The following is a 115,343-nucleotide window of genomic DNA, read 5'->3' on the forward strand; positions in this document are numbered from 1 at the left end:
CCTGTAAAGCTTTCTCCAAAAGAAAATGAGTTATTGCGTCTCCTTGCTTTGCACAAAAATGATTTAATGCCAAGAGAATTGGCACTTACCAAAATCTGGAGAGATGACAATTATTTTACCTCTAGAAGTATGGATGTCTACATTGCAAAATTGCGTAAGTACCTGAATAAAGAAGATGATGTAGAGATAATCAATATTCATGGTGAAGGTTTCCGCTTGGTTGTAAAAAGCGAAGTAGAAAACTAAATAGGATATTTTTAAGTGTGATAAACGCCCTATTTACAGGGCGTTTTTTTCTTTTATAGCAGCAATGATTTCTTGATAAGGAGTCGTGTAGTCAAACCATTGTATCTGTTCGTTTTTTCGAAACCAAGTACCTTGACGTTTTGCAAAACGACGGGTGTTTTTTTTAATTTCTTCTATGGCTTGCTCTAGCGTAAACGTATCTTCCATATATTGAAACAATTCTCTGTAGGCAACCGTTTGAAGCGCGTTTAAAGCTCTGTTAGGGTATAGGTTTTTTACTTCATCTAACAAACCAAGTTCCATCATGATGTCGACTCTTTTATTAATACGGTCGTACATAATAGGCCTCTCTGCAGTGAGTCCTACATAACAAGTGTCAAAATTTCTTTGTGCTGCTTTAGCTGTTAGAAAAGAGGAATACGGTTTTCCTGTTCCTCTGTAAATTTCTAGTGCTCGAATAACTCTTCTGGGGTTTTCTATGTCCATGTTGTTGTAGTGCACAGGATCTACTTTTTGTAGTTCTTGTTGTAAGGTTTCAATACCTTCGTGGTCTAGCTTTTTATTGAGTGCTATTCGTATTTCTTCTGAAATGTTAGGAAATTGATCTAATCCTTTAACAACGGCATCTACATACAGACCAGATCCTCCTACCAAGATGGCGATAGGTCGCTTTGTAAATATATATTCTAATTTTTGTAGTGCTTCTCGTTCAAAATCACCAACGGTATAGGTGTCAAAAATACTTTTATGTTGAATGCAATGATGCGTTGCAGCAGCAAGTTCTTCTCTAGAGGGGACCGCAGTACCTATTTCCATTTCTTTATAAAACTGACGAGAATCTGCCGAAATAATTTCGGTGTCAAAGGCATTTGCAAGTGCAATGCTAAGTGCTGTTTTGCCTATGGCAGTAGCACCAACAACACAAATAAGAAGTGGTTTTTTTGACATGTTATTCTGAAACGTCTATTTCTAAAGAGGTTCCACATTTGTGGCAAAATTCGGAGTCGTCCCGATGGTTTTTTGCATTACAATTGATACAAGACTGTGTGTTTACATGGATGTAATCGGGATCATCAAGCTTAGGCTTTTTGTTACTAGCATATTCTGCACTTACAATTCCGGTAGGTACTGCAATGATGCCATACCCCATAATCATGATGACTGCTGCAATAAATTGCCCCATCGGAGTAACGGGGGCTATATCACCAAAGCCTACTGTGGTCAGTGTTACAATACACCAATAAACACTTACTGGGATACTTACAAAACCACTTTCTTCTCCTTCTATAAGGTACATTAACGTACCAGCAATAATAGAGAGAATAAGTACTGCAAATAAAAACACCAATATCTTAGGCCTACTATCTCGGAGCGCTTTGTTTAGCTTGTTTGCTTCTCCTAGGTAACGTGTAATTTTTAGAATTCTAAAGACACGTAAAAGTCGTAAAGCTCTTACTGCAAGAAGGGCATTGGTTCCTGCTAAAATAAAAGATAAGTACAACGGAATTGTAGAAAGAAAGTCAATAATACCATAAAAACTAAAGATGTATTTAGAGGGCTTTTTTACAGTAATAATTCTCAAAATATACTCAACAGTAAAAAAGATAGTAATGATCCATTCTCCATAATACAGAAGGTCGTGATATTTGTTATCGATAGAAGCAACACTTTCGAGCATTACTAGAATGACACTTACCACAATAAGGATAAGCAATACCACATCAAACAGTTTTCCCATAGGGGTATCTGCTTCAGTAATAATTGTGTGTAGTTTACTACGTAGACTTGATTTAGAACTGCTCAATATCTTGGTTTTTGCTTTCTAAAAGTACAGCAATTTCTATAAACTTTTAGAATTTGCATCTAGTTTTATCGTTTTAATCACCTTTCGTTTCCTTAAATAGGATTGTAAAATATGCTGAGCATCTCTGTTATTTTCCATTGGTCGAATGATAGACTTTAAAATCTCAGGCTTTGTGATTTGGTGGTTTAAACTATAAAACCCAAAACCTTTATAAATTCCATGTTCAATTAAAATTACAGAGCGTTCATCATGGTTCCGGCCTTTATCAATCACCAGCATGTGTTGATTTTCATAACTATTATCTTTTAAGAATTGGGTTACTTTTTTATTGTAACTCTCAGGACTTTCTTTCTGAATACAAGCGCCTTGACATTCTTTAATGCCGTACCCAAAACAAGCATTGTTTATTTTTTGTAAACCTGTTAGTTTTTCGCAAAGCGCATAGGCACCAGAGATTCTCTCTAAGGTGCTCTTCGCTGCATTGAAATTACTAAAAGTTGTGATTGCTTTTTTGCGAGCATCTGCTTTTTCAATACGTAGGTTGATATATCCATTATCATCCACAAAAGACACAAGTTGGCTCAAGTACTTTCTTTTGCGAAGAGCTCTATTGTAAATGGGTTTTAGATTTTTAATATCCTCACTTTCCTTCAGCAACGCAATCAATTCGCTGCCAGTTTTTTCATACGTTACGGCGCTGACTTCCTTTTGTATTTTTTTTGATTTTCTATTATCGTTGGTAAAGTGCTGCGTCAACCTTTTTTGTATGTTCTTGCTCTTACCTATGTAAATTATTTTACCATCTTCTCGATGCATATAATACACTCCTGTAGCTGTTGGAGCAGCTTTAATAAGGTTGAGTAATTTTTTGTCTACCTGTCTTTTTGGATCCTTTTTTACAAACTGTTGCACAATTTCCTTTTTACTGTCCTTGAGTAGGAGTAGTTTAAAAAGCTCTACCGTTGCTAGGGCATCGCCTTGTGCACGGTGTCTATCTGTAATAGGTATTCCTAAAGAGCGCACTAGTTTTCCAAGACTATACGAAGCCATGTCAGGCAATAATTGTTGTGCGAGTTCTACAGTACAGAGATTTTCTTTATCGAAGTTATATCCAAGTCTGTCAAATTCTGTGGTGAGAATTCTATTGTCAAATTGGGCATTATGAGCTACTATAATAGCGCCTTCGGTAATTTCTATAATACGTTTTGCAACCTCATAAAACTTTGGAGCATTGCGTAGCATTTCATTATTAATACCAGTAAGGTTTACAACAAAGGGTTGTATTGGGCGCTCTGGATTTACCAAGCTCGCAAATTGATCTACAATTTTGTCACCGTCAAAGCGGTAGATAGCAATTTCGGTAATGCCCTCTTCATTGTATTTCCCACCAGTGGTTTCTATGTCTAAAATTGCGTATTCCAATATACTATTTAGTTATAATTTCTATGCCCAAAAATAGAACTTCCAATGCGTACCATGTTACTTCCTTGTGAGATGGCAAGTTCGTAATCTCCACTCATTCCCATACTTATAACAGTGAGTTTAGGATAGTGTTCTTTTAGTGTTGCAAAGACAGTTTTTAGTGTTGCAAATTCTGTTTCAATTTGAGCTGTGTCTTCTGTAAAGGTAGCCATTCCCATGAGCCCTACAATTTTTACGTGGGGCAATGTTTCTAAAATTTCCGAAGCTAATAAAGCAACCATATCTTCTTCATTCATCCCAAATTTACTGTCTTCTGCAGCAATTTTTAGTTGTAACAAGCACTTAATACTTCTGTTATGTTTGGCGGCTTGTTTGTTGAGCTCTTTTAGTAATTTCAAACTATCAACGGCATGCACTAAATCCACAAAAGGCGCCATGTATTTCACCTTATTGGTTTGTACATGACCAATCATGTGCCATTCAATGTCTTTGGGCATTTCCTCCCATTTAGCAGCCATTTCCTGAATTTTATTTTCGCCAAAAATGCGTTGTCCAGCATTGTAGGCTTCCATTAAATCTGCTACAGGCTTGGTTTTTGAAACCGCTACAAGTGTCACATCTTCGGGTAATGCTGCCTTGTATTTTTGAATGTTTTCTGAAATACTCATATCAAATGCTAAAACTCGTAAATGGTAATCCCGCTTCTAAGTTTGGGTTCTATGTAGGTGCTCTTTGGAGGCATTTTTAAACCTTCATCTGCAATTTGTTTCATTTCTTCTGTGGTAACAGGAAGCATCCCAAATCCAACTACAAAGTCTTGTGTATCTACAGCAGTTTTCACAAAAGCCATATCTTTTTTTCCATCTGCATACTCTATACGAGTATCGTTACGCACATCTTTGATGCCTAAAATTGGATCTAACACTAACTTAAATAAGATATGAGTGTCTAATGCATCGAGCGCATTATTTATTTTGTAATAATCTTTTCTAAGGTATAGCGAGTAAAAATCACCATCTAAATACATGCTAAAATGATGTTTTTTTGAGGGCTTGTAAAAGTTTTGCCCTCTATTTTCAATGCGAAACCACTCATCTAATTGGATCAAAAACTCATCTTTGCTAAGTCCGTTTAAATCTTTAATAAGTCTGTTAAACTCGTAAATCTTTAAATCACTTTCAGGAATTAGATAGCTCATAAAATAATTATAAGCTTCATCTCCTACGTGTTGTTCGTTTTCTTTTTGAAGTTTTTTCGACAATAAAAAAGATGATGAACTTCGGTGATGCCCATCTGCAATGTAGATGTTGGGCATGCTCTTAAAGGCTTCGGAAATTTTAGAAATCAAATCACTTTCGTTGACCGGCCAAAGGTAGTGGGTATCTTTGTAGGTCGTAGTAAATTCATACTCAGCTCGGCGTTGCATTACCGTATGGATCAAGCTATCTAAGCCCTCGTGATCGGGATAGGTGAGGAGTACAGGCTCCGCGTTAAAACCTACAGTCTTAAGATACTTAACAAAAGTTTTTTCTTTAAACTCTAAGGTGTCTTCGTGTTTTTTAATACGATCATTTTCGTAGTCTTCTGTGCTAGCAGCTGCAATAATGCCATTAAACTCATGCCCATCTCTATTTACAATTTTATACACGTAAAAAGAGGGTGTTTCTTCTTGCATGAAAATACCATCTTCTTTAAATTCTTGGTATCTATTTCGTACTAGCTTGTACCTTTTTTTACCATTGGTCACCTGTGAGTATTTATACCCGGGGTTTACAATATGTAAAAACGAAAAAGGATTATCTCGTAAGCGAGCTTCTCGTTGTTCTGGCGTATAGGTATCATAAGACCTTGCCGCAATAAGACTAACCTTATCTCGGGTGGGACGTACTGCTTTAAAAGGAATTATTTTTGCCATTTTTTGGTCTTTGGTCTTTGGTCTTTGGTCGTTTTAAAATGTATCTAACGTCTAAAGACCAACGACTAACGTCTTCTCTAGACAAACATCTTCGCTACATCAACAGCTTTTCTGTTTTCGCTGTAATCATAAAAACCTTCTCCGCTTTTTGCACCTAATTTTCCTGCCATTACCATGTTTACTAGTAAGGGGCAAGGAGCATATTTAGGATTTTTAAAGCCGTCATACATTACATTTAAAATAGACAGACAAACATCCAATCCAATAAAGTCTGCTAGGGCTAATGGTCCCATTGGGTGTGCCATCCCTAACATCATAACGGTATCAATTTCTTTTACGCCAGCAACACCGTTGTACAATGTCTCTATGGCTTCGTTAATCATTGGCATTAAAATACGATTGGCAACAAATCCAGGGTAATCGTTCACTTCTACAGGAACTTTTCCTAAGTTTTTTGAAATGTCTTCGATTGTTTTATAGGTTTCATCACTTGTGCTGTATCCTTTAATGATCTCTACCAATTTCATGATAGGCACAGGATTCATAAAGTGCATTCCAATCACCATTTCTGGTCTAGAAGTTACTGCAGCAATTTGCGTGATAGAAATCGAAGAAGTGTTACTAGCTAGAATAGTGTCGTCTGGACAAAATGCTTCAAGATCTCTAAATATTTTTAGTTTAAGCTCTAAGTTTTCTGTAGCTGCTTCAACTACCAAACTTGCATACTCAACACCTGTTTTTAGATCTGTGAATGTTGTGATGTTATTCAACGTTCGTTCTTTGTCAGCCTCCGTAATTCTTTCTTTGGCTACCATTCTGTCAAGATTCTTGGCAATGGTTGCCATACCACGATCTAAAGATGCTTGCGAAACATCAATTAATTGAACTTTATAATCTTTTTGTGCAAAAGTGTGGGCGATTCCATTTCCCATGGTTCCTGCTCCAATTACAGCTACGTTTTTCATTGAAAAATTTATTTTTCATTTCCGCAAAGGCGGAAATCTATTCTACTTGGTTATTTAAATTTAGTTATAATAGTAGGTTTCGTCCCGACACTTCGCGGGCAACCTGACAAAAACTATAATGACTTAAAATTATCTATAATAAGCATTGCAACTCTTAGTGCTTCTGCTCCTTGTGTTAAAGAAACTTCTGGTGTTTTATCAGCTGCAATAGCATCTGCAAAACTATTAAGTTCGTCTAGAATAGCATTGTTTGGTGCTACTTCTGGATTGTCAAAATAGATTTGTTTTTTTACGCCTTCTGCATTGGTCAAGACCATGGCAAAATCGTCTGGATTTTTTGGTGCGTCTTTCATTTTTACCACCTCACATTTTTTCTCTAAGAAATCGACAGAGATGTAGGCGTCTTTCTGGAAAAATCGTGCTTTACGCATTGTTTTCATAGAAATACGACTGGCGGTTAAATTGGCAACACATCCGTTTTCAAACTCAATACGTGCATTGGCAATGTCTGGTGTTTCGCTAATTACAGTTACGCCGCTTGCATGTACTTTTTTAACATCACTTTTTACGACACTTAAAATTGCATCTATATCATGAATCATTAAATCGAGTACTACAGAAACATCGGTGCCACGAGGATTGAATTCTGCCAACCTGTGCGCTTCAATAAACATAGGCTTGTCGATCATTTCTTTTACAGCCATAAAAGCCGGATTAAAACGTTCTACCTGTCCCACTTGTCCGCGAACTCCATTTTTCTTTGCCAAATCACGAATCGCATCTGCTTCGGCTACGGTATGCGTGATGGGTTTTTCAATAAAGAGATGTTTACCGGCATTGAGTACTTTCTCAGCACAATCGTAATGATAAATTGTTGGGGTTACCACATCTACCATATCACAAGCTTCAATCAGCGCTTCCATGGTAGGAAAACTTTTGTAACCAAACTCTTGCTCAATGGCTTTTGCTGCTTCTTGATTGGCATCAAAAAAACCAACCAATTCATATTTGGTTGATTGTTTGAGCAACTTTAAATGTATTTTTCCTAAGTGTCCAGCACCTAGCACTCCTGCTTTTAACATGGGCGGTGTTTTTTATAATTTAGATAAAACGATGTTTTTATGTGTATTCAGTGCTCAGTTTCAGTTTGCAGTTTTATTTTTGATATCCTGAAATCTGGTAACTGATACTGCTTACTTTTTTTCAATTTATTAAAAATAGGTCGAATGTATCTTGTATTGAAAATATAGTATTAAACTGTATTAATTCATAGGTACAAATGTAACGGTTTGAGAGGAAGATTAAAAGAAGAACCAAGGCGACTTTTTAGGAATCTAACACCGTAGGTAACCCTCTAGAATTTCCGAGGTAATTATAACAGCTCATCTTTGGTCTTCTGCAACGCTTTTATTTTGTCTCGAAGTTTTGCAGCCATCATAAAGTCTAGCTCTTTTGCAGCTTTTTCCATGGCCTTTCTCGTGTCTCTAATTTTCTTTTCAAGCTGTGCTTTAGTGAGGTATTCTCCTTCTGGTTCTGCTGCTGCAAGGGAGTCGGCGTTTTCAAAACTATAGGCTTCTTGTTTCGATTTTGTAAGCGCGTTTTCAAAACTCTTTTTGATAGCGGTAGGAGTAATGCCATTTTCTTTGTTGTAGGCTATTTGTTTGCTTCTTCTATATTCTGTAGCATCAATGGTTTTTTGCATGCTTTTTGTAATTTTATCTGCATACATAATAGCCTTCCCGTTTAGATTACGTGCTGCGCGACCTACGGTTTGTGTAAGTGATCGAGCGCTGCGTAAAAAACCTTCTTTGTCGGCATCTAGAATAGCTACCAAAGAAACTTCGGGTAAATCGAGACCCTCACGAAGTAAATTAACACCTACTAAAACATCAAACAATCCCAATCGTAAATCTTGCATGATCTCTACACGCTCCAAAGTATCTACATCACTATGAATATAGCGACAACGAATGTTTACACGCGCCATATATTTGGTGAGTTCTTCGGCCATACGTTTGGTTAAGGTGGTTACCAAAACACGTTCGTCTAACTCGACTCGTTTTTGAATCTCTTCTAATAAATCGTCTATTTGATTTAAACTTGGACGTACTTCTATTGGAGGGTCTAAAAGTCCGGTGGGTCTAATGATTTGTTCTACATACACACCGCCTGTTTTTTCTAGTTCATAATCTGCTGGAGTTGCACTCACGTATATGACCTGATTCTGCATGGCTTCAAACTCTTCAAACTTTAGGGGTCTGTTATCCATGGCAGCAGGAAGTCTAAAGCCATATTCTACCAAATTTTCTTTACGAGATCTGTCTCCACCGTACATGGCACCTACTTGTGGAATACTCACATGACTTTCATCCACTACCATTAAAAAATCGTCTGGAAAAAAGTCTAGTAAACAGAAAGGGCGTGTTCCAGGTAGGCGTCCGTCGAGATACCTTGAATAATTCTCAATACCACTACAATAGCCTAATTCTCGAATCATTTCTAAGTCAAAGTTGGTACGCTCATCGAGTCGTTTTGCTTCGAGATGCTTTCCAATTTCTTTAAAATAGTCTACCTGTTTTACCAAATCGTCTTGAATGTCTTTGATGGCATTTTGAAGAACGTCTGGCGAGGTCACAAACATATTTGCTGGGTAGATATTAAGACGTTCATAGGTTTCAATAATATCATTATTTAACGGATTGAAAGCCTCAATTTCTTCAATTTCATCTCCAAAAAAGTGAATTCTAAAAGCATTGTCTGCATACCCTGGGAATACATCTACGGTGTCGCCTTTGATGCGAAACTGTCCGTGATTAAAATCGGCTTCTGTTCTAGAATACAAACCCTGGACTAATTGATGTAGGAGTTTTGTTCTTGAAATAATCTGTCCTTTTTCTAGGGAGATGACGTTTTTCTGAAATTCTACAGGGTTTCCAATACCATAGAGGCATGAAACCGAGGCAACCACAATCACATCACGTCTTCCCGAAAGGAGGGAAGAGGTCGTACTCAAACGCATGACCTCAATTTCTTCGTTGATAGAAAGATCTTTTTCTATATAAACGCCGCTTGTGGGGATAAATGCTTCTGGTTGGTAATAGTCGTAGTATGAAACAAAATACTCTACTGCATTGTTTGGGAAAAACTGTTTAAACTCTGTATATAATTGTGCCGCTAAGGTTTTGTTGTGCGCGAGAATAAGGGTTGGCTTTTCAACCTCTTGAATGACGTTGGCAACCGTAAATGTTTTTCCACTACCCGTAACTCCTAAAAGGGTCTGGTATTGCTCATTGGAGTGAATGCCTTCTACTAAAGATTTTATAGCGGCTGGTTGGTCTCCTGTGGGTGTAAAGTCTGAAACAATGTTGAATTTCATATCTCTCAAAAATAGCCAATTTGACCACAGGATACTCTTAAAGTAACCTCAAAAATTTCGAGTGAGGGAATTTCAGATTAATACAATCTATAGAATAGTTTAAAACCAAGTGCAACGCTTAGCCCAGTAGTTGCTCCTTCATAGCGAAAAAATGGGTCTGTGAACCAATCATCATCATCAAAAAAGTTACCACCTCCATCTACAGGGTTCTGAATGTTTGAAAAGCTGTTGTCTCTCACACGAAAGCCTACTCCACCATATATATTCATGCCCATTTTACTTTCACGTCCAAAAGGAATAAAGGCTCCAAACTTTAGATGGCTTCCATATTTTTGTCTGTTGATGTCTGCTTGACTATAACGTACCTGTTCATTGGTATCAATTACTTGGTAGTAGTCATTTAAAATGGTTTCATTGTGGTTGATGTAGAATACCTCTAATCCAATATGCATTTGCACAGGTTTCGTTGGGTTTAAAATATAGTATACTTCTGGTCTTATTTCAAACAACGAATAGTCTTGTCTGTCTGTACTTATAAAATCTTCGAGACCTCTATATGTAATTGCATCTGAGCCATACCCAACATCTAAACTCGCTCTAATTTTTTCATTAAAACTATGTACATACCCAAAACGATATCTCGGCATATCAAAATTAATTGGAGATAAAATATTGAAGGTGATGTACCCAGCGTTTGCAAATAAATAATCTTCTTTATCATTTTCTTGACTAAAGGCCGAAGTGCTTAGCATTGCAATAACGGTTAGGAATAGGAGCTTTTTCATAGATTTGTTTTTAAACAAAGATATTTTTTTCTGAAATATTAACTATTAATAATTGATATAGACAAATCCAACCAAAGGATCTGGCATCTCTGGATCGTTCAAGAAAAGCACATAATAATAAGTACCCACAGGAACGAGTTGGTCTTTATATAACAAGCCTGTGTTAGGAATACCACCCCAGAACCCTTGATTATTTCCACCCGTGTAAATAAGATTGCCTTCTCTACTGTAAATTTTAAGTTCGAAATTTTCATAAATGTTGAGTAGTCCTGAAATTTCAAATTCGTCGTTGATGTTATCTCCATTAGGCGAGAAGCCTTGCGGGATAAAAGGCGGACAGTTTTCGGTGCGTACCCAAAAAGAAGTTATAGCAAAACAAATAGTAGTATCGAGTCGAACAAATATTTCTTGATCTCCTCCCGAGCTTTGGTAGGCTTCTGGGTTTTCAATTTCAAACAATCCTAACAAAGCATTATCTGGTGAGGTGTAATACCTAATAATAACATCTGGGTCTGCACTGATAAGCGAGTCTTGAACGGTAAGGTCAAAAGTACCCATATTAAATCCTGCATCACATTCGAGTAAATCAGGAAGCATTTCTATGGGCGGTATCGAATCGAATATTACCTGAGTTGTAAATTCGTTGTTGGTTTCATCAAGTTCTTCTACAATGCCTTGACTTGTACCATCGTCATCAATAACAGCAAGGAGATCAAACGTATTTGGTGTAGCATCATCAAGTGTAATAAAAACAATGTCATCTTCACTTCCTCCAATAGGAATAATTTCTTGTGTTTGTGATTGCCCTACTAAGGCGCCATCAATATAAAAAGCAATGGGCGTGTTTGCGGGAAGTGGTCCCGTTCCTTGTATGTTATATGCCGTAAATTGTACTTCCAAATCACGTTTTCTGCAGGCATTAAGATTATTGTTGATGGTAATTGTAGCATCGGGTAAGGGACAAACAATAACTTCAATAACAAAGAAATCAACAATTTGACACTCTTCATTATCTGCTCGAACAAAAATGTCTTGGGGATTTTCTGTGTTGATGAAATTAGTTGGATCTGCGATAGGATTATTATTGTTCTCTGCGTCTATTTGCGATAGATGAAAGCTAATAAGTAACTCTGGGTCAATGTTTACAATCGCTTCGGTAAGATCGAAACTTTCGATACCCACAGCATCGCAAACTTCTAGATCTTGTAACTGACTAAGATCTGGGAATTCAAGTAAATGAATGGTTGCGGTATCTTGATTATTGTCTTCTACAATTTCAGGAACAATACCTGAACCAGTACCCGTGTCATCTACAAAAACATTGAGTTCGAAATCGGCTGGAATTGTTGCGGGAACCGTGATAGTAATGTTCCCACTTTCTTGACCATCAATAGGAATCACTGTAGTGGTCTCACTTTGACCTATAAGTGTGGTATCTGCATACCAGGCAATGGGTGTGTTGATAGGAAGTTCGTCTGTACAGTTTACATTAAAAACGGTGTATTCAATTTCTAGTGTTCTATCTCCGCAATCTGTTCCACCATCTATAGCATCAATGGCAATGGTAGCATCTGGAAGTTGAGAATTTAGCACGGTTATGATATTATTAATCATTACAAAATCTTGTCCCGATGTTAAATCAATTACTGCGCTTGTATCTCCTGGACTTATGTTGTTTTCAATAGAATAGAAATCGATGTCCATGTTATAAATACTTTCATTTCCTGTGAAACTATCGGTGCCATTAAAAGCATTGTCTGCTGGATTTAATGGCGGATTGCTAATAATGTTTCCATTGATGCGTAAGGTTTCATTAACGGCTAGTGATTGGTCACCTTCCCAGGCCAAAAATCCAATTTTAGCACCTTCATTATCTAATACGTTGATATTTGTAAGATTTATAGTAAGGTTTGTATTTGTCGATGAAACACTTTCTAAACCATCAAAAACTGTCACTTGGTTTAGAGGTAGAGTAGCATCCTCATAAATAACAGTAATTGCCCATCCGCCGAAGTTTGTTGTATTTCCGCAGTACTCAGCAATGACATCTGTTAGGTCTAAATCGGCTAGGGTATAGGGGCCATTTCCAGTACTTTCCAATAAGGAAGTAACATCTGCAAAAGCTGCAAAATAAACCAATCCGTTAGGCATTGAATCTTCAAAAGTACGTTCTGCTGTTATTGGCGTTCCGTTAAGCGTTATTTCGAGATCACCAGTTCCAGAGCCTGCCCAATAGAGATAGGCAGCAATAAGCTCTTGGCCTGGTTGTAGTTCAAAATTTGCACTACTTGTTGTTAAGATTTCACAAGGAGTTGGCGGATCTGCACCAGTGTTTTCTCCTGTGTTTAGTGTGTTTCCAAACGCTAGATAATCGTATCGTCCGTTAAATTGAGAAAAAACATCTACTTCTTGCCCTAGAAAAGTTAGAGGCAGGAGGAGAAGTACTATACTAAGAATAGCGATACGTTTCATAGCAATGAAATTGTATGCTAAATATAGGGGTTTGAAATCGATCCCGAAAGTTTTCAGGACGAAACTGATCCTGAAACTTCGGGAGAAATTGAAGTTTTTATTAGACCGCTTAGTCTGCTTGCTGCACAAGGCAGACTAGCTGCTAGAGGGTTGTTGCTGGGTGGTTTTTGATTTAGATTAAAGTAAAATATCTGGGATTCCCCCTTTGAAGAGCCTGTCCCGATTTTAAATCGGGAGGGCTAGGGGGATGTTTTTGAGCAAAGTTTTTAATTTTACACAAACCACAAACCACAAACCACAAACCAGAACTACACCGCTACATCATACTCGCGTAAGGCATCGTTTAGTGAGGTTTTTTTATTGGTGCTTTCTTTACGTTTTCCAATTATCAAAGCGCAGGGTACTTGAAATTCACCTGCTGGAAATTTTTTGGTATAGCTTCCCGGAATAACTACAGAACGTGCCGGAACTACTCCTTTGGTTTCAACTGGAGTATCTCCAGTTACATCTATAATTTTAGTGCTCATGGTTAATACGACATTAGCACCTAATACTGCTTCTTTTTCTACGCGTACTCCTTCTACAACAATGCATCTTGAACCAATAAAGGCACCATCTTCAATAATTACGGGTGCTGCTTGTAAGGGTTCTAAAACTCCTCCAATACCAACACCTCCACTTAGGTGTACATTTTTTCCAATTTGGGCACAGCTTCCAACGGTAGCCCAAGTGTCTACCATAGTACCTTCATCTACGTATGCTCCAATGTTTACGTAACTAGGCATCATGATAACACCTTTGCTAATGTATGCTCCGTGACGTGCTACAGCGTTTGGCACTACTCGAATTCCTTTGGCTTCATAGCCTCTTTTTAGGGGAATTTTATCATGGTATTCAAAAATTCCTGCCTCCAATGTTTCCATTTTTTGAATAGGGAAGTACAACACCACACCTTTCTTTACCCATTCGTTTACTTGCCAACCATCGTCTGTTGGTTCTGCACAACGTAACGTTCCTTCATCACATAAGCGTACTACTTCTCTTATGGCGTCAATGGTTTCTGGTTGGGATAATAAAGAGCGATCGTCCCAGGCTTTTTCTATAATATTTTGAAGGTCTTTCATAGGGTAAGGTATTGTTGTTTTTTGATACTTTGAATGCAAATATAATGAGCTCAATCATTAAATCCATCATAAGTAGCATACTATAGTATAATCCCTTATTTTTGCAGCCAAAATGGGAAGAATACTCGCCATAGATTACGGTACAAAACGCACGGGCATCGCAGTGACAGATGAGTTACAACTAATTGCCTCTGGACTTACCACAGTAGATACGCATGATTTGATGCCTTTTTTAAGCACTTATTTTTGCAACGAAACGGTAGATACCATCGTCATTGGAGAGCCAACACAGAAAGATGGTACTGCCTCAAGTGTTGAGGGGAATATTCAAAATTTTATCAAAGGATTTAATGTGAAATTTCCGAAGATTCCTATCGTGCGAGTTGACGAACGCTATACCAGTAAAATGGCTTTTCAAACCATGATTGATAGCGGACTCAAAAAAAAACAAAGACAAAACAAGGCTCTTGTTGATGAAATAAGTGCAACGATAATATTACAACAATATCTCTATAAGGTTTAATGTATTATTTACTGACTTTAAAAAAGATAGTTAAGTAAATAATATTCATTAAACATTAAATAATAAACATTAAAAAATGATTTTACCAATTGTAGCCTATGGCGATCCTGTATTACGTAAAGAATGTAAGGAGATCCCTAAAGACTATCCGAAACTAGATATATTGCTAGAAAATATGTACGAGACCATGTATGCCGCTAGTGGTGTAGGTTTAGCAGCGCCACAAATTGGCTTGCCCATTCGTATTTTCTTAGTGGATGCAAGTCCGTTTGCAGATGAGGACGAAATGGATGCCAAAGAGTTTGCAGAGTTAGAGGGTTTTAAAAAGACCTTTATCAATGCTACTATTCTAGAAGAAGAAGGCGATGAGTGGGGATTTAATGAAGGGTGTTTGAGTATTCCAGATGTTCGTGAAGATGTGTTTAGACAACCCGATATTACCATCGAATATTACGATGAAAATTTCAAAAAGCACACCGAGAAATATTCAGGAATTATTGCTAGAATTATCCAACATGAATACGATCATATTGAAGGTATTTTGTTTACAGACAAACTTTCTTCTTTAAAAAAGCGTTTAATCAAAGGTAAATTAACCAACATTAGCAAAGGAAAAGCCAAAGCAGATTACAGAATGCGCTTCCCGAATGCTAAAAAGAAACGTTAAACGGTTGCATATCACAAAATTTCAAAACATCTTTGCGCGATTTTAAATTGGAGTGCTATATGCTCCGGAAATTTTAAAATTTCAGCAATACATTAAAAGAGTTCACATATATGAGTTTAGAAAAAGTTTTATCAATTTCAGGAAAGCCAGGTTTATATAAACTAACCCAACAAACCCGAAGTGGTTTTTTGGCAGAGTCTTTATTAGACAACAAAAAAATAAGTGTTAGTGCGCGTCATAACGTAAGCTTACTTTCTGAAATTGCTATCTACACCCTTACTGAAGAGGTGCCACTTCGTGCAATTTTTGAGAAGATTGCTACAAAAGAAGATGGTAAAGAAACCATCAATCATAAAGTCCCAAAAATTGAATTGGAAGAATTCTTTTTTGAGATTTTACCAGACTATGATGAAGAACGCGTATACCCAAGTGATATCAAAAAGGTAGTGCAATGGTACAACCTTTTGGTGAAAAACGGCATCACAGATTTCTCAGAACCTACAGAAGAAGCTGAGGTATTAGAGGAGGAAGTTTCGGAAGAAAAGGTTGCAAAAAAGCCTGCAAAAAAAGCACCAGCGAAAAAGAAAGCTACAAAAGCAGCTGATAAGAAATAATCTTTTTTACAGCAAGATATTTTGTCACCCTGAGCTTGTCTTAGGGTGACATTTTTAGTTTTACTAAAGAAGACTTTTTAAAACTTGCTTTTAAAACTGAACGCATATTCAGATTCGCCATGCTTTCTCAGATATTCAAGACGTTCTTTTCCTTCACTAATCGTGGGTTGGTGTCCTTCTGAAACATACCAGAGCACCATATGCATCTTGGGCATTTTTGCAAACCATTCTTTTTTTCGAACCATGATGTCTTTATGGGCCGTTTTGTATACAAAATCAAATAAGGTCTCTCTGTTTTTCCAAACGGTCATGTTGACTAACAAACTTTCTTTTCCAAAAACAGTAACACGATCTTCTTTTTCTGCTTCAGGACGTTCTTCTAAACTCCAAACATAGCCTGGGTGTTTTGAAGCTAAGGCATTTATACGGTCTGTATTATTTACAAAATCAGCCATAATCGGACTCTCCATATCGGCAATGGCATCGGCTAGGTTGAGTTGGGCTAGGTGCATGTTTGAGTTTGTGGTTTATTGTTTATGGTTTAAAAGTAATATTTTTTGACTTCTATAGAAATTTTTAAAGTTTCAAAGGGACAAAGGGACAAAGAGACAAAGGGTCTTTTTATTAGTGTTTAATCGAGCTGTAATATTTCAGAAAAGATAATTTTCATCTTCAAAATCCCAAACCCTCTCCCGCTGATAGGGGAAATAGTGGCTAATTGTTACATTTTAAAATCCACACATTTTCAAATTATCTTCACCCTTCTTTTGATAAATACTTGTATTTTTTTAAATCTTCTTTTGTGTTTATAGGAATGCCAACTCCATCTTTAATCACCATATTTTGGTTGCTTATTTCAAGCACATCTTGGTAATAGTGATCTGTGATTAAAATCCCTTTTTTAGATTTTAATTCGCTTAGATAGGTTTTTAATTTTTCTTTGTGTAGTGGTTCTACCATAGAAAAGGGTTCGTCTAACATTAAGAAAGGGTGTGGTAAATGACTTAACAAAACCACTTCCAAATACTTGGTTTCTCCTAAAGATAAATCTCCCACATTCTTTGCAGTCATTGTAGCAATATGTGGGTCATAAAAAATCCGATCTTGTGCTTTTTCATCACTATGAAACATTACAATCACGTCTCGAACTTTGGTTTGTTTCGGCAAGAAAGGATGTTGTGGTAGGTATGCAATAAGTTGTTTTGGAATTACTTCGGAAATTTTAACAGCATGCCCATTTATTTCTAATGCTATAGTGTCGGCTTTCATATTTCCGAAGAGCAGTTTCAACAAAGTAGACTTTCCACAGCCATTTCGTCCAAAAAGTCCCATAATAGCTCCTGTTTCTAGTGTAAAAGAAACTTCTTTAAGGACCTGCTTTTTTTTAAAAGCCTTTGTTGCGCTATGTAAGATTAAAGTCGCCAATGATAAAGAAGAAAAGAAGAAATAAAATAATGAATATAGGAAGTCCGAGTATTAAGTTGATGATAAAGGAACCTTTAAATAGTTGCCATTTTGTTATGCCCATATTTTGATAGGCATACCATTCGTTTTTATAAAAGGTTTGAAATCCTACAAAACCAAACCCTAAAGCAATGGTGAGAAAGAAAAAGAAGCCCCAAAAAACACCAAATGCCTTCACTCCAACAAAAGCAAATCCCGCGATAAACGGGAAAATGCTTTTATAGAATTGTGTGTAAGGTCTAATATTCATTAATTGGTGAATAGTGATTAGTGAACAGTGATTAGTTATGCCCAATATGACACCCACAACCGCCTTTGGTGAAACTGTCCGTTTCTTCGTGCCAAGGAAATGCTTGATTGTATCCTGGTACTTCCCAATAAAAAGGCGCACGCTCTTTTGGATGGTTTCCTTGTTCATTAAGTGTGTTTGCGTCATACAATCGTCCATTGATCATCACGCGTTGTATGTGTTGTGTGTTCTCTATATTTTCTAGTGGGTTTCTGTTAAGTACTATAAGATCTGCTAATTTTCCTACCTCTAGAGAACCAATATCTTGCCCTGCGCCAATATAATTTGCTCCATTGATGGTCGCAGCTTTTAAGGCTTCGTGGTTGCTTAGTCCGCCACTTGCCAACATCCAGGTTTCCCAATGAGCTCCAAGCCCTTGGAGTTGTCCGTGGGCCCCCATATTAAGTTTTACACCAGCAGCCACCAAGTCTTTTGCGGTTTGTGCAACCAACATATGACCGTTTTCATATTCTTTAATAGGCACCATATCTCTATGTCTTGAACGACTATCTACAATACTTCTTGGAGTAAAGTTGAGTAGCTTTTTATTTTCCCAAACATTATCACGTTGGTAATAATAGTACTCACCATTTAATCCGCCATAATTTACGATTAAGGTAGGCGTATATCCCGTGCCACTTGCTCCCCAAATTTCTAGTACATCTTTATATACAGGTGCTACCGGAATGTTGTGTTCTACTCCTGTATGCCCATCAATTACCATGGTAAGGTTATGGAAAAAGGTGGATCCTCCTTCTGGAACTACGTTGATGCCTTCTTCGCGTGCAGCTTGCAATACTTGTTGGCGTTGTTCTCTTCTAGGTTGGTTGTAGCTTTTTACACTTTTCGCTCCAAACGCCTTGGTACGGCGTATGCTACTTCTAGCGTCTTCTAGGTTATTGATTACTGCTTTAAAATCGCCATCGGCACCGTATAAAATAAATCCGGTAGAGTAGAGTCGTGGTCCCACTAAGGCTCCTGTCTTTTGTAATTCAGACAAGGTGAATACAGTTTCTGTGTTGGCAGAAGGATCATGCGCTGTAGTAACACCAAAGGCTAAATTGGCAGCAAATTGCCAATTGTTTTGCGCTGGGAGTCCACTTCTAAAAGCACCAATGTGCGCGTGGCTATCTACCAATCCGGGCATGATTGTTTTGCCAGCAGCTAATATGATTTTACAGTCGCTTGGGATTGGTAATTCACTTGCTTTTCCAATGGCTTCAATACGATTTTGATTGATGATAATGGTTCCATTTTCAATCACTTCATCGCCGTTCATGGTAATGATACGGGCATTGCTAAACGCTACTCTTCCAGAGGGTTTGTCTACAGGAGCTGTTAGACCAATTTTTATCCCAGAGCTCGGCATAGTGCTAGGCTTTTCTTTTCCTCCAGGAACAAAACTAAATTTTTCTTGCAAGGTGTTGCTGAAATATTCGTCACCCAAAGTCCACATAATTTTGTTGCTATTTGGGGACCAATGTAGGTTTACACCTGCATCTTTTGCGATTTGCTGTACCGGCACATTATTACTTTTCCCATCTAGGGTGAGTGGTTTTCCTAATTGTGGCATAGGAGCAATATAGGCTTTGTGTAAGTTGGTAAAGGCAACCCATTTGTTGTCGGGACTTGGTACAATGTAATTGGCATATTTTGAAATAACATGCTCACGCTCATCATGGCCTTGTAGATTAACAGAAATTAATTTCTTGGTAAGATTCCCAAAGTAGGTACCACCTGTTTGTAGAAAGATTCTAGAACCGTCTTGGTTAAATCTTGGGTTTTCACCTTTGTTAATGACTTTTTTAGGGTTTTGACCGTTCTTGTCCATGACATAGATGCCTGGGTTTTTGGTAAACGTAAATCCTTGATCTGTATTTCCGCCTTCCTTTCTGTAGACAATTTGTGATCCGTTTTGAGAATAGCGAGGGGTTCTATAGATTCCTTTTTCTGAAGTAAGCTTCACGGGAGTTCCTCCGTTAGCATTTACAGTAACAATAGCACCTTTCTCAAGATCGTTCCATGTAACGAAAATAATTTCATTCCCGCTTGGGGAGAAGCTAGGTTCGAACTCAAAATCGGTGCCTGTTGTTAGTCTTGTAGGGGTTCCGTTAGGAAGTGTTTTTTTGTAAATATGTCCTAGTGCGCTGAAGATAAGTATTTTTCCATCAGGAGATGTTTTAGCATCTCTTATAACTTTTGGTGTAAAGGTATCTCGTTCTATGGGTGTATTTGTCTTCACTGTTTGCGCAAGGTCTATGGCTACGTTTGCTTCAAAAGGAATGTTTGTAACGGCCAGTGTTTCCGTGTGTATTTTCTGAAATTTCCCACCACTCCAAATCACTAGTTCTTCGCTATTTGGGAGCCAATCGAAATTTGGATATACTCCAAAGATAGCCCATGCTTCTTGTTGGTCTTTGTTAAGTGCATCGTAGATTGGAAACTCTTCTCCTGTAGCTAAGTTGTGCACATATAAAACGGTTTTTTCACGCACACGTTTTACAAAGGCGAGTCGCTTTCCATCTGGTGAAACGGTAGGTCTTGCAGCTCCTCCGGGACCTCCCGTAACAGTTTCCGTTTTTCCATCTTCGAAATTGTAACGCTTGATCACGTAAATCTGACTATTAGGATCTTTGTTGTATTGAAAGAACCCTCCAGCATACATATCTTCACTGTAATACAAGTATTTTCCATCACTAGAAATCCATGGTTCATTGATGTCTTGTTGGTCGTTTTTCTTTTTTACTAATTGCACACCACTACCACCTGTGATGTGGTATTGCCAAAGCTCTCCAGCTCCTAAACTTCTTCCGCTTGTAAAATGTTTTCTTGCCACAAGGTATTTACTGTCGGGCATCCAAATAGCGTTATTTAAAAGTCTAAAACTTTCTTTGGTGATTTGCTTTGCATCTTTCCCTTTGGTATTCATGATCCAGATATTGTCACCTCCACCCGCATCACTCGTAAACGAAATGTGTTTTCCATCCGGACTAAAGCGCGGTTGAATTTCATAAGCAATACCTGTTCTAATTGCTTTTGCTTTTCCTCCAGTGATGGGCATGGTGTAGATATCCCCAAGCATGTCAAATACGATTGTTTGGCCATCTGGACTTACATCTAAGTTCATCCATGTTCCTTCGTTTGTAGTAAACCGGTGTGTTTTGTATTTAAACTCTTTTCCAGGATTATTGACGTCCCATTTGGCATCGTCTTTTTGCGCTATGGAGAGGGTTGTAGCTGCTAAGGCTACTAGGCTAAGCAATATTTTCATAATGATACTTTTGTGTGTAATATACAAAGGCTCTAAAGATATGAGTATTTGCGGGTATTGATTTTTAATTAAGAAAATTTTAGGGAATGTGGGGTGCTAATATTTCAGAATAGTAAAAAGCACTCATGGTTACCTAAAATGGTATGCTGCCTTTTGAGTATCTTTATGGGATTAATAACAAGGTTATATGTTCAAAAAAATTACCTATCTAGTTACCGCTGCGCTTATTGTATTGTTAGGCTATTTTGTGTTTAGTTATGTTCAGTATTTAAAAGAGCGAAATACAACTGCGACCTCTAAAGGAGAAGAGGTTACTGCAGCGTTAAAAAACGAAATAGAAGGTGTTTTACAAGAAGTAATGGCTTCTGGAAGTGCTATAGCAAAACTAATGGAGCAAGAAACGCTTTCGCCAAGTGCAGTTAATGCCTTGCTAAAAGAGCGTAGTTTGTTGGTAGATGAAATATTAGGGATTACGGTAGCTTACGAACCTGATCAATATCCAGAAAAGCGTTTGTATGCACCTTATTATGATAAGAATGAGGATACTATTTTTCAACTCGAGAGTTACTATGACTATACAGATGCATCTCTCGAAACGACTACCTGGTATGTAAAGATAAGAGATGAAGGAACACAATGGGTAGAGCCTTACTATGGGCAAGTAGTGCAGACTTTAATTACAGATTATGGAATTCCCTTTTACAACCCAGATGGTTCTATGAAAGGAATGGTTTCTATGACCATCTCATTAAAAGGATTTACAGAATTAATTCATTCGTTAAGTTTAGGGAAAACAGGATTTGGTTTTGTGAGTTCAAAAAAAGGGACCGTTTTGGCACATCCTATTAACGAATATGCGGGTTCAAAAACAGTTGCTCAATTGCAAGCTGAGGAAGTACATGTTGAACTTAAAAAAGCATATGGCGATATGTTAGAAGGAAAAAAAGGTGCCGTTTCCTTTATTTCGAAAGAGAAGAAACAAGAAACCTTATTTTATTACGATACGGTTCCCTCTTCAAAATGGAGCATTGGTGTTTTATTCTTTACAGAAGATTTATTAGGTCCAGACACACAAGCCAAGAAGAAACTTATCAATATAGCAATAACTGGGTGTTTGGTGTTGTTTTGCTTATTAGGCTTGTATTTTAATCATGATTTTTTATCTACCAAGGAAGTATGGATTTTAAGCTTGTTTGGTAGCTTTATATTATTGGCGAATGTATTCTTTATTGGCTATTTAGAACATTCTGCCAAAGATGCTACTGTCGTGAGTGAGAGTCCGCCGGTAACCGATAATACCACCTTGAGTTCTATTGTAAATGCTGAAAATTTAAAGGCTACTAAAAATAATCTTCCATTGCCCACTGTTATTCCAACTGGATTGTTTGTGGATGAGTTGAGTTTTATGGATAGTTATAATGTAAACTTGAGCGGACGCATTTGGCAAAAATACCCAAAGGAAATTTTGAAGGAAGTGACTGAAGGAATAAGATTTCCGCAGGCATCTCCCTTTGCCGAAGCAGTGTTTATAGAAGAAATGTATCGAGAAGAACAAGGCGATATGGTGTTAATTGGTTACGATTTTAGATTAACCGCCAAACTGAATTTTATCTATAGTAAATACCCTTTCGATAAGCGAAATTTAAATCTAGAAATCCAACCATTAAATAGAAGTGATAATTTGCTGTTTACTCCAGATTTGGATAGTTACGCCGTAACCAATCCCTCTCAAAAAAGTGGATTGAGTTCTAATATTTCGCTTAGCGGAAATAAGATTTTGGAAAGCTATTTTAGTTATCAGTATTTTGATTACGGAAATACCTTTGGGTTTACCAATGGTTCCCGTGTGACTGAAGTTCCAGAATTGCATTTTAATATCAATATAAAACGTGTCCTCATCAATGCTTTTGTAACCTACCTCATTCCGATATTTGTGACGTTGTTGATGATGTTTATTATGATTTATGCAGCCAATAAGAGCGATACTAAACTAACAGATTCTGGGATTGTACAAGGGATGACTGCCTTCTTTTTTGTCTTGGTATTTTCGCATATTGATTTGCGAAAAAGTATTGAAACTGCAGAGCTCATTTACATGGAGTATTTTTATTTTATCACCTATATAATGATTGTTTTGTCTACCTATAATCTAATTATGTACACCAAACCTGAGCGCTCTATGTTTGATTACAAAGACAACCTTGTGATCAAAGCTGTTTTTTGGCCTACTTTTTTAGTATTGGTATTACTAGTGAGTTTGTTTTTGTTTTACTAAAATTATTAGTTAAAACGGATTACTTATAGTTGCATTTGGTTTTAAAAAACAATCGTGTGATTTAAAGTCTACAATAATGGTGTAGCGTTTTAAAATACTTCCCCCTAAAATAGCTTGAAACGAACTATCAGAAGGTGTTTTAGTAAGATATGCGGGAGCGTTAGGAACGATAGCATTACCAATACCAATTTCTGGGATAATTACATTGTCACTCATACTAGCGTTACCATCTGTACCCATAGAAGTTGATTCTCCTATAACTCTAAATTTATTCAATAAATCATTGTCGTTTACAGTTTTATAATACACTAATAATTCTCCATTATAGCCTGTGTCTAAAATTGCTGAAAACGTGGCTTCAATTCCATTGGGTTTAATGACCGTGACGTCAATATTTGGTACCCCGTTAATGTAAACCATATCTTGTTGATGATAACTAGCTATATCAATGGGTAATGCATCACTTACGATGAGTTGAAGGTGTTCAAAATCTATGGTAACAACTTTGTCTCTAAAAAAATGCCAGCCAATAACTCCGTCGAAAACATAACTGCTTGGATATGGAATTCCGACGAAATCTAGATTTTTAACAGTCATTCCATAGGTACTAATGGTATTGTTTGCACTAAAAATTTGTTGTGAGGTACCATTTGCTCCTAAGTTTTCAGTGGTACTGTTAAACGTAATATTGATGTCTTCTTCATTCACCCTAGAGGTATTTAATACCATGTCGTTTGCACCAGTATCAAAAATAAAGGAAAGAGTGTCGCTATTATTGACACTTGCTTTTACATAAATTCTATTATCATCTCCAAGTTGGAAGGGGATTACTTGTTGTGCTTTTGCAATAGGTATTGCTGCAATAAATAGGAACCATAGGAGTTTTCTCATTTATCTTGATTTTTTTTGCAGCGCACATAATCGAATAATTTCGATAATACGCTTTTGTTTTGTTTCTTCTCTTTTTGCACTAGCAATCCACCTTAGATAGCTCTTTTTGTATCCCGGGGCCAATGAGGTATAAAACTCAAAAGCATCTGAATTTACATCAAACGCTTTTTGGAGCGCTTTTGGAATCACCAAATTTTCTGCATCATCCATGGCTGTCCAAGTACCGCTCTCTTTGGCTAATATAATCATTTTTAATCCACTTTCATGAATGAGGTTGTTGGTTGTAAGTTCGTTAATGTAGGATTTGTTAAGTGCGCTCCAGGTGCTTTTAGGGTTTCGTGGCGTGAATAGTTGTTGTCTTTTTCCATTCCCTAGGCTTTTTACAGTGCTATCAATCCATCCAAAACATAAGGCTACTTTTACGGCTTCTTCCCAGCGCATTGTGGGTTGTTTGTTTTCAAGTTTGTAGAATATGAGTTGTACCCCTTTTGGGTATTGATTATGATTCGACAGTAACCAATCATACCATTCTACATCTCTAGGGAAATATAACATGGGTCTTTCCATATGCTGTCTGGGTCGTTTTTACTTTGTATAAACAAAAAAACCCAACCGTTGGGTTGGGTTTTTATTTGTATTATTTTTTATTCTTCAGATAAGGTTTTCATCTCATCTTCGATCATTTCATAGAACTGATCAATTTTAGGAAGAATTAAGATTTTCGTTCTTCTATTTATGGATCTATTCTCAGGGCTATCGTTGGCTACTAGAGGTACATGTTCTCCACGACCTGCAGCAATCAATTGTTCTGGTCTAACTCCTAAGGCTTGTAATTCTCTTACGATAGAAGTTGCACGCTTCACACTTAAATCCCAGTTGTCTGTAATGATGCTTCCATTGTAAGGTACATTATCTGTGTGACCTTCTACCATTGCTTCAAAATCTGGTTTTCCGTTGATAACGGTTGCTACTTTTCCAAGAATTTCTTTTGCTCTTGAGGTAACGTTATAACTTCCAGTTCTAAAAAGTACTTTATCACTCAACGAGATAAACACCACACTTTTCTCTACATTAATCTCAATGTCCTCATCATTCATACCCACTTCTTTTTTCAAGCTGGTAACAAGTGCAAGTGTTACACTATCTTTTTTGGTAAGTGCATCTTGTAATCTTGAAATTTTAAGATCTTTTTCTTTTAAGCTTTCAAGAGATTTTTCAAGATTCGTAGCTCCTTGTTGTGTTAAGACTGTCATGTCTTTTGAGCTCTCAATAAGATCTTGATTTGTTTTGCGCATTTCAGCAAGACGTTCTTCTAAAGAAGCTAGGCGAGCATTTGCGGCCGCTTTGTCTTTTTCACAACTATTTAATTTTACAGTTGCTGTATTTAGTAGGTCTTTGTTTTTTTGGTATTCGGCTTCTAGTTCTTTGTATTTCTTTGAAGCGACACATGATGGAAATAAAACAATTCCACACATTGCTAAAATGAGTATTTTCTTCATGACTCTATTGGGTTTTTATGTAATTCAAAAATATTAAAATGATTGCTATCGTTGCATCGATTAACAATACTTTAATAGTGTTCCTTTATTGTGTTAAAAGTAGTTTTTTTTCTAATAAAATACTTCCAAACAATTGATTTTATTTGGTAATAAGATACATTTTGTAACGGTTTCTTTCTTTTCGTTAGAAATTTGGGTAGTAATCTATAAAATGAAAGATGTGCATTAAAGACGGCGAAAAAGTGCCTATATTTCCCTTTTACTAAAAATTGAAGGGCAGCAACGCCATCTAGTATCATTCTTATAAAGAGTATCCCCCAAACGGACCTTTTTGGGTGATTTTTTAGCATGATGAGCAAGGAATTTCTAAAATTATAGAACGTTTTCTTTGGGTTTTCTGTTGGCAGGGTAGCACCTCCTACATGATACACCGTTGTTTCTCCAATATAATGAATGATTCCACCTTCTTGTTGCATGCGCCAACATAGGTCTATTTCTTCTTGATGAGCAAAGAGATCTTCATCAAATCCGCCTGCCTTGTTAAACGCTTCTTTTTTTACAAACAAGCAAGCACCACTTGCCCAAAAAATAGAAGTCGTATCATTGTATTGTCCGTTATCTTTTTCTAAGGTATCAAAAATGCGACCTCTGCAATACGGATAGCCAAGTGCGTCAATGTAACCTCCTGCGGCCCCTGCATATTCAAAATGCGTTTTGTTTTTGTAATCTAGTATTTTGGGTTGTACAGCAACTAGAGCGGTATTGTTTTTAAACGCTTTTTTAATAGGTTCTAACCATCCTTTTGTAACTTCTACGTCACTATTGAGAAGTACAAAAATATCTTCATCAAGATGTTTTAAAGCATCATTATATCCTTTTGCGTATCCGCCGTTTTCTGTGTTTTGAATAATGGACACCTCACTAAAGTGTCCCTTTACATGCAGCACACTATCATCGGTTGAAGCGTTGTCTGCAACATAAATGGTTGCATCTTTTGAATGTGTTATAACAGCTGGTAAGAACTGGGCTAATAAATCCCTTCCATTGTAGTTAAGAATGACAACAGCAATATTCATGAGTGCAAAATAAGAGCTTATTTTTTATATATGGGTAAGGTTTCTAAAAATGAGTACTGCTCTTTTTCAAAATCCATCTGACAAGAGTAATGCGCTAGTCCGTTGGTGACCATTAAATAGGTGCTTTTTAATACAAAATTATAGCGTGCTATTTGATCGAAAGTGTCCTGTGTAATGTTAATTTTTGGAGCCTTACACTCTACAATAAGGTGAATGCTTCCATCTGGATTATAGGCAACAATGTCATATCGTTTTATGGTATCAAATACTTTAATCTGTTTTTCAACATTGATTAATGATAAGGGAATATGCAGCTCATGAATTAAGTATTGAAGGGTGTTTTGGCGTACCCATTCTTCTGGAGTAAGGACTAGAAATTTTTTTCGCACCACATCAAAAATCAATGGTTTGTTTTCCCTACTTTTGAATCGAAATGAATACTGCTTAAAGTTGAGCTGTTGCATGAGGTAAAAATAATCTTTCTAGAGATATCCCCTTTGTAAAATCTACTTAACTTGTGCTCAAATTGCTAACATTTCAGAAATTAATCTATGTCTGCGCAAGCAAAAGAAATTGTAAAAAACATTCAGCAAGGTACTATTGCACCCATCTATTTTTTAATGGGTGAGGAAGCGTTTTATATAGATGCTATTTCAGAATACATAGAAAAAACGGTCTTGGCAGAAGAAGAGAAAGGCTTTAACCAAATGGTATTGTATGGTAGAGATGTTAGTGTAGATGATATTGTGAGCAATGCAAAGCGGTACCCAATGATGGCAGAACGACAAGTGGTGATTGTAAAAGAAGCGCAAGATCTTTCACGTACCATCGAAAACTTGGTCGCCTATGTCGAGAATCCGCAACCTACAACCGTATTGGTGATTTGTTACAAATACAAAAAACTAGATGCTAGAAAAAAACTGAGCAAGGCTGTAAAGAAGTCGGGTGTGTTGTTTGAAAGTAAAAAATTATACGACAATCAAATTCCCAGTTGGATACAAAGTACGCTGGCATCAAAGGGCTATACCATAACACCTAAAGCTTCGCAAATGCTTACTGAGTTTTTGGGGACCGACTTAGGGAAAATCAATAATGAGCTTCAAAAATTACAACTCATTATACAAAAAGGAGCTCAAATCACTCCGCAGTTAATTGAGGAGAACATAGGTATTAGTAAAGACTTTAATAATTTCGAATTACAAAAAGCAATTGGAGAACGTGACATTCAAAAGGCTTTTGCGATTGTGCAATATTTTGGACAAAACCCGAAGAACAATCCAATAGTTATGACAGTTTCTTTGCTGTATAGTTTCTTTGTGAAATTATTAAAATACCATGCCTTAACAAACAAAGCAGACGCTGCGAAATCCTTGGGAATGAGTCCGTATTTTGTGAAAGATTACCAGCTAGCTTCACGTAACTATCCGATGAAAAAAGTGAGTGCTATTATTAGTGTCATTCGAGAAGTAGATCTAAAGAGTAAAGGAGTTGGTGCTGCAAATACGCCACAAGGAGATTTGTTGAAAGAGTTGTTGGTTAAAATATTTAATTGATTTTTTTCTTCGGAAATGTTAGTGATTTGAAACCGAAATCGAAATCGAAGACGAACAACAAACTAAACTTTTCAACACATCGACATCTCCACTCTTTTTAGAATCTTCAAAGTTTCAAAGGGTCAAAGAGAGTACTCAAGAACTATGTTTGAATAGTAGTGTCACCCTGTCCAGAAGTTTCGGGAGTCGAAGGGCGTTGGTTTAAAACTATTGAGGATGCTTCGACAGGCTAAGCACGACAATCGAAATTGATCCCGAAACTTCGGGAGAAATCGAAACTGAAATTGATATCGAAACATTTTTCCCTAGCCCTAAAGGGTAATCTTTCTTTATGACATCGAAATTAATATCGAGTTGTAACATTTCAGAAAAACAGGTTTCAAATTATTACACCCTTCACCCGTCATTCATGACTAATCATCCACTCTATTTTCAGCAAACGAAGAGGGGAGTAGTTTTGGGATAAACTTCACCAATAGTGGAAGCAATATAGCACCGCCAGGGAGCAAGAAAATAGTTAGTGAAGGTACCGTTTTACAGATGTCTAACAACTGTTCTTTTACTTTTCCTTTTTCTTGCTTTGAAAGCTCTCTGTGGGTAGAACTTCCTAATAACTTTAAAAGCTCTCCGCTTTCTTGTAATTCTTTCTGGAAACGGTCTTTGTTTCTAATAATAAGTCGTTGTACAGTACCAGTAGATTGTTTGTAAAACTGTTTTATAGGCGTTGCATACTCAAACAGCGTTACTTTTTTCTCAGATTGTTTTGAGAATGTTTTAATATGATTGATACTTTCTTGAATGGCATTTTCTGAAAAACCGAGGTTGCTACTTAGTTCTTTTAAGTATTGCAATTCGTTTGGATCCAGCGCTTTGTCTTCCCAAACAGCCAAACAACTAAGATCTAGCAAATAGTGTTTTGCACAAGGAGTGTAGTGGCTAAAGTTTTCTTTGCGTAGCGTGGTTTCAAAAGTGCCTTTTGAGAGTATGTATTGTGAGGATCCTTCAAAAAGCTCTATGAGCAGTTTGTCGTATTTGTTTTTTTTCTGTTTTGCTTTTAGCAATGAAAAGCAGCAAATAATGGTTTGTTGCTCTAATCGTTTTATAAACTGTTTGGTGTCTTTACTGCCTAGTAACCAATGTTCAAAAGCCAATACGTCTATATACAACAATGCATGGGTTAGTAAAGAAACTGCATTTGTTTTGTATACTGTATTCGATTCATGGACCCGTTTTGCTAAAATGTGTTCTAGGTTGGCAGTTTCGGAAGTCGAAAATGTTATTGACTGTAAGAAGCTTGTTTTTCCTTTGTCAAGTGCCTTGTAATATTTGACAATACTAGATGTGATTTCTGTAAGTGTTGCATTGGGCGTGTGAATGATTCCTGTATACAAAAGAGCATGAAATAAGTTCACCTTCGTAAACTCTTCATGCGACAGTTTTATATCGATATCGTTTTTTACGAGTAGTGCATTGGCGTCTCCATATAAAAAACCAGTATCTTTTAATGACTTGTAAAAATTAGTACCTGAAGGATACGCCAAAGCAATAGCTTCCTTGGAATAGGTGCTTAAAAATTTTTTTATCCAATCTTGTGCAGAAGGATTCATTTATATGCTACAAATTAAATATTACAAATTATCTTTAACGACAGATTAAAATGATAAAAAATACGTTAACAAAATATTAACCTTTTTTAGAAAACCACTCGGTGTACATTTGTCGTAAGTTGGGTAAATAAAACAATATAATTTTTTAAAAACCAAAACTATTATGAAAAAAACAAAAATATTTGCGGCCATTGGCGGATTAGGCGTTGCCTGTCTCTCCATGTTTTTGCTTGCGGCAGATCATATTGATGCTCCAGATGTAGCAGCAACCACAACAGATATAGCAGATTTCTTTGCTTTTGAAGGAGACAATCCAGACAATACAGTTTTGGTAGCAACGGTTCAAGGACCCTTAGCACCTATGGAACAAACCACCAATGCAAGGTTCGACGAAGATGTATTGATTGAGTTTAATATTGATAATACGGGAGATTTTGTAGAAGATCTAGTAATTCAGGCCGTAAGACGTGGCGATTCTATGTATTTCTTTGGTCCGGTAGCGCCCGTAGAAACAGGATTAAATAGTAGTATTGTTACAACAGCAACAAGAACGGCGGTTAAAATTTCAGATACAGAAACTGTAGAGACAGAAACCAATAACGGGATGCAAGTGTATGCAGGACCTAGAAGAGATCCATTTTACTTCGATTTCAATAGGTTTAACCTAGTAACCTCAGGAGCTGTAGCACCCGAAGGATTTTTACCTCCAGATGAGGCTAGCGATTTCTTTGAAGATTTAAATGTATTAGCTGTTGTGGTAGAAGTGCCAAATTCTATGCTAGGAGTGGCACCAACACACGTAGCGGTAGATGCAGGTTTGTTTCCTCCTGGAGCATTACCTGATGCCTACAATATTTGGATAACTACGAGCAGAAAACAATAAACACATTATAAAAAATACGAAGATGAAAGTAAATAATATAAAATTAGTATTCGTTGCTATTTGTGCCGCTTTATTGTTTGTACAATGTGCCGATGACGATGATAACGGAAATATCTTAAACGAGGCTACCTGTACCGATGGTATCCAAAATGGAATTGAAACAGGGGTTGACTGTGGTGGATCTTGTGAGCCTTGTACAGGTGCAAATGCTGCAGATTTTTCTGGCACCTATGCACAAGAAGATAGTATGGGACGCCCAGGAATAAATACTGTATTTAGTGGTACCGATGCAGTGAAAAACGATTATAATAGAAGAATCCCAACAGAGCGTGCTTCTTTTCAACCTATTTTTCAGGATAGATTAGAGTTTTTACACGATGTCTATGCTATAGCCTTAGGATTAGATCCAGCTGTTGTAAACTATGAAACAAATATTCTAGGATTGGATGCTGCCACCTTTACAACAGTTTTAGCTCAATTTGATGCTTTACAAGTGGCTCCAAATGGACAAACGGTATACTATGATGGTGATACAGGAGTAGCATTAACTGGAAGAGGTCTAGAAGATGATGTGATTGATATTTCGCTCACACTTATGTTTGGAGGAACCACAGGAACCAGATTTGATGGTCAAAATGGAACACCACAACTTACCTTTGATGGCGTTGATCTTGGAACGAGAACCTATGGTGCATTTCCTTATTTAGAAGGACCTGTTTTAATGCCTTAGAAGTATTTATTTTTTAAACTGTCTAAACGAATAGAATCTGTTTGCTCTAGTACAGTCGAAAACTTACAATAGGTTTCGACTGCGCTCAACCGGACAAGGATATATACTTTGGACAGTTTTTTTATATGCTATTGTTAACATTACAATTTCTGAAATATGAAACAACTATGCTATTGCTTTTGTATGGTACTGCTCTTCATGGGCTGTAAAAATGAGCGAGAAAACACTGAACTTATTGGCATAACAAATCCTGCAGATTATGCCGAATATCTAGCAGCAGATCAAACAAAAAGCTATAAAAGTGCTTTAAAAGAACAACAATTTTGGTCAAAACGACTAGGAGAAGACTCGACAGGTGTTGGTGACTTAGGTCCTTTAGCAGGAGCTTATTCAAAGTTATTTGAAACGTCTGGAAAGATTGACTTTCTCAAAGATGCCGAAACGGTCTACAAAAAAGCCATTCAGGTAGCTTCTCAAAATATAAAAGATGGCTATGTACGTGCTTTGGCTAAGAACTATATTTCGCAACATCGTTTTAAAGAAGCAACAGCTTTACTTGAAGAAAGCTATAAAGGAGTCTCCAATAAACATGCAACAGAGTTGATGTTATTTGATTGCTACATGGAAATAGGATCGTATGAAAAGGCAGAAACGCTTTTAAAAAAATTAGATAATCCAAGCGATTATAACTACCTCATTCGAATTTCGAAATGGAGCGATCATAAAGGGCAATTAGATGCCGCGATTCGCTATATGGAACGCGCCATGAAGATTGCTGAATCTAGAAATAGTAAACTTTTAAAAATTTGGACGTACTCAAACATAGCAGATTATTATGGTCACGACGGAAATATTAAAGCCTCCTACGAACATTATTTAAAAACACTTTCGTTACAGCCCGACAATGCCTATGCAAAAAAGGGAATTGCTTGGATCTTATATTCGAAAGAACATAATATTTCCGAAGCCAATCTTATATTAGATACACTCATGAAGCATCATGAAGTACCCGACTATTATTTACTAAAAGCAGAAATGGCAGCTTATGAAGAGAATAATAAGGATGCAAAAAAGTATACTGATCAGTTTTTAACTGCTACTGAAAATCCTATGTATGGAGCCATGTACAATACGTATAACATTGAAACATTGGTAGACCTTGATCCAGAAAAGGCCTTGTTGTTAGCACATGAAGAAGTGAATAATAGAGCGACACCAGAGACTTATCATTTGTTAGCATTGGCGCAGTTGGCGAATGGAGAAGATGCAGCAGCACTAAATACTATAGAAACATTTGTCGCAGACAAGACATCAGAGCCTATGGCATTGTTGCATAGCGCAATGGTGTATAAAGCCAATGGAATGGATGAAAAAGTAAAGGCATTGAAAGCCGAATTGGCTGAAGCTAGTTATGAAATTGGACCTATGTTAAGTGAAACCGCAGAGAGTTTATAGAAAAAATATAATTTGATTATTGTATAGGGTTTTGAGAAATCTTCTTCTGCTAAATTCTTTGGTATGCATAGTTGAAATCATCAATTCCATTCCTCCCAGCTTATTTCTCGACCAGGATAAGCAATGGTGTTAAATGGCCATTTTTCAGAAATCCATTCCTTAACCGTTTCAAATAAGTACTGATCTAAACCATTCTCTACTTCACTTTGTCTTACCCATAATATGACCATTGCCTCATATTTTGGGTTTGAAGAAGGCTCTATATAAATACAACCTAGACATTTACTCTCTTCGAGGTTCATGACTGTATAAGCAAATGATGATCTTCGTTGAAACTCTTTTTGATGCCAGCCTAGATCAATTAAGTTCTGTTCAAAAGTCAAATCTTTAGGCCAATTATGATTTGGACCAAAGGGTTTAGTTGTTTGTAAATGTGAAATACTGGACATTACTGCGTCATAATCTTTCACTACATCAGAAACTTTTAACATTCGTAGGCGAAGTCGATTTGTTTCAAGTTCTTCTGGAACTTCAAAGTCATTTGCTAAAAACAATGATGTATTCATTTTGTGAGATGGTATTGAACAGCGCTAATTATAACCAAATGGCATACAAGGTTTTGTAGCTGTAAGATAACAGATTTATATTATAAATGTTCTCTTGGATTGCTATTCAAGTACTTCATTAGTTCCATTGTAAATCTTTTAGCTCCAGTTTCATTTAAGTGATCAAAATCTAGGTAAAGTGAATCTGGATAGATCTCTTCTGTTTTATTAAACATAGTATGATCTAAACGATACTTTTTAGTTAAATGAGTATAGCGTTCCATTATGGGAATAGGAATATTATTTAGATATTTTTGGTGCACAGGGTTACTAATCATTATTAATTCAATCTTCCTTGAATTACATAATTCAACAATAGAGTCTAAAAAATTAACGGCTAATTCTGATACATTTAATTCAATTTCATTTTGGTAATAATGACGTTTTATAGCGGTTTCTGGATCACTAAGGTCAGTATTGTTATGGTTCGAATAATTGCCGATATAATTAATGTGGTTTTTTTTAGGGTAAAAGGCAGTTTGTTTCAATACGGTTTTATAGAATGTTGTATAATCTACAGGGATTTTATTTGAAATTTTATGAAACTCTTCAATTGTGTAGCTTCTTTTAAACATTTCACTTGACCATTTTTTATTCGAAAATTTAAAGTCATTGAATTTAGAAATATTATGAGGCGCAAATCCAATAATTAAAGTGTCAGGAACATATGACTGGAATATGTTTTTCAATTTCCAATACGTCAATACATAAGGTTCAGCTGGTTGAGAGATGTTTTTAGCACTATTAAAATATGCTGGATTTAAACTTTTTTGAGGATGTGAATCCCCTACAATAAGAACGTCAGTTTTAATATCCGGTACCACTTGATTTTTATAAAACAAGTAATTAATCATCATATTTGCTCCAAAATATAAAATTGGGAACAATGTAAAAATGATCGTTTTTGATAAAAACTTTTGCATAAATTAAAATTGAAAATAAATAAATTGCTGCTCATTGCCACCAAACCAAAATATTGAGATTATAATTGCATAGTACATTGCATATCTCAATGGTCTTTTCCATGTAACACCAAATTTTTGTAATGCGAATTGTTGTTCTCTCCCTAACCATTCAATTAAAATGAAGATACAGGTAAGAATTATGGTTGTTAGAGCACTTTTCATTCCTAAAAAGTTTGGTAGTTCAAAAAGAGATGTAGAAAAAATCTCTGAAATATATTTTATAGCGTGACTCATATTTTCTGCCCTAAAAAATATCCATGCAAAAACAGTTAGTCCAAAGGTGAGCAACATAAATGAAAAGTCTTTTAGGCTTGGAATGTATTTACCTTTCGCTACTATTTCTAAATTATTACGATTGTTATTGGTCAACAAAAGTGGTAAGAAATAGATGGCATTCAACGCACCCCAAACAATAAATGTCCAATTTGCACCATGCCAAAATCCGCTAACGACAAAAATGATAAACGTATTTCTTATTCTCATCCACTTGCCACCACGACTACCACCTAAGGGAATATAAAGGTAATCTCTAAACCAAGTTGAAAGTGAGATATGCCATTTTCTCCAAAATTCTGCAATATCTCTTGAAAAATAGGGGAAGTTAAAGTTTTGCATTAAATCAAAACCAAAAAGCCGCGATGTTCCTATAGCTATATCTGAGTAGCCTGAAAAATCCCCGTAAATTTGAAACGTAAAGAATATAGCACCTAAAACCAAAGTGCTACCATTCATATCTGCCGAATTATTAAAAATTTGGTTGGCAAATTCAGCACAGTTATCTGCGATTACTACTTTCTTAAATAAGCCCCAAAGTATTTGACGCAAACCATCAATCGCTAATGCGTAGTCAAATTTTCTTTTTTTATAGAATTGTGGAAGTAAATGTGTTGCTCTTTCTATGGGACCAGCAACTAATTGCGGAAAGAAGCTTACAAATGCAGAAAAGGCTACAAAGTCTTTTGTTGCTGTGAGTTTCCTTTTGTAAACGTCTATGGTGTAACTCAGCGTCTGAAATGTGTAAAAACTAATTCCTACAGGAAGTATAATATTTAATCCTTGGGGGTTTATTGGATTTCCAAAAAAACTAAATGCGGTTACAAAATTGTCTAAGAAAAAATTGTAATATTTAAAGAATCCAAGAAATCCTAGATTTACAAGAATACTGATCCATAATAAAACCTTTCTTTTTGTTTGGTTATTTTCAGTTTTTAGTGACATTCCAACCGAATAATCAACTATAGTGCTAAATAGAATTAAAAATAAAAATCTCCAGTCCCACCAACCATAGAATAAATAACTTGCTGCAACAATTAGAACGTTTTGTAGTTTTAAGTTGTTCTTTGTTACAAACCAATAAAGTATAAATACTATCGGCAAGAAAATTGCAAAGTCAATTGAGTTAAAAAGCATTTATTGAAACATTTTTATTGAATATTATCTTCCAAAGAATAAAGTATAGTATATGGGGCGCAAAGGTATAATTATTAATGAGAAACAAGGCTTTTGTAAGAAGCGTTTTTTATGGTGAAACACTTCCTAAAGTATACAATTGCGATAGGGTAGGAGTATCACTCCCTCCGGCAGGTTCTAGAGTAATTCCAAAGGCTTCTGGAGCTACTTCGATGTCATTAAATTTGTGAAATTGGGAGATTATATTACTACTAGTATCTATCAATCCAACACTCGTTGGCGTTAGTGGATCCATTAGCAAAGACCAAACCTGATACACTTTTCCATCTGGAGCTTTTGGGAGTCCTTTAGTATCTATGTATGCAATTTGCTCTTTCTTATTGAGATATACTTTAGCAAATGCATTTGGAGCTACTGCCTGATTGCCAGGCAAGGTAATTACCGCATAATCTTTACCTCGTACATCGTTAATGATGTCAGTTATACTTGTGAGTTCATTTTGTAATTTTTCGTTTTCTTGCTGTGTTATTTCAATAGACTCTGTTAGGTTTCCTTGTTCTTGTAACATCCATAAAATACCGCCAATGCATAAAATGGCCGCGGCCCAACCCGTAATGGCACTCCAATTTCTTTTTGTTGCTAGTTTCATTGGCTGACGTATTTGTGCATGTGTTTTGCTCCATACTAAAGGAGAGAGTTCTGGAGCACTTTGTTTTGAAAGTTTTAGTAAAGTGGCTTCTATGCGTTCCACTTCTTTTTGTACTTCAGGATATGCAGCAATAGCATCTTCTACCTTTTGAATTTGTGCCTGCGGCAATGCGCCACACACATATAATTCTAAAGTTCCAGATGTTATCAATTCTTCTGCAGTCATAATTAGTCTAGGTTAAGCGTTTTTTGAAGTTCTTTTATGCAATTTCTGTTTTTAGTTTTTATGGTACCCAATGGAATTTCTAGGGTTTCAGAAGCATCTTTCTGTGTATATCCTTTAAAATAAAGTAGGTCAATTATTTGTATACACACCGGAGATAATTTTTCAATAAAAGAACGCAATCCAATACTGTCTGTTGTTTTTTGTAAGCTCGTGTCTGTTTGCTTTATAATAGCTACGAAATTAGCAGTGGATAGGTTTTTCTTTGCATTCTTATTTGCTTTAGATCGTGTATAATCTATGGCTGTATTTCTAGCAATATTTAAAGCCCATGTAAAAAAACGACCTCTATTGATATCGTATTGAGAGGCTTTATTCCAAATTTTCACAAAGACATCTTGTAAAAGTTCTTCTGAAATACTAGTGTCATTTACAATGGTATTGATGACCCCAAACAAAGCTTCACTATAGCGACTATAAATTCTAGCGAAGGCTTTTTCATTGCCTTCTTGCATTGCTATAATTAGTTGGTCTGGTTGCTTCATTATACGTTCCTTAAAGATACTTAGTTCTTTTCTTCTTTATTGAAGTATACCAGGTAGTAATACATTTGTTTTTCTTCGTCCCAACCTTTTTCTACAAACTTATCAGCACTCTCCGGATTGATGAAATCCATTTTAATTTGAATGTTAGTGTCTAGGCTAATCACATTCTTAATCTTTTTACGCGCAGCTGTTACTGCCGTATTTGCAATCGGGAAGGTGGTTAAATCTTCGATTTTGTATTTGGGCGCGGTTTCAGATTTGTAGTGGTTGAATTCTGGAATTAAATCCGGATTGTCGATCACCTCATTCATAAAATTACTTTCATTGAAGGTGTCGTTTTTTGCAAAGTGATTTACAGCACGGTTCATGAATAGTACTTCTTCTTTTTTGTCTTCGGCTGGTAGTACCACGTCTTTTGCGAAATCCTGGCAAAATTTCAAATACTTTTTCGTGTAAAAGTTATCATCTTCAAAGGCTTCAACACCTAAGAATCCTTCTAACCAATAACGCGCATCATATCGATTGCTATCCACAGAAAGTACTTTATACCCTTCTTCTTTTTTTACGTTAAATATCAAACAGCCCTTGTCTAATTTGTTGAGGTTAACCCCCTGTTGTAGGTCGGCTCTTAATTGATTGTCTTCTTCCGAGAATTGCAAGAAATCTTGTTTGATCTCAGATTTAAATATACCAACTGCGTTTACCTTTTCATTGTCCAATTGTAAGTTCTCTAGATACGCCACATACACTTCTCCACTTTTAATATGCTGGTGCGTAGATTGATCGTATAGGTGTTTTGTGATTTTTTTACTTACCTCATGAACACTATCGGGATTATTAAATATTTCGGTAGCACAGTTAAAAATTTCGTGAAATTCTAAATCGGCTTCATTGGCAAACTGAAAATAGTTTTCTTCCTTTTCTCTAAAAGGTTTTAAGAAATAGTCTTTTAGTAACGGAGTGATCTCATCATCCATTTTATATGGAACAGACGATAATAATATAGGTTCACTTTTGCTCTTGTTTCCAACTCGGTGGATCGATAATGAAGCAATGTGCGTATTGAATAAATTAATCATAAAAAGGTAGAGTGTTTAATATTTCCGAAGGTAAAAAAAAGGGAATTATTAGGAAGCTCGAGTTATAAAAACTTGTTCACACTTTTGAGACTTGTATGTGATCTTGTTTCTATAATTTATATTTTTCGATTTCAGAACAACTTAATTCCAATTTTCATCAAAATCTAAGTGCTCGTAATCGTCACCGCCAAATTCTCCTCCAAACTCGTCACCATACATATCTTCTAAATCACCTTCTGGAGTATCGCTAACAAATTCTGGTTCGATAGGGTCTAGTGGTAATTCTCCATGTGCAAACATGAGATTTGGATAGCTAAATCCAATCTCTGGTTCTGCAATATCAGCAAGCTCAACAATAAAAGTCCACATCGACAAGAAGTCGTAGATGTAAACCAAATTTCTATGATCTTTGGTAACAACTTGGTTAAGTTTTGTCTCTCTCATAGTACGAATTGAAGCGTTTCCTTCACTCATGTCGAATAAAGGGATTTCATCTCCTTGTTCCCATTGGTCATTACTCTCATAAAAGGATGCCATTTCTTGTCCATCAAACCCAAATGCCTGTGTAATAGCATTGTGGAAGTCTTCAAACGTTGCGTTTTCTTCAATTTCGATGTCGCGATATACTTCTTCTTGCGAATTTAAGATGGCTCTAAAACGATAAATCATAGTGGTTTTGCTTTGAGATTGCAAAGATATTCTTTTCCTATTTATTTACTGAATCTATGCAAGGTAAAAGTCATCGTTGCCAGTAAAAAAAATGCAGTTACTTGATGCAGTACCCCTAACCAAACTGGAACAAATAAAACAAGTGTTAAAACTCCCAGTAAAAACTGAACGCCAACCAAAATTAGTAGTAGGTTTATTCCTTTTTGCTGTAAGGTTGTGGTTTGCATTTTTTTGGACTTATACCAAATAAATGCAATGAACCCTACCACAATGTATGCTAGGTAACGATGCACAAACTGAACACCACTCTTGCCTTCTACAAAGTTTCTCCAAACAGGTTCTTGCTCTGTGGTTACGGTTTCATGAATTAGTTGTCCATCGTTCATCAGCGGCCAGTGGTTATGAATCCATCCCGCATCGAGTCCGGCCACAAAAGCACCCCAAATAATTTGAATAACAAGAATAAGGAGTCCGATTCTAATAAAATTTCTAAATCCTTTTTGTACTTCTTTTTTCTTCGGAAATAGGAGGTCTAAGGCCACCCAGAACGTATAGGCAAAGGTTAAGAATGCTGTCGTGAGGTGCATGGCAAGCCTGTAATGACTCACATCGGGTCTGTCTACCAAGCCACTTTTTACCATATACCAACCAAGAAATCCCTGGAACCCCCCCATGAATAGTAAGATGATACATTTTTTAATGGTAGGCTTTGTGAGCTGTTTTCGCGCAAGGAAATATAAAAACGGTATGATAAAGACCACGCCAATAAAACGACCAATAACACGGTGAATCCACTCCCAGAAGTAAATGTCTTTAAACTCCTCAAGGGTCATGTTATAGTTTAGTTTTTGGTATTCAGGATACTGTTTGTATAAGTCAAATGCTTCATTCCACTCTACGGCATTGGTAGGAGGAATGGTACCTGAGATAAGTTTGTAGTTAGAAATCGATAATCCCGAATGCGTTAAACGGGTAATACCTCCCACAATCACCATGATAAAAATAAGTACGCATCCAGTAAGGAGCCAGTAAATTACTTTTTTATTGTCTTTCATATTCCTTTTTTGTTAGTGAGAACCAATCTACGTTCTCCGTTTCTCTTGGATATGGTTTGGTTGTTGTTTTCTGAAATTTTAGTTTTTCCAACACCCTTGCCGATGCTGGGTTTGCTGGTTCTACAAAGCCAATGATTTCTTGAAGTTGTAGGGTGTTAAACCCATAGTCAAGAATTGCTTTTGACGATTCTGTTGCAATGCCTTTGCCCCAGTATTCGGGTAAGAAGCGATAGCCTAAATCGGTTTGATTGCATTCTGGTAGATACTTTACACCATTAAAGCCTATAATTTTATTGTCTTCTTTATGAATCACTGCAAACCTCCCGTAGCCATAGGTCTCATAATCATGTAACCAAACAGATTTAATAAGTTCGGTTATTTCTGCTATCGTCGTTCTAATAACATCACCCGTATGCGCTTGCACTTTTGAATTCGAAGCAAATGCCAACACTTCTTCTTCGTCACCCAGTCTAAAAGGGCGAAGGATGAGGCGTTTTGTTTCTAGTGTTATTGGGTTCATTTTTGTTGAGTTTCAGAGTTTCAGAGTTTCAGAGGTTCAAAGTTTCAAAGTATCAAAGGTTCAAAGTTGTAAAGCTATTAGTTCTTTATTTTTCGTATGTAGCTTGTTAGCATTCGTTCTACCTCTCTGGTGTCTTCGTATAATTTTTCAAAATGGATTGTTTCTAAGAAACTGAGATTTTTAGATATTTCTAATTGTGTTTGTAGTTCAAATAAAGAACTTAAGGCAATATTCAAAAAACGCAGGTAGTCTTTAGTACTTTCTCTTCCATATCCTTCGGCAATATTACTAGGTATTGATACTGCAGCTCTTTTTATTTGAGATGACAATCCATATTGTTCATCAGAAGGGAAGAAAGCTATTTGTTTGTAAATTTCAGTAACAAGTGTCATTGACTTTTGCCAAACAAGTAACTTTCGATATATTTTATTAGTATTCATCTTTGTCCCTTTGCTACTTTGTCTCTAAACACCTAAACTACTTCCAACCCCAACGCTTTCCCTTTCTCCAGCATAAACGCTTTGGCAGCTTCATATTCATTGGGGATGTCTCCTTCTAAAATGGCTTCTTTAATAGCGTCTTTAATGATTCCAATTTCACGTGAGGGCTTTAATCCAAAGGTTTTCATGATTTCTTCTCCACTTACAGGAGGTTGAAAATTACGAATACTATCCCGTTCTTCTACTTCTACAATCTTGTCTCGAACGATCTTAAAATTATGATGGTATTTTTTAAATTTCTTAGGATTCTTTGTAGTGATATCTGCTTCACAAAGGGTCATGAGGTCTTCTACATAATCGCCCGCATCAAAGACCAAACGGCGTACGGCACTATCGGTCACATCACTTGCTAATACGATAGGACGTGAGCTCATTAAGACCATTTTCTGTACAAATTTCATCTTGTCGTTTAATGGCATTTTCAGTCTTTTGAAAAGCTTGAAAACCATTTTTGCGCCTACAAATTCGTGTGCATGAAAGGTCCATCCTATTTTTTTATCAAAACGCTTGGTAGGTGCTTTTCCAATGTCATGTAATAAGGCAGCCCAACGTAACCAAAGGTTGTCTGTTGTTTTTGCAATATTATCGACTACTTCCAACGTATGCCAAAAGTTGTCTTTATGACGTTGTCCTTCTTTTTCATCAATGCCTTGCAAGGCTACCAACTCTGGCAGAATAAAAGGAAGTAAACCAGTTTTATGTAATAATGAAAATCCTTTTGAGGGTACTGGAGCTGCCAATATTTTGTGTAGTTCAACTACAATACGTTCTTTAGATATAATTTTTATTCTGTCGGCATTTCGAGTAATGGCATCTAAGGATTCTGTTTCAATGATAAAATCTAATTGCGTGGCAAAACGTATGGCGCGCATCATGCGTAATGGATCGTCGCTATAGGTAATATCTGGATCTAGCGGCGTACGTATTATTTTAGCGTCTAAATCATCAACCCCATGAAAGGGATCAAGCAATGCACCAAAGCTGTCTATAGAGAGACTTAAGGCTAGGGCATTGATAGTAAAATCTCTACGGTTTTGATCGTCCTCTAGACTTCCATCTTCTACCACTGGATTGCGACTGTCTTCGCGATACGATTCTTTTCTTGCGCCCACAAATTCTAATTCGATACCTCCTGTTTTAAGCATGGCGGTACCGTAATTTTTAAAAACAGAAACATTGGGTTTACCTGGCAGTAACTTAGATACTTCTTTGGCAAGGGCTATCCCGCTTCCTACAGCAACAATATCGATGTCTTTTGCATCACCTCTTTGAAGTAAATAATCGCGTACAAAACCTCCTATCACATAGCATTCCAAACCAAGGTTGGCAGCAGCTTGAGATACTGTTTTGAATATAGGATGTTGTAAAGCGTTTGCGTAAGTTGGTGTAGCCACTAAAGTGCGTATTTGTTTGCGTTTACAAAGGTACGGTACAAGGCTTTAAAATGGAAGTTAAATTTGGTTTTTGAGAGGTCATATTGGGAATTATTTAACTTAAAATCTTCACCAATAATTTGTGCGCTTTACAAGCTTCAAATTATTGACGCTACCAAAGGGAGCCTAGATATCAGGTCTTCGACTCCTAAAACTTCAGGACAAACTGACAAACTTCTTTCATCATCATCTTTTGAAACTAATTTTCAAATCATCAAATTAAAACATTTGCCTACTCACGGATTACTGTCACTTGCCCATCGAGTGTTAATTTAATAATCGCCGAGGCTTTGGCGGCTTTTTTGGTTCTTTCAAAATCAACTACATAATCTACACCCTCTAATATTTCCGAAGAGATCTCAGCAAAAGTAGCGGGTGTTTTTTTACCACTAATATTGGCAGAAGTAGATACAATAGGGCGTCTAAACTTGCGAACCAAAGTTTTTGCAAAGGTGTCGTTTACCACACGAATGGCTAGAGAATTATCTGGAGCAATGATATTTTCTGAAATGCGAATAGGGTCATCGTATATAATGGTAGTAGGCTTTGCAGCATATCTAAGAATGTCATAAGCAACCTCCGGAATTTCTTCCACAAACTGATTGAGCATTTTAAAATCGTGTACCAAGCAAATCATAGATTTACTATCTGCTCGCTGTTTTAATTTGTAGATGCGGTCTATGGCTTCTGGATTGGCAGCATCACAGCCAATTCCCCAAACGGTGTCTGTTGGGTATACTATGAGTCCGCCACGTTTGAGAACTGCGAGGGCTTTTTCTATTTCAGATTTTAAGTTTTGCATAAGCTATTTGGTAAATAAAATATCGTCGGCGATGTTGTTTTTTTCTAAGGTGTGTAGGTACGCTAAAAGTTCCTGACTTGTATTTGAAATATCAAAGGTAGTATTGTTTTTTAAAAATACAGCGGTTGTAAAATGTGTTGTGATTGTTGCTAGAAACTCAGCAACAGAAACATTGGCTACATTTTTTAAGTGGTGGGGCACATATTCTATGTATAAAAAGCGTAGTTGCTCTAATGTGCTTGTCATACCCTTTAGCGCATAATACTCTGCGCCTTCTATGTCCATGATAACACCACTTGGGGCTACTAAATTTTCAGAAGAAATAAAAGCGTCCAAAGCAATCATGTCTACTTCCACTTCATTTGGCTTATCGTAGGTGTATAAAATGGAATCTTTAATGGGTTTTATTTTACTTCCGCCAGTATTGACGGTGTTTTGATAAAATGTTACCTTCTTGTTTTTGTTTCCAACTGCTTTTTGAAACAAGGTTGCATTTTTAATTTTATTGAGGCATAGGTTCATTTGCATATACCAAAATGTGTTTTCATTGGCTTCAAAACCTACAACCGAGGCGACGCGTTGGGCTAAGGGAACTAGAAGAGTGCCTACATGCGTTCCAATGACATAAATGGTGTCATCTGCTTTGGTTTGCTCTATAACCTTGTTGATTTCTTTGATGTCCCAATGACCTTTAAAGCCTAAATCTTTGCCTATGGTTGTGTCTGAAATAGGCAAAGAAATAATTCCATTTTGAGTGTCGTAAATAACTCCTTTGGCGTGCGGACCGAAAACAGTAGCACGTTTCTTAGATTTTCGCCTTTTAAAAAAATATTTAAGCTTTTTTTTCATGCTGTTATTTTTTATCAGAAAGGGATAAACGAGGTTTTTGCAAATGTTTTAATGAGTATTTCATAGGGTTTTTAGCAATTATTACGGGAAGTAGGTAGCGCTTTTTTTTCTTTACGAAGCATACAAGATACAAGTAGTATTTGATGGTATAGTATTTAAGCCTGCTATAGTTTTTCTTGATAACGTGGAGATACGAAATATAGGCTTCCTTGTTGATGGCCTTTGAGGCGCCAGTGCTCACTCCTTGGTAATGCATAATTTTTGCTTCTGGCACTAGGGTGCTTTGATATCCTTCTAAATGGAGTCTATGACAAATATCCATTTCTTCCCAATACAAAAAGATATCGGTGTCAAATCCGTTGACCTTTAAAAAAGCATCTGTTCTAAAGAAAAGAAAAGCACCATTCACCCAATCAACAACAAGCGGTGTTTTGTATTCCTTGCTTTGTTTGGGGTATCTTTTTGGGTTTGTTGTTTCTAGAAAACTCCTTCCAAAAAGTAATCTTCGGAGCCCTTTGTTATGGTCAAACGAGGGAACAAATTCTTGATGCTCGTTATAATTTTGAGCCGTACATACCCCAACATTTTGATGTGTGTCCATGTAGGAGCTAAGCATCGTAAGACAGTCGTTAAGTAGCATTGCATCGTTGTTGAGAAATAAGATGTATTTAGATGTTGCAAATGCTGCTCCAAACATGTTTCCGCCTCCAAAACCTAGATTTTTTGGTGTTTGATGCAAACTAATACCTTTATGTTTAGGGAAGTTGTCTAACAAATATTGATAGTCGGATATTTCCGAACAATTATCAACTACAATAATTTCATAGCTTGTTTTTGGGTCGGTATGCGCTCTAACTTTTTCAATACTTTCCAGCGTGTATTTTGAAGAATTATAATTAATTAAAATAACCGCCACATCTAGCATAGGATAGTATTTTTTTTACTTTTGTCAAATATACAACACTTATGGGGCTACGTTCAAAATTTAAGAAGTATCGATTACATAAAAAATTTCCTATTCAAGAATACCAACCAAAACAGTTTTCTAAGCCAGAGAAAATGATTCCTGTGGTTACTGCTTGGGCGGGTCTAGAAGAAATTATTGAAGATATATTAGATAGATTTGACATAGGAAGAGATCGTTGTATTGAGTTTGGAGTAGAATTTGGATACTCTTCTGTGGTGTTTTCTAACTACTTTAAAGAGGTCACCGGAGTTGATATTTTTATTGGTGATGAACACACAGATTTTAAAGGTGATCATTATGAGGAAACTAAAAACAAACTTTCTGGGTATAAGAATATCAATCTTATAAAATCTGATTACAAAGACTGGATTAAAGAAGATACCACTCAGTACGATTTTGCTCATGTAGATATCGTTCACAATTACAAAGAAACCTATGAGTGTGGCTTATGGGCGGCACAACATAGTACCTGTACTATTTTTCACGATACAGAAAGTTTTCCAGAAGTGCGTCGCGCAGTCATTGATATTGCTAGAGATGCTGGGAAAAAAGTCTACAACTACCCATTTTGTAATGGGCTCGGAATTATTGTTTAGTCTATAAAACAATAATAGATTTTGTCCAGCAAAAAAATCACCATCATAGCGCCAAAGGCTTTTGGCTACACTACGTATATATTCGATGCATTGGCAACTTATGAAGGGGTTGATCCTGGTATTGTCTATTTGGATAGTCCTGCTTTTTATTACAAGAATAGTTTTCATAGACTTCAAAATCTGTTCTCAAAAGTATTTTTAAAAAGGAATGTAAAGAAAACATTTGTTTCTAAAAGAGTACTGCAGTTTTTGAAAGAACGCGGACCACAAGATGTGGTGTTTATGATTCGCCCAGATGTTTTGGATGATAAAACCTTAGCACAGATTAAAAAAAGTACCAAACAACTCATTGCATATTATTGGGATGGCACACAACGATTTCCAAGAAAAGCGGCTATTATTTCTCAGTTTGATAAAGTATATAGTTACGATAAGAATGATGTAAAAGACTACAACCTCTCCTTTTTAAATAATTATATTTTTAAAGAAGATACTACAGAACAAACTCCTGAGTTTTTGTTTTTTAATATTTCAACAGGCGACTATAGACTCCCAATTTTAGAAGAGGTAACAGCTTATATTGAAGCAAAAGGTTGGTCTAAAGAAATATTAGTGTACACGGGTAATGAGGATCCAACAAAACATGTAACCCTTATTACCAAGCAGAAATCTACCCAAGAAGTTGCAGCATTCATTTCGAAATGTAAAATCATTATTGAAATTCAAAGAACAGAACAAATAGGCTTGTCTTTTAGAGTGTTTGAGGCACTTGGACAACGAAAAAAACTCATTACTACCAATAAAGATATCGTGAACTACGATTTTTATAATCCGCAAAATATCTTGGTATTAGATGAAACCAACATCGAGATTCCTGAAGCTTTTGTTCGCTCTCCTTATGTCGCTATTCCAGATGAAATTTTAGCCAAGTATCGAATTAAAAATTGGGTAAAAAGTATCTTAGTAGATGCCTAAGGTTACAATAGCGATTGATAGACTTTAATGTATTGTTTAGCCGTTTCATTCCAGTCAAAACTTTTGGCGCGATCGATATACCACTGACTATAAAATGCATGTTGATTTTTATATTTCAGCATACCTTCTTGTAAGACTTTGGCCATGTATTCTGGGTCATACTGGTCCCAGTAAAAACTATGTTCTCCTCCAATTTCGGGAAGTGATGTGTTATTAGAAATAAAAACAGGTTTTCCAAAACGCATGGCTTCAATAGGAGGGATGCCAAAGCCTTCTCGTAGCGACGGAAATACAAATGCTTCACAATGTTGCAAGTAGTATTGCTTGGCGTCGTCTTCAATTTTTCCAGTAGTGTATACGCGATCTTGTAAGCCTAGTTCTGTGGCGAGTACTTCGAGTTTATGTGCATAAATAGAAGTGTTATTTCCTGCAAGCACCAGATCGTATTCGTGCAAAAGAGGGAGCATGCGCACCAAACTCATAAAATTTTTACGTTCACTAAAATCTCCTATAGAAAAGAGATATTTCTGTTTGGGTTGCACCCCAGGAACAAACGATTCAGCAATAGCAATCTCCGTAATGGTGTTTCCATTGTGGATTACATACTCTGGAATGTTTGGCACTGTAAAGTGCGCGTGTGTGTCTTTTTTAGCAAATTCAGAAATGTAAACAATAGCAGTGCAGCGTTGTAATTTTTTCTGAAATTTTCTTCTCAATTTTTCTTGCATTAACTCGGTACCTTCTGTCACAAAATGAACATCATGCACTGTTAATACGTATGGGATATTAAAAAAAGGCTCAATTCTAATGTTCTGATTCAAGCAATGCCATAACTCATATTTCTTTTTAATTCGAAAGGGTTTATGGCGGGTGATGCTTTGGTATTTTTTGTAGTTAAAGCTGTCGCCAAACTCCTCTTTTAAAGAAGCAATGTCTTTAGCATGCAATACAATCTCGAAATCTGGATGTTCTTGCGCAGCGAGTGCTTTGATAAGGTGGTAATTAAACTGCCCAAAGCCCGAGAATTTGTTTTTTAAATTATGCGATTCTAGAAATACCTCTTTCATACTAATCGATATTACGGTATAAGAGCCATAGGTATACATAGCGTTTAAAAACAGAAAAGGCACTTACATAGGCCAAAATAAATCCCTCTCTTCCGTCAAGCAATCCTAGTTTAAAAAAGTATTGGCTCACAAAACGAAACCAAGGCATTACAAAGAAATGATAGGCATTTGGTTTCACTCCTTTGGTGTACAACATTTTTGCCTGCAAGGCACTATAGCGATGCATTTTTGACGTATAGGTATCAAAAGTGCTATAGGTATAATGCGGAAGCTTATTTTTTAATGTGGCCGTTTTTCCATTGGTTTCAAGTACCTCATGAACTAAGTTGCTGTTGTACTGACAATGCTTTTTATTAAAAACGCGAATGACTTTGTCATGTTGTAATCCGCTATATGTAATGCGTTTGCCCATAAAATGAAACACTCTTTGTACATAAAAGGCAACTGCTTTTGGGTTTTCTACTACTTGTACAATTTCTTCTGCTAATGCTTTTGTTATCTTTTCATCTGGATCAAAAAATACCACCCAGTCATGTGTAGCTTTGCTAAGAGCAGCATTTTTTTGGGATGAAAAATTATCGAAGGTACGTTGGTGTACCGTTACTTTTTCATGGGCTGAAGCAATAGCAACCGTAGTGTCATTGCTATACGAATCGAGCACAATAATTTCATCTACAAACCACAGACTTTCTAAGAAATCGGGTAGGGCCTTTTCCTCATTGAGGGTAATGATAACCGCAGAGATTTTAGGAAGGTTTTTCAAGCGTAGTGAATTGTTTGGGTAAAAGTACTAATTTTACATCTATAAACGACAGTACTTTCTATGGCGAAGCTACCTATTTTAATGTATCACGATGTTTCGCTAGATAGGAGTGAAGGACTTACCATTTCGGCAGCAAACTTGGAAGCACAATTTGCATATCTAGCGTCGAAAAAGTACACCACCTACCACTGTAAAGAGTTGCTAGAGCTTAAGAAGTTGCCTACTAAAAAGAATGTCATCATTACCTTTGACGACGGTTTTGTGAGTCAGTTAGAATTTGCAGTTCCTTTGTTAAAAAAATACGGACTAAAAGCTACATTTTTTATCCCACTAAAGTATTTGGGAGCAAATGATGCCTGGGATACACAATCTAAGGATATCATGACTTCGGAAATGTTACATAACCTAGACCCTGCTGTTATAGAATTGGCACATCATAGCTATGCCCACAAAAAATACCACGAATTATCTGAAGACGAAACAGCACAGGATATCGCTAAAAGTTTTGAGGTGATAGACAACCAAAAATTGTCATTAACGCCAGCAATTGCCTATCCGTATGGAAAATACCCCAGAGAAACCCCAGCAAAAAAAGTTTTTGAGGCGCAATTAAAAGAACAAAACATCCAACTAGGAATGCGTATCGGAAATCGTGTCAATCAATTTCCATTCAAGAAACCTTATGAGATAGAGCGTATCGACGTAAAAGGGGAATTTTCGCTTTCGAAGTTTAAGAGGCGATTGCAATGGGGGAAGTTTTTTTAAAATAGACCGCTGCGCTGTTAGAAGTTAGACCATTCGCTTCGCTCATTGTTAGACCGCTTAGCCTGTTTGCTGAGCAAGGCAGACTAGCTGTTAGATGGATTGTATGGGGTGGATTTTTTCTTAAGTTGCATTTAGTTACAAAGTGGCAAAGAGACAAAGGGACAAAGGTTCAAATGGAAATATTTGGGATTCCCCCTTTGAAGGGGGTTAGGGGGATGTTTTACTAATTTGAATAAAGAGACAAAGGATAAAAGGTTCAAAGGAGCAAAGTTTCAAAGAGACAAAGAGTAATATTTGGAATTCCCCCTTTGAAGGGGGCTAGGGGGATGTTTTACTATTTTAAGTGAAGAGACAAAGTTTTTGCGTAGCAAAGAAATAAAAATTTCAAACAGCAATCGAAACGCTTTACCCTAGCCCTAAAGGGTAGCGTTTCTAATTTAAAATCAATATCAAATATATTAATTCTCCCCTTGAGGGGAGTTAGAGGGGTGTTTTACTATTTTGATTAAAGGAGCAAAGTTAGGAAGTAGTTTATATGTTTATAAGTTTATAAGTGGAAACTATTTTAAAACTTTTAATCACCAATCACCAATCACCAATCACCAATCACCCGTCACCCGTCACCCGTCACCAGACATTCATCATTCATCATCCATCATTCATCATTCGACATTCAACATTCGACATCACTCCATCCCCTTATGCAGCAAACGTAGCTTCACACTGCGCTGAAAAACACCATAGGCATTTACGGCAGCGACTGTGAGTCCGGGAACGCCATCTTTGAAGCCGCCTTTAACCACATACGATTTAAAAAAACGAAACATGGGTTTTATCCAAAAATGCATCCAGGTGGCTCTTTTTCCTTTGGCATATTGTTGTTTGGCTTGAAACCAAGCATAGCTTTCTTTTTTGGTAATGTAACTATGCAGGTCTTTGTAGGTATAATGCAGCATCTTGTTGTGTAACTTCCCAATAGAGCCCTCACAATGTAATTTTTCATGCACATCGCCCGTATAGTGAGCGCCTTCTCGTTTTACTAAACGCAGTACATCATCACTATGACTGTAGAGAAAACGATTCATATAAAAATGCGGGAAGTTAATTTTATAGCCTCCGTGCTTTGGAGAAGCGATAGTGTCTTTTATTTCCTTTTCTAAGGATTGCGTAACGCGCTCATCTGCATCCAAAAACAAAATCCAATCTCCGGTAGCGTGTTTCAATGCTTCGTTTTTCTGACTACTAAAATTATCAAATGCTCGCTCTATCACTTTGGTCACATAAGGTTTCGCCAAGGCAACGGTAGCGTCTTCACTAAAAGAGTCTATCAAGATAATCTCATCTGCAAATGCCACACTTTTTAAAGCATCTTCGATGTACGCCGCTTCGTTGAAGGTGGGTATGATTACTGTAAGTGTAGGTTGGTTTTGCATTGGGTACAAAGGTATTGAAAAAAGAGGCAAAGGAGCAAAGGGGCAGAGGTTCAAAGTTTCAAAGTTTCAAAGGGAAATATTTGGAATTCCCCCTTTGAAGAGCCTGTCCCGTTATTAAAACGGGAGGGTTAGGGGGATGTTTTACTAATTTGAACAAAGAGACAAAGGATAAAAGGTTCAAAGAATCAAAGGGGCAAAGTTTTAAATAGTAATCGAAACGCTTTTTCCTAGCCCTAAAGGGTAGCGTTTCTGATGTAAAATGAATATCAAAGACATTAATTCTCCCCTTGAGGGGAGTTAGAGGGGTGTTTTACTTTTTTGAGTAAAGAATCAAAGGTTCAGTAGCAAATTCAAATAGCAATCGAAACGCTTTTCCCTAACCCTTCCGCGTGTCGCTGTAGCTTTAGCGGAGGCACAAAGGGTAGCGTTTCTTGAAAAAAAAATACATTTTCAAATTAGCACATTGAGAAATTTTCAAATTATTTCACCCGTCACCCGTCACCCGTCACCCATCACTCCTAATTGTTTATTGTTAACTGTTAATTGTTAATTGTTTTTCCCTATCTTTAACATCTCCCCCTGTAACTCCCCAGTTATATATAATGGATGATGTTGTAACGTCATGCCATACTTTGTTGTGTCTTTACTTTTTACAAATTTTAAATCATGATGTCCTGGTTTGTTTTAGGATGTGATGATGAAAATTATTTTTAAAGTGTTACCTAGCATTAAAAAAAAACAATCATAGTAACATTAAATACTAAAAAATCAAAAACAATGGCAAAATTTTTATTCAACAGAATTCACATAGATAGTTCCGAACCTATACAAAACAAAGTTCAGTTTTTGCTTGATGGCTTAATTTCAAAATCTGCCACAAGTCAAAATAACTATGCTTATAAACTTATAGATGTTGAGTTAAAGGACAATTACATTTTTGGTCACTTAATTAAATATAATCCCTACAGCGAGGATGAAGTTTTTGATGAGGAAAATGAAACAAGCTCTAAAGAAGGAATTAATAATAGGATAGTTGCTAAATCTTTTTTTATAATTGAACATACAGAGAGTTTACTTATTTATGAAACAGTAACTAACCATATCCGTAAAGCAACATTTGCAAAAATGTTTAAGCAATTATTTATAGAAAACCATAAAGGTAAAAGACAGGCTTATTTTGATGTTTCAGAAATAAATGAACAATATACTTTTTTACAAAAAGTACAATCTTTAGAAGTGATTGAGAAAGTAATTATTAATCTTGTGCCTTCAAATCCACGTTTTGCTGAAAGATGGGAAGATATTGATGAACGTCTTCGCGAAAATAATATTGGCAGATATAGAGAGGTTCAAGACACAAAAAATAGGGGTGGAATAAAAGTAGATAAATTAACAGAAGATAAAATATTAATGTCTGAAGACGGCTATGGAACGACCAAAGTCAAAGGTATTGATGAAAATGGAGCGCAGATTAATCTAACTACAAAAAGTAAAGAACGAATTGTTTCTCTTGACGTTCCCAGTAAAGTTACTAAACAAGGTTTTTTGTCAATAATTAATTACCTTTCAAAAACAATTCAACGCATCAGAGATAGAACAGATAATGAATAGATTTAAGTCATTTTTTATAAGTTATGACTTTTGGGTTTCTCTCATTTTGGGAGTTATTCTGTTTTTTGTTTTACCAGAATATTTATCAATGAATTTTGCAAAAGAATACTACGGTATTGTGATAACTGCAATTTCAATTATTTTCTCTTTGGTCTTTGCATCTTGTTCAATATTGATGTCTTCGTCAGATGATGACTTTATAAATTTTTTAAATGTGGAGAATGACTTCGACAGTTTGTTATGGACTTTTAGAGTAACTCTTGTTTCTCTTTTTATTAGCTTACTATATTCGTTAATTTTATATGTAGGAACAAGTTATGTAATTGAACATAGTAGTAAAGACTCAATTTGGGTTCAGCACAAGATTTTATTTATTACACTAACAAGTATTACAACTTACGGATTAATAGCTACTTTCTTAAGTGTTGAAGATACATTAGTCTTTTCGGAATTTAGGTCAAAGTTTTTAAAGAAGAAAGATAACGGATAAAAACGCTATATAAAAATGTATAAAAAAACAGTTTATTTTCAGCGCTACTTTTCAAATGCGGATTCATTGAGATTAATTTCGAAATATATATGGAAGATAAGATAATTAACGAGTTTGATGATAATAAAGAACTTTATGAGCAATATCGAAATGCAGTTTGCCAACTGATAACTGATATTATTTCTGCAAATGGCATCCAAATACATAACATTTCAAGTCGCTTAAAAGAGAGAAATTCGTTAAGTAAAAAAGTAAAGTCAAAGGATAATAAATATTCTGACATTACAGAAATAACAGATATCGTAGGCATCAGAATAATTACATTCTTTGAAGATGAAGTGAATAAAATTGCAGAGATTATAAATAAGGAATTTAATATTGATGAAATAAATACTATTGATAAAAGAGAAAAGGAATTTGATAGGTTTGGATATTCCTCACTTCATTATGTTATTCAATTAAGCAAAGCAAGAAATAATCTGACTGAATATAAAAACTATAAGAATTTGAAAGCTGAAATTCAAATTCGCTCAATATTACAACACGCTTGGGCTGAAATTGAGCACGATTTAGGTTATAAAAGCAAAGAAAGTATACCAAATGAAGTTAAAAGGAATTTTTCAAGGGTAGCAGCTTTATTAGAAACTGCTGACATAGAATTTACTAAATTGAAAGATTCAATCGAGAATTACGAAAGAACTGTAGATGAAAAGATTGCTTTACATCCAGAGCTTACTGAATTAAATATGGCTTCATTAAATTCCTTTATCCATAATAACAAAACTCTTTTAGAAGTAGATAAAGATTTAGCAAAACAAACTAATCGACCTCTTCACCTTAACGATTTTGATGACTCTGAAAAGTACCTTAAAGAATTTAAATATTTAAGAATTGATTCGGTTAAAGAATTAGAAGAAAAGTTAAAATTAAATAAAGATGAAATTATAAGTTTTGCTCTTTCATTTGCTGGACGAGGTTCTGGAGAAGATAAAAGTGGTAGTTATAATAGAGGGACATCGATTTTTTATTTGAATTATTTATTAGCATTAAAAAATAATAACCCAGAGTTCATAGATGAATTTATTAAAAATTTCAAAGGATTTTCAAAATTAAAAGAAACAACATTTATCCTATTTCGTGATAGAGTGGTTAAATCATTTAAGAATATGAAAAAGAATGCTAACAAAGCATAACCCCAAATTCTTAATTCCAATACTTTTGTGAAAGCCAAACATCACTTCTAATTAATAAAACTCAGTAACTTAAAACTCACCCACACCCCATACCATTTCCGAAGTAACTATAAAACTACTGTTTCCAATTTCTTAAAATCCATACCGCATTAGTCTAACAGCGCAGCGGTCTAACTTCTATCAGCAACGCGTTCTAACAATGAGCATCCACGTGCCGCCGAAGCTTTAGCGTAGGAGCAAGTGATTGGTCTAACTTCCATAAATCTACTATCTTTGCAGCAATGAAAGCACTGGATACTTCTATCATTATAAGCACCTATAACAATACCAAATGGTTGGAGAAGGTGCTGTATGGCTATAACAATCAGACCTATAGGTTGTTTGAGATTGTGATTGCAGATGATGGTTCGGGGCCAGAGACCAAGGCTTTGTTAGACAGGATGCAAGAAGAAGTGTTTTATCCCATTGTGCATGTATGGCATGAGGATAAGGGCTTTCAGAAATCTCAAATCCTCAACAAGGCAGTCTTACAATGTAGCACGCCCTATACCATTATGAGTGATGGGGATTGTATTCCTAGAAAAGACTTTGTAGAGCAGCATGTAAAGTACAGAGAAGAAGGCTTTTTCTTGTCGGGTGGCTATTTTATGTTGCCCATGGATATTTCAGAAAAAATTAATAAAGAAGATATTTACGCAGAACGTTGTTTTGATCTAAAGTGGCTCAAAGAAAATGGCTTGCAGACTTCTTTTAAGAATAATAAATTGACCGCCAAGCCTTTTACGGCGTCTATTTTAAACCTTATTACGCCTACCAATGCAAGTTGGAATGGGCATAACGCCTCGGGTTGGACTCAAGATATTATCGATGTCAATGGACTCAATGAAGAAATGCAATATGGGGGTCAGGATCGTGAGCTAGGAGAGCGTTTGTTTAATGCGGGCATTAAGAGCAAGCAAATACGATATAATGCGGTAGTGGTGCATCTAGACCATCCGCGTGGCTATAAAAATGAGGCTTCTATCAAGAAAAATCAGGCCATCCGCAGAGAAACACGCGAGCTTCAGAAAAAGTGGACCACGCACGGTATTGTAAAAGACGCCTATGTAAAAGCGCCTGTGTCTATTATTTTGAGTACCTATAATCAGCCACGATGGTTGGAGAAATCGCTGTGGGGTTTTGAGCAACAAGAGATCAAAGATTTTGAGATCGTGATTGCAGATGATGGATCGACCAGTGAAACGGAAAATCTCATCAAACGTTTCCAAGAAGAATCCCAACTGCGCATCAAGCATGTATGGCAGGAAGATGACGGATTTCAAAAAACGAAGATTTTAAATAAGGCCATACAGGCTAGTGAAGGGGACTATCTTATTTTCACCGATGGCGATTGTATCCCTAGAAAAGATTTTGTGTTTAAGCATCTAAAACACAGAAGACCGAATCATTACTTATCGGGAGGTTACTACAAACTCTCACAAGAAATAAGTGATGCGATTACCAAAGAGCACATAGCACAACAAATATGTTTTGATGCAGATTGGTTGCTGGAAAACGGACAGCCCAAAAATTTTAAAATCAATAAGCTTACTTCTAAAGGGACTAAAGAAGTCATTTTAAATACCTTTACTACGACCACACCCACATGGGATGGTAATAATGCTTCGGGCTGGCGTAAAGATATTGTTGCGGTCAACGGCTTTGATGGAAGAATGCAGTATGGGGGAGAAGATAGAGAGTTAGGAGAGCGCCTTACCAATTATGGGATACAAGGCATACAAATTCGCTATAGCGCCGTAACGGTACACTTAGATCATGCGCGTGGCTATGTCACTCCAGATATGATAGAAAAAAATAAAGCCATTAGAGCACATACTCGAAAAGAAAATATAGTCTGGACGCCTTATGGTCTTGTGGCGGCAAATAGTTTAAAGGAAGCTAAAGAAATGTCACTTAGCAACGAGTCGACTTCTTAGAAGGCTTATACCTTTTTATACACCCCAATTTTCCAATAACGCAATTCTTCATTGGTGGTTACGGTGGTAAAATCTAATTCTTCTAAGTTTTGATTTTCTTTGAAATATTCCCAACACCCCACACCTTCCCTGTAGATGGACGTCATTAGTATTCCGTTGGGTGTTAATGAAGCTATCATTCGCTCCATCACGTTGCCTTTTTCCTTGTCGTGGATGTAATAAAAAGCTTCGTTAAATATAATGATGTCAAATTTTTGTTTCGGAACATATTCAATGGCATCTGCCACGACAAAATCACTTTTTGGGTAGTTGTGTGCTTTTGCCTTTTCTATAGAAACTTTCGAGAAGTCTACCCCACAAAAATACGAATACGGCGTGTCTTGCATGCGCATGGTAAGTACGCCATCACCACAGCCAATATCCAGTATGCTAGGGTTTGATGGGCCATGACTTGCCATTAACGCAATAATGGTTTGGTATCTGCTCAGTTCTTTTTCACTTTGTAAACTATCCCATCGACCACTTTTATACTGCTTATCCCAACGCATTTTTCTGCGCCAGTGATGAAAACGATCTATTAAATTCATGCTCATATTATTGCGTTTTTAAGTGTTGTGCTAGAAATGGTTTCATCTTGCTTAAGATCATTTCTGGGGTAAGTTTGTGATACAACTCATCTGGGTTTTCTTCAATTTTCCTGCGCTCTTCTAGCGTAAACGAATCAAATAAATCGGGTTTCTCTTCTAGTAAATGGATAGAGTCATGTGCTTTTCCATCTTCAAAACTACACCAGTGTTCTTTGTTTACATACGGCGAATAAATGGTGAAGGTGGGTACATGCAATGCTTTGGTAATATGCACACTTCCTCCTTCATTAGAAACCAATAGGTCACATTGGTTCATAAGGCAAATAAAGCCTCGTATAGAATCTTCGTAAATGTCGATGTTAATGTGTTCTTTGTGCGCACACATCTCATAAATCTTTAAAGCCTCGGCTTTTTGATGCGGTGCATAATTAAATAATATCGTTGCCGAATAGGTACTCGTAATGTAGTCTATTAGTTCAACGATATACGGATAGGGCATCGACTTTTGAGGTGTGCTTCCTAGTACGCCTAGCATGATCACTGGTTTTTTCTCTGCGGAAATTTTAGTGTACTGCTTCTCTTGATCGGTTAAAAATATCTTAGGCTCGTAATCTGGATTGGAAAGCTCGAATACCGAAGCAATCATGTTGATGCGATCCTCAATGGCTTTTCCGCAATTCTTCGAACGGTGTTCTAAAAAACTGATAGGATGTGTATAGAAGGGAAGCTTTAATTCTTTGTGCGCGCGTTTTAAGCCAATTCTATAGTTAGCATTTGAGTTTAAGCAAATCAATCTGCTTTGTAGTTTCGAATAGGGATCAAAAATGATATCGTATTTTTCACGTTTGATCTTACGAATCATTTTGAGCAACTCTAAAGGTCTCTTTAATACCTTTTCTTGCACCGAAATAATACGATCTATATTCGGATTGTTTTCTAAAACCCCTGTGGTATAATCGTATACAAAATAAGTGACATGGCTATTCGGAAACACCTTTTTTATATTATTAGCAATCACCGAGCTGATGAGCACATCGCCAATTCGTTTATTTTGTATTACAAGAATTTGTTTGAGTTCCATTACCTTCGCAAAATACCTATTTTTTAAACGTATTTAAAATTTATTAATGTCCTTAGACATGCACATACATCCTAATTACACGAATTTAAATACAGAGATTTCTGCTTTGTTGTCAGATTTCGAAAATAAGGGAGAATACCTTACCAAAGGGGATCGTAATGTCATAAAAAAAGCAACGATTCAGGGTGTAACACTTACCATTAAAAAATTTAAAACACCGAACGTATTTCAAAGTTTGGTGTATCAATACCTTAGAAAGAGCAAAGCAAAACGATCTTTTGAATATGCTACAAAATTAACCGAGTTAGGAATAAAAACTCCCTTTCCCATCGCCTATGCAGAACGCTTTAGTGGCGGACTCAAAGAGAGTTATTATGTGAGCGAATTTGTAGATTACGACCTAGATTTCAGAGTCTTAAATCATAACCCCTTGTATCCCAATAGGGATGAAATCCTAGCACAATTTGCGGCGTTTACATTTCAGTTACATGAAAACAATATCAATTTTTTGGATCATTCTCCAGGAAATACATTGATTAAAATTTCAGCCCGCGTGTCGCCTGAAGCTTTAGCGGAGGCACAAAACAATCACTACGATTTCTATCTCATAGATCTCAATAGAATGAAATTTGAACCACTGTCTTTAGAAAAAAGAATGCATAATTTTAGGCGCATGTGGTTGTCCAAAAAGATGATCAACATCATGGCACCAGTGTATGCAAAACTTTGTGGTGAAGAAGTTAGTAAGGTGCATCTATTGATGTCACGCTACAGCAAACAGTTTCAAGGGAAGGTGAATCGAAAGAAATTGCGAAGAAGGAAAAAGAGTTGAGACCGCTACGCTGTTAGACCGTTCACTTCGTTCACTTATAGAAGATGGACCGCTTGCTCCTTCGCTATAGCTTCGGCGCACAAGTCGCTGTTAGAAATGAAAATAGTTTATACGTTTAGGTGTTTACGAGTTGTTATGCTTCATAAGATAGAATGTTCGATTGTCGAATTAACTTATTCTTCCACCAAAAACTTATCTATTTGTTTAATTATGTACTAATAGATAGTTTTAAATCTTCTTATTTGTTTATATTTGTCTCATTAAGATGAATATATGGCAATGCTAAATCCTATTCCGACAGAAAAAATCATCGAACGTCTTCGATACGAAAATCCGTGGTGGATTACCAAAGAGATTCCTGAAACTTACAGTTCAATGTCCAAAAGATTATATTTTGATCTCTTTTACCCATTCGTCCTTGAAAGAAGTGTAAAAAGGGCATTAGTCCTAATGGGACCAAGAAGAGTAGGTAAAACGGTAATGCTGTTTCATTGCATTGGGAATTTACTAGAAGGAGCAACAAATCCTCATAGACTATTCTTTATTGGAATAGATAATCCGATTTATGTCAACTTAAGCTTAGAAGACGTTCTAGCTCTTTGTAAAGAATCTTTACACCTTGACAATCTTAATGGTTGTTATGTATTTTTTGACGAAATACAATACTTGAAAGATTGGGAAAGACACTTAAAAGTATTGGTTGACTCATATCCAGAAACTAAATTCATTGTTTCAGGCTCAGCTGCTGCTGCATTGAAATGGCATAGCACAGAAAGTGGGGCGGGTAGATTTACTGATTTCTTATTACCTCCGTTGACATTTCAGGAGTATATTCATTTGAAAAATCTAGACCATTTAATTTTTGAAAGCCATATTCAATATGGAGATAAGGATATAGAGTATTGCTTAACGCATGACTCAAAAGCTTTAAATAAGGAATTCATTCATTATTTAAATTTTGGAGGCTACCCTGAGGTTGTGTTATCTGATAAAATACAAGGTGATATGGGTAGATATGTGAAAAATGATATTGTAGATAAAGTTCTTCTTAGAGATTTACCAAGTTTGTATGGAATCAAAGATGTACAAGAGCTAAACAGATTTTTTACATATATAGCTTATAACACGGGAAATGAATTTTCGTATGAGACAATGTCTAGGGAAAGTGGAATTCAAAAAGATACATTAAAAAAATATCTAGAATATTTAGAAGCAGCATTTTTAATTAAAGTATTAAACAAAGTCGGAGTCAATGCAAAACGATTAAAAAGGATTACAAGCTTCAAAGTATATCTTACAAATCCATCACTTCGTACTGCTTTGTTTTCACCGATAATTGAAACAGATCAAGAAATGGGAAACATGGTTGAAACTGCAATTCTTTCGCAATGGATGCATCGGGAGCAACTAGATTTAACTTATGCAAGATGGAAAGACGGCAGAAATGAAGGAGAAGTAGACCTTGTTTTAGTAGATGATAAAAGTTACAAACCAGTTTGGGGAGTAGAAATTAAGTGGAGTAATCGATATTTTGACAAACCACAAGAATTGAAAAGTTTAGTTAAATTTTGTGAAACAAATAAACTTAAAGCAGCAGTTGTCACTTCAATTGATCAAATAGGAATTAAAGAAACACAAAACTTGAGATTTACTTTTTTACCAGCTTCTATCTATGCATATAATATTGGAGAAATTACACTTAGAATGAAAACTAATCATTAAAGAAAAACGAAAGTACAGCAAAGTAAAGCTATACAAAACCGATAGGTTTAGGTGTTGAGGAGTTTAGCAGTTGCTTCAGTTTTTAATTTTGCCTAATGCCTAATGCCTAATGCCTAATGCCTAATGCCTAATGCCTAATGCCTAATGCTAATTAGTTGATGAGTTTAGGTGTTTATGAGTTTAAATGTTTCACTTTAGAATTTTAATTTTCATTCCCCAAGCCTAGAGGGTGCGAAAATTAACGTATCATAGAAAAACCACCCTTTAGGGCTGGGGTATATGTTTTTCTATTATACTATTTCGCTACAGCAAATAGTTTCAAGGGAAGGTAAATCATAAAAAGTTACGAAGGCGTAAAAGAAAGGTCTAACTTTTCTTTTTGAAATTTTACTAGTATGGTGTCTGTTTGAGCGCAGTCGAAAACTACAAGCCCTTATCTTAATTAATTTTCTAATTCTAGATACCCCTTATAAATCACGTCGCTTCAAAATAACATACGACCAATAAACAAAAAGCGTGGTCCAGCCCAGACATATTAAAATCGAATACCAAGGCACATCGTAAGATTTATCGAAGCTTTCACCCACTTGATTCGCGATAGTCTGTACGCCTCCAAGTCTTGTAAAAGGTTCCACGATGAGGTCAGACATGGCATTGAGCGGTAAGAAGTTGTATACGTTATCGATGAGGTTGATGTCTTTTCTGTTTTTTAGCCAAGCAAAAAGGATATAAATAATACCTTCAAAAACTTGCCATACCCCTAAAAAACCTAGGGCAAAAGCAGAGCGTTTTATCCAAATCCCAAGGAACATACAGAAGCTAAAAAAGGTAACTAACTTAATGAAATAACCCAAGAGGTATTGCATGTCGCTAAAGATGATTCCTATTTCAGTAAAGTCACTAAAAAAGAGACCCAATACCATCGATACTATAAATAAGAATACGGTAGACATTACCGAGAATAGTAATACCGCAAGAAATTTTGAAGCGATAAACTCTTTTTTGCTAAGTCCGTCAATAAGATTTTGTTTGAGCGTACGATAACTATATTCGTTGGCGACAATGGAAACAATAACAATGGCAAAGAAAATTTTAAGCCAAGCTGCCATGTAGCCATTAAAGTGCCATATAAAAGGAAAATTGAAAATACCCTGATCGGCAATTCTAAAGTTGACACCAGCAAAATCAAATTCGTAGGATGCAATTAAAGAGATTCCTAAGATAAGTGAACAGTACACAATGGTAATTACCTTTGCGGCCTTGTTGCGTTTTATTTTATCGAGTTCTATAGAGAGTAATCTAAGCATGTTGGTTTAGTTGAGGGTTGGTGCTGCATTTTTTGTTAAGGCTAAGAATTGCTCTTCTAAGCTTTCTTTTCTTTTTACTAGATGCGAAAGGGTAATTCCTTTGTCAAATAACAAAGCATTGAGTTTTGCAGCATCCATTTCTTCTTTGAGATACGCAACAAGCGTTTCTCCTTCTTCTTTTATGGTACCAAATGCAGGATGGTTTTCTAATACTTCTTTGAGCGCTTTCATGTCATCGCACTGTAAAGTGACAAATCCAAAACTAGCGTTCATCTCGTCTACTTTACCTACATAGAGGCTTTTTCCTTTGCGAAGTACCACCACATGTGTACACACTTTTTCTACTTCGTCTAGTAAGTGAGAAGCTAATAAAATGGTAGTCCCTTGTGAAGCAATTTTTTTGATAATGCCTCTAATTTGGTGTATTCCCTGCGGATCTAAACCATTAGTAGGCTCATCGAGAATTAATATTTCAGGATCGTTTAACAGCGCAGATGCAATCGCTAGACGCTGTTTCATCCCAAGTGAAAATCCTTTAAACTTATCGTCTTGGCGATCGAGTAAACCAACAATATCCAACTTTTTTTGTACTTGGTTTTTGTCTACCCCTTTAATCTTACATACCAACTCAAGATTTTGTCTAGCTGTCATGTACGGATAAAAGTTAGGTCGCTCAATAATAGCGCCTACTTTTTTTAATGCTTCATGTGTTGAGGCATTACCGCCAAACCAAGAAAAGTTTCCAGTGGTTCTGTTTACGACATTTAATACAATACCTAAAGTGGTAGATTTTCCGCTTCCATTGGGACCTAAGATGCCGTAAACATTTCCTTTCTCAATAGAAAAGGAGAGGTTGTCTACTGCGGTAAGACTTCCAAATTTTTTGGTGAGGTTTTCAATACTAAGAATGGTTTCCAAGAATAGCTATTTTAAAGTTGGTTATGTATCTGACGAGCAGTGCTCTTTTTTGTTACATAAAAGCAGGACTTATTACAAAAGACACTACAATAAAGCCCCTCTTTTGTTGTGTAGTTATTTGTATAATTTAATCTTTGCAGCAACACGTATGTTATGAGAAAAGTTGTTTTAATCACTGGAGGTTCTTCAGGAATAGGAAAAGCGATTGGAGCGTACTTGGTTTCGAAAGAATATACCGTCTATGGTACAAGTAGAAATCCAGATCGTTTTGGTACAGATTTTCCATTTACGTTATTGCCTTTGGATGTTACCGATACCGCAAGTATCAAGGCATGTGTTGCAGCTTTGTTAGAAAGAGAGTCTAGGATTGATGTGTTGGTTAATAATGCGGGAGTTGGTATCACTGGGCCCATTGAAGAAACTCCGATGGTAGAAATTGATAAAGCCTTTGCTACCAACCTGTATGGTCCCATTCAAATAGCTAATGAAGTCTTGCCCACCATGCGAGCGCAAGGAAGTGGTCATATTATTAATATTACCTCTATTGCGGGATATATGGGTTTGCCGTATCGTGGAATTTATTCTGCCACGAAAGCAGCTTTAGAAATTACCACAGAAGCCTACCGTATGGAAATTCAACAATTTGGAATCCAGATGACCAACGTGGCTCCGGGCGATTTTGCGACCAATATTGCTTCTGGAAGGTATCATGCTCCGGCATTAGATACTTCGCCATATAAGCAGGCCTATGGAGCAACACTAGACATGATGAATGCACATGTAGACAATGGAGAAGATCCCACCAAAATGGCAGCAGCCGTTCATGCTATTATCACCAATAAAACACCAAAAGTTCGCTATAGAGTAGGGGCTTTTATGCAGAAATTCTCTATCGTACTTAAAAAAGTCTTGCCTTCTAAAATGTACGAAAGGTTATTAATGAATCATTATAAGTTGTAGTGCTTAGCGATACCTTTCTAGTGTAGCATTTTGTTTTTCGATAGCTTCAACAAACTCAGCTTTCATTCGTTTTGTTAACTCTGCCATAGGCAAAGTATCTTTAATAGAAGTGACTCCTTGACCTGCAGACCAAATCGTTTTCCAAGCTTTCGCTTCGGTGTCCATTTCTTTACCGAAATCAATTTTAGCTTTACTTTCTAATTGCTCCTGTGTAATACCAGCAGCATCTAAACTCTTACTTAAAAAGTTGGCACTTACACCACTAATAGCTGCAGTATACGTAACATCTTTTGTTTCAGATTCGATGATCATTTCTCTATAGCCGTCCATTGCTTTACTTTCTGTAGTGTTTATAAAGCGTGTTCCCATGTAGGCAAGATCTGCACCCATTTGCATGGCACTCGCAACATCTTGTCCAGTACTTAGCGCACCAGAAAGCAAAATAAAGCCGTCAAAGATGCTTTTAATTTCGTTGATAAAAGGAACAGGATGTAAGGTTCCAGCATGTCCGCCCGCTCCAGCACAAACCAATATGAGTCCGTCGACACCTGCTTCGATTGCTTTTTCAGCATGACGTCTTTTAATCACATCATGAAATATGAGTCCGCCATAACTATGCACCGCATCTACTACCATACTAATGGCACCTAATGAGGTGATAATAAGCGGTACTTTATGTTTTACACAAACACGTAAATCTGCTTCAACTCTGGGGTTGCTAAAATGAACAATAAGATTTACACCAAAAGGAGCTGCTTTTTTACCTGTCTCTTTTTCCCAGGCTTCTAGTTCGGTTTTAATTTGCACGACCCATTCTTCAAAACCTTCTGTGGTGCGTTGGTTTAAAGCAGGAAAGGTGCCTACAATTCCATTTTTACAGGCGGCGATGACAAGCTCTGGTCCAGAGATTAAAAACATAGGCGCTGCAACTACAGGCAAACTAAGATCTTGAGTAAATTGGTCTTTATTCATAATGTTCATGATGTATGGCTACTAAATCGGAGTGCTAAAATACTAATTTAATAGGAGTATGCTAGCGTCAATGTATAAAGGTGATCACTTTGTGTGCTTCGGAAATATTATTGGGTGACTAAAATTTCCGAAGGGATGAAACTACACTTCTTTTTTCTTTTTCTTAAAGAGCCTTGCAATACGTCCAAAAAAGGTGTCAAAATCAAAAACACCTTGGTCTGTGGTTGCTCTATAGGTGAGCCAAATTCCTAAAGGGAACATAATAAACGTACTCATCCAGGTAGCAATAAAAGGATGGAGTGTTCCGTCTTCTGCACTATTCTTAGCAAAAATACCTATGAAATGATAGGTTAAAAACAATAAAATGGCCACAACCATAGGCAGTCCCATTCCTCCTTTACGAATAATAGCGCCTAGCGGTGCCCCTACAAAGAATAGAATAATACAGGCAATAGGTAATACTTGCTTGTCGTGTAAAGACATTTCGTACTTGTTGAGACGTTTGGTCTTTATTTTATATTCGTTCTTTTTGGCATCGATGGTTTGTATGGTTCCTTTTACGTTATTAAGTGCCATTTTTGCAATTTCGGTTTGGCGTTTTTCAGTAAATAGGTCTAGATACGAGTCTAATGAATCAGGGATTTTTTGTGCCTTAACTTTGGCGTTTTTAAATTTTGAAACACCCGTTCTGTAGTAGGTATTATTGGCAAACTTTTGTATGTCTTCGGTATATCCTTTAGAGAGTGAGTCTATTTCTACATATAATTCTCGCATGTTGAACATGTTTTGATTGCTCAAATCATTTTCACGATCGATATCGGTATTGTTTAACTCGGTAAGGTCTATGTTTACAATGTATTGTTTGAAATCTGTTTTCGCAAAAGGCATGCGTTTTTGCTTCTTGATGTCTTTTTCTTGCACATCTTCATAGCGTGATCCATCATTGAGAATAAGCGATAAGGTATTACTGCCTTCTTCACTTCGAAACTCTCCTGTGGCGGCAATGGTTACAATGTAGTTCCCATTTGGTTTTGCTGCATTTTTTTCGTGAATGATAATGTCTCTTAAAAACTCATCATTCTCTCCAGATTTTTCGGCTACTTTAATATTGAAACCTTCTCCGATTTGGCTAAATTGTCCTTCACTGATCACCATCGAAGGACTCACCTGCGCGAGGTTTCTGCGTAAGTTTTGCCATTTGTATTCAGAATATGGGATGACATTATTTGCAAAGAAGAACGCCGTTAAGGATAGTCCTAAAATAAAAAAAGTAAGACTACGCATGGCACGCTGTAATGAAATACCAGTCGATTTCATGGCGGCAAACTCGTAGCGTTCAGAAAAGCCACCAAAGACCATCAGGGAGGTCACTAAAATAGTAAGTGGTAATACTAGAGGAATTAATTTAGGGGCAAAGAACCACAAGAACTTTAATATGATGATAAAATCGATGTCTTTACCAGCAAGTTCTGCAATGTATAGCCAAATGGTTTGCAGGACAAAAATGAACATCAAAATAATGAAGACGCTAAAAAACGTCTTCAAATAAGTAACTAATATGTACCTGTCTAATATTTTCAAACCCGTAGTTAGTCTAGCTTATTGATATAGTACCCATCATTGGTGTACTTAGCTTCGTCAAAGGTAAACAAGGTTTTTGAAAGTGGCTGGTTTGTTTTAAAAGATTGTACCGTCAACGTGTATTTTGTGCCTTTGCTATCGGTTTGTATGAGCTTGTAAATATGTTTGGTTTGCTTATCGATACCTAGTAAAATATCTTTTATTTCGGCATTACTATCGATTGGAGTAAGCTTTACAAATTGAATCTTTCTTCCATTTACATTTTGAACAATATCCATTTTCGAATCATACCCTTCTTCGTAAAACGTTAACATTTCCGAAGGTGTAATATCCTTTTCTTCTTCAGCATTAAATGTAGAGATAGTGACCTCTTCATCTTCTGGAACGATCGTGTAAATGGATGCTCCGTCAAACATGCGTGTAATGCCTAGCATGTTTAAAACATATTTGTCTCCAGACAAGGCAACATCACCTCGTGTGTCTTGATTTACGCCTTCTTTTTGGTTGTTTAGGTTGTATTTGAAATCTATTTGCACATTGTCGTAGCTTCTTACTTTAGCAGAAACTTCTTTTAGTAATGCGGTTGCGTCTTGTGCGTAACTGGTGCTAGATGCAACAACTAAAATGATACTTAAAACTATTTTTTGAACTATTTTCATGCTATTTATTCGTTATCCAATAATTGATTCAAGGCTTCTAATGTGGGAACGGTTACACTTCTTGCTTTGCTTCCTTCAAAGGGACCTACAATACCGGCGGCTTCTAATTGGTCTATGATTCTACCGGCACGGTTGTAGCCTAATTTAAGCTTGCGTTGTAATAAAGAAGCAGATCCTTGTTGCGCAATCACGAGCACCTCTGCGGCTTCTCTAAAAAGTTTATCGCGTTCGTTGATGTTATTATCAAGAGTTGTGCCACCTTCTTCTCCAACATACTCTGGTAAAATATGGGCATCTGGGTAGGCTTTTTGTCCGCCAATAAAATCGGTAATGTCTGCTACTTCTGGTGTGTCTACAAAGGCACACTGAATACGCACCAAATCGTTTCCTTGGGTGTACAACATATCTCCGCGACCTATTAGCTGGTCGGCACCACCACTATCTAAAATAGTACGAGAATCAATTTTACTGGTCACTCTAAAGGCAATACGTGCTGGGAAATTGGCTTTAATAATACCTGTAATTACATTTACCGAAGGTCGTTGCGTGGCAACAATAAGGTGTATCCCAATGGCACGCGCTAATTGTGCTAAACGTGCAATGGGTGTTTCTACCTCTTTTCCAGCCGTCATGATAAGATCTGCAAATTCATCAATCACCAAGACAATGTAGGGTAGAAATTTATGTCCTTCTTCTGGATTTAATTTACGCTCTTTAAATTTGGTATTGTACTCTTTAATGTTTCTAACGTAGGCATTTTTAAGCAAATCATAGCGCTGATCCATCTCTACACAAAGAGAGTTAAGTGTGGTAATTACTTTATTGGTATCTGTAATAATGGCATCTTCATCGCCTGGTAATTTTGCTAAGAAATGGCGCTCGATTTTATTGAAGAGCGTAAGTTCTACTTTCTTAGGATCTACCAAAACAAATTTCACTTCTGCAGGGTGTTTTTTGTAAAGTAAGGATGTAAGAATGGCATTTAAACCAACCGACTTACCTTGCCCTGTGGCACCTGCCATAAGGAGGTGAGGCATTTTTGCCAAATCTACCACAAAGGTCTCGTTGCTAATTGTTTTCCCGAGTCCGAGTGGTAATTCCATTTCTGCGCTCTGAAATTTTGGAGAGGCAATGGTAGAACGCATCGATACCGTTTTAGGGTTTTTATTAGGAACTTCAATACCAATGGTACCACGTCCTGGAATAGGAGCGATGATACGAATTCCCAAGGCAGAAAGTGACAGCGCAATATCGTCTTCTAAATTTTTAATTTTTGAAATACGAATTCCTGCATCAGGAACAATTTCATACAAAGTAACCGTTGGTCCTACTGTAGCTTTTATACTAGCAATTCCAATTTTGTAATTGTTAAGTGTTTCAACAATTCGGTTTTTATTTTCTTCAAGCTCTTCTTGGTTAATGGTAATACCTTGTCCAGCCGTATAATCTTTTAGTAACTCAATGGTAGGAAATTTATAATTACTGAGTTCAAGGGTAGGATCAAATTCACCAAAGTCTTTGACTAGTTTGTCGCTTAAGTTCTCTTTTACAACCACTTCTTCCTTGGCTTGTTCTACTTCCATAGCGACACCATCTTCGCTGCTCTTAATCACAATTTTTTCTAATGGTGTTTCAACCTTAGAAGTAGTTTTTTCTTCGGAAACTTTAAATTTCTCGTTAATTGTTAGCGCACTCGGGTTGGTATCTAGGGGCACTTCGGTTGTTTTTATTTCAGAAGTACTAGGAACTATTGTTTCTATAGGTTTTTTTGTAATTGGAGTGTCTGTAAGATCTGCAGCGATCTCTTTCTTCGTTTTTTTCAATGCAGATTGTACGCGATCTGGTGTTAGTTTTAGACGTAATACCAAGTATACAATAGCGAAAAAGGTCATGAGCAATATGGTACCAATAAGTCCTATATAGTCTTGAAAAAAATCATTCATTTCATAGCCAATAACACCGCTAATAATGGCATTCTTTTCTGTAAAAAAACCAAAGAAAATGGAAAACCAAATCATGAGTAGCGTGCCCCAAAACCAAAATTTCTTTAATTGTTTTTTAGCGTAATCGAAAAAGAAATAAACTCCAGTTAGGGTTACCAGGGTAGCAAAAATGTAAGCGGCAATACCAAAGCCTTGATACATACAAAGGTGTGCAATGTTATTTCCAAAACTACTCAGCCAATTTTTGCTTTCCACATCTCTATCAGTAATACCTAGAATACTTTGATCTGCTTGCCAAGTAAAAAGGTAGGAAGTAAAAGAAAATAATAAGGCAAGACCCAACAGTGCTAAAAAACTACCCAATACAATCTTTTGTTGTTTAGAGAGTGAAAACGAGATAGGTTTTCTAGGTTGTTTTGTTTTTTTAGGAGTTGCTGTTTTCTTTTTAGCCATGAAGGAGTAGGTGTCTCAAACAAAAATACAAATTGTTATGAGTTAAGGGGTGTTTTTATTTTTTTTTAAATCCAGTGATGACATTTTTTAAAAGCATCGATTAAGAAGAAATAAATATAAACTAAAAACTTTTTTTTATGAAAACTTTTAAAACACTTACCGTAGTACTTTTAATGACCTTATCATTTGTTTCATGTTCTGGTGATGACGATACCGTTGCCCCTCCAACCAATGCAGAATTGGTTCTTGGCTTATGGCAGTTGCAATCTGCTACTCAGGATGGGAATCCTATTGCATTGGGAACTTGTGATTTGTTAAGAACCATTCGATTTGTAGCACCCAATATGTTTACACAAACATTTTACTCGGGCGCCAATTGCGGGACAGTAACACCTCTTTCTGGAACCTATACTATAGACGATACTAACATTATAGTAAATAGCGGTAGTCAAGGTACCACAGTGCGTATTATTACTTTAAATGAAACAAACCTGAGTGTAGAATTTAATGAAGGTGGTATTCTAGTGGTAGATAATTACTTAAAACAATTATAAGGTAGTTTTATGTTTGTTTGAAGATTGCCCAATGAAAAGAGGGTTTCTAAAAAAGTGAAAAAATACTATTTGTCTGGTTGAGCGGAGTCGAAACCTAAGTTTATTCTCAATGAGTTATAGTTCTCGACTGCGCTCGAACAGACATCTAAGTTTACTTTTTGAGAACCCTTTTTTCTATTATATAAAATTTATTTTTTCAGGAACTTCTTCGAGAATTGTACATTGTCATTGGCATCTAAACCATTCATAATATAAAGTCCTGCAGCAAGGTTGTCGATAAATATCTGACTGCTAAATTCACTAAAGTCTGTAGCTTGTTCGGCAATGATTTGCCCAGCGGTATTTGCGATAACTACTTTTACTACATTACAATCACATTTCAGTGTTAAGAAATCTGTTGCTGGATTTGGAAAATAAATAAGCTCAGTACCATCGAATGTTTCTGGATCTTCATTATCAATCTGTTCTGTCCAAAAAGTTGCCCAGGGTCTCGCTTGTTTTATAATTAATTGCCCTTCGCTTGTAATTTTGTACTCAATGTCCATGGCAAATGTATCGTTCTCAACAGCATCGTATAGTATAGCAAATTCGTCGTGAATTTTAGATAAGAATACTCGTATCTGTTCCAAATAAATTTCGTCCATGACTAATTCACCTTCTTCAACTTGATTCGAATTACGGATGACAGTATAGCTATCTTGGTTGGTTGCATACCTATTTAATAGAATTTCTTCAGGGATTGACATGCTGCCTGGATTTGTTATTAGGTCTTCACCAACTTGTGTATTTAAATAGAAAGTATCTTCAGTTTGGTATATTGGGTCTGTACTTACACCTACACCATTTGCTTTTTCTTCTTCGAAATTTGGGTGACATACTAATCCCATAGACGCTATGTAATGATCTACTCTGTAATAGTCTCTTTCATCATAGGCTCTAAAGTTCCATAAACTAGCATATACCTGCTTTACCGATTTTGAAATATGACCTTCATCAGGGTGTTGTGTTTTAGAAGTGTATAAACCTGCTCCACTAAATCCTGGTAAATCTTCATTGTTACTACTTGAGCGAACTCGAATAGGTGTGTTTACAGGAAAGGACTCATGCATTTCTTGAAGTTCATCGAGCATCCATTGTGGCATAGGAGCGTCTTTGATATCTCGACGAAAATCTTTAAGCATTTCCATACGCACATCTAGATTTGTCTGGAATTCTTGATTGGCTAACATGGTTTCTACACGATCAAAGAAATTATTGAACTTCATAAACTCTTGATAAAAATAAAAAGGAACACCGTATCCGTTAGGAATGGTTCCTTCTGGAAAACCAAAGGTTCTCAACGTAGCAAGATTGCTACACTTAGCACCAAAGGCATCAGACATTTCAAATGTGATATCTTCAAGAGGTAGAATGGAAGTAACGTTTAGATTTAATGGTGGTATTTGAGCATCTTCAGGCCTAAGGTTGTCATGCCAATCATTTACCTCTTCTAAACTAGCCTCTCTTACTGTGTATTCGCCTTGATCTACTTTGTAATGCACATAGCGCCCTACCAAATTTTGGATTGTAGTCACTTCAAGAGGGTCTTTAATATAGGCATTAGGGACATTATCTTGAATGGCTCTTAAATTTACATGCGATAATGGTGTTTGAAAAAATGAAGTAATAATACCGCCCACACGTGGCAAATTATTTGGTAATTGCTCGTACAAAACAATATCTCTAGAGCCTGGTGTTTCTTCAAGATCCATAACTCTTAATAGTCCATATCCTTCGGCTATATTGATGGCTAGATAATCTATATCGGCATAAATATCTTCTTCAAAAATGACTGGGACTCTAGAAGTATCGAAGAGCTCTTCATCGTTAAGGTAATCAATTTCTGCATTGGAAGTAACAAAATAAGAAAGATTGTTTTTTAAGAAGGGCATATTAGCTGCGAGCATTTCATGCGTAATTTGAACCGTTTCAAATGGTTTTCCTAATCCTTCACTATACACAAAAGTGTAAGCGCCTAGGGTTCCATTATTTGAAATTACGGTTGGATGGTAGATAATTTCTCCTCTAGCTGAATCTGTATTGCTTGGCCAATCTATCCCTACTGTATTGATGAAATGAATATGTCTATCGTGTGTTTCGCTATTGATAAAATAAAGTTTGGGACTATCTGTAAGAGGTTTTAAAATAATGAATTTCACAAACTCTTTTCCGTTTAAAAAAGGTGCCCAAGGGATATCCATTCCTTCTACAGATAACTCTTTAAACCCTGTAAAGTTTTTTACAGTCACCGTTCCATCTACTTCATCTACAGGGGGGGCTGCGTTTAATGGGCCAATAGTTGGCATGTTGTTAAATTCAGTAATATCATCTACACCATCTCCATCATGGTCTATAGGGTTGCTAATTGGGTATTCTAATACCTGATAATGTTCAAGTGGGTATTTTTCAGTAGATTCAGATATTAGTGTTGTTCCTGAGGTTCCTAGAGTCAGCGATGTAGTTTGAGTAAAAGGGCCTGTTGGCGTATGTCTTACTCTCAGCAAGTAATAATGCTCTTCTTCTGAATTTACCTCCAATTGTACTTGGTCATTAACATCAACCGCGTAGCTTATAATAGGTACCTCTTGACTAAAACCAATAGTAGTTATAAAAAAGGTAAGTGTAAAAAAGTATAATACAAAAGACTTCATAGCAATGTCTTGTTTATGAGTTTTTTATGCAAAGATACAAAGAATACTCAGTCATAATTATTTTTGGAACATTTCGGAAGTAATTACAAACTAACAAAGTAAATATTTCTAAAATTTCGGAATGTAAATTAAACAAGCAATTACCACTGCAGTAACCGCTGCAAAGAAAACTGCGCCGGCAGCAACATCTTTAATATATCCTATTTTTGGATGGTGCTCAGGATGTATGAAATTGGCAATTTCTTCGGCTGCTGTATTGAGACCTTCTGCTGTCATGACTAAACCAATGGCAAAACATTGTAACATCCATTCTGTAGCAGAAATGTCCATAACAAAACCAGCTATTGTAATGCCAATGGCAATCACAGTTTGTACTTGAATACTGGCTTCGTTTTTAATGAGTTGTATGGCGCCAATAATGGCATACTTACATCCCATTAGTCTTTTGCCTAAAAAGGAGTTCCACATTATCCTAATGCATTTAATGCTGCTTCATAATTTGGTTCTTGTCCAATTTCTGGTACTTGTTCCGAATACATAATGTTGTCTTGTTCGTCTAATACCATTACGACTCTGGAATGTAAGTTTGCAAATGGGCCATCTGCAACTGTAAGACCATAAGCATCACCAAAACTACCATCTTTAAAGTCGCTTAACATTTCAACGTTTTCAAGTCCTTCGGCTGCACAAAAACGCGCCTGAGCAAAAGGTAAATCTCTTGAAATGCAGAGCACTTGTGTGTTTTTTAAAGCAGCAGCTTCTGCATTAAATTTTCTTGAAGACGCAGCACAAACACCAGTGTCAACACTTGGGAAAATGTTCAATATTTTTCTTTTACCTGCATAATCTGCTAAGGTTTTAGAAGATAAATCGGCTGCAGAAAGGGTGAAGTCTGGAGCTTTGGTATTGTTTGCAGGAATTGATCCAACGGTAGTTGCGGGAGTACCACCAAGTGTTATTTGAGCCATAGTTTTTACTTTAGATATATAAAACCATAAAAATACAAAACACTATACAATGTTGTGTTAGGATACTCACAAAAAAATCAATAAACTAGAGATCTTATTCAGAGATATTTTAATATAATATAGAATAAAAACGTCCCTATACTTTTGGTAAAGGTACGTTTAAAATTGTTTAATGAGCGACTAGTTTAACTGTTCTGTTAAATACTGTGCTACTCCTTTACGGTCTGCGTTCATAGCAGTTTCTCCTTCTTGCCAGTTGGCAGGACATACTTCACCGTTTTGTTGTACGTGTGCATATGCATCGATAAGACGTAAAAATTCTTGAACATTTCTTCCTACAGGCATGTGGTTAATGCTTTCGTGAAAAACCGTTCCTTCTTCGTCAATAAGGTAAGTTGCTCTGTAGGTTACATTATCACCGTCAACTTGAACCGTTCCAGTTTCTTCATCATAACGCTCATTAGTTACATCAAGAATACCTAATTGCGATGATAAGTTACGGTTGGTGTCAGCTAAAATAGGGTAGGTGATGCCTTCGATTCCTCCGTGATTTTTTGGAGTGTTTAACCAAGCAAAGTGTACTTCTGGAGTGTCACAAGAAGCTCCAATCACCATGGTGTTTTTTGCTTCAAAAGCATCCATAGCAGCCTGAAAAGCGTGTAACTCTGTAGGACATACAAAGGTAAAGTCTTTTGGGTACCAGAATAAGATTACTTTTTTGTTCTCTTTTTGTGCAGTTTCTAATACGTTTATTTTACGTGTGATACCAGATTTGTCTGTTGCATCAACAGCTAGGTTTGGGAATTTTTTTCCAACAAATGCCATAGAATTATTTTTTGTGTTTATGTTCTTTTTATCGCCAGTTTCGTTGGCAATTTTCAGGCGGCAAAAGTACACTGTTGTTTTAGATTTTCTTACCTCTTTGTAAGGTTTTTTTCTGAAATTTTAGTGGACATAAAAAAGCTTCGGAAATACTAAAATTTCCGAAGCTTTAAAAAAAGTTGATGATGTAATTATGCTGCTTTTGATTCTTTGAGCATTTTGATTTTTATTCTAAATGCTGCAAATAATAAAGTTGTAAACGGACTAAGCCAATTAAAAATTGCGAAGAAAAAATAATCAACAACGGGAACTCCTAAGACACCACTTTGGTAAGCACCACAAGTGTTCCAAGGGACTAATACAGAAGTTACGGTACCAGAGTCTTCAAGAGTTCTAGATAAGTTTTCTGGAGCTAGACCTTTATCTGCAAAAGCTTTGGAATACATTTTTCCAGGAACTACAATGGCAAGGTATTGATCACTTGCCGTTAAGTTTAATGCCAAACAGCTAGCTACCGTACTAGCAAACAAGCCGAATGTAGTATGAAATAACGATAGTAAGGCTTTGCTTATTCTAGCCAAAGCACCAATGGCATCCATCACACCTCCAAAAACCATGGCACAGATAATAAGCCAAATGGTTCCTAACATGCCGCTCATACCTCCAGCCGAAAATAAATCGTTTAAGGCTTCATTGTCTGTAGCAACGGCTGTATCAACTGTAATCGCATTCATAATTCCTTTATAACCTGTAATAAAATCTAAGGAAACTCCACCGCCTATGTTTGTTACAATAGAAGGTTGAAAGATAAGTGCAGCTACTGCTCCCAAAAGTGTTCCAGCTAATAAGGCAATAAGGGGTGGTGTTTTTCTAATGATCATTACAATAACAAGCAAGGGAACTATAAACAACCATGGAGAAATTGTAAACGATTTTTCTATAGATGCTAAGATGCTTGCCGTGTCTGCAATACCTGTTGGGTCTAGTCCTAATCCTATAATGATAAATACAATGAGCGTGACTACAATAGTGGGAACTGTTGTAAACAACATATATCGAATATGTGTAAACAAATCGGTACCCGCCATAGCAGGCGCTAGGTTTGTGGTGTCACTTAATGGCGATAATTTATCTCCAAAGTAGGCTCCAGATAATACGGCACCAGCTGTCATACCCAGAGAAATCCCTAAGGCTTCCGAAATACCAATAAGCGCAATACCTACAGTAGCAGAGGTGGTCCAACTACTTCCAGTCGCCACCGAAATAATAGCACAAATAATCACACAAGAAGGTAAAAATATAGTGGGATTTAATATTTGGAGTCCGTAATAAATCATGGTTGGAATAATACCACTAATAAGCCACGTTCCAGCAAGAGCTCCTACCATAAGTAAGATAAGTAATGCTCCAGAAGTGGATTTTACATTTTCGGCCACTTCTTCCATCATGGTTTTGTACGAAACCTTATTGTTGATACCTACCATTGCAGCAACTGCAGCACCTAGTAATAAGATAAATTGATTACTACCACTCAATGCATCATCTCCAAATGCATAAAACACATTGAAGAATAACATGATGACTAGTGCAATTACAGGAATAAGCGCTTCCCAAATACTTAGTTGTTTATTGTCTTTTATTTTTTGGTCTTGAATATGAATATCGGTGAGATTGTCTTCTTGCATCTTAAAGATTTTAATTGGTTTTGTAATGTTACGATTTTGGTGGGATGTATGCAAGTTCAGAAGAAAATGTATTTTTTGAGGAGTACATGTTAACGACACTTAAAAACCTGTAAACTACATGGTAAAACATGTAAATGATACAGAACTAGTTAATCTTGTGATAGTTTTTTTGGATATTGTAGCATGATAACTTTTTAAGTTCTAAAAGTTTATGTGTATGAAATCCTTTAAATGTCACTTTTTTCTTTTCTTTCTTACGTTTGTAATTACGGCTCCAATTCTCCTTGCGCAAACCAAGTTGGATAGTTTAGAGCAAGCATATCTTAAAGAACTAAACCCTGCTAAAAAAGCAACATTATCTTTAGAAGTAGCCGAGCATTATCTGGATGTGAATCCAAAAAAGGCTCGAACGTACCTGAGTACTATTTCAAAAAAAGATAGTGTAGCATTTTCTTTGCCATCAAAAATTAGATACTGTATTGCCAATGCAATACAGTATAGAGAAACAAACAAATTAACATCATCAAGACACTATTTGGATGAAGCTTTGTTGTTGAGCAATCGTTCGCAAGATTCTATTTTATTCAAATCAAAGATTTATGGTTTGTTTGGAGCTATTGCAGATGATGAAAGCAATGTTAAATTAGCTGTCCAACTCCATATAAAAGCCCTGGGGTATGCAGAAATGTCCAAAAACCGACTCCAGATAGCTTCTATTAATGCTGGGTTAGGACGGTGTTATATTTATTTAGAAGAATATGAAAAGGCAAAAAAGCATTACGAGAAAGCCATCTTTTTAAAAGAATCTGAACAGGAATTTGATGAGCATTTGGCACGGTATTATACTAATTTAAGTTCTTGTTTTGATGCACAAGGGAGCTATCAAAAAGCGATGCTATACATTGATAAGTCTATTGCCATTTTAAAAGAAATGCAGAGAATCCCTAGTTTAATTACTGCTTATAATAACAAAGCATATACATTGTATTTGTTACATGAATATAACAAAGCTGAGCATTTTGTAACAAAAGCCATACAAAAAGCCGACTCTCTTGAACTTGAAACTGCACAGATGTATAATTACAGTACCTATGCGGAGATATTATTTGCCAAAGGCGATTTGAAAAACGCTGAGTTTTTTATGAATAAATCAATTGTTTTAAGTGAGAAACAAAACGATTTATACTTAGCTAAGTACAACTTAGATTTTATGTTTAGTTTGCATGAGCGCAGGGGTAATTACAAAAAGGCACTAGAATTTTACAAAAAAAAGAGTGACGTGTTGCATGAAGTATACAGCACTCAAAACAGAAAAGAAATTGAACGATTATCGTTAGAGTACGAAACCGAGAAAAAAAATAAAGCAATCGCGTTGCTGAATGCAGAGAATGAATTACAGCAAAACGATTTAAAAAAGAGCAAGCAATTACAAATAGCTTTTTTAGTAACAGCATTGCTTTCTTTTCTTATCATTGGACTATTGTGGTCCCGATATAAAAATAAACTTAAAACAGACACTATTTTAAAAGATGCATTGCAAAAGAGTTATGAGAAAAAATTGAGCGACACGGAGCTTCAGGCATTACGTGCGCAAATGAACCCGCACTTTTTATTTAATTGTTTAAACTCAATCAATAGTTTTATTATAAAAAATCAACAAGAACAGGCCTCAGAGTATTTATCAAAATTTAGCATGCTCATTCGAAAAGTTCTTAATAATTCTAAAGAGAAAAGAGTCACTTTAGCAAACGAGCTGGAGGCCTTAAAGCTATATGTAGAGCTGGAAGCATTGCGGTTTAATCATTCATTTACATATGAAATTTTAGTAGCTCCAAATGTTGAAAAAGATTATCTTGAGATTCCTCCATTAATCATTCAGCCCTACGTAGAAAATTGTATTTGGCATGGATTGCTTCATAAAAAAAGTGGTACAGGTCATTTACTGGTTCAAATTACTCAAGAAGAAGATGCCTTAGTTTGTATGATAGAGGATAATGGAATTGGTAGAAAAGCTGCTAAGAAAATTAAAGATAAAAACTCCATCAAACAAAAATCGTTTGGGATGAATATCACCAAGGAACGATTACAACATATCAACGAAAAATTTATTGGCGCAACAGATATTAACATCGAGGATTTAAAAGATGCTTCTGGTGCTCCAGCAGGAACTAGAGTGATCATTAAAATAGCTATAAAATGAATTTGAAAGCAATCATTATTGACGACGAACAACATTGCATAGAAACCCTATCATGGCAACTAGAAAAGTATACATCTAACTTAGTGCTTTTGGGTACCTTTCAATCACCAAAAAAAGCGCTTGCATTTTTGCAAAAAAATGATGTTGATATTTTGTTTTTAGATATAGAAATGCCAGAGATGAATGGTTTTGAGTTATTACAACAACTAGATACAAAAAGTTTAGATGTAATATTTACAACAGCCTACGATGAATTTGCAATTAAGGCCTTTAATGCGAGTGCTATAGACTATTTGTTAAAGCCCATTGGTAAGGATTTGTTACTAGCTGCGGTGTCTAAAGTTTCAGAAAAAAAGAAACCTGCTATTTTACCAGAACAAATTGAGATTTTACAAAAGGCATTACATCAAACGCCTAACAAAGATAGAATCGCGGTGCCCACAAAAGAGGGCTTGCAGTTTATTAAGATTTCTGAAATATTATATTGTATTTCAGATAGTAATTACACCTTTATATATCTCTCATCTGGGGTTAAAATTTTGGTGAGTAAAACTCTCAAAGAAATTGAATTACTACTACCAACTACAAACTTTCTTAGGATCCACCATTCGCATCTCATTAACCTAAGTAAAATTGATCGCTACATAAGGGGCGATGGCGGATATGTGGTCATGGATAATAAAAAAAGTTTGAGGGTGAGTAGAAGTAGGAAAGAGACATTATTATCTTTATTTACCAGCTAATCTACTTTCGGGAAGTATCCTTTTTTTCCTGCAAGCTACGCACAAAAACTACCTACTGCTAATTAGTGCAAGGCGATACCTATTTGTACTCATACTTTTACGTAAACAACATGTAAATAAGTATCATAAACATGCCACGAATAGTATTTACTTCCTATAAAGTTAGCATCTCTCAATTCACAGAAGCAGCAGCAAGAATAGATTGTTTTGATAACAACATCTTGGTTGGACGTATCTCTTTTGTGAAAAAGAAGCCTGAAAAACCATATATACAACACGCTTTTATGTTGTTTTACCTCTTGTCCTATTTTGATAGAGTGTTGTCATTACTTCAAAAAGAAGCACCGTTGTTTTTGGAAATATGGGGTTCAACAAATAGGTATTGCAGCATTACAACAAGCAAAGAACCTGTTGGAGAAGAGGAGTCTACCTCGTAATTGTATTATCTAAAAATGAACGTATGAAAACAAAACTATTAATGGTGTTATTATTTCCCTTTTTTGCCCTCAGCCAAGTGGGTATTGGTACCGAAACTCCCAATGCCCTTTTGGATATTAAAGCGAGTGATCCTGCAAATCCATCAAGAACCGATGGTTTGTTGATCCCTAAAGTTGATGAGTTTCCACCTTCACCAACGGCTGCGCAAGACGGGATGCAAGTCTATATCACTGGAGAAGGCAGTGTATCAAAAGGATTTTATTATTGGGACCATACTTTTGGTGGTTGGCAAGCTATTATTAACGGACAAACAAGTAGTAAAGCTTGGTATAAGGAGGGCACTACAACAGTGCCAGAACTTATAACAGATGATATTTACACGGATGGTAATGTAGGTATTGGGATTGAAAATCCTAACTATCCCTTAGAAATTCATAATGATTTAGAATTTTTTAGTGCTTGGATTAATGTAGAGGATCATTCGCTACCAAATAATATAGGTTTATATGTCAAAAATAATAGGACGATAGATGATGCGCAAAGTAATGTAGATCAGGGGGTAATTATAAGTTTAACTGGAGAAGGACAGGGAAATCGGTTAGGATTTCAGTCTTATATTAACACCGAAGGTGACGGACAGCACATAGGTGTTAGTAGTTCACTTCAAGGTGGGGGTGATGGTACAAAACATAATTCTTTAAATCAAATAACCGGAACAGGTAATGGCATACATTATGGTGTAAGAACAATACTTACCGGTTCAGGTGATGGCTATCATTATGCTGCTAATAATGAGCTCACTGGTTCTGGCGAGGGTAATCAATATGGAACCTATAATTTTTTAAATAATTCTGGAGATGGGGAACACTATGGAAGTTATTCTTTTTTAAGAGGAAGTGGCACTGGAGATAAGTATGCAGTTCGAGGTGAAGTTTCTAATCTAGCAAATGGTACAGGTTATGCTATTTATGGTGCCGCAACTAACCCTGGAAGTTTTGCAGGTTATTTTTTAGGCACTGTATCTATTGGAGATACTGAAGCAAATCAATATACATTACCATCTTCGCGAGGTATTGATGGGCAAGTGCTACAAACAGACGCCCTCGGTAATTCCACTTGGGTTTCAACGGCTACTTTTTCTGCAAAAACAATAAATGAATTAAACGATGGAAAAAGTGATAACGATGGCACAGACAACGGGTCTTCCATATTTTTAGGAGTAAGTGCTGGTGTTCTTGATGATGGTACAGATAATAAAAATACGGGTATTGGATTTCAATCATTACGATCTAACACAACAGGGTTAGAAAACACTGCCTTAGGGTATAGAAGTTTATTTGACAATGTTTCTGGACAAGCAAATGTAGGTATTGGCATGCTTGCATTATCTTCTAATCTTGATGGATATGGAAACACGGCTTTGGGCTCCTATGCACTGAGAGATAATGAAAGTGGTTGGTCTAATTTAGCTATAGGTATTCAGAGTTTGTTCTCAAACACTACAGGCCATTTAAATACAGCAATAGGATCAAATAGTTTAAGAAATAATGTATCTGGTGACGGCAATACCGCTATTGGTATTAATAGCGGACAAAATAGTACTGGCAATGGCAATATATTTATAGGGAATGACGCAGGTGGAGCTTTAACTAATGGTGATAATAAGTTGTTTATTGAAAATACAGCTGCAGATGAAAATAATGCCCTTATTTATGGGGAATTCGATACCAATCTTCTGCGTTTTAATGGAGAGGTGCAGGTGCAACAAAGTACCAATCCTGTTTTAAAAGTAACAACAAATGACGGCAACTCGAGTTTCTTTAAAATGCAAGAAGGCGGTGGCTTTGGGTTCGAGCTTGAATATAGAGGTGCTACAGATAAACTTCATTTATGGTCTAGGTTGTTTTCCGGCAACGAGGGCATTAGAATGACCTGGCTAAAAAATGGAAATGTAGGTATTGGTGCAACAAATCCAGATGTAAAATTACAAATTACAGGGGGGACTGATGCAAGTCTTACCAATGGTAGTGGTTATTTTGTGCTGGGCAATGTAGCTGGTGATAATATAGTAATGGATGAAAACGAAATCATGGCAAGAAGTATCGGAGGTACGGCTCCTCTGTATCTTCAAAATGAAGGGGGTGATGTTTTTGTTGGTGGCGCTGTGGTGCATAGCAGTGATAGTAGACTAAAACACAGTGTTTCAACACTTCAATACGGTCTAGATGAAATATTAAAACTCCAACCAAAAGAATATTTTTGGAATCATACACCTAATCAAAAAGTAACATCTCTAGGATTAATAGCACAAGATGTACAAAAAGTAATCCCTAATCTAGTCATACAAAAAGAAGACGAAATACAAACACTTGCAGTCAAATATACAGAGCTTATTCCTGTGCTAATTAACGCCATACAAGAACAACAATTAAAAATCGAAACCCTCGAAGGCAAGCTAGAGGTTTTAGCCTCAGAAAAATAAACTAAATAATAACAACTATAAAAAGATTAATTATGGCAGAAGCATTTATTTTTTGGAATCATGGCGTACAAGCTATACCAGAGTATACAAAGCACTACACAAATACTGACAATGGTTTGTATTTTAGACGGGCAGGTTGGGGAGCTGTAGCTACTCAAAAAGAGGGAACTACTAATTGGTTCCATATTCCACTAACAGCTGCATCCTCCTTGGATGGAGATTTTACTTTAATTAATGGTGTTATGCTAAAGCTTAAAGTAAATAATAATGCAGCTGTTAAAAGGATTCATGTCACCCAAATAAGTAGGTTCGAATCTGTCAAAGAACCTACCCTTGTTTTATCAAAAGTTGTTAATTTGACAGGCATTGATGACACGATAAAATTTCCATTTCCTCAAAAAATTGGAGACGGAGCAATCGTAGTTTCCGTTTTTGTAGACTTTGAGGAAAAAAATGGAGAGGTTACTTTCAAAACAGCTGGCTTAAATATGTTAGAATGGTAAAGTGCTTACAACACACCAACCTCTTTCATACAATCACGCATCATTTGGTAGGTTCGCTCGATGTCGGCATCTAGACCAATAGAAAAACGAATCAAGCCGTCTGTTAATCCCATGGCTGCTTGTTCGTCTTCGGGAATTTCAGAAGAAGTAGAAGTCCCAGGTGCACTAAAAAGTGTTTTATAAAAACCTAAACTTACAGCAAGATATCCTAAGTTGCGTTCTTGCATGAGTTCCATAAGTTCGTTGGCTTTGTCTAAACTTCCAGCGTCAATAGTAAGCATTCCTCCATATCCATACTGTTCGTTCATCATGGTTTTGTAGATCTCGTGACCCGGATGTGATGCCAGTCCTGGATATACAGTACGCAAGCCATCGGCTTCAAATTTTTGAGCTAGATACAATGCGTTTTTACTATGCTGTTGCATGCGTATATGCAAGGTGCGTAGGTTCTTTAAAATGGATGCAGCACGCAGGCTGTCCATAGAGGCTCCCAAGAGCATGCAAGCGCCATCGTTTACATTTCGTAGGGTGTCGATTAATTCTTGGCTTCCGCAAACTACACCACCCATAGTGTCACTGCTACCATTGATGAATTTTGTTAAACTGTGCATCACCACATCGGCTCCTAGTTTTGCAGGAGAAATGGTCAGAGGTGAAAAAGTATTATCCACCAATAATTTCAAATCGTGTTTTTTGGCAATAGCAGCCAACCCTTTAATATCTGCAATCTCGAGTAATGGATTACTCACGCATTCACAGAATAGTATTTTTGTGCTTGGTGTTATAGCAGCTTCAACAGCTTCTAGGTTTGTAATGTCTACAAACGACGTTGAGATGTTAAGTCTAGGCGTGAAATTCTTTAAAAACGCATAGGTTCCTCCGTATATGGTTCGGCTCGATACCACATGATCCCCAGATTCGCAAAACTGTAAAATAGTTGGAGTGATTGCTCCCATACCACTGGCGGCAACATTTGCTGTTTCTGTTCCTTCCATGGCGGCTAAAGCTTCTCCTAAATATAAATTTGAAGGCGTAGAGTGGCGCGAATACAAATAGCATCCATCTGCATTACCCTCGAAGGTATCGAACATGGTTTTTGCCGATAAGAAGGTGTAGGTAGAGGAGTCTGAAATGGATGGATTGACGCCTCCAAATTCGCCAAAATATTGCAAATCTTGTATGTTGTTTGCGGGTTTAAACTCTTTTTTTGCCATAATATAAAATGTTGTGAGATGTGTTGTTTTTTCTGAAATGTTAGATTGTTTTAAAAATCTGATATTCTACTGAATAATAAACTAATAAACATCAAAAATAGATTAAAATAGAATAATTATCAATAACTTAATTGTTATTAAGAATATTTAACTATTTAATTAGCTTTGTAGTGGTTTTAAAACTGAAAAATCTTCTTGTATTGTGTATTTTTGGGAAAAATTTTCTAAATGAAATTAGATACTACAGATTTGCTCTTGCTTCAATTCTTACAAGAAGATAGCAAGCAAACTAATAAAGAACTTTCGGGAAAACTAAACCTTTCTGTTACTGCCGTATACGAACGTATCAAGAAATTAGAGCGTAATGGAGTCATTAAGAAGTATGTCGCACTCCTTGAAAAGAAACAGTTAGATATTGGCTTTATGGTATTTTGTCATGTTAAATTATCACAGCATACCGAAACAAATATCGCAGCCTTCGAAGCTGAGGTGGCGCAATTAGACGCCGTGTTAGAATGTTTTCATGTAAGTGGTGAGTTCGACTATTTGCTAAAAGTGGTTGTAAAAGATATGGATGCCTTTAGAGAGTTTATGATCAATAAACTAACCTCTCTTAAGCATATTGGAAGTACACAAAGTTCTTTCACCATTAATGAGGTAAAAAATACAACGGCTTTTAAAGTATCATGAGTTCTAAAAAAGCACTTTTTATAGAGTTTTTAATACTCTTTGTTTGTATCCCCATTGGGCTCACTCTTGCCATTCCAATGTGGATTAAAATACCTGTGGTTGTCATTGGTTTTGGCTATTTGTTATATGTGCTTAAAGGACTCAGATTGTTAAAATTTCAGATACAACCAGCATTGCCTTGGATTTTGTTTTGGAAACGAATTGGCATTACATTTATAGGCATTGCTATTATTACAAGTGTATATGTTTGGAATGTAAAGCCAGAAGCTTTGTTTTATATTCCTCTCAACAAACCCTTACTTTTTGTTATTATTTTGTTTGTCTATAGCGTATTTTCTGTATGGCCTCAGGAATTAGTCTACAGAACCTTTTTCTTTGAGCGTTACAAAACCTTGTTTCAAAATAAAAAGATGTTAGTGCTCGTCAACGCACTTGTGTTTTCATTAGCGCATTTGTTTTTTAAAAATACCTTAGTGCTTCTGCTAACCTTTGTTGGCGGGATTTTATTCGGACTTACATTTCTGAAATTTAAAAGTACCACATTGGTTTCTATAGAACACGCGATCTATGGAAATTGGTTGTTTACAGTAGGCATGGGGCAAATGTTGGCATTTCCAGGAATGGATGTGTAAATTTGATGCGCATACAACCCTTTATATTTTTATTGCGTCTATAAAAAGAAAAAGACTTTATGAAAAAAATACTCTTAGTAGCTCTAGTTTTGTTGCTCGTTTCTTGCAACAGTTTAGAAAAATACAATCAAGCAATTCTCAATCCCCAACCCGTTGAGGCATTGCACGAAGATGTAGATAAAACCTACCAAAAATTAAAGCGAAACCATCCTCGTTTGTATCAATATATTTCTAAAGAACAATTAGAATTTAAATTTGATAGCTTAAAACAAAGCATTACAAAACCCCTAACTAGCAAAGAGTTTTATAAAAAATTGGCGCCTGTAGTAAAGAGTGTTGGACAAGGGCATATCAGTCTTAATCCTCCGCAAAAAAAGAGAGACAAAGCCATTAGGAAAAAATATCGATTCAAAAAATTTAATTTCGACAAATTAGATTTCAACTATGTTGAATCAAAACTCTTTATAAACAAAGCAATAGAGCAAGATACTTTGTTGATAGGTGCAGAAGTCTTGGAAATAGGAGATAGAACACCGCAAGCTATTGTAAGTGAATACAATAAGTATCTAGCTAGTGATGGCTATAACACCACCTTGTTTGATGCTTTTGTAGGCTCACGTTTTTTAGGATATTTTTATTACGAGTTTGGTTTTCAAGATAGCATTCCAGTTACTTTTAAACAAAGAGATTCTGTATTTACAAAAATGTTTAGATGGGAGGATAAGCAGAAAAAGAATCTTGAGGCGAATGAAGAAAAAAAAGAAGATACCTTAGTGAAAAAGGAATTTAAAAAACTCACTAGAGCAGAGCGCAGAAAACGAAAAGACTCCGTAAAGTTAGTGCGTAAAAAATATAAAAAGTACGGATATAATTATACCACCAAAGAGTATGCGCGTAACTTTAGTTTTATTGGTGCCGATAGTACGGTAGCCTACATGAAAATACGAGGCTTTACTGCTGGAGGCTACAAAGATTTCTATAAAGATACTTTCAAGGAAATGGATAGCTTAAACACGCAAAATTTAATCATTGATTTAAGAGATAATGGAGGCGGATCTATCAAAGAAATTGACTTGATATACTCTTATCTAACAGATAAAGAATATGTCTTTTTAAATGAGAGTGAAGTCACAAGAAGACTTCCAGTTTTAAATATGTTTATGACCAACACACAACCAACAGTGTTGAAGTTTTTCGCAGGTTTGTTCTCTCCCGTAATTATTACACACAACCTCATAAAAACCAAAAAGAGAGATGGTGTGTTGTATTACAGATTAAAAGGTACCAAACCTCAAGAACCACAAGAACATAATTTTAAGGGTAAGGTATATGTGTTAATCAACGGAAATTCTTTTTCTGCTTCCTCCTTATTGTCTACCCACTTAAAAGCAACCAAACGCGCTACCTTTGTAGGACAGGAAACGGGTGGCGCTTATAACGGAACTGTTGCTGGTTTATTTAATGACTATGAGCTACCAAATTCTAAAGTGCGCATACACATGGGAATGTTGCAAGTAGAAACGCCTCATAAAATAACACCAGATGGGTATGGTGTGACACCAGATGTAGAGATTATGCCTACCGTTTCAGATCTTGAGAAGGGTATAGACCCTCATATCGAGTGGGTTTTAAACGACATCGCTACAAAGCGTTAAAATTTCAGAAATTCAATATGTACTTCTTAACAGAATTGTACCTTTGCAATCGCACTTCGGAAATTTTAGTTCCCGAAACAATGTTAATTAAAAAAAGAGCAGTATGTCAAAGTATGATGTTGCAGTAATAGGTTCTGGTCCTGGTGGCTACGTAGCGGCAATCCGTTGCGCACAGTTAGGGATGAAAACCGCAATTATCGAAAAATATAACACCCTTGGGGGAACATGTTTAAATGTTGGATGTATTCCTAGTAAAGCTTTACTAGATTCATCACATCACTACGAAGATGCCATCAAGCATTTTGAAGATCATGGTATTGAAATACCTGGAGATGTAAAGATCAATTTCAAGAAAATGATCGAGCGTAAAGCATCTGTGGTAGAACAAACCACCAAAGGGATCGATTTTTTAATGAACAAAAACAAGATTGATGTTTTTACAGGAGTAGGTTCTTTTAAAGATGCTACACACATTGAAATTTCAGGAGAGAAAAAACAAACGATCGAAGCTGCACATACCATTATTGCTACCGGTAGTAAGCCTGCAACACTTCCTTTTATCACCTTAGACAAAGAGCGTGTGATTACCTCTACAGAAGCTTTGAGCTTAACAGAGGTGCCAAAACACATGGTTGTTATTGGTGGTGGAGTTATTGGTTTAGAGCTGGGTCAAGTATACAGAAGATTAGGTGCTGAGGTATCTGTGATTGAGTATATGGATAGAATTATTCCTACCATGGATGCAGCACAGAGCAAGGAGCTCATGAAGGCTATGAAAAAGCAGGGTGTGAAATTCTTCTTATCTCATAAAGTGAGTGATGTTTCTAGAAAAGGAAAAGAAGTAACCATTACGGCTACCGATAAAAAAGACAAAGAAGTAACCTTTACGGGAGACTATTGTTTGGTTTCTGTTGGGCGTCGTGCTTATACTGATGGACTGAACTTAGACAAAGCGGGTGTAAAAGCTAATGAGCGTGGGCAGGTAGATGTAAACGATCATTTACAAACCAATGTGGCAAATATCTATGCTATTGGAGATGTAGTTCGTGGTGCTATGCTAGCCCATAAAGCTGAAGAAGAAGGAGTTTTAGTTGCTGAAATATTAGCTGGCCAAAAGCCTCATATAGATTACAACCTAATTCCTGGAGTGGTGTACACGTGGCCAGAAGTTGCTAGTGTTGGTAAAACGGAGGAACAATTAAAGGAAGCGGGAGTAGCGTATAAAGCTGGACAGTTTCCAATGCGTGCCTTGGGTAGAAGTAGAGCCAGTGGCGATACCGATGGATTTGTAAAAATATTAAGTGATGCTACTACAGATGAAATCTTAGGTGCACATATGGTAGGAGCACGTTGTGCCGATCTTATTGCTGAAATGGTCGTAGCGATGGAATACCGTGCTAGTGCAGAAGATATCGCACGCATGAGTCATGCGCATCCAACCTATGCAGAAGCGGTAAAAGAAGCAGCATTGGCTGCAACTGGAGATAGAGCATTGCATATTTAATATATTAGGAATGCCTATGTCAGACTGAGCTTGTCGAAGCCCTTCGACAGACTCAGGGTGACAGTTAATTACCTACTATTTTTGTTAGTCTCAATGTTATTTTTTTACTCATCATCGATATAATTTTAAATTTCAATATCTTTAAAAAATGAAAAAAATAATAGCCTTTGCAGGAAGTAATAGTAGTACTTCAATAAATCATGCTTTAGTATCATATGTAGCTTCTACTGTTCAAAACTGTGATGTTAGTGTGTTAAAGCTTACCGATTTTAAACTACCTATGTACAGCGAGGACATAGAAAATAAAGAAGGATTTCCCGATACTTTAAAAGCATTGGTTTCAGAAATTAAAGCTGCCGATGGTGTCATAATTTCCGTAAACGAACACAACGGAACTGTGTCTGCTTTTTTTAAAAATGTATTAGATTGGTTGTCAAGAATCGATGGTAGCTATATAGAAGGTTCAAAAGTGCTTTTATTAAGTACTTCTCCTGGAGCTAGAGGTGGTAAAACAGCCCTTCAATATCTTACAGATTTTTACACGAGAAAGAAGGTGGCCATTGTAGACAGCATTCCATTTCCATCTTTTAGTGAGAACTTTTCAGTAGAAACATCAAAAGTCACGAATCAAGAACAAGCTGCAATACTTCAGGAGGCAGTTTCTAAATTAGTAGCAGCGCTGTAGTGAAGCGTTTTTCTAAAACACATCAGGTAGTACTTACCGATACTCTAAAGCAACAACTGTTGCAATGGGCTCAACAATTTGAAGAAGTTGCTTGGTTAGATTCTAACGCCTACCAACAAAATCATAGTAGTTATACAGCTATATTGGCAGTAGATGCCTTTACCGCAATAAAAACAGATGCTAGCAAGGCTTTTGAGCAGCTTGAAGAATACCAAAGCACTACCAAAGATTGGCTGTTTGGATATTTGAGTTATGATCTTAAAAATGATGTTGAGGCTTTGGACTCCAAAAATTATGACGGATTAACATTTCCAGAATTGTATTTTTTTCAGCCCAAGAAGGTATTTCTATTTACCGAAACAACACTAACCCTTGCGTACCTAAACATGGTGGATGATGAGGTGGAAACCGATTGGGAAGCAATTTTGAGCACGGAAATTTCCGAAAAGAATATTTCAGAAAAACCCATTAAAATACGATTGCGAACCTCAAAAGATAGCTATCATCGTAAAGTAAATAAGATGTTACAACACATACAACGGGGTGATATTTATGAAGCTAATTTTTGTCAGGAGTTTTTTAGCGAAGATGTGGTACTCAATCCAGCTGCAGCTTTTTGGCACTTAAATGAATTGTCTAAACCTCCCTTTGCTACCTTTTTAAAGTTAGAACAACAGTATGTGTTATCTGCCTCTCCAGAGCGGTATTTAAAAAAGGAGGGTCAGCAAGTTATTTCGCAGCCCATCAAAGGGACCGCAAAACGTGCTGTTTCTAAAGAAGAAGATACTGCACTCATTAAACAGCTTGAAAGCGATCCAAAAGAACGCAGTGAGAATATCATGATCACAGATTTGGTTCGAAACGATTTGTCTCGGTTTGCAGCAAAAGGCAGTGTAGTGGTGGAGGAGCTTTGCAAAATTTACACCTTTGAACAAGTGCATCAAATGATTTCGACAATAAAGTGTGAGGTTTCTGAAGACATGTCTCCTGTTGAAATTATTAAAAATACCTACCCAATGGGCAGCATGACAGGCGCACCTAAGGTTAGCGCCATGCACATTATCGAAAAACTAGAAGATGCAAAGCGTGGGATCTACAGTGGTGCTGTGGGCTATTTTACACCTTCTGGCGATTTCGATTTTAATGTGGTGATTCGTAGTATTTTGTACAATGCTGCTACAAACTATGTAAGCTTTTCGGTGGGTGGTGCTATTACTGCCAAGTCGATACCAGAGGCCGAATACGAAGAGTGTTTATTGAAAGCCAAAGCCATGCGACAGGTATTGAGCTAATAAAATTGTGTTAGCGATATTTTATTGCTATTTATGCACTATAATCATGTGCAGAAAACGTGTTTCAAGAATTCGAAAAACATATCGCAAATAGATTTCCTTCTTTACAGCAACAAAAGGTGTTAGTAGCCTGTAGTGGGGGAGTAGATAGTATGGTATTACTGCATTTGTTACATCTATTAGGATGTGATGTTGGTGTGGCACATTGTAATTTTTCACTTCGGAAATTGGAGAGCGATGAAGATCTTGCTTTTGTTGAAACAACTGCGCAGCAACTCAATATCCCTGTATTTACGAAGGTTTTTGATACCAAAACATATGCCACAGCAAATGGACTATCGACACAAGTAGCCGCAAGAGAACTAAGATACCAATGGTTTGGACAACTAGCTAACGATCATGAATATGATGTTGTAGCAACAGGACATCATGCAGATGATGATCTAGAGACCTTTTTTATTAACCTTTCTAGAGGTACTGGTTTACGCGGATTAACTGGAATACCCGATCAAAACGAACAAGTGATACGTCCTTTACTTCTTTTTTCTAGGGCTGAAATTTTACAGTATGCAAAAAAAGAGCAGTTGTTTTGGAGAGAAGATAGCAGTAATACATCGCGTGATTATGTCCGAAATAAGTTGAGGCTTGATACCATTCCTTCTTTTAAAGAAGTAAACAAAACAGTGCTTCAAAATTTTAAACAAACACAAAAACATCTCAAAGAAACCAGCGCATTATTAGACGATTATATGGCTTTGGTTTCTAAACTTGTGGTTACACAACAAGAAGATGGTTTTGAGATAGATATTGAGCAATTAGAGGCCTTACCAAATACGAAATCCTTATTATTTGAGTTATTATATCCGTTTGGCTTTACAGACTTTAAAGCCATCTCTAAGTTGTTAGCGAGTGGGTCAGGGAAAAAGGTGTTGTCTAAGAAATATCAAGTGTTGAAAGACAGAACCAGCTTGATTATTACAGAAAGAACTTTGAAAAAGGATATTTCAGAATATTTTATTGAAAAAAATCAAAAAAATATAAACAATCCTTTAACATTGACACTTACTCCTACCAATAAAGTGGGAAATATTGATGCTACTACCATTTACGTAGCTGCTTCAAAATTGGTGTATCCTTTAAAAGTGAGAAAATGGCGTGAAGGTGATGTTTTTCAACCCTTTGGGATGCAAGGAAAAAAGAAACTTAGTAAGTTTTTTAAAGATGAAAAGTTATCTTTGGTCGCCAAAGAAAAAATTTGGTTGTTAGAAAGTGATGCTACCATTGTTTGGGTAATCGGCTTAAGAGCAGATGATCGATTTAAAGTCACCGACACAACAAAAGATATTTTAAAAATTGAATGGAATAAATAGACGACTATAGCCTATGAAAAAGTTACTCCCTATACTACTGTTTTTGGTTGCGACCTTAAGTGGTTTTGCACAAATTTTAGAGCCTGTAAAATGGAATTCGGAAGTTAAGAAAACTGGAGATGACACCTATGAGTTGATATTTAATGCTGATATTCAGGATGAGTGGCATTTGTATACACAAAATATTCCTGAGGGTGGCCCTATTCCGACTTTGTTCACATTTCAGAACGAAGACAAGAAGTTTGAATTGATAGGAAATGTTAGTGAAGGAGAATCTCATAGTAGCTTTGACAAGATTTTTGAGATGGAACTATCTTATTTTGATCATACAGCTCAGTTTGTTCAAAAGATCAAAGTACTAGATCCATCTTTAACGACAATAAACGCAGGTGTAGACTATCAATCTTGTGATGACAAACAATGTATTTTTGAAATGGAGGAGTTTGAACTTGCCATTAAAGAAGATACATCAAATGCTGGGAGTCAGATTTTTGAACCAGTTACTTGGGATTCGGAAATCAAAAAGATTGGAAATGATACGTATGAGTTAGTTTTTAATGCTACTATTCAGAAAAACTGGCATGTCTACTCTATTAAGCCTTTTGATGATTCTGACCCAACGATTATTGGTCCGATAGCAACTTCTCTTCGATTAGAAGATGATAGTCCGTATGAGTTAGTTGGGACTTTAGGTCAAATTACTGAGCCTCATACAAGCTATGATAAGGTGTTTGAGATGGATTTAGAATACTTTGATAATGCGGCTAGTTTTAGTCAGCAGATTAAAGTAAAAGATACCTCAATAAAAGATATTACCATCACCATGGATTATCAAACCTGTGATGATGAGAAATGTATTTTTCCATCGAAGGATTTTGAGTTTACGATACCAGATGCCAATGCAGAAATTGTTTCGGCTTCTGGCGCTTCAGTGAGTGAAGATTCTGATGATGATACTGATTCTCGCGGTATGTGGACTATTTTTATTTTATCCTTCTTTTCTGGTTTTGCAGCCTTGTTAACACCTTGTGTGTTTCCAATGATACCGATGACTGTGAGTTTCTTTACGAAGCAAAGCAAAAACAAAGCTGCAGGAATTAAGAACGCTATACTGTACGGTATTTTTATTATCGTAATCTATGTTTTATTAGGATCTCTTGTAACCGGAATTTTTGGAGCTGATGCTTTAAATGCATTGTCAACCAATGTATGGTTCAATATTATTTTCTTTGTTCTATTAGTTGTTTTTGCAACTTCTTTCTTGGGTGCTTTTGAGATTATGTTGCCAAATTCTTGGGCGAATAAAGTAGATAGTAAAGCCGATAAAGGAGGGATATTAGGAATTTTCTTTATGGCATTAGCATTAGCGATTGTCTCTTTTTCATGTACAGGTCCAATTGTTGGAACACTACTAGTAGAAGCTGCTTCTAAAGGAGGTCTAGCGCCAATTATTGGAATGTTAGGATTCTCATTAGCTATAGCATTACCCTTTGCGTTGTTTGCAATGTTCCCAGGATGGCTTAACTCTCTTCCTAAGAGTGGTGGTTGGTTAAACACTGTGAAAGTGGTATTAGGGTTCCTAGAGTTAGCATTAGCATTTAAGTTTTTGTCACAGGCGGATTTAGTATTGCAATTACATTGGTTAGAAAGAGAAGTCTTTATTGCTATCTGGATAGCTATTTTTGGAACCCTAGGCTTATATCTTCTTGGAAAAATAACCTTGCCGCATGATTCACCTATTAAGCATATCTCTGTAGGGAGATTGTTATTAGCCTTATTAACATTATCTTTTACGATATATATGATTCCTGGCCTTTGGGGAGCGCCTTTAAATTTAATTAGTGCATTCCCACCACCTCAGGAATATAGTGAATCTCCTTATGGTGTTGGATATTCTAAATTAGGTGGAGGAAGTGCAAGCGCAGATCATGGTGATTTGCCAGATGGAGCACATTTGTTAGCACCGCATGATATTTTAGCTTTTAACGATTATGATAAAGGACTTGCGTATGCAAAAGAAATTGGAAAACCAGTGATGATTGATTTTACGGGTTGGGCATGTGTAAACTGTAGAAAAATGGAACAAAATGTTTGGCCAAAGAGTAACATACTTCCAATTCTTAAAAACGATGTAGTGCTCATTTCTTTGTATGTAGATGACAAAAGAGAACTCCCGGAGAGCGAACAGTATACAAGTAAAGAAACAGGCAAGAAAATTAAGACCATTGGTAACAAATGGAGTGATCTTCAAATTAAACGCTACAAAGCCAATGCACAACCTTTTTATGTGCTAATGGATCACAATGAAGAAAATCTTAATAAACCAGTAGGGTATACGCCAGATGTTGAAGATTATAAAAACTGGTTAAAGTCTGGAATTGGAGCCTTTAAATAGGATAATTACAATCACATTTTTGTTTAGGTAAAAAATAGAGCGCTACATATCTGCAGCGCTCTTAACAAACCTAACTTAGTAAATTATAGTAGTATTCTTGATAAACTTTCTATCCCCACAGAAAATTTCCTCGAAATACATATTCACTAATTTATATATCAAATTTACATTACACTATCTCATAAGTCTATACGTACTAACACGTATTTTCTTATAAAAGCATCGGTTTTAGACGAACTACACTTTTTTTGGTTGTTTTTTTAACAAACAATTAGTCAGTTGTTAAAATTTTAGTTTATAGTTTCGTTTTTTGAATTAAAAATGAACCGTCCATCTATGAAATACGCTTATATTCTAGCATTTGTTAGCTTTTTGTTTGGTTGTGCTAGCTCAAAAAATAATAACAAAGTAGCTATTTCAAAAGCTAACACCACAGAAAAACTAGCATCCATTCCCTTTGAAGTAATTACAAATGAAGCTATTAAAGGGAGTATCCATAGATTTGATTCTTTTCCAAGTACCTATGTACTCCCAAGAACAGTTGATGTATGGTTTCCAGAAGACTATTCTAGCAATAAAGAGTATGCTGTGTTGTATATGAATGATGGTCAGGATTTGTTTGATCCTTTAGTAGACAAACGTAAACCCGAAATGCAAATTGACGAAACTATTTCAAGGCTGGTTTCAGAGGGAGCAATACAGGATGCTATTGTGGTTGGAGTCTATAATATTCCTAGTCAAAGAAGCGAAAATTATTTTCCGCAAAAACCAATCGATTTATTACCTGTAAAAACAAGAGATTCGTTACTTAAAATTGTAAGGGCCTTTAGTAAGGATTTTAAGATTAACTCAGATGATTATTTAAGATTCATAACAAAAGAGCTAAAACCCTATATTGATCAAGAATATGCCACTGCTAAAGGGTTTGAGCATACCTTTATGGCGGGTGCTAGTATGGGCGGACTCATATCTATGTATGCGGTTTGTGAATACCCAGAGGTGTTTGGGGGTGCTATAGGTATGAGTACGCATTGGGTTGGCGCAGTTCCAACTCCCGGAAACCCAATACCAGAGGTGTTTTTTAACTACATGCGTGAAAATCTACCTCCTCCGAGTCAGCATAAATTTTATTTTGACTTTGGTACTAAGGGCTTAGATATGTTTTACACGCAATATGAAGATGCTGTAAACAATGTGTTCAAAGAAAAAGGGTATTCTAGCTCGTTATTTCGAAACCTAAAATTTGAGGGTGGAAATCATAATGTAGCTTCTTGGCAACCTAGACTACCAGATGCCTTGGTTATGATGTTGGGAGAATAAAAAACCTGCAGCAATTTGTGCTACAGGCCTTTTAGTGTTGATGGTTATTAATATTTTACTACTTTGAAATTGAACGTTTCTTTTCCTTCAATAATTCCAGTAGCTATGTATATTCCAGTTGGGAGTGTTTCTATTGAAATTTGGGTTTCTTTTGTATAGTTTTCCTTCTCAAAGACTAAGAGCCCTTTACTATCATAAATACGAATTTGTGCTGCATTTCTAGAAAGTTGAAAATAACTATTCGCGGGGTTAGGAAATAGCTTAATTAGATTGTTACTGGTAACAGATGTTGTTCCAAGTTCTGTCATTTCATTTGCATAAATATGATATTCACCTGGTGCCAATGTAATAAGGTCTGAAGTACTAGAGACATTAATTTGCGAACCATCTATCATATCATACCAGCTGCCTGTTTCTTGAAAAACTGGGTTTATGATTTGTTCTGTAATACCAAAATTACCTATGATGTTTACATATCGAATTTCATCCCCTGAAGCAGATGGATCTTCTAATTGTATCTTTTTTAAACCATTGTTGTTTGAAACATCTAAGCTGAAATTTTCGGTATCAAAAATGCGTTCATTTTGACGGATACCGATAAATTGTCTCCATTTTGTGTGAAGTGCAAGTCTTCTTTCATCTCCAAAATATCCATTTTCAAAGGCAATAGGTTTTGGGTCTGTTCTACAGGCTTCATTAATGCTTCCATCTTGGCAGTAATTGATGCTATAATCGTATCCTATTTCGCCGAATTGCCATATCATTTTAGGTCCTGGGATTGTAAAATAAAAGGCACCTGCTAATTCCATTCTCTGCAATGCAGTGGCTAAGTCTTTGGTATCGTAATTTGCATTTCCATTTCCAAAGGCCTGATTTTTATAATTGAGACGTTCTTCATCATGGCTTTCCATATACCCGACAGAAGAAGGAGTTTCCCATCCTCTGTTTAGATATGAAATAGAGCTGAAATCTGAGTTGTTGGTATAACCCATCGTCGCTTCATTATAATTGAAATTGTGGTTACTCCATACCATCATGCCTGGTTCGTTAGGATTGGTGGTCGCTCTGTGTTCTATAAGTTCTGTTTCTTCGGTATTGGGTGCAAAATGTTCTAGAATTACATAAGCTGTTTCATCAAAAGCTCTTAGTTCATCGTACATGCGTTGTAGTATTGTAATTCTACTAGCATCATAGTTTCCTCCATCACCAACGGTATTTGTAAATCCCTTGGTAAAGTCGAAACGGTACCCATCAATATGATATTCTTCTAACCAAAATTGATTTAACCTATCAACATAGTCTTCTGTATCTGGTGAGGTATGATCTATATCATTAAAGAATGAGAACGTTCCGTTAGGATCGGTAACATTAAAAATTGGGTTTTCTTCTGTGGCTTGTCCGTTGAAACATCCGTTACAATCGTTGTACATTCTGTAGTAAGGGTTTCTTCCTGTTGCATGGTTGTAAACCACATCTAAAATAACTGCAATGCCTCGCGCATGACATTCGTCTACAAAGGTTTTAAATGCATTTTTTGTACCGTAGTACTTATCTAATGCCATATGAAACGAACTGTTATATCCCCAGCTAATATTGCCATCAAATTCATTTACCGGCATTAATTCTATTGCGTTGATTTTTAAATTTTGAAGATAATCTAGTCTTTCAACTAATGCTTCATAGCTATGCAATGCCACAAAATCTCTAATGAGTAACTCATAGATGACAAGTTCATTTTGTTTGGGTCTTTCAAAATTTTCAATCTGCCAATCATAGGGTGTTTCACCCACAGTAAACCAGCTTACATCAAACTGTGTTTTGCCAGTAGGATATTCGGGAAGGTTAGGGAAGGTTGTAGCATCAATAAAAGGATCATCAAATTCATTTAGGATATATGTTGAGTACGGATCTGCAACATAAATTTCTCCCTCCACAACATATTGAAATAAAATTTCAGGAGTACCACTAGAAAGTCCATCTAAGGTTATCCAATGGCGATTGCTTGCGGTATCGATATGTAGTAAGTTTTCATTGCTTAACCTCCAATCGTTATCATTAAAATTTCCGACAACATGAATAAATTCTTTATTGGGCGCATACAATACTAAGGTTGCGGTATCTGGATTACTTGGGTCCAGATTTATTCCGTTTTTCATCCCTGAAGGCACTGGGGAAGTTTGTGGATTTGGTGTTGTAATGGCATTAAAAGTATGGGTGATTGAGCTTCCAGAGCTGCTATCTGTAGTAGTAAGTTCAAAAAAAGAATCCTCAGTAATAGCGATCGCATAATTAAAAACATCGGTATTGTTTTGAGTAGTTTCTAAAGCTCCATTTAGGCGTAATTCGAAATTTGAATTTGTGCTAGAGCTTGCATTAATAAGAAGATTTTCTCCAGTATTCACGATGGTATTGGTCTGTGTTGGGCTTGTGAGATCTACTTGAAACAATCCAACTTCGACCAGATGATCTTGTGTTTTTCGTTCGCCGTTACCCATATCACTACCGTCTTTTGCTTTAGCAAGCATACCGATACGTCCAATTTCCGAAGTATTATAAAAAACAGAAGGGGTGAGGGTAAACGAAAATGTACCATCTCCATTATTGGTGAACTTTTGACTTTCAGAAGAGTTTGTCCATGCGCCGTTTGTGGGTGAATCTCCCGCTGGGATATCGTTTAGGTCAAAATACCAAGCCCATAGGTAGATATCTGATACATCCCATATAGAAGGATCTATATCTGAAACTGTAATGGTTATTTCGTCATCTACTTCAAAAGTAGCAGGGCTTACAGTAAAGGTTGCATTTTGCTGTTGTGCGATTGCTACACATGAAATGAGCCAAGCAAATAGAAATAATTTTATTTTTTTCATTGTGTTTTTTTATAAAAAAAAAGAGGGTTGCCTAGACCCTCTTTTTAACTTCAAATAATTAACAAAACTACTATCAATATAGTGCCGTTATTTTAGATTATTGTAATTCTAAAGAGTATGTGTATGCTCTTGGGTTTGATAAATCTAGGGTTACCAAGTAAGTTCCGTTTTCAGTAACGCCAATGTTGTCACCACCAAATTCTAAAGACCCGTCAGCTCCAGAATCTCCTAAATTAATATCCCAAGCATCATTAGCTCTAAACTTAAGACCGTTATCTGTTGGCATTTGCTCTACTAGATCGATCACGATGGTCCAAGTTCTTGAATCTGGATTCCAGGTCATATCTGTATCACTATCCCATCCTGTTGGTGTTGCATTTCCAATAATTCCCCATGATGTTTTAGTACAGTTATAGGTTAAATCTGTTGTGTTTGCTTTTACCCAATAGTATCCTTCACCGTCTGGTACACCAGCATTACTTTCATCTTCTAAAGCTAATACTTCAGAGTAATTTCCATCAGGTCCTGTAGCATCACCGTAATCTGGATTTCCCCATGCAAAGCTTCCATCTGTTCCAGGCTCAACCAATTTAAATTGATCTTGTAGATATACAAAACCTTCATATTCTGTATTACCAATACCCGTTGAAGCTAAATAAGGAACGTAAGGTACTCCTGAGTTTTCATCTGGATTCCAGTCTTGGTGCGGTCCTGGTACCGCAAGTCTTGGTAATGGGTCTTCCATAGGTGCCTCATCTTCTGGAAGAACAATAGTAAGTTGCATTGCTTCAGAAATTTGTTCTAAACCACCTTCTGTTCCTACAGAAGCTTTGAGTCTTGCGTAGATACTTCCTGAGTTAGGCGCATCAGTTTCCGGATCTGCATCCAAGCCAAGTTCTGCAGCCCAACCTAACATTTCTCCAATTGTTACAGCAAATTCTGTTTCAGAGGTAGAGCCAATAAGAGTTGGTTCTTCAAAATCTTGAGTAGCTGAACGCTCTAATTCATAAGTTACTACAGTGGCTTCTCCAAAATCTGCTGCACTCCAGGTAAAACGCTCTCCAAGGTTTCCAGCGGTAGTTGGCGTAAGAATATATTCATTAGAAAATGAGTTTGTAAAGGTAAGCCCTGTAGCTTCTTGTGCTACAAAAACTACATCATCTTCTGTTTCACAAGCATTAAAACCTAAAGCGGTGATACATGCTATTACTAAAATTGCTATTTTTTTCATTATAAATATTTTGTTTAATTATTAATAACCTTCGTTTTGAACTAAATTAGGATTGATGCTAAGATCTGTTGCTGGTAAAGGCATCAGGTCTCTAAATGCTTCTGTAGTAACTCCTTGTGGGACATTTCCTTTAAAGGGCCATATTCCTTGGTCGCTAAATTGACCAAAGCGAATTAAATCTGTACGTCTGTGACACTCCCAATAAAGTTCTCTTGAGCGTTCATCTAAGATAAATTCAAGAGTAAGATCTCCACTACTAATATTTCCACTTGTGTCACCATAGGCTCTCACTCTAAGTTCGTTGATGTAATCTGCAGCAAGAGCAGCATTTCCGCCACCACCTCTTGTAACCGCTTCTGCGTACATCAAGTAGATGTCTGCAAGTCTAAACATAGGGAAATCTGTATCTGGATGATTGTCTGGATCACTTCCAGGGTTTCCATCTACATCCACATTACGATACTTTTCTACGGCATATCCATCTCCAAAATTACCTATGTTTACAATTTCTTTTGTTTGTCCATCGGTGTAAAATTGAGCACGTCCATCGGCTGAGTTTTCTTCTCCTTCAAATTTTTCAACAAATGCTGAGGTAGTGCGAATACCAAACCATCCGCCATTGATGCCAAATTCTGCAGGATCCATACTTCCTCCAACAGGTGCATGTACCATAAATGTCATTCCACCAAAAGATTGGGTGTTTAATCCATCAAATGGGATTGCAAAAATGGTTTCAGTTTGAGATCCATTGGTGTCATTGTCTGCTAAAAAAAGTTGCGTGTAAGGAACCTGTGCAATGCTATAGCCAACTCCTAATACTTTTTCAAGATTGATGATGGCATCTGAATTACGAGGCGTACCTGTGTATACTTCTGCATTTAAATATAATTTTGCAAGGAGTGTCCAAACAGCGGCTCTATCTGCACGACCATATTCATTTTGTTTCGCAGCGATGATACTATTTTCTATAGCGAGTAGTTCAGCTTCTATGTATTCAAATAGATCTGCTCTTAAAATTTGTTGCGGTAAGAAAGCACCAATTGCATCATCTTCTGTTACAAAAGGAACATTTCCGAAGAGATCCATAGCATGCCAGTAGCTTAAGGCTCTCATAAAACGAGCCTCGGCAATATAGTTTTGCACTTCTGCTCTTAATTCACCTGTAACTCCTCTGCTATCTAAGAGTTCTGGACTTGTTTGTCTTACAAATTCATTACATAAAGCAATTTGATAGAATATACGTGAATACATGGTACGAATAAATTCATTTCCATCGGTCCAGTTTTGTCCGTGTAGATCTTGAATGGTACCATCGTTCCAAGCAATTACAGCTTCATCTGTTGTTAATTGTTGCATTTTCCAATACAATCTCAAATAGTTTGAGAAACCTTCGTCTAGACCTTCTAAGTCTGGATTTCCAGCAGGACCTTCTTGTCCGCTTACAGAAATCCCGGCATAAATTTTTGCAAGAAAAGCACGATAGGAAGCTGGATCTTCAAATGCATTTGCAGAGGTATTTCTGTCATCTTCTGGCGTAAGTTCTAGATCTTGTTCACACGACACCATAAAAAGTGTAAGTGTAAAAAAGAAGAGAACCTTTGTGATTTTAGTATACATAACTTTTTATTTTTAATATTAATATGTAAAGTTTAATCCAAACACATAACCACGTGGTCTTGGATAAAAATTATTGTCGATTCCGTTTGATATTTCTGGATCAATACCGTCATATTCGGTCAATACAAATACATTCGTTGCAGTTAAAGAAGCTCTTAGGTTTACTTTTTCGAATGGGAATTGATATCCAATTGAAATATTATCAAGTTTCAAGAAATCTGCTCTTGTGATATAATAATCTGAGAAGAATTGTGCTTCTTGAAAGTTTGTGTCTAATACACTGGTACTTCCATTATTATTGAAGTCTCCTGGAGTTCCTAGTGTACTAGCAGTAAATCCAGTGCTTGATGCAACATTATCATACACATAATTCCCTAAGCTTCCTCTAAGCGTAAACCCAAAGTCAATGTTTTTGTAACTCATATTCGAAGTAAAACCAAGAAATACATCTGGAGTTCCTTTTTTGTATGCTTGTCTATCAGCTTCCGTAATTTGATTGTCTCCATTTACGTCAACATAGGCACCTTCAATTGGGTTTCCAGCATCGTCATATACTTGACGATATACAAAAAACGTAGAAGGATCAAATCCAGGTCTCCAAAGTTGAATGGTATTTCCTACACCTCCAGAAATCCCTCCTTGTGGAATAAAAAACTCACTATCACCACTTAAGTTCAATGAGGTGATTTCTACTTCTTGAAGTGTACCGTTTGCGTTGATTTCCCAGTTGAAATTTTCACCTTGCGCTAAGGCTGCATTGATCCCTAATTCTAACCCTCTACTTCGTGTAGCTCCAACATTTGTTGTTACTAAATCTGATAAGTTAGACCCAGCAGCTGTAGGAATACGCGCTAATAAATCTTCAGTTTCTCTGTAATATCCATCTACAGAAATATTTAGTCTGTCAGTAAAGAATCCAAAATCAATTCCGGCATTGTACTGAGTAGTTTCTTCCCATTTTAGATTTTCATCAAATTCTTCAGGTCTTAACGTATTAATAAAGTCATTTCCAAATTGAACACTTGCAGACGATTCACCAGGAGTGTAAACTCCAAGGTAACCGTAGTTTTGTCCTATTTCATTGTTACCTGTTACACCATATCCACCTCTAAGTTTTAAGGTAGAGAAGGTATTACTGTCTTTCATGAAATTCTCATTGCTAATTTTCCAACCTACAGATGCTGCTGGGAAATTACCCCAACGGTTGTCTTCACTAAAACGAGAAGATCCATCTCTTCTAAAACTTGCAGAGATTAAATATTTGTCATTAAAATCAAAACTAACACGTCCGAAATAAGACTCTAATGCATTTCTTTCTAAAGAAACTGGCTTTGTAACAAGAACACCATCTTCTGTGATATCTTGATTTGCTCTAATAAAAAACTCTTGATACGAGTGACCTCCTAAAACTTCGTAGCTAGTATTCATACTTTCTAAGTAGTTTTTGTATTTTAAAATGAGGTCTAGGTTTGTGTTCCTATTAATTCCTGTATAGAAGTTTCTGAACAAACCATTTTCTTGTGTAGCCGAATTAGCGTCAATAAATTGTTTTCCATCCAATTCTGAATAATCAAAACCTATGTTTGAGACGAAATTTAATCCATTTACAAATGGGATAGCATAGTCTATATTTAAGTTTGTGATATTTCGTTTACTTCTGGCTCTATTTTCATCTTGCTCTAAAAGACCTACTGGGTTTCTTGGAGCTAGTGTTACAGGAGAACCATCGGGTTGCGTGTACTCAAAATAACCTCCAAAAGGACTATTAGGTCTTTTAATAGGTTGTGTTGGGTCAAATGCTACTGCAGCACCTATAGCTCCTGTATTTGCATAGTTGTTGGCATCAAGACTTCCCACTGAAGTAAGTCTTAATTTTAAAGTGTTCTTAAGTAAATTTCCTGTAAGACCAAGTGTCAATGCATTTCTTCTATACAAATCTCTTCTTAATACACCTTGTTTGTTTGTGTTGTTGTAGTTGATTCTGTACGTAAAGTTTTCAAATCCTTGTGAGGCTGTAATGTTATGAATACCACCTGTAGCAGTACGATAAATTTGGTCTTGCCAATCGGTGTTTGCATTTCCTAAGAAAGAAGCGTCACCATCATTATCGGCTACAAATTCTCTGAATTGATCTGCAGAAAACACATCTACTCTGTCGGTAGCCTGTTCTGATGAAAATTGAAATCCATACTCCACTTTAAGCGGTGCTCCTTTTTTTCCTTTTTTAGTGGTAATTAAAATTACACCATTAGAAGCACGTGAACCATAGATTGCTGTTGCAGAAGCATCCTTCAAAATTGTAAATTCTGCAATTTCAGATGGGTTGATTGCATTCAAAGAATTACGTACCCCTTGAGTCCCTCGTTGATCTAATGGAATTCCATCAATTACAATTAAAGGGTTGTTGTTTCCAGAAAGTGACGAACCACCTCGGATTCTTATTTCTGAACCACCTCCAGGTGCACCACCAGTATTTGTGATTCTAACACCCGCAGATTTACCTGCAATTAATTGATCTGCAGAAACAATGATCCCTTCATTAAACTCTTCTGTAGTGACACGTTGTACCGCTCCGGTAGCGTCTTGTTTTGTGGTAGATCCATACCCTATAAGTAATACTTCGTCTAGCGTTGCAGCATCTTGTTCAAGTGAAATAGATACTATATCTTGACCTTCATAGGCTATTTCTTGCATTTCATATCCAATATAACTATAAGTAAGTATATCACCATTAGTTACATTGTCTATTGAATAGTTTCCATCAAAGTCGGAAGAGGCGCCATTATTTGTGCCTTTAACGATTATGTTAACTCCTGGAATAGGAATTCCGGTTGATTTATCAGTAATTGTTCCAGTTACAGTTGATTGCGCAAAGAAAAGGCAAGGCATTAACATGAAAAAAACAATACTGTATTTTAGTTTTAGTTTCATAAATTTTTCTAAAATGTTGGTTTTTAATTGTTTAAGACTATAATTTTACTTCCTATTGTCAAATGTATATTTTTTTTAATAGAAAATTATCAATTTGATAATGTCAGGGTTTACGAAAACGTTTTCGTGTTAATAAGTTATATAATTTTAACATTGTGTGAATCTTTTTACCTTCTTTTAAAAAAAAAGCACTCTCAAAATATCTATCAATTATTTGTAATTTTACACCATGCAAAAACTAACGCTAAAAAAAATTGCTAAAGAGCTAGGGGTATCTATCTCTACGGTGTCAAAATCCTTACGGGATAATCCCGAAATTAGTGAGGAAACACGGCAAAAAATAAAGGCGTTTGCAAAGACTTACAATTATAAACCTAACAATATTGCATTAAGCCTAAAAAATAGACGTACTAAGACACTTGGGGTTATGATACCCGAAATTGTACATCATTTTTTCACCACGGTTATTAGCGGCATCGAAAAAGTTGCCAATAAGAGGGGATACAACGTAATTGTTGGTTTGTCTAATGAATCTTTCTACAAGGAAGTTTTAAACATGGAAATGCTTGCAAATGGGAGTATAGACGGGTTTATAATTTCTGTTTCAAAAGAAACTTTATTAAAAAAGGACTATCATCATTTAAATGAAACCATTAATCAAGGAATGCCTATTGTTATGTTTGATAGAGCCGTTGAGGAGGTATTATGTGATAAAGTGATTGTAAATGATACAGAAGGAGCAAAAAAAGCGACCAAGCACCTTATTGCTCAAGGGAGAAAGAATATTGGCATTATTACTACAGAAGATTATGTAAGTGTTGGTAGCGATAGAACTAAAGGATACAAAATAGCATTAAAGGATCATGCAATTGCGATACAGGATGATTTTATTCTCCGCTTAGATGATGAATTAAATGATGAATTACAGATTGATATGCTTCAAAAAGAGGTTACTTCATTTCTAGATAGCAATCCTCAACTAGATGCAATTTTTGCGGTTAATGAAATCTATGCACTCTCTGCAATGAAAGCAGCAAAAACCTCAGGTAAAAGGATCCCAGATGATATAGCAATCGTTGGTTTTACAGATGGAATCCTCTCTAAATACGCATCTCCAAGCCTTTCTACGGTGAGTCAGCATGGAAAAATGATTGGCGAAAATGCTGCAGATTTATTGATTGATAGATTAGAAAGTAATGATGAAGAAATGCCATTTAAAACAGTTGTTATCAGGACAGAGCTCGTAGAACGAGATTCTACCTAATAATTTTAACTTTGTGTAGTTAGTTTTTTTTCTATATTTACACCCATAATTATCAGAGACTATATTTTTACTTCCTACCCTAATATAGCTTTGATACTTTTGTAGACATTAACTATGATGTCTTCTTCCGTATCGAACGTTTACAAAACAATCGATATGAAAAAACCTAAATTAAAATTTTGGGATATATTTAATATGAGTTTCGGTTTTCTCGGAATTCAGTTTGGCTTTGCCTTGCAAGGCTCTACGATGTCCAGAATATTTGAAACACTTGGTGCTTCCAAAGATGATATTCCATTTTTGTGGATTGCTGCTCCTTTAGCTGGACTCATCGTTCAACCGATCATTGGTTATTTAAGTGATAATACCTGGCACAAAACTTTAGGTAGAAGGCGTCCCTTTTTCTTATTAGGGGCAATATTAAGTGCTATCGCACTCTTGGTAATGCCATATTCTTCTGAAGTTTGGATGGCAGCTGGCCTTCTTTTAGTATTGGATGCTTCCATAAATATTTCTATGGAACCCTTTAGAGCATTGGTGGCAGATAAATTACCAGAGTCGCAAAGGAGTTACGGATTTGTAGTACAAACACTCATTATAGGTATCGGTACTTGGGTAGCTAGTAACCTGCCAAAATTTGTAAACAATACGCTGGAAATCTCAAATGAAGCTGCCCCTGGTGTAGTGCCAGACAGCGTTAAAGTCGCATTCGCAATAGGTGCTGCTGTTTTTATTGGTGCCATCCTTGTAACCATTTTTACTACAAAAGAATATACTCCAGAAGAAATGAAGGGTTTTGGAGAAGGGGAACATGAAGCTGAAAAGAAGAAAATGATACCAGCAATTTTAAGTACCTATGCATTAATGCCTTTAGTAATGAAGCGACTAGGTGTCGTACAATTTTTCTCCTGGTTTGCATTTTTTGCAATGTGGACGCTTGCAAACCCTGCCTTAACAGAGCATGTATACTTAGCAGGTAAACCAGAGATCACTAACTATGCTGTTTTAGATGAGAATAAAGAGGTAGCTTATAATGACCAAAATGAGGTTTTGTTTTTATCTGAAACATTAGAAACCCAATACAAAACAAAAGATAAAGCTTATAATGAAGCAAGTGATGATGTAGGTTCAAAAATGGGAATCTACGGATTAACATCTATGATTTTTGCCCTTTTATTGACCCTGTATACTGCCTATAATAGTATCAATCGAAAATATGTCCATATGGGGAGCCTTTTCCTTGGGGGCATCGGGTTTATTATTATGTACTTTATTCCTGGAGAGCCAGAAATGCTGGTACTTTCATTCTCACTAATTGGTATCGCTTGGGGTAGCATACTTTCTATGCCTTATGCAATGCTTTCAAGTTCTGTAGATCCAAACAAAATGGGCTTAATGATGGGAGTCTTTAATATGTTTATTTGCATTCCTCAAATTTTAGCCGCTGTTGGAGGTGTTGTATTGCTTTACAATCTTATTGGATCCAATACCATACACGCTATGACTTTAGCTGGAATCTTTTTAATATTGGCTGGTCTAGCAAACTTTTTAATTCGTAACAAGAAAGCAATAACCTATCAACCTTCTATTGACAATGCATAGTAAAGGATTCATATTCGATCTTGACGGTGTCATCGTCGATACAGCAAAATATCATTTTTTGGCTTGGCAAGCCTTGGCTAAGTCGATTGGGATTGATTTTACCGAAAAAGAAAATGAACAACTCAAAGGCGTAAGTAGGGTTCGTTCTTTAGAAAAAATAATAGAATGGGGGAATACAACACTTCCTGAAACCGAATTTTTATCCTTAATGAAAGATAAAAATGATGCGTATTTAAAGCATATTTCTTCAATGGATGCTTCGGAAATTTTAGAAGATGTGCCCCGTGTTCTTTCATTCCTAAAAAATGAAAAACAAAGTATTGCGCTGGGTTCTGCTAGCAAAAATGCAAGAGCTATTTTAAATAAAGTAGGATTGTATGATGACTTTCAAAGTATTGTAGATGGTACCAATGTAAGTAAAGCAAAACCCGATCCTGAAGTCTTTTTAAAAGCTGCAGAAGGTTTAAACGTACACCCTGAACACTGTGTCGTTTTTGAAGATAGTGTGGCTGGTATTCAAGCTGCAAATAAAGCAGGTATGCTTAGCATTGGAATTGGAAATGCGCAAACGTTAAAAGAAGCTGACTATGTTTTTAATGACTTTACAGAAATATCAAACCAGTTTCTATTGGCGCTTATAAACGATAACCTCAAATAAAATAAATAGAATTGTATTCGCTATTTGTATATAGAGAATTAAAAGAAAAAAAGAACAAATGCACATAGATTATATCAAACCAGATCATTGGTCTATCATAGAAGAGGGATTTAATCAAGACACGATAAAATCTTCCGAGAGTCTTTTTAGTATTGGAAACGGTGCTATGGGACAACGTGCCAATTTTGAAGAAAAATACTCTGGAAAAACATTTCAAGGTAGCTATATCGCAGGAGTGTATTATCCCGATAAAACAAGAGTAGGTTGGTGGAAAAATGGATACCCAGAATATTTTGCCAAAGTTTTAAATGCACCAAATTGGATTGGAATTAATGTCGAAATAGATGGCGAACAGTTAGATTTAGCAACATGTTTAGACGTCTCAAATTTCCGAAGAGAATTGAATATGAAAGAAGGGTGGTTATTGAGAAGTTTCTCTGCAACACTTCAAAATAATACGACAATTCAAGTTACATCAAAACGTTTTTTAAGCTTAGATATCGACCAAATTGGAGCTATTAAATATGAAGTAACTCCTTTGAATAAAGATGTTGAGGTTTCTTTTCAACCGTATTTAGATTCTGGAATTACAAATGAAGACACCAATTGGGATGATCAATTTTGGGATACCCATAATGTAAGTCATAAAAATCATCAGGCCTTTATTGAAGCTAGAACTATAAAGACAGACTTCTATACCTGCACCTTTATGGAATCTCAAGTTTTTATTGATGGTAAAATGGTTTTAATAGAACCCAATATTAAAGCAGATGCAACCTATGCATCCTTTAGTTACGCCCAAGATGTAAAAAAGGGACAAACCTATAGCATCCATAAGTTTGGAGGGTATACTGTAGATAGAAATCATACAAAAGATGCATTGGTAACAGAAGCCAAAAAAGCATTAAATACCGCTACCAAATTAGGTTTCCAGGCTTTATTAGAAAAGCAAAAAATGGCTTGGGCGCGTATTTGGAACATGGCAGATATTAATATTGAAGGAGACGTAAAAGCACAACAAGGAATTCGATTCAATATTTTTCAACTCAACCAAACCTACTTGGGAACAGATCCTAGATTGAATATAGGTCCTAAAGGGTTTACTGGAGAAAAATATGGCGGTAGTACCTATTGGGACACGGAAGCATATTGCATTCCTTTTTACATGGCTACGAAAGATCAAAGTGTTGCAAGAAATTTATTGGTATATAGATACCACCACCTTGATAAAGCCATAGAAAATGCTACTAAATTAGGTTTTACAGATGGTGCAGCGCTATACCCAATGGTAACCATGAATGGTGAAGAAAGCCATAATGAATGGGAAATTACCTTTGAAGAGATACACAGAAATGGCGCTATTGCTTTTGCGATATTCAATTATGAGCGATACACAAACGATACCTCTTATATCCCGCAAATGGGGCTAGAGGTCCTTATAGGAATCGCAAGATTTTGGCAACAAAGGGCTAACTTCAGTACTTCAAAAAATAAATATGTAATCCTTGGGGTCACTGGACCTAATGAATATGAAAATAATGTAAATAATAACTGGTATACCAATTACATCGCAAAATGGTGTATTGAATATGCCATGAAAATGTTAGAAAGAACACAAAAGGAAGCTCCATCTCACTACCAACGCATTATTGAAAAAGTAGCACTTGGTAGTCCAGAATTAGCTTTATGGCAAGACGTAGCTTCAAAGATGTACTTTCCATTCGATAAAGACTTAAACCTGTTTTTACAACAAGATGGATTTTTAGATAAGGATTTAAAAACATTAGATGTTCTTGATCCAATGCATAGACCTATTAATCAAAAGTGGAGTTGGGACCGTATTTTACGTTCACCCTACATAAAACAAGCCGATGTTTTACAAGGTTTTTATTTCTTCGAAGATCATTTTAGTACCGATACATTAGCACGTCATTATGATTTTTACGAGCCATTTACAGTACATGAATCATCACTTTCTCCGTGTGTACATGCCATACAAGCTGCAAAATTGGGGCGTATGGACCAAGCCTATGATTTTTATCTACAAACTTCTCGATTAGATCTAGATGATTACAATAAAGAGGTAGAAGAAGGATGTCATATTACAAGTATGGCTGGAACCTGGATGAGTATTGTAGAAGGGTTTGGTGGCATGAGAATTAAAGAAGGAATCCTCTCTTTTGAACCAAGAATTCCTTCAAAATGGAAAGCTTATAGTTTTAAAATAAATTTCAGAGGACAGATAGTAGAAGTTACTATTTCTCAAGATAAAAATAGTTTCCAAGTACATGGTGAAAAGGAGCTTACTATTAAAGTAAATGACGAACTCCTTACCATAGTTCCTAAACAAAAAATGAATGCTTAATATGAAACACCTTGTAATTTTATTTTTTTTACTAGCTGCAAGTTTTTGTAGTGCTCAAATAGATCGCTTAGAGCCCCCTTTTTGGTGGGCAGATATGCAGCATAGTACTTTAGAGATTTTGGTATACGGACAAAATATTGCAAGCTATGATGTTATCTCAACTGATTTGCCTATAGTAGCTATAAAACGGACTGAGAATTCAAATTACCTTTTTGTTTCTGTAGATACCAATTCAAAGAAAGCAGGTACCTATTCTCTAACATTTCAGAAGAAAGGAACCACAGCTTTTACAAGAGCATTTGAACTAAAATCTCGAAATGCAGCAAGTGCTACTAGACAAGGTTTTGATGCTAGTGATGTGGTGTATTTAATCATGCCAGATCGTTTTGCAAATGGAAATCCGGCAAATGATAACACCCCTTCAACGGTAGAAAAAGTAAATAGAAGTTTTAATGGTGGTAGACACGGAGGTGATATTCAAGGAATCATAGATCGTTTAGATTATTTAGACGAGTTAGGTATTACAGCACTTTGGAGTACTCCCTTGTTGGAAGACAATGAACCAACCTATAGTTACCATACCTATGCTCAGAGTGATTTTTATAACATCGATAGTCGCTATGGAACCAATGAAACCTATCGCACTTTAGCCAAAGAAATGCATAAGAGAGATATGAAACTCATTATGGATTATGTTACAAATCACTGGGGAAGCAAACACTGGATGATTCAGGATTTACCTACTTCAGATTGGATACATACCTGGAAAGACGGAGACCAAAGTGGTTTTAAAAGAAGTAACTATAGAATGTCGACCCAATTTGATGTGAATGCCGCTAAAGTAGATGCTCAAGGGTGCATGAATGGTTGGTTCGATACCACCATGCCCGATATGAATCAAGCAAACCCATTGGTGCTAAACTATATGATTCAAAATGCTATTTGGTGGATAGAATATGCTGGCCTAGATGGATTACGCGTAGATACCTATAGTTATAATGACAAGGAGAGTATTGCTAAATGGACAAAAGCGATTATGAAGGAATACCCAAATTTTAATATCGTTGGTGAAGTTTGGATGCATAGCCAAAGTGAAATAGCATATTGGCAAAAGGACAGCAAAATAGGTGCACTTCAAGGATTTAATTCTGGTTTGCCGGCTGTAATGGATTTTACATTACACGATGCTATCGTAGAAATGTTTCGCCAAGAAGCTTCATGGGATAAAGGATTGATTCGTGCCTACAATAATTTCTCGAATGATTTTCTATATGCAGATATTAATAATGTACTTGTTTTTGCAGGAAACCATGATACCAATAGAATAAACGAAATCTATGAAAGTGATTTGGACATCTATAAGCAAGTAATAACACTCATTTTAACCACAAGAGGGATTCCGCAGATTTATTATGGTGATGAAATTGGAATGGTGGGTAATAAGGAGAAAAGAGGCGATGGTGATATTCGAAAAGATTTTCCTGGCGGATGGGAAGAGGATACAGCAAATGCTTTTGAAAAAACAGGAAGAACTGCATCGCAAGAGGCCTATCATAGCTTTACAAAAAAAATACTCAATTATAGGAAGAACAAAAGTGTCATACACACAGGTAAATTATTACAGTATATCCCAATGGATGGCGTGTATGTTTATTTTAGATACAATGAAGATGATCGTGTCATGGTAATTATTAATAATACCACTTCAAAAAAAGAATTGAAATTAGATCGCTTTAATGAAGGATTACAAGGTGCAAAACAAGGAACCGAAATACTTTCTGACACCTCAATACTTCTTGATCAAACCCTTAAAGTTGCTCCAAGAGCTTCCATGATTATTGATTTAAAAAATTAAACAATGCGATATAGTTCATTTCTAATTATTTGTTTGTTTGCGTTCTTGGGATGCGATACCAACAACACACCATTGCTTTATCAAAGTAACATTGATGGGCAGGCCACTCCAGTTTATTTGGAAAATAAGGCAACAACGATTGTTACAGGCGATTATTTTTTAGATACCTCTATTTTAGATTCAATAGAAAGCACTTCTCATTATAAGGCGTCAATGAGTGCCAATAAAAATGAGATTGAAATTGAAGTTACTAATGCAATGCCAGCGATTTCGAACTTGCGAGTATGGACAGGTGCCATTGCTAATGATATACCATTGTTTAAGAGCACCTTAAAAGAAGTGGTCATTTCTATTTCTAAAGCTGCCCTTTCAAATCCTAAAACGGTAGCCATTAAAGGAGCTTTCAACAATTGGCAAACAGCATCGATGTCATTAGATAGTGACAACTATACCTTTAAAACATATGTAACTCCTGGAGATCATCAATACCTGCTTGTTGTAGATGGCAATGATACTTTTGATCCCACCAATACCAAAAAAGTAAGCAATGGAATGGGAGGAACTAACTCTGTTATATCCATACCTACCTATGAAGATAAAGTACCTTTTATTACTACTTCGGAAATTTTAGAAAACGGCTTTACGTTAGAGACAACACAAGAAGATACAAGCATCATAGCCTACATAGGGAATGAACAAATTGATGCGAACCAGATCATTTCAGAAAACAATACCATCACCATAACATTTCCGAAGTATGCAAACGAAAGACAACTTATTAGAGTGTATTCTTTCAATAGCTATGGAAGAGGGAATGACGTAATTGTTCCTTTGTCTAAAGGGACAGTCATTACAGATACAAAGGAGCTAAACCGAACCGATTTTCATACTCAAATCATGTATTTTTTAATGGTAGATCGTTTTAAAGACGGTAATACTGCGAATACAAAAAAAGTTGAAAACGATAGTATTCTCCCAAAGGCAAATTACTATGGAGGAGATTTACAAGGGGTTTTAGACAAAATTAATGAAGGGTATTTTACCGAATTAGGGATCAATACCATTTGGTTATCTCCCATCACTCAAAATCCCGAGGGAGCATATGGCATGTGGCCTGATCCCATGACAAAATTTTCTGGATATCATGGCTATTGGCCTATTAGCAATACTGCTATAGATCATCGATATGGTACTAAAGAAGTATTTAAAGAACTCATAGCTGCAGCACATAAAAATGGGATGAATGTGCTATTAGACTATGTTGCAAACCATGTACATGAAGAACATGTGCTCTACAAAGAACACCCAGAATGGGCAACGTCATTATACTTACCAGATGGTTCTATGAATACAGAGCGTTGGGATGACCATCGTTTAACAACATGGTTTGATACATTTTTACCGACACTCGATTTTAGTAAAAAGGAAGTTGTAGAAAAAATGACAGATAGTGCAGCATACTGGCTCACCGAATACGAATTAGATGGTTTTCGTCATGATGCAACGAAGCATATTCAGTTAGATTTTTGGCGTACACTCACCAAAAAAGTGAAGCAGCGAACAAAACGTTCTATTTACCAAGTGGGAGAGACGTATGGGAGTCCGAGATTAATTCGTAGTTACATAAATACGGGAATGTTAAATGCTCAATTTGATTTCAATTTATATGATGTGACTGTAAATGCCTTTGCTACCGATGCTTCATTTGAGAGACTTGCAAAACAAGTAAAACAAGGTTTGACCTACTACGGAAATCATCATTTAATGGCAAATATTTCTGGAAATCAAGACAGAGCTCGTTTTATCACCTATGCTTCTGGTGACTTAAAATTCAATGAAAATGCTAAAAAAGTAGGTTGGACTACTGAAGTTGGAATGAGTGATGTCACTGCATACAATAAATTGGCCATGCTACAAGCGTTTAACATGACAAGTCCAGGCATACCATGTATTTATTATGGAGATGAGTATGGAAGTATTGGTGCCGGAGATCCAGACAATCGAAAAATGATGCAATTTGATGGGTTAAATGAACATGAACAAGCATTACGTAATAAAGTAACTGATTTGGTAAAAAAACGCAGAAATTCTATGGCGTTGCAATATGGTAGTACAAAAATACTACAGGCAAACGAAGAAATGATGGTACTACAAAGATCTTATTTTAATGAAATTGTAAGGGTTATATTCAATAAAGGAACTAAAGAATTAAAGTATAATGACACCCTAGTGCCAGCAAATGATTATGTAATACTAGCGAATAAGTAATATGAACTATCAAAAAAATACCATGAAATCACAACTCCTTTTACTCCTACTTTCCGTAGTATTTATAAGCTGTAAGGATACTTCAAATAAAGTTAAAGCCGATGAAACACCTGTAATTAAGACCATTACAGATGGTGATTTGGAAAATGCTGTATTGTATGAAGCAAATATTCGTCAATATTCTAAAGAGGGAACTTTTGATGCTTTTACAAAAGACATCCCCCAGTTAAAAGAATTAGGGGTTAAAATTATTTGGTTGATGCCCGTGTTTCCTATTTCTGAAACAAAAAGAAAAGCCACTGGCGGAGATTTTGCAAGCTTGATAGAGGATGAGGCAACTAGAGATAAAATGTTAGGGAGCTATTACGCTGTATCAAATTTTGAAGAGGTAAATCCTGAGTTTGGTACCAAAGAAGATATTCGTGAATTGATTCAAACCGCTCATGATAATGATATGTTTGTTATTCTAGATTGGGTTCCAAATCATACAGGTTGGGATCACGTTTGGTTAAAAGAAAACCCAGAATTTTATACTAAAAATGCACAAGGAGAAATCACAGATCCGTTAAATGAGGATGGAATCCCTGTTGGTTGGGCAGATGTAGCCGATTTAAATTACGACAATGAAATGCTTTGGAAAGAAATGACCGAAGACATGTTATATTGGGTAAAAGAAGAAGGAATTGATGGCTTTCGTTGTGATGTAGCGGGGTCTGTACCTCTTAAGTTTTGGGAATATAGTATTCCAAAATTAAGAGCAGAAAAAGATATTTTTATGTTGGCAGAAGCATGGGAACCAGAATTGTTAAAAGGGGACAACCTTTTTGAAATGGCTTATGCGTGGGAAGGGCATCATTTATTTAATGAAATTGCACAAGGAAAGAAAAATGCTAAGGATTTTCATAACTACATGAAGAAGATGGATACCATGTATGAAAAAACCGATTTCTTGGTCAATTTTATTACCAATCATGACGAAAATTCATGGAATGGAACCATCAAAGAACGTATGGGAGATGCTGCCGAAACGATGCTAGCCTTAAGTTATAGCATGCCTGGTATGCCTTTAATTTATAGTGGACAAGAATATGATTTAGACCACAGGTTATTGTTTTTTGAAAAAGATGAAATACCTCATACAAAGGCTACAATGTGGCCCATCTTAGAAAAATTAGGAACGCTAAAAAACAACAATCCAGCATTACATGGAGCTAAGGCAGCAGCAAGTTATAAGCCTATTAGTGCATCAAATGAAAATAACATTTTAGCATTTAGAAGAGATAATAAAGGAAATGAGCTTATTTATATCGCGAATGTTTCTAGTGAGGCTACTTCTTTTAAAATTCCGTTGACAGGTACTTTTACAGATCTAATGACAAATAAAAAAATAATACTTTCTGAAAACCAAGAACATAATTTTGAAGCTTGGCAATACCTAATATTAACGAAATAAATAGATAATAACCTTTATTCCTTTTCCAGAAGGTCTGAAAAGTAAAAGAGTACTTTGTTCTCTTTCTTTTCAGACCTTTTTTGATGGTTTTTCTTCGGAAACTTTAGTAAACCTACAAAGTTGTTAACCGAAAACGTTGTAGTGTTATACATAGATTGGTTGTCCTATTTTTTGATGATATATTTAGAATATAAAATCAATTATGAAGAAAATAGCAGTCTTAACCAGTGGTGGCGACGCCCCTGGCATGAATGCAGCCATTCGCGCAGTGGTTCGTTCTTGCGTATATCACGACATCGCCTGTGTTGGTGTTTTTAGAGGGTATCA

97 protein-coding genes and 2 pseudogenes (2 of these 99 running past the window's edge) are annotated in these 115,343 nt (G+C 36.2%); 43 read left to right on the forward strand and 56 right to left on the reverse strand.

The features are described from left to right. A protein-coding gene (locus tag ACY2RS_RS09800) for a response regulator transcription factor (protein ID WP_490098473.1) crosses the window boundary here: on the forward strand, nucleotides 1-246 show its 3' portion. It extends 471 nt beyond the left edge of the window; only the last 246 of its 717 coding nucleotides appear in the window; its start codon lies off the left edge, out of view; it ends in the stop codon at nucleotides 244-246. A gap of 33 nt (nucleotides 247-279) precedes the next feature. On the opposite strand, the gene miaA is transcribed toward ACY2RS_RS09800, so the two are convergent. The 11 genes from miaA to ACY2RS_RS09855 all read right to left on the reverse strand — a co-directional run bounded on the left by miaA (nucleotide 280) and on the right by ACY2RS_RS09855 (nucleotide 14,109). Then, nucleotides 280-1,194, reverse strand: a complete 915-nt coding sequence (gene miaA / locus ACY2RS_RS09805; RefSeq protein ID WP_490098474.1) for a tRNA (adenosine(37)-N6)-dimethylallyltransferase MiaA — start codon at nucleotides 1,192-1,194, stop codon at nucleotides 280-282. Between the two features lies 1 nt (nucleotide 1,195). Beyond that, nucleotides 1,196-1,984 (reverse strand): ion transporter, encoded by a 789-nt coding sequence (locus ACY2RS_RS09810; protein ID WP_490098570.1) that lies wholly within the window; start codon nucleotides 1,982-1,984, stop codon nucleotides 1,196-1,198. Nucleotides 1,985-2,086: 102 nt separating this feature from the next. Further along, entirely contained in the window at nucleotides 2,087-3,472 is a 1,386-nt protein-coding gene (locus tag ACY2RS_RS09815) for an exonuclease domain-containing protein (protein WP_490098475.1), read from the reverse strand. An 8-nt stretch (nucleotides 3,473-3,480) separates the two neighbouring features. Continuing rightward, a complete protein-coding gene (locus ACY2RS_RS09820) occupies nucleotides 3,481-4,140 on the reverse strand; it encodes a YggS family pyridoxal phosphate-dependent enzyme (RefSeq protein WP_490098476.1) in 660 nt (219 codons plus the stop codon). 8 nt (nucleotides 4,141-4,148) lie between these two features. Beyond that, a complete protein-coding gene (locus tag ACY2RS_RS09825) occupies nucleotides 4,149-5,387 on the reverse strand; it encodes a DUF1015 domain-containing protein (RefSeq protein ID WP_490098477.1) in 1,239 nt (412 codons plus the stop codon). Nucleotides 5,388-5,464: 77 nt separating this feature from the next. Beyond that, nucleotides 5,465-6,352: a 3-hydroxybutyryl-CoA dehydrogenase gene (locus tag ACY2RS_RS09830; protein WP_490098478.1), complete on the reverse strand. Its 888-nt coding sequence runs from the start codon at nucleotides 6,350-6,352 to the stop codon at nucleotides 5,465-5,467. 113 nt (nucleotides 6,353-6,465) lie between these two features. Further along, nucleotides 6,466-7,434, reverse strand: a complete 969-nt coding sequence (locus ACY2RS_RS09835) for a Gfo/Idh/MocA family protein (protein ID WP_490098479.1) — start codon at nucleotides 7,432-7,434, stop codon at nucleotides 6,466-6,468. A gap of 290 nt (nucleotides 7,435-7,724) precedes the next feature. Next, complete coding sequence (uvrB, locus tag ACY2RS_RS09840; protein ID WP_490098480.1) at nucleotides 7,725-9,728, reverse strand: excinuclease ABC subunit UvrB; 2,004 nt, start codon at nucleotides 9,726-9,728, stop codon at nucleotides 7,725-7,727. Nucleotides 9,729-9,805: 77 nt separating this feature from the next. Beyond that, nucleotides 9,806-10,513 (reverse strand): hypothetical protein, encoded by a 708-nt coding sequence (locus ACY2RS_RS09845; RefSeq protein WP_490098481.1) that lies wholly within the window; start codon nucleotides 10,511-10,513, stop codon nucleotides 9,806-9,808. A gap of 45 nt (nucleotides 10,514-10,558) precedes the next feature. Then, nucleotides 10,559-12,985: a T9SS type B sorting domain-containing protein gene (locus tag ACY2RS_RS09850; protein WP_490098482.1), complete on the reverse strand. Its 2,427-nt coding sequence runs from the start codon at nucleotides 12,983-12,985 to the stop codon at nucleotides 10,559-10,561. Between the two features lie 308 nt (nucleotides 12,986-13,293). Next, on the reverse strand, nucleotides 13,294-14,109 hold the full coding sequence (locus tag ACY2RS_RS09855) for a 2,3,4,5-tetrahydropyridine-2,6-dicarboxylate N-succinyltransferase (protein WP_490098483.1): 816 nt from the start codon (nucleotides 14,107-14,109) through the stop codon (nucleotides 13,294-13,296). A 112-nt stretch (nucleotides 14,110-14,221) separates the two neighbouring features. Here ACY2RS_RS09855 and ruvX point away from each other — a divergent pair, with 112 nt between their 5' ends. The 3 genes from ruvX to ACY2RS_RS09870 all read left to right on the forward strand — a co-directional run bounded on the left by ruvX (nucleotide 14,222) and on the right by ACY2RS_RS09870 (nucleotide 15,913). Next, on the forward strand, nucleotides 14,222-14,632 hold the full coding sequence (ruvX, locus tag ACY2RS_RS09860) for a Holliday junction resolvase RuvX (RefSeq protein WP_490098484.1): 411 nt from the start codon (nucleotides 14,222-14,224) through the stop codon (nucleotides 14,630-14,632). Nucleotides 14,633-14,708: 76 nt separating this feature from the next. Next, nucleotides 14,709-15,299 (forward strand): peptide deformylase, encoded by a 591-nt coding sequence (gene def, locus ACY2RS_RS09865; protein ID WP_490098485.1) that lies wholly within the window; start codon nucleotides 14,709-14,711, stop codon nucleotides 15,297-15,299. A 110-nt stretch (nucleotides 15,300-15,409) separates the two neighbouring features. Next, nucleotides 15,410-15,913 (forward strand): DUF5606 family protein, encoded by a 504-nt coding sequence (locus ACY2RS_RS09870; protein ID WP_490098486.1) that lies wholly within the window; start codon nucleotides 15,410-15,412, stop codon nucleotides 15,911-15,913. A 77-nt stretch (nucleotides 15,914-15,990) separates the two neighbouring features. Here the strand turns inward: ACY2RS_RS09870 and ACY2RS_RS09875 are convergent, their stop codons facing one another. From ACY2RS_RS09875 to ACY2RS_RS09890, 4 genes are all read right to left on the reverse strand, one after another. Next, entirely contained in the window at nucleotides 15,991-16,425 is a 435-nt protein-coding gene (locus ACY2RS_RS09875; protein WP_490098487.1) for a DUF3291 domain-containing protein, read from the reverse strand. Nucleotides 16,426-16,669: 244 nt separating this feature from the next. Further along, nucleotides 16,670-17,338, reverse strand: a complete 669-nt coding sequence (locus tag ACY2RS_RS09880) for an ATP-binding cassette domain-containing protein (protein ID WP_490098488.1) — start codon at nucleotides 17,336-17,338, stop codon at nucleotides 16,670-16,672. Then, nucleotides 17,316-17,627, reverse strand: coding sequence for a hypothetical protein (locus ACY2RS_RS09885; RefSeq protein ID WP_490098489.1), 312 nt, complete (start codon nucleotides 17,625-17,627; stop codon nucleotides 17,316-17,318). Before ACY2RS_RS09885 ends, ACY2RS_RS09880 begins: the two co-directional genes overlap by 23 nt. A gap of 31 nt (nucleotides 17,628-17,658) precedes the next feature. Then, nucleotides 17,659-20,937: an amidohydrolase family protein gene (locus ACY2RS_RS09890; protein ID WP_490098490.1), complete on the reverse strand. Its 3,279-nt coding sequence runs from the start codon at nucleotides 20,935-20,937 to the stop codon at nucleotides 17,659-17,661. Nucleotides 20,938-21,124: 187 nt separating this feature from the next. Here ACY2RS_RS09890 and ACY2RS_RS09895 point away from each other — a divergent pair, with 187 nt between their 5' ends. Beyond that, nucleotides 21,125-23,212 (forward strand): cache domain-containing protein, encoded by a 2,088-nt coding sequence (locus ACY2RS_RS09895; RefSeq protein ID WP_490098491.1) that lies wholly within the window; start codon nucleotides 21,125-21,127, stop codon nucleotides 23,210-23,212. A 9-nt stretch (nucleotides 23,213-23,221) separates the two neighbouring features. Here the strand turns inward: ACY2RS_RS09895 and ACY2RS_RS09900 are convergent, their stop codons facing one another. The 5 genes from ACY2RS_RS09900 to ACY2RS_RS09920 all read right to left on the reverse strand — a co-directional run bounded on the left by ACY2RS_RS09900 (nucleotide 23,222) and on the right by ACY2RS_RS09920 (nucleotide 27,142). Further along, nucleotides 23,222-24,103 (reverse strand): aspartyl protease family protein, encoded by an 882-nt coding sequence (locus ACY2RS_RS09900; RefSeq protein WP_490098492.1) that lies wholly within the window; start codon nucleotides 24,101-24,103, stop codon nucleotides 23,222-23,224. Beyond that, a complete protein-coding gene (locus ACY2RS_RS09905; protein ID WP_490098493.1) occupies nucleotides 24,104-24,670 on the reverse strand; it encodes a YdeI/OmpD-associated family protein in 567 nt (188 codons plus the stop codon). Nucleotides 24,671-24,747: 77 nt separating this feature from the next. Continuing rightward, nucleotides 24,748-25,602: an OmpA/MotB family protein gene (locus ACY2RS_RS09910; RefSeq protein WP_490098494.1), complete on the reverse strand. Its 855-nt coding sequence runs from the start codon at nucleotides 25,600-25,602 to the stop codon at nucleotides 24,748-24,750. 71 nt (nucleotides 25,603-25,673) lie between these two features. Further along, nucleotides 25,674-26,678: a glycosyltransferase family 2 protein gene (locus ACY2RS_RS09915; RefSeq protein WP_490098495.1), complete on the reverse strand. Its 1,005-nt coding sequence runs from the start codon at nucleotides 26,676-26,678 to the stop codon at nucleotides 25,674-25,676. 17 nt (nucleotides 26,679-26,695) lie between these two features. Further along, nucleotides 26,696-27,142, reverse strand: coding sequence for a type I restriction enzyme HsdR N-terminal domain-containing protein (locus ACY2RS_RS09920; RefSeq protein ID WP_490098496.1), 447 nt, complete (start codon nucleotides 27,140-27,142; stop codon nucleotides 26,696-26,698). An 87-nt stretch (nucleotides 27,143-27,229) separates the two neighbouring features. Here ACY2RS_RS09920 and holA point away from each other — a divergent pair, with 87 nt between their 5' ends. After that, a complete protein-coding gene (holA, locus tag ACY2RS_RS09925) occupies nucleotides 27,230-28,231 on the forward strand; it encodes a DNA polymerase III subunit delta (RefSeq protein WP_490098497.1) in 1,002 nt (333 codons plus the stop codon). Nucleotides 28,232-28,644: 413 nt separating this feature from the next. On the opposite strand, the gene ACY2RS_RS09930 is transcribed toward holA, so the two are convergent. Further along, nucleotides 28,645-29,838, reverse strand: coding sequence for an LETM1-related biofilm-associated protein (locus ACY2RS_RS09930; protein WP_490098498.1), 1,194 nt, complete (start codon nucleotides 29,836-29,838; stop codon nucleotides 28,645-28,647). Nucleotides 29,839-30,001: 163 nt separating this feature from the next. On the opposite strand from ACY2RS_RS09930, the gene ACY2RS_RS09935 reads away from it, so the two are divergent. The 3 genes from ACY2RS_RS09935 to ACY2RS_RS09945 all read left to right on the forward strand — a co-directional run bounded on the left by ACY2RS_RS09935 (nucleotide 30,002) and on the right by ACY2RS_RS09945 (nucleotide 32,906). Further along, nucleotides 30,002-30,721: a DUF4331 family protein gene (locus tag ACY2RS_RS09935; protein WP_490098499.1), complete on the forward strand. Its 720-nt coding sequence runs from the start codon at nucleotides 30,002-30,004 to the stop codon at nucleotides 30,719-30,721. A 22-nt stretch (nucleotides 30,722-30,743) separates the two neighbouring features. Then, nucleotides 30,744-31,451, forward strand: a complete 708-nt coding sequence (locus tag ACY2RS_RS09940; RefSeq protein WP_490098500.1) for a DUF4331 family protein — start codon at nucleotides 30,744-30,746, stop codon at nucleotides 31,449-31,451. Nucleotides 31,452-31,607: 156 nt separating this feature from the next. Next, nucleotides 31,608-32,906, forward strand: a complete 1,299-nt coding sequence (locus tag ACY2RS_RS09945; RefSeq protein ID WP_490098501.1) for a tetratricopeptide repeat protein — start codon at nucleotides 31,608-31,610, stop codon at nucleotides 32,904-32,906. A gap of 80 nt (nucleotides 32,907-32,986) precedes the next feature. Here the strand turns inward: ACY2RS_RS09945 and ACY2RS_RS09950 are convergent, their stop codons facing one another. The 14 genes from ACY2RS_RS09950 to ACY2RS_RS10015 all read right to left on the reverse strand — a co-directional run bounded on the left by ACY2RS_RS09950 (nucleotide 32,987) and on the right by ACY2RS_RS10015 (nucleotide 45,134). Further along, nucleotides 32,987-33,472 carry a GNAT family N-acetyltransferase gene (locus ACY2RS_RS09950; protein WP_490098502.1) on the reverse strand — a complete coding sequence of 162 codons (486 nt, stop codon included), beginning with the start codon at nucleotides 33,470-33,472 and terminating at the stop codon, nucleotides 32,987-32,989. 80 nt (nucleotides 33,473-33,552) lie between these two features. After that, on the reverse strand, nucleotides 33,553-34,434 hold the full coding sequence (locus tag ACY2RS_RS09955) for a hypothetical protein (RefSeq protein ID WP_490098503.1): 882 nt from the start codon (nucleotides 34,432-34,434) through the stop codon (nucleotides 33,553-33,555). Nucleotides 34,435-34,437: 3 nt separating this feature from the next. Next, nucleotides 34,438-35,886 carry an MBOAT family O-acyltransferase gene (locus tag ACY2RS_RS09960; RefSeq protein WP_490098504.1) on the reverse strand — a complete coding sequence of 483 codons (1,449 nt, stop codon included), beginning with the start codon at nucleotides 35,884-35,886 and terminating at the stop codon, nucleotides 34,438-34,440. A 109-nt stretch (nucleotides 35,887-35,995) separates the two neighbouring features. Then, nucleotides 35,996-36,760 carry an anti-sigma factor gene (locus ACY2RS_RS09965; RefSeq protein ID WP_490098505.1) on the reverse strand — a complete coding sequence of 255 codons (765 nt, stop codon included), beginning with the start codon at nucleotides 36,758-36,760 and terminating at the stop codon, nucleotides 35,996-35,998. A gap of 2 nt (nucleotides 36,761-36,762) precedes the next feature. After that, complete coding sequence (locus ACY2RS_RS09970; RefSeq protein WP_490098506.1) at nucleotides 36,763-37,302, reverse strand: RNA polymerase sigma factor; 540 nt, start codon at nucleotides 37,300-37,302, stop codon at nucleotides 36,763-36,765. Nucleotides 37,303-37,322: 20 nt separating this feature from the next. Continuing rightward, on the reverse strand, nucleotides 37,323-38,381 hold the full coding sequence (locus ACY2RS_RS09975; RefSeq protein WP_490098507.1) for a nucleoid-associated protein: 1,059 nt from the start codon (nucleotides 38,379-38,381) through the stop codon (nucleotides 37,323-37,325). A gap of 141 nt (nucleotides 38,382-38,522) precedes the next feature. After that, nucleotides 38,523-39,050, reverse strand: a complete 528-nt coding sequence (locus ACY2RS_RS09980) for an IS1096 element passenger TnpR family protein (protein WP_490098508.1) — start codon at nucleotides 39,048-39,050, stop codon at nucleotides 38,523-38,525. Nucleotides 39,051-39,091: 41 nt separating this feature from the next. Beyond that, nucleotides 39,092-40,105 (reverse strand): COX15/CtaA family protein, encoded by a 1,014-nt coding sequence (locus ACY2RS_RS09985; protein ID WP_490098509.1) that lies wholly within the window; start codon nucleotides 40,103-40,105, stop codon nucleotides 39,092-39,094. Continuing rightward, entirely contained in the window at nucleotides 40,092-40,625 is a 534-nt protein-coding gene (locus tag ACY2RS_RS09990) for a GNAT family N-acetyltransferase (protein WP_490098510.1), read from the reverse strand. Before ACY2RS_RS09990 ends, ACY2RS_RS09985 begins: the two co-directional genes overlap by 14 nt. Nucleotides 40,626-40,702: 77 nt before the next feature. Further along, nucleotides 40,703-41,065 (reverse strand): four helix bundle protein, encoded by a 363-nt coding sequence (locus tag ACY2RS_RS09995; protein WP_490098511.1) that lies wholly within the window; start codon nucleotides 41,063-41,065, stop codon nucleotides 40,703-40,705. A 32-nt stretch (nucleotides 41,066-41,097) separates the two neighbouring features. After that, nucleotides 41,098-42,519 carry a CCA tRNA nucleotidyltransferase gene (locus ACY2RS_RS10000; protein WP_490098512.1) on the reverse strand — a complete coding sequence of 474 codons (1,422 nt, stop codon included), beginning with the start codon at nucleotides 42,517-42,519 and terminating at the stop codon, nucleotides 41,098-41,100. A gap of 271 nt (nucleotides 42,520-42,790) precedes the next feature. Next, nucleotides 42,791-43,360, reverse strand: a complete 570-nt coding sequence (locus ACY2RS_RS10005; protein ID WP_490098513.1) for an L-threonylcarbamoyladenylate synthase — start codon at nucleotides 43,358-43,360, stop codon at nucleotides 42,791-42,793. Nucleotides 43,361-43,363: 3 nt separating this feature from the next. Further along, entirely contained in the window at nucleotides 43,364-44,209 is an 846-nt protein-coding gene (locus ACY2RS_RS10010; RefSeq protein ID WP_490098514.1) for an FkbM family methyltransferase, read from the reverse strand. 4 nt (nucleotides 44,210-44,213) lie between these two features. Further along, entirely contained in the window at nucleotides 44,214-45,134 is a 921-nt protein-coding gene (locus ACY2RS_RS10015; RefSeq protein ID WP_490098515.1) for a glycosyltransferase family 2 protein, read from the reverse strand. A 41-nt stretch (nucleotides 45,135-45,175) separates the two neighbouring features. Between ACY2RS_RS10015 and ACY2RS_RS10020 the strand changes: the two genes are divergently transcribed. Together ACY2RS_RS10020 and ACY2RS_RS10025 are read left to right on the forward strand one after the other, a co-directional pair. Further along, nucleotides 45,176-45,772 (forward strand): class I SAM-dependent methyltransferase, encoded by a 597-nt coding sequence (locus ACY2RS_RS10020; RefSeq protein ID WP_490098516.1) that lies wholly within the window; start codon nucleotides 45,176-45,178, stop codon nucleotides 45,770-45,772. A gap of 21 nt (nucleotides 45,773-45,793) precedes the next feature. Continuing rightward, nucleotides 45,794-46,747 carry a WaaS/CpsH family glycosyltransferase gene (locus ACY2RS_RS10025; protein WP_490098517.1) on the forward strand — a complete coding sequence of 318 codons (954 nt, stop codon included), beginning with the start codon at nucleotides 45,794-45,796 and terminating at the stop codon, nucleotides 46,745-46,747. Nucleotides 46,748-46,749: 2 nt separating this feature from the next. On the opposite strand, the gene ACY2RS_RS10030 is transcribed toward ACY2RS_RS10025, so the two are convergent. Both ACY2RS_RS10030 and ACY2RS_RS10035 read right to left on the reverse strand, forming a co-directional pair. Continuing rightward, complete coding sequence (locus ACY2RS_RS10030) at nucleotides 46,750-47,814, reverse strand: glycosyltransferase family 4 protein (protein WP_490098518.1); 1,065 nt, start codon at nucleotides 47,812-47,814, stop codon at nucleotides 46,750-46,752. Nucleotide 47,815: 1 nt separating this feature from the next. Further along, the gene (locus ACY2RS_RS10035) at nucleotides 47,816-48,577 is read right to left on the reverse strand and encodes a glycosyltransferase family 2 protein (RefSeq protein ID WP_490098519.1); all 762 of its coding nucleotides are present in this window, start codon (nucleotides 48,575-48,577) and stop codon (nucleotides 47,816-47,818) included. Between the two features lie 60 nt (nucleotides 48,578-48,637). On the opposite strand from ACY2RS_RS10035, the gene ACY2RS_RS10040 reads away from it, so the two are divergent. Continuing rightward, a complete protein-coding gene (locus ACY2RS_RS10040) occupies nucleotides 48,638-49,342 on the forward strand; it encodes a polysaccharide deacetylase family protein (protein WP_490098520.1) in 705 nt (234 codons plus the stop codon). Between the two features lie 686 nt (nucleotides 49,343-50,028). On the opposite strand, the gene ACY2RS_RS10045 is transcribed toward ACY2RS_RS10040, so the two are convergent. Further along, a complete protein-coding gene (locus ACY2RS_RS10045; protein WP_490098521.1) occupies nucleotides 50,029-50,775 on the reverse strand; it encodes a glycosyltransferase family 2 protein in 747 nt (248 codons plus the stop codon). A 777-nt stretch (nucleotides 50,776-51,552) separates the two neighbouring features. Here ACY2RS_RS10045 and ACY2RS_RS10050 point away from each other — a divergent pair. The 5 genes and pseudogenes from ACY2RS_RS10050 to ACY2RS_RS10070 form a co-directional block, all read left to right on the forward strand. Further along, nucleotides 51,553-52,386 (forward strand): DUF4747 family protein, encoded by an 834-nt coding sequence (locus tag ACY2RS_RS10050; protein WP_490098522.1) that lies wholly within the window; start codon nucleotides 51,553-51,555, stop codon nucleotides 52,384-52,386. A 118-nt stretch (nucleotides 52,387-52,504) separates the two neighbouring features. Then, nucleotides 52,505-52,876, forward strand: a complete 372-nt coding sequence (locus ACY2RS_RS10055; RefSeq protein WP_490098523.1) for a hypothetical protein — start codon at nucleotides 52,505-52,507, stop codon at nucleotides 52,874-52,876. An 89-nt stretch (nucleotides 52,877-52,965) separates the two neighbouring features. Beyond that, the gene (locus ACY2RS_RS10060; protein WP_490098524.1) at nucleotides 52,966-54,069 is read left to right on the forward strand and encodes a GTP pyrophosphokinase; all 1,104 of its coding nucleotides are present in this window, start codon (nucleotides 52,966-52,968) and stop codon (nucleotides 54,067-54,069) included. A gap of 281 nt (nucleotides 54,070-54,350) precedes the next feature. Beyond that, nucleotides 54,351-55,166 (forward strand): annotated as a pseudogene (locus tag ACY2RS_RS10065) (glycosyltransferase family 2 protein); the annotation flags it as partial. A 36-nt stretch (nucleotides 55,167-55,202) separates the two neighbouring features. Further along, nucleotides 55,203-56,045, forward strand: a pseudogene (locus tag ACY2RS_RS10070) (glycosyltransferase family 2 protein); the annotation flags it as partial. Between the two features lie 5 nt (nucleotides 56,046-56,050). Here the strand turns inward: ACY2RS_RS10070 and ACY2RS_RS10075 are convergent. Together ACY2RS_RS10075 and ACY2RS_RS10080 are read right to left on the reverse strand one after the other, a co-directional pair. Continuing rightward, nucleotides 56,051-56,638 carry a class I SAM-dependent methyltransferase gene (locus tag ACY2RS_RS10075; protein WP_490098525.1) on the reverse strand — a complete coding sequence of 196 codons (588 nt, stop codon included), beginning with the start codon at nucleotides 56,636-56,638 and terminating at the stop codon, nucleotides 56,051-56,053. A 1-nt stretch (nucleotide 56,639) separates the two neighbouring features. Beyond that, a complete protein-coding gene (locus ACY2RS_RS10080; protein ID WP_490098526.1) occupies nucleotides 56,640-57,713 on the reverse strand; it encodes a glycosyltransferase family 9 protein in 1,074 nt (357 codons plus the stop codon). Between the two features lie 46 nt (nucleotides 57,714-57,759). On the opposite strand from ACY2RS_RS10080, the gene ACY2RS_RS10085 reads away from it, so the two are divergent. Both ACY2RS_RS10085 and ACY2RS_RS10090 read left to right on the forward strand, forming a co-directional pair. Then, the gene (locus tag ACY2RS_RS10085; RefSeq protein ID WP_490098527.1) at nucleotides 57,760-58,545 is read left to right on the forward strand and encodes a lipopolysaccharide kinase InaA family protein; all 786 of its coding nucleotides are present in this window, start codon (nucleotides 57,760-57,762) and stop codon (nucleotides 58,543-58,545) included. 273 nt (nucleotides 58,546-58,818) lie between these two features. Then, a complete protein-coding gene (locus ACY2RS_RS10090) occupies nucleotides 58,819-60,267 on the forward strand; it encodes an ATP-binding protein (protein WP_490098528.1) in 1,449 nt (482 codons plus the stop codon). Nucleotides 60,268-60,734: 467 nt separating this feature from the next. On the opposite strand, the gene ACY2RS_RS10095 is transcribed toward ACY2RS_RS10090, so the two are convergent. Together ACY2RS_RS10095 and ACY2RS_RS10100 are read right to left on the reverse strand one after the other, a co-directional pair. Further along, on the reverse strand, nucleotides 60,735-61,574 hold the full coding sequence (locus ACY2RS_RS10095) for an ABC transporter permease (RefSeq protein WP_490098529.1): 840 nt from the start codon (nucleotides 61,572-61,574) through the stop codon (nucleotides 60,735-60,737). Between the two features lie 6 nt (nucleotides 61,575-61,580). Beyond that, nucleotides 61,581-62,492 carry an ABC transporter ATP-binding protein gene (locus tag ACY2RS_RS10100; RefSeq protein ID WP_490098530.1) on the reverse strand — a complete coding sequence of 304 codons (912 nt, stop codon included), beginning with the start codon at nucleotides 62,490-62,492 and terminating at the stop codon, nucleotides 61,581-61,583. Nucleotides 62,493-62,645: 153 nt separating this feature from the next. Here ACY2RS_RS10100 and ACY2RS_RS10105 point away from each other — a divergent pair, with 153 nt between their 5' ends. Further along, nucleotides 62,646-63,452: an SDR family oxidoreductase gene (locus ACY2RS_RS10105; RefSeq protein ID WP_490098531.1), complete on the forward strand. Its 807-nt coding sequence runs from the start codon at nucleotides 62,646-62,648 to the stop codon at nucleotides 63,450-63,452. Between the two features lie 3 nt (nucleotides 63,453-63,455). Here ACY2RS_RS10105 and ACY2RS_RS10110 read toward each other — a convergent pair whose 3' ends face one another. From ACY2RS_RS10110 to ACY2RS_RS10125, 4 genes are all read right to left on the reverse strand, one after another. Next, nucleotides 63,456-64,424, reverse strand: a complete 969-nt coding sequence (locus ACY2RS_RS10110; RefSeq protein ID WP_490098532.1) for an NAD(P)H-dependent flavin oxidoreductase — start codon at nucleotides 64,422-64,424, stop codon at nucleotides 63,456-63,458. Nucleotides 64,425-64,565: 141 nt separating this feature from the next. Beyond that, nucleotides 64,566-65,936 carry an LptF/LptG family permease gene (locus ACY2RS_RS10115; protein WP_490098533.1) on the reverse strand — a complete coding sequence of 457 codons (1,371 nt, stop codon included), beginning with the start codon at nucleotides 65,934-65,936 and terminating at the stop codon, nucleotides 64,566-64,568. 77 nt (nucleotides 65,937-66,013) lie between these two features. Beyond that, entirely contained in the window at nucleotides 66,014-66,664 is a 651-nt protein-coding gene (lolA1, locus tag ACY2RS_RS10120) for an outer membrane lipoprotein periplasmic chaperone LolA1 (protein WP_490098534.1), read from the reverse strand. 5 nt (nucleotides 66,665-66,669) lie between these two features. Next, a complete protein-coding gene (locus tag ACY2RS_RS10125; RefSeq protein WP_490098535.1) occupies nucleotides 66,670-69,060 on the reverse strand; it encodes an FtsK/SpoIIIE family DNA translocase in 2,391 nt (796 codons plus the stop codon). A 137-nt stretch (nucleotides 69,061-69,197) separates the two neighbouring features. Between ACY2RS_RS10125 and ACY2RS_RS10130 the strand changes: the two genes are divergently transcribed. Then, on the forward strand, nucleotides 69,198-69,614 hold the full coding sequence (locus tag ACY2RS_RS10130; RefSeq protein WP_490098536.1) for a lipocalin-like domain-containing protein: 417 nt from the start codon (nucleotides 69,198-69,200) through the stop codon (nucleotides 69,612-69,614). 188 nt (nucleotides 69,615-69,802) lie between these two features. Here ACY2RS_RS10130 and ACY2RS_RS10135 read toward each other — a convergent pair whose 3' ends face one another. The 5 genes from ACY2RS_RS10135 to nhaC all read right to left on the reverse strand — a co-directional run bounded on the left by ACY2RS_RS10135 (nucleotide 69,803) and on the right by nhaC (nucleotide 75,779). Further along, entirely contained in the window at nucleotides 69,803-72,304 is a 2,502-nt protein-coding gene (locus ACY2RS_RS10135; protein ID WP_490098537.1) for a PEP/pyruvate-binding domain-containing protein, read from the reverse strand. A 108-nt stretch (nucleotides 72,305-72,412) separates the two neighbouring features. Beyond that, on the reverse strand, nucleotides 72,413-72,772 hold the full coding sequence (locus ACY2RS_RS10140; RefSeq protein ID WP_490098538.1) for a diacylglycerol kinase: 360 nt from the start codon (nucleotides 72,770-72,772) through the stop codon (nucleotides 72,413-72,415). Then, on the reverse strand, nucleotides 72,772-73,272 hold the full coding sequence (tpx, locus tag ACY2RS_RS10145) for a thiol peroxidase (protein WP_490098539.1): 501 nt from the start codon (nucleotides 73,270-73,272) through the stop codon (nucleotides 72,772-72,774). The genes ACY2RS_RS10140 and tpx overlap by 1 nt, the downstream gene beginning before the upstream one ends. 180 nt (nucleotides 73,273-73,452) lie before the next feature. Next, entirely contained in the window at nucleotides 73,453-74,097 is a 645-nt protein-coding gene (locus ACY2RS_RS10150; RefSeq protein WP_490098540.1) for a peroxiredoxin, read from the reverse strand. A 188-nt stretch (nucleotides 74,098-74,285) separates the two neighbouring features. After that, complete coding sequence (nhaC, locus tag ACY2RS_RS10155) at nucleotides 74,286-75,779, reverse strand: Na+/H+ antiporter NhaC (RefSeq protein ID WP_490098541.1); 1,494 nt, start codon at nucleotides 75,777-75,779, stop codon at nucleotides 74,286-74,288. A 217-nt stretch (nucleotides 75,780-75,996) separates the two neighbouring features. Here nhaC and ACY2RS_RS10160 point away from each other — a divergent pair, with 217 nt between their 5' ends. The 5 genes from ACY2RS_RS10160 (at nucleotide 75,997) to ACY2RS_RS10180 (ending at nucleotide 82,145) form a co-directional block, all read left to right on the forward strand. Continuing rightward, nucleotides 75,997-77,979, forward strand: a complete 1,983-nt coding sequence (locus tag ACY2RS_RS10160; protein WP_490098542.1) for a tetratricopeptide repeat-containing sensor histidine kinase — start codon at nucleotides 75,997-75,999, stop codon at nucleotides 77,977-77,979. After that, nucleotides 77,976-78,722, forward strand: coding sequence for a LytR/AlgR family response regulator transcription factor (locus tag ACY2RS_RS10165; RefSeq protein ID WP_490098543.1), 747 nt, complete (start codon nucleotides 77,976-77,978; stop codon nucleotides 78,720-78,722). The genes ACY2RS_RS10160 and ACY2RS_RS10165 overlap by 4 nt, the downstream gene beginning before the upstream one ends. A 131-nt stretch (nucleotides 78,723-78,853) precedes the next feature. Beyond that, nucleotides 78,854-79,159: a hypothetical protein gene (locus tag ACY2RS_RS10170; protein WP_490098544.1), complete on the forward strand. Its 306-nt coding sequence runs from the start codon at nucleotides 78,854-78,856 to the stop codon at nucleotides 79,157-79,159. A gap of 23 nt (nucleotides 79,160-79,182) precedes the next feature. After that, on the forward strand, nucleotides 79,183-81,642 hold the full coding sequence (locus ACY2RS_RS10175) for a tail fiber domain-containing protein (protein WP_490098545.1): 2,460 nt from the start codon (nucleotides 79,183-79,185) through the stop codon (nucleotides 81,640-81,642). A 32-nt stretch (nucleotides 81,643-81,674) separates the two neighbouring features. Continuing rightward, nucleotides 81,675-82,145 (forward strand): hypothetical protein, encoded by a 471-nt coding sequence (locus ACY2RS_RS10180; protein WP_490098546.1) that lies wholly within the window; start codon nucleotides 81,675-81,677, stop codon nucleotides 82,143-82,145. Nucleotides 82,146-82,150: 5 nt separating this feature from the next. Here ACY2RS_RS10180 and ACY2RS_RS10185 read toward each other — a convergent pair whose 3' ends face one another. After that, complete coding sequence (locus tag ACY2RS_RS10185; RefSeq protein ID WP_490098547.1) at nucleotides 82,151-83,359, reverse strand: aminotransferase class I/II-fold pyridoxal phosphate-dependent enzyme; 1,209 nt, start codon at nucleotides 83,357-83,359, stop codon at nucleotides 82,151-82,153. A 228-nt stretch (nucleotides 83,360-83,587) separates the two neighbouring features. Between ACY2RS_RS10185 and ACY2RS_RS10190 the strand changes: the two genes are divergently transcribed. The 9 genes from ACY2RS_RS10190 (at nucleotide 83,588) to ACY2RS_RS10230 (ending at nucleotide 94,902) form a co-directional block, all read left to right on the forward strand. Further along, on the forward strand, nucleotides 83,588-84,049 hold the full coding sequence (locus ACY2RS_RS10190; protein ID WP_490098548.1) for an Lrp/AsnC family transcriptional regulator: 462 nt from the start codon (nucleotides 83,588-83,590) through the stop codon (nucleotides 84,047-84,049). Beyond that, the gene (locus ACY2RS_RS10195) at nucleotides 84,046-84,681 is read left to right on the forward strand and encodes a CPBP family intramembrane glutamic endopeptidase (protein ID WP_490098549.1); all 636 of its coding nucleotides are present in this window, start codon (nucleotides 84,046-84,048) and stop codon (nucleotides 84,679-84,681) included. The genes ACY2RS_RS10190 and ACY2RS_RS10195 overlap by 4 nt, the downstream gene beginning before the upstream one ends. A gap of 59 nt (nucleotides 84,682-84,740) precedes the next feature. Continuing rightward, nucleotides 84,741-86,336: a S41 family peptidase gene (locus ACY2RS_RS10200; protein ID WP_490098550.1), complete on the forward strand. Its 1,596-nt coding sequence runs from the start codon at nucleotides 84,741-84,743 to the stop codon at nucleotides 86,334-86,336. Between the two features lie 103 nt (nucleotides 86,337-86,439). Next, complete coding sequence (gene lpdA / locus ACY2RS_RS10205; protein WP_490098551.1) at nucleotides 86,440-87,840, forward strand: dihydrolipoyl dehydrogenase; 1,401 nt, start codon at nucleotides 86,440-86,442, stop codon at nucleotides 87,838-87,840. A gap of 148 nt (nucleotides 87,841-87,988) precedes the next feature. Beyond that, nucleotides 87,989-88,525: an NADPH-dependent FMN reductase gene (locus ACY2RS_RS10210; protein WP_490098552.1), complete on the forward strand. Its 537-nt coding sequence runs from the start codon at nucleotides 87,989-87,991 to the stop codon at nucleotides 88,523-88,525. Further along, on the forward strand, nucleotides 88,525-89,817 hold the full coding sequence (gene pabB, locus ACY2RS_RS10215) for an aminodeoxychorismate synthase component I (protein ID WP_490098553.1): 1,293 nt from the start codon (nucleotides 88,525-88,527) through the stop codon (nucleotides 89,815-89,817). The genes ACY2RS_RS10210 and pabB overlap by 1 nt, the downstream gene beginning before the upstream one ends. A gap of 59 nt (nucleotides 89,818-89,876) precedes the next feature. After that, entirely contained in the window at nucleotides 89,877-91,187 is a 1,311-nt protein-coding gene (tilS, locus tag ACY2RS_RS10220; protein ID WP_490098554.1) for a tRNA lysidine(34) synthetase TilS, read from the forward strand. Nucleotides 91,188-91,200: 13 nt separating this feature from the next. Next, the gene (locus ACY2RS_RS10225; RefSeq protein ID WP_490098555.1) at nucleotides 91,201-93,582 is read left to right on the forward strand and encodes a protein-disulfide reductase DsbD family protein; all 2,382 of its coding nucleotides are present in this window, start codon (nucleotides 91,201-91,203) and stop codon (nucleotides 93,580-93,582) included. 336 nt (nucleotides 93,583-93,918) lie between these two features. After that, nucleotides 93,919-94,902, forward strand: a complete 984-nt coding sequence (locus ACY2RS_RS10230; protein WP_490098556.1) for an alpha/beta hydrolase — start codon at nucleotides 93,919-93,921, stop codon at nucleotides 94,900-94,902. A gap of 47 nt (nucleotides 94,903-94,949) precedes the next feature. Here ACY2RS_RS10230 and ACY2RS_RS10235 read toward each other — a convergent pair whose 3' ends face one another. The 4 genes from ACY2RS_RS10235 to ACY2RS_RS10250 all read right to left on the reverse strand — a co-directional run bounded on the left by ACY2RS_RS10235 (nucleotide 94,950) and on the right by ACY2RS_RS10250 (nucleotide 103,551). Continuing rightward, nucleotides 94,950-97,772 carry an alpha-amylase family glycosyl hydrolase gene (locus ACY2RS_RS10235; protein WP_490098557.1) on the reverse strand — a complete coding sequence of 941 codons (2,823 nt, stop codon included), beginning with the start codon at nucleotides 97,770-97,772 and terminating at the stop codon, nucleotides 94,950-94,952. Nucleotides 97,773-97,869: 97 nt separating this feature from the next. Then, on the reverse strand, nucleotides 97,870-99,003 hold the full coding sequence (locus ACY2RS_RS10240; RefSeq protein ID WP_490098558.1) for a SusE domain-containing protein: 1,134 nt from the start codon (nucleotides 99,001-99,003) through the stop codon (nucleotides 97,870-97,872). A 21-nt stretch (nucleotides 99,004-99,024) separates the two neighbouring features. After that, nucleotides 99,025-100,620 (reverse strand): RagB/SusD family nutrient uptake outer membrane protein, encoded by a 1,596-nt coding sequence (locus ACY2RS_RS10245; protein WP_490098559.1) that lies wholly within the window; start codon nucleotides 100,618-100,620, stop codon nucleotides 99,025-99,027. A gap of 18 nt (nucleotides 100,621-100,638) precedes the next feature. Beyond that, nucleotides 100,639-103,551 (reverse strand): SusC/RagA family TonB-linked outer membrane protein, encoded by a 2,913-nt coding sequence (locus ACY2RS_RS10250; protein WP_490098560.1) that lies wholly within the window; start codon nucleotides 103,549-103,551, stop codon nucleotides 100,639-100,641. 229 nt (nucleotides 103,552-103,780) lie between these two features. Between ACY2RS_RS10250 and ACY2RS_RS10255 the strand changes: the two genes are divergently transcribed. From ACY2RS_RS10255 to pfkA, 8 genes are all read left to right on the forward strand, one after another. Next, nucleotides 103,781-104,815 (forward strand): LacI family DNA-binding transcriptional regulator, encoded by a 1,035-nt coding sequence (locus ACY2RS_RS10255; RefSeq protein WP_490098561.1) that lies wholly within the window; start codon nucleotides 103,781-103,783, stop codon nucleotides 104,813-104,815. 156 nt (nucleotides 104,816-104,971) lie between these two features. Then, entirely contained in the window at nucleotides 104,972-106,417 is a 1,446-nt protein-coding gene (locus tag ACY2RS_RS10260; RefSeq protein ID WP_490098562.1) for an MFS transporter, read from the forward strand. Further along, entirely contained in the window at nucleotides 106,410-107,075 is a 666-nt protein-coding gene (pgmB, locus tag ACY2RS_RS10265; protein ID WP_490098563.1) for a beta-phosphoglucomutase, read from the forward strand. The genes ACY2RS_RS10260 and pgmB overlap by 8 nt, the downstream gene beginning before the upstream one ends. Before the next feature lie 58 nt (nucleotides 107,076-107,133). Then, entirely contained in the window at nucleotides 107,134-109,440 is a 2,307-nt protein-coding gene (locus ACY2RS_RS10270; protein WP_490098564.1) for a glycoside hydrolase family 65 protein, read from the forward strand. A 1-nt stretch (nucleotide 109,441) separates the two neighbouring features. Beyond that, nucleotides 109,442-111,295, forward strand: coding sequence for a glycoside hydrolase family 13 protein (locus tag ACY2RS_RS10275; RefSeq protein ID WP_490098565.1), 1,854 nt, complete (start codon nucleotides 109,442-109,444; stop codon nucleotides 111,293-111,295). Nucleotides 111,296-111,298: 3 nt separating this feature from the next. Continuing rightward, nucleotides 111,299-113,563 (forward strand): alpha-amylase family glycosyl hydrolase, encoded by a 2,265-nt coding sequence (locus ACY2RS_RS10280; protein WP_490098566.1) that lies wholly within the window; start codon nucleotides 111,299-111,301, stop codon nucleotides 113,561-113,563. Nucleotides 113,564-113,585: 22 nt separating this feature from the next. Continuing rightward, on the forward strand, nucleotides 113,586-115,016 hold the full coding sequence (locus tag ACY2RS_RS10285; RefSeq protein WP_490098567.1) for an alpha-amylase family glycosyl hydrolase: 1,431 nt from the start codon (nucleotides 113,586-113,588) through the stop codon (nucleotides 115,014-115,016). Nucleotides 115,017-115,218: 202 nt separating this feature from the next. Continuing rightward, a protein-coding gene (pfkA, locus tag ACY2RS_RS10290) for a 6-phosphofructokinase (protein ID WP_490098568.1) crosses the window boundary here: on the forward strand, nucleotides 115,219-115,343 show its 5' end (the start). Its footprint extends 850 nt past the window's final position; the window shows 125 of its 975 coding nt (coding positions 1-125); it begins with the start codon at nucleotides 115,219-115,221; its stop codon lies beyond the right edge, outside the window.

Source organism: Patiriisocius sp. 208BN25-11 (genome assembly GCF_058147145.1).

What these genes read in the sequence shown, in the direction of transcription:
- ACY2RS_RS09830 (WP_490098478.1), bottom strand. Translation starts at nt 6,352, where the DNA reads ATGAAAAACGTAGCTGTAATTGGAGCAGGAACCATGGGAAATGGAATC.
- ACY2RS_RS10045 (WP_490098521.1), bottom strand. Translation starts at nt 50,775, where the DNA reads ATGCAAAACCAACCTACACTTACAGTAATCATACCCACCTTCAACGAA.
- ACY2RS_RS09890 (WP_490098490.1), bottom strand. Translation starts at nt 20,937, where the DNA reads ATGAAAATATTGCTTAGCCTAGTAGCCTTAGCAGCTACAACCCTCTCC.
- ACY2RS_RS09875 (WP_490098487.1), bottom strand. Translation starts at nt 16,425, where the DNA reads ATGCACCTAGCCCAACTCAACCTAGCCGATGCCATTGCCGATATGGAG.
- ACY2RS_RS09985 (WP_490098509.1), bottom strand. Translation starts at nt 40,105, where the DNA reads ATGAAAGACAATAAAAAAGTAATTTACTGGCTCCTTACTGGATGCGTA.
- ACY2RS_RS09835 (WP_490098479.1), bottom strand. Translation starts at nt 7,434, where the DNA reads ATGTTAAAAGCAGGAGTGCTAGGTGCTGGACACTTAGGAAAAATACAT.
- ACY2RS_RS10015 (WP_490098515.1), bottom strand. Translation starts at nt 45,134, where the DNA reads ATGCTAGATGTGGCGGTTATTTTAATTAATTATAATTCTTCAAAATAC.
- ACY2RS_RS10285 (WP_490098567.1), top strand. Translation starts at nt 113,586, where the DNA reads ATGAAATCACAACTCCTTTTACTCCTACTTTCCGTAGTATTTATAAGC.
- ACY2RS_RS10170 (WP_490098544.1), top strand. Translation starts at nt 78,854, where the DNA reads ATGCCACGAATAGTATTTACTTCCTATAAAGTTAGCATCTCTCAATTC.
- ACY2RS_RS10200 (WP_490098550.1), top strand. Translation starts at nt 84,741, where the DNA reads ATGAAAAAAATACTCTTAGTAGCTCTAGTTTTGTTGCTCGTTTCTTGC.
- ACY2RS_RS10165 (WP_490098543.1), top strand. Translation starts at nt 77,976, where the DNA reads ATGAATTTGAAAGCAATCATTATTGACGACGAACAACATTGCATAGAA.
- ACY2RS_RS10245 (WP_490098559.1), bottom strand. Translation starts at nt 100,620, where the DNA reads ATGTATACTAAAATCACAAAGGTTCTCTTCTTTTTTACACTTACACTT.
- miaA (WP_490098474.1), bottom strand. Translation starts at nt 1,194, where the DNA reads ATGTCAAAAAAACCACTTCTTATTTGTGTTGTTGGTGCTACTGCCATA.
- ACY2RS_RS09820 (WP_490098476.1), bottom strand. Translation starts at nt 4,140, where the DNA reads ATGAGTATTTCAGAAAACATTCAAAAATACAAGGCAGCATTACCCGAA.
- ACY2RS_RS10175 (WP_490098545.1), top strand. Translation starts at nt 79,183, where the DNA reads ATGAAAACAAAACTATTAATGGTGTTATTATTTCCCTTTTTTGCCCTC.
- ACY2RS_RS09810 (WP_490098570.1), bottom strand. Translation starts at nt 1,984, where the DNA reads ATGGGAAAACTGTTTGATGTGGTATTGCTTATCCTTATTGTGGTAAGT.
- ACY2RS_RS09990 (WP_490098510.1), bottom strand. Translation starts at nt 40,625, where the DNA reads ATGAACCCAATAACACTAGAAACAAAACGCCTCATCCTTCGCCCTTTT.
- ACY2RS_RS09850 (WP_490098482.1), bottom strand. Translation starts at nt 12,985, where the DNA reads ATGAAACGTATCGCTATTCTTAGTATAGTACTTCTCCTCCTGCCTCTA.
- ACY2RS_RS10040 (WP_490098520.1), top strand. Translation starts at nt 48,638, where the DNA reads ATGGCGAAGCTACCTATTTTAATGTATCACGATGTTTCGCTAGATAGG.
- ACY2RS_RS10105 (WP_490098531.1), top strand. Translation starts at nt 62,646, where the DNA reads ATGAGAAAAGTTGTTTTAATCACTGGAGGTTCTTCAGGAATAGGAAAA.
- ACY2RS_RS09980 (WP_490098508.1), bottom strand. Translation starts at nt 39,050, where the DNA reads ATGATTTATCGTTTTAGAGCCATCTTAAATTCGCAAGAAGAAGTATAT.
- ACY2RS_RS10210 (WP_490098552.1), top strand. Translation starts at nt 87,989, where the DNA reads ATGAAAAAAATAATAGCCTTTGCAGGAAGTAATAGTAGTACTTCAATA.
- ACY2RS_RS09995 (WP_490098511.1), bottom strand. Translation starts at nt 41,065, where the DNA reads ATGAATACTAATAAAATATATCGAAAGTTACTTGTTTGGCAAAAGTCA.
- ACY2RS_RS09960 (WP_490098504.1), bottom strand. Translation starts at nt 35,886, where the DNA reads ATGCTTTTTAACTCAATTGACTTTGCAATTTTCTTGCCGATAGTATTT.
- ACY2RS_RS10020 (WP_490098516.1), top strand. Translation starts at nt 45,176, where the DNA reads ATGGGGCTACGTTCAAAATTTAAGAAGTATCGATTACATAAAAAATTT.
- ACY2RS_RS10180 (WP_490098546.1), top strand. Translation starts at nt 81,675, where the DNA reads ATGGCAGAAGCATTTATTTTTTGGAATCATGGCGTACAAGCTATACCA.
- ACY2RS_RS10060 (WP_490098524.1), top strand. Translation starts at nt 52,966, where the DNA reads ATGGAAGATAAGATAATTAACGAGTTTGATGATAATAAAGAACTTTAT.
- ACY2RS_RS10075 (WP_490098525.1), bottom strand. Translation starts at nt 56,638, where the DNA reads ATGAGCATGAATTTAATAGATCGTTTTCATCACTGGCGCAGAAAAATG.
- ACY2RS_RS10085 (WP_490098527.1), top strand. Translation starts at nt 57,760, where the DNA reads ATGTCCTTAGACATGCACATACATCCTAATTACACGAATTTAAATACA.
- pgmB (WP_490098563.1), top strand. Translation starts at nt 106,410, where the DNA reads ATGCATAGTAAAGGATTCATATTCGATCTTGACGGTGTCATCGTCGAT.
- holA (WP_490098497.1), top strand. Translation starts at nt 27,230, where the DNA reads ATGTCTGCGCAAGCAAAAGAAATTGTAAAAAACATTCAGCAAGGTACT.
- ACY2RS_RS09965 (WP_490098505.1), bottom strand. Translation starts at nt 36,760, where the DNA reads ATGACTGCAGAAGAATTGATAACATCTGGAACTTTAGAATTATATGTG.
- ACY2RS_RS10125 (WP_490098535.1), bottom strand. Translation starts at nt 69,060, where the DNA reads ATGGCTAAAAAGAAAACAGCAACTCCTAAAAAAACAAAACAACCTAGA.
- ACY2RS_RS09885 (WP_490098489.1), bottom strand. Translation starts at nt 17,627, where the DNA reads ATGAATATTAGACCTTACACACAATTCTATAAAAGCATTTTCCCGTTT.
- ACY2RS_RS10110 (WP_490098532.1), bottom strand. Translation starts at nt 64,424, where the DNA reads ATGAATAAAGACCAATTTACTCAAGATCTTAGTTTGCCTGTAGTTGCA.
- ACY2RS_RS10270 (WP_490098564.1), top strand. Translation starts at nt 107,134, where the DNA reads ATGCACATAGATTATATCAAACCAGATCATTGGTCTATCATAGAAGAG.
- ACY2RS_RS09970 (WP_490098506.1), bottom strand. Translation starts at nt 37,302, where the DNA reads ATGAAGCAACCAGACCAACTAATTATAGCAATGCAAGAAGGCAATGAA.
- ACY2RS_RS09955 (WP_490098503.1), bottom strand. Translation starts at nt 34,434, where the DNA reads ATGCAAAAGTTTTTATCAAAAACGATCATTTTTACATTGTTCCCAATT.
- ACY2RS_RS10080 (WP_490098526.1), bottom strand. Translation starts at nt 57,713, where the DNA reads ATGGAACTCAAACAAATTCTTGTAATACAAAATAAACGAATTGGCGAT.
- ACY2RS_RS10130 (WP_490098536.1), top strand. Translation starts at nt 69,198, where the DNA reads ATGAAAACTTTTAAAACACTTACCGTAGTACTTTTAATGACCTTATCA.
- ACY2RS_RS10090 (WP_490098528.1), top strand. Translation starts at nt 58,819, where the DNA reads ATGGCAATGCTAAATCCTATTCCGACAGAAAAAATCATCGAACGTCTT.
- ACY2RS_RS09905 (WP_490098493.1), bottom strand. Translation starts at nt 24,670, where the DNA reads ATGGAAAGACCCATGTTATATTTCCCTAGAGATGTAGAATGGTATGAT.
- def (WP_490098485.1), top strand. Translation starts at nt 14,709, where the DNA reads ATGATTTTACCAATTGTAGCCTATGGCGATCCTGTATTACGTAAAGAA.
- ACY2RS_RS09855 (WP_490098483.1), bottom strand. Translation starts at nt 14,109, where the DNA reads ATGAAAGACCTTCAAAATATTATAGAAAAAGCCTGGGACGATCGCTCT.
- ACY2RS_RS10225 (WP_490098555.1), top strand. Translation starts at nt 91,201, where the DNA reads ATGAAAAAGTTACTCCCTATACTACTGTTTTTGGTTGCGACCTTAAGT.
- ACY2RS_RS10185 (WP_490098547.1), bottom strand. Translation starts at nt 83,359, where the DNA reads ATGGCAAAAAAAGAGTTTAAACCCGCAAACAACATACAAGATTTGCAA.
- ACY2RS_RS09895 (WP_490098491.1), top strand. Translation starts at nt 21,125, where the DNA reads ATGTTCAAAAAAATTACCTATCTAGTTACCGCTGCGCTTATTGTATTG.
- ACY2RS_RS09900 (WP_490098492.1), bottom strand. Translation starts at nt 24,103, where the DNA reads ATGAGAAAACTCCTATGGTTCCTATTTATTGCAGCAATACCTATTGCA.
- tpx (WP_490098539.1), bottom strand. Translation starts at nt 73,272, where the DNA reads ATGGCTCAAATAACACTTGGTGGTACTCCCGCAACTACCGTTGGATCA.
- ACY2RS_RS10140 (WP_490098538.1), bottom strand. Translation starts at nt 72,772, where the DNA reads ATGTGGAACTCCTTTTTAGGCAAAAGACTAATGGGATGTAAGTATGCC.
- ACY2RS_RS10240 (WP_490098558.1), bottom strand. Translation starts at nt 99,003, where the DNA reads ATGAAAAAAATAGCAATTTTAGTAATAGCATGTATCACCGCTTTAGGT.
- ACY2RS_RS09930 (WP_490098498.1), bottom strand. Translation starts at nt 29,838, where the DNA reads ATGAATCCTTCTGCACAAGATTGGATAAAAAAATTTTTAAGCACCTAT.
- ruvX (WP_490098484.1), top strand. Translation starts at nt 14,222, where the DNA reads ATGGGAAGAATACTCGCCATAGATTACGGTACAAAACGCACGGGCATC.
- ACY2RS_RS09940 (WP_490098500.1), top strand. Translation starts at nt 30,744, where the DNA reads ATGAAAGTAAATAATATAAAATTAGTATTCGTTGCTATTTGTGCCGCT.
- ACY2RS_RS09825 (WP_490098477.1), bottom strand. Translation starts at nt 5,387, where the DNA reads ATGGCAAAAATAATTCCTTTTAAAGCAGTACGTCCCACCCGAGATAAG.
- ACY2RS_RS10030 (WP_490098518.1), bottom strand. Translation starts at nt 47,814, where the DNA reads ATGAAAGAGGTATTTCTAGAATCGCATAATTTAAAAAACAAATTCTCG.
- ACY2RS_RS10260 (WP_490098562.1), top strand. Translation starts at nt 104,972, where the DNA reads ATGAAAAAACCTAAATTAAAATTTTGGGATATATTTAATATGAGTTTC.
- ACY2RS_RS10235 (WP_490098557.1), bottom strand. Translation starts at nt 97,772, where the DNA reads ATGAAAAAAATAAAATTATTTCTATTTGCTTGGCTCATTTCATGTGTA.
- ACY2RS_RS10005 (WP_490098513.1), bottom strand. Translation starts at nt 43,360, where the DNA reads ATGCAAAACTTAAAATCTGAAATAGAAAAAGCCCTCGCAGTTCTCAAA.
- ACY2RS_RS09870 (WP_490098486.1), top strand. Translation starts at nt 15,410, where the DNA reads ATGAGTTTAGAAAAAGTTTTATCAATTTCAGGAAAGCCAGGTTTATAT.
- ACY2RS_RS10190 (WP_490098548.1), top strand. Translation starts at nt 83,588, where the DNA reads ATGAAATTAGATACTACAGATTTGCTCTTGCTTCAATTCTTACAAGAA.
- ACY2RS_RS10050 (WP_490098522.1), top strand. Translation starts at nt 51,553, where the DNA reads ATGGCAAAATTTTTATTCAACAGAATTCACATAGATAGTTCCGAACCT.
- ACY2RS_RS09910 (WP_490098494.1), bottom strand. Translation starts at nt 25,602, where the DNA reads ATGAAGAAAATACTCATTTTAGCAATGTGTGGAATTGTTTTATTTCCA.
- ACY2RS_RS10275 (WP_490098565.1), top strand. Translation starts at nt 109,442, where the DNA reads ATGAAACACCTTGTAATTTTATTTTTTTTACTAGCTGCAAGTTTTTGT.
- ACY2RS_RS10160 (WP_490098542.1), top strand. Translation starts at nt 75,997, where the DNA reads ATGAAATCCTTTAAATGTCACTTTTTTCTTTTCTTTCTTACGTTTGTA.
- ACY2RS_RS10230 (WP_490098556.1), top strand. Translation starts at nt 93,919, where the DNA reads ATGAAATACGCTTATATTCTAGCATTTGTTAGCTTTTTGTTTGGTTGT.
- ACY2RS_RS09935 (WP_490098499.1), top strand. Translation starts at nt 30,002, where the DNA reads ATGAAAAAAACAAAAATATTTGCGGCCATTGGCGGATTAGGCGTTGCC.
- ACY2RS_RS09945 (WP_490098501.1), top strand. Translation starts at nt 31,608, where the DNA reads ATGAAACAACTATGCTATTGCTTTTGTATGGTACTGCTCTTCATGGGC.
- ACY2RS_RS10280 (WP_490098566.1), top strand. Translation starts at nt 111,299, where the DNA reads ATGCGATATAGTTCATTTCTAATTATTTGTTTGTTTGCGTTCTTGGGA.
- ACY2RS_RS10135 (WP_490098537.1), bottom strand. Translation starts at nt 72,304, where the DNA reads ATGAAGTCTTTTGTATTATACTTTTTTACACTTACCTTTTTTATAACT.
- lolA1 (WP_490098534.1), bottom strand. Translation starts at nt 66,664, where the DNA reads ATGAAAATAGTTCAAAAAATAGTTTTAAGTATCATTTTAGTTGTTGCA.
- ACY2RS_RS09845 (WP_490098481.1), bottom strand. Translation starts at nt 10,513, where the DNA reads ATGAAAAAGCTCCTATTCCTAACCGTTATTGCAATGCTAAGCACTTCG.
- ACY2RS_RS10115 (WP_490098533.1), bottom strand. Translation starts at nt 65,936, where the DNA reads ATGTTCATTTTTGTCCTGCAAACCATTTGGCTATACATTGCAGAACTT.
- ACY2RS_RS10195 (WP_490098549.1), top strand. Translation starts at nt 84,046, where the DNA reads ATGAGTTCTAAAAAAGCACTTTTTATAGAGTTTTTAATACTCTTTGTT.
- uvrB (WP_490098480.1), bottom strand. Translation starts at nt 9,728, where the DNA reads ATGAAATTCAACATTGTTTCAGACTTTACACCCACAGGAGACCAACCA.
- ACY2RS_RS10255 (WP_490098561.1), top strand. Translation starts at nt 103,781, where the DNA reads ATGCAAAAACTAACGCTAAAAAAAATTGCTAAAGAGCTAGGGGTATCT.
- lpdA (WP_490098551.1), top strand. Translation starts at nt 86,440, where the DNA reads ATGTCAAAGTATGATGTTGCAGTAATAGGTTCTGGTCCTGGTGGCTAC.
- ACY2RS_RS10250 (WP_490098560.1), bottom strand. Translation starts at nt 103,551, where the DNA reads ATGAAACTAAAACTAAAATACAGTATTGTTTTTTTCATGTTAATGCCT.
- ACY2RS_RS10095 (WP_490098529.1), bottom strand. Translation starts at nt 61,574, where the DNA reads ATGCTTAGATTACTCTCTATAGAACTCGATAAAATAAAACGCAACAAG.
- ACY2RS_RS09975 (WP_490098507.1), bottom strand. Translation starts at nt 38,381, where the DNA reads ATGATTAATTTATTCAATACGCACATTGCTTCATTATCGATCCACCGA.
- ACY2RS_RS09950 (WP_490098502.1), bottom strand. Translation starts at nt 33,472, where the DNA reads ATGAATACATCATTGTTTTTAGCAAATGACTTTGAAGTTCCAGAAGAA.
- ACY2RS_RS09920 (WP_490098496.1), bottom strand. Translation starts at nt 27,142, where the DNA reads ATGCAACAGCTCAACTTTAAGCAGTATTCATTTCGATTCAAAAGTAGG.
- ACY2RS_RS10010 (WP_490098514.1), bottom strand. Translation starts at nt 44,209, where the DNA reads ATGAAAAAAAAGCTTAAATATTTTTTTAAAAGGCGAAAATCTAAGAAA.
- ACY2RS_RS10150 (WP_490098540.1), bottom strand. Translation starts at nt 74,097, where the DNA reads ATGGCATTTGTTGGAAAAAAATTCCCAAACCTAGCTGTTGATGCAACA.
- ACY2RS_RS09915 (WP_490098495.1), bottom strand. Translation starts at nt 26,678, where the DNA reads ATGAATATTGCTGTTGTCATTCTTAACTACAATGGAAGGGATTTATTA.
- nhaC (WP_490098541.1), bottom strand. Translation starts at nt 75,779, where the DNA reads ATGCAAGAAGACAATCTCACCGATATTCATATTCAAGACCAAAAAATA.